Origin of the sequence: Pseudomonas sp. TNT2022 ID642 (assembly GCF_028656995.1) — a bacterium.
GTDB lineage: Bacteria > Pseudomonadota > Gammaproteobacteria > Pseudomonadales > Pseudomonadaceae > Aquipseudomonas.
In genome coordinates this window covers 173,015-285,742 of record NZ_JAMDGW010000019.1, presented here as the reverse complement: position 1 = coordinate 285,742, position 112,728 = coordinate 173,015, and the positions used below count along the sequence as shown (strand labels likewise).

The 112,728-nt window shown below is 60.1% G+C and carries 110 protein-coding genes and 1 riboswitch (2 of these 111 only partly in view); of the genes, 54 read left to right on the top strand and 56 right to left on the bottom strand.

What is annotated here, in order from left to right:
• From M5G26_RS19510 to M5G26_RS19500, 3 genes are all read left to right on the top strand, one after another.
• Positions 1 to 585, top strand: the 3' portion of a protein-coding gene (locus M5G26_RS19510; RefSeq protein WP_191625172.1) for an HDOD domain-containing protein. The gene continues 228 nt to the left of window position 1, outside the view; the window shows 585 of its 813 coding nt (coding positions 229-813); its start codon lies off the left edge, out of view; the stop codon is at positions 583 to 585.
• Between the two features lie 12 nt (positions 586 to 597).
• A complete protein-coding gene (gene mutM / locus M5G26_RS19505) occupies positions 598 to 1,410 on the top strand; it encodes a bifunctional DNA-formamidopyrimidine glycosylase/DNA-(apurinic or apyrimidinic site) lyase (RefSeq protein WP_007913582.1) in 813 nt (270 codons plus the stop codon).
• A gap of 69 nt (positions 1,411 to 1,479) precedes the next feature.
• Complete coding sequence (locus tag M5G26_RS19500; protein WP_134176059.1) at positions 1,480 to 1,800, top strand: multidrug transporter; 321 nt, start codon at positions 1,480 to 1,482, stop codon at positions 1,798 to 1,800.
• Positions 1,801 to 1,931: 131 nt separating this feature from the next.
• On the opposite strand, the gene M5G26_RS19495 is transcribed toward M5G26_RS19500, so the two are convergent.
• The 5 genes from M5G26_RS19495 to M5G26_RS19475 form a co-directional block, all read right to left on the bottom strand.
• Positions 1,932 to 2,183 carry a YfhL family 4Fe-4S dicluster ferredoxin gene (locus M5G26_RS19495; protein ID WP_003195146.1) on the bottom strand — a complete coding sequence of 84 codons (252 nt, stop codon included), beginning with the start codon at positions 2,181 to 2,183 and terminating at the stop codon, positions 1,932 to 1,934.
• Positions 2,184 to 2,324: 141 nt separating this feature from the next.
• Positions 2,325 to 2,804 (bottom strand): pantetheine-phosphate adenylyltransferase, encoded by a 480-nt coding sequence (gene coaD / locus M5G26_RS19490; protein ID WP_003229157.1) that lies wholly within the window; start codon positions 2,802 to 2,804, stop codon positions 2,325 to 2,327.
• 115 nt (positions 2,805 to 2,919) lie between these two features.
• Entirely contained in the window at positions 2,920 to 4,515 is a 1,596-nt protein-coding gene (locus M5G26_RS19485) for a GMC family oxidoreductase (protein WP_273916253.1), read from the bottom strand.
• Positions 4,516 to 4,634: 119 nt separating this feature from the next.
• A complete protein-coding gene (locus M5G26_RS19480; RefSeq protein ID WP_150693726.1) occupies positions 4,635 to 5,180 on the bottom strand; it encodes a twin-arginine translocation pathway signal protein in 546 nt (181 codons plus the stop codon).
• Between the two features lie 29 nt (positions 5,181 to 5,209).
• Positions 5,210 to 6,658, bottom strand: coding sequence for a coniferyl aldehyde dehydrogenase (locus tag M5G26_RS19475; protein ID WP_273916330.1), 1,449 nt, complete (start codon positions 6,656 to 6,658; stop codon positions 5,210 to 5,212).
• 128 nt (positions 6,659 to 6,786) lie between these two features.
• Between M5G26_RS19475 and M5G26_RS19470 the strand changes: the two genes are divergently transcribed.
• Together M5G26_RS19470 and M5G26_RS19465 are read left to right on the top strand one after the other, a co-directional pair.
• Entirely contained in the window at positions 6,787 to 7,458 is a 672-nt protein-coding gene (locus M5G26_RS19470) for a TetR/AcrR family transcriptional regulator (RefSeq protein WP_007913599.1), read from the top strand.
• 32 nt (positions 7,459 to 7,490) lie between these two features.
• A complete protein-coding gene (locus tag M5G26_RS19465) occupies positions 7,491 to 8,345 on the top strand; it encodes a sulfurtransferase (protein WP_273916252.1) in 855 nt (284 codons plus the stop codon).
• 78 nt (positions 8,346 to 8,423) lie between these two features.
• Here M5G26_RS19465 and M5G26_RS19460 read toward each other — a convergent pair whose 3' ends face one another.
• From M5G26_RS19460 to M5G26_RS19435, 6 genes are all read right to left on the bottom strand, one after another.
• Positions 8,424 to 9,254, bottom strand: coding sequence for an AraC family transcriptional regulator (locus tag M5G26_RS19460; protein WP_273916251.1), 831 nt, complete (start codon positions 9,252 to 9,254; stop codon positions 8,424 to 8,426).
• Positions 9,251 to 10,246: a hydrolase gene (locus M5G26_RS19455; RefSeq protein ID WP_273916250.1), complete on the bottom strand. Its 996-nt coding sequence runs from the start codon at positions 10,244 to 10,246 to the stop codon at positions 9,251 to 9,253. Before M5G26_RS19455 ends, M5G26_RS19460 begins: the two co-directional genes overlap by 4 nt.
• A gap of 62 nt (positions 10,247 to 10,308) precedes the next feature.
• Positions 10,309 to 10,923: a 16S rRNA (guanine(966)-N(2))-methyltransferase RsmD gene (rsmD, locus tag M5G26_RS19450; RefSeq protein WP_150693731.1), complete on the bottom strand. Its 615-nt coding sequence runs from the start codon at positions 10,921 to 10,923 to the stop codon at positions 10,309 to 10,311.
• Positions 10,923 to 12,410 carry a M16 family metallopeptidase gene (locus M5G26_RS19445; RefSeq protein WP_273916249.1) on the bottom strand — a complete coding sequence of 496 codons (1,488 nt, stop codon included), beginning with the start codon at positions 12,408 to 12,410 and terminating at the stop codon, positions 10,923 to 10,925. Before M5G26_RS19445 ends, rsmD begins: the two co-directional genes overlap by 1 nt.
• A complete protein-coding gene (locus tag M5G26_RS19440; RefSeq protein WP_273916248.1) occupies positions 12,403 to 13,758 on the bottom strand; it encodes a M16 family metallopeptidase in 1,356 nt (451 codons plus the stop codon). Before M5G26_RS19440 ends, M5G26_RS19445 begins: the two co-directional genes overlap by 8 nt.
• 152 nt (positions 13,759 to 13,910) lie before the next feature.
• Positions 13,911 to 14,105, bottom strand: coding sequence for a hypothetical protein (locus M5G26_RS19435; RefSeq protein WP_025112092.1), 195 nt, complete (start codon positions 14,103 to 14,105; stop codon positions 13,911 to 13,913).
• On the opposite strand from M5G26_RS19435, the gene ftsY reads away from it, so the two are divergent.
• The 4 genes from ftsY to rpoH all read left to right on the top strand — a co-directional run bounded on the left by ftsY (position 14,104) and on the right by rpoH (position 18,305).
• A complete protein-coding gene (gene ftsY, locus M5G26_RS19430; protein WP_273916247.1) occupies positions 14,104 to 15,645 on the top strand; it encodes a signal recognition particle-docking protein FtsY in 1,542 nt (513 codons plus the stop codon). The two genes, M5G26_RS19435 and ftsY, sit on opposite strands and share 2 nt — an antisense overlap.
• Positions 15,642 to 16,313 (top strand): cell division ATP-binding protein FtsE, encoded by a 672-nt coding sequence (gene ftsE / locus M5G26_RS19425; RefSeq protein WP_003229148.1) that lies wholly within the window; start codon positions 15,642 to 15,644, stop codon positions 16,311 to 16,313. Before ftsY ends, ftsE begins: the two co-directional genes overlap by 4 nt.
• Positions 16,310 to 17,335: a permease-like cell division protein FtsX gene (ftsX, locus tag M5G26_RS19420; RefSeq protein WP_273916246.1), complete on the top strand. Its 1,026-nt coding sequence runs from the start codon at positions 16,310 to 16,312 to the stop codon at positions 17,333 to 17,335. The genes ftsE and ftsX overlap by 4 nt, the downstream gene beginning before the upstream one ends.
• A 115-nt stretch (positions 17,336 to 17,450) precedes the next feature.
• Entirely contained in the window at positions 17,451 to 18,305 is an 855-nt protein-coding gene (gene rpoH, locus M5G26_RS19415) for an RNA polymerase sigma factor RpoH (protein WP_007913617.1), read from the top strand.
• 207 nt (positions 18,306 to 18,512) lie between these two features.
• Here rpoH and mtgA read toward each other — a convergent pair whose 3' ends face one another.
• Positions 18,513 to 19,235, bottom strand: coding sequence for a monofunctional biosynthetic peptidoglycan transglycosylase (gene mtgA, locus M5G26_RS19410; protein WP_007913618.1), 723 nt, complete (start codon positions 19,233 to 19,235; stop codon positions 18,513 to 18,515).
• Positions 19,236 to 19,309: 74 nt separating this feature from the next.
• On the opposite strand from mtgA, the gene M5G26_RS19405 reads away from it, so the two are divergent.
• The 4 genes from M5G26_RS19405 to trmB all read left to right on the top strand — a co-directional run bounded on the left by M5G26_RS19405 (position 19,310) and on the right by trmB (position 21,552).
• Entirely contained in the window at positions 19,310 to 19,690 is a 381-nt protein-coding gene (locus tag M5G26_RS19405; RefSeq protein WP_273916245.1) for a DUF423 domain-containing protein, read from the top strand.
• Between the two features lie 71 nt (positions 19,691 to 19,761).
• Entirely contained in the window at positions 19,762 to 19,962 is a 201-nt protein-coding gene (gene thiS, locus M5G26_RS19400; protein WP_122604433.1) for a sulfur carrier protein ThiS, read from the top strand.
• A gap of 60 nt (positions 19,963 to 20,022) precedes the next feature.
• The gene (locus M5G26_RS19395) at positions 20,023 to 20,817 is read left to right on the top strand and encodes a thiazole synthase (protein ID WP_007913621.1); all 795 of its coding nucleotides are present in this window, start codon (positions 20,023 to 20,025) and stop codon (positions 20,815 to 20,817) included.
• Between the two features lie 9 nt (positions 20,818 to 20,826).
• Entirely contained in the window at positions 20,827 to 21,552 is a 726-nt protein-coding gene (trmB, locus tag M5G26_RS19390; protein WP_273916244.1) for a tRNA (guanosine(46)-N7)-methyltransferase TrmB, read from the top strand.
• A gap of 79 nt (positions 21,553 to 21,631) precedes the next feature.
• On the opposite strand, the gene M5G26_RS19385 is transcribed toward trmB, so the two are convergent.
• The 10 genes from M5G26_RS19385 to M5G26_RS19340 all read right to left on the bottom strand — a co-directional run bounded on the left by M5G26_RS19385 (position 21,632) and on the right by M5G26_RS19340 (position 28,857).
• Complete coding sequence (locus tag M5G26_RS19385; RefSeq protein ID WP_007913629.1) at positions 21,632 to 21,955, bottom strand: DUF3392 domain-containing protein; 324 nt, start codon at positions 21,953 to 21,955, stop codon at positions 21,632 to 21,634.
• Positions 21,956 to 21,977: 22 nt separating this feature from the next.
• The gene (hemW, locus tag M5G26_RS19380) at positions 21,978 to 23,183 is read right to left on the bottom strand and encodes a radical SAM family heme chaperone HemW (protein ID WP_273916243.1); all 1,206 of its coding nucleotides are present in this window, start codon (positions 23,181 to 23,183) and stop codon (positions 21,978 to 21,980) included.
• Positions 23,180 to 23,776: an RdgB/HAM1 family non-canonical purine NTP pyrophosphatase gene (gene rdgB, locus M5G26_RS19375; RefSeq protein WP_008083802.1), complete on the bottom strand. Its 597-nt coding sequence runs from the start codon at positions 23,774 to 23,776 to the stop codon at positions 23,180 to 23,182. The genes hemW and rdgB overlap by 4 nt, the downstream gene beginning before the upstream one ends.
• The gene (locus M5G26_RS19370; protein WP_127930114.1) at positions 23,773 to 24,207 is read right to left on the bottom strand and encodes a DUF4426 domain-containing protein; all 435 of its coding nucleotides are present in this window, start codon (positions 24,205 to 24,207) and stop codon (positions 23,773 to 23,775) included. Before M5G26_RS19370 ends, rdgB begins: the two co-directional genes overlap by 4 nt.
• 26 nt (positions 24,208 to 24,233) lie before the next feature.
• Positions 24,234 to 24,854, bottom strand: coding sequence for a methionine biosynthesis protein MetW (metW, locus tag M5G26_RS19365; RefSeq protein WP_007913638.1), 621 nt, complete (start codon positions 24,852 to 24,854; stop codon positions 24,234 to 24,236).
• A 7-nt stretch (positions 24,855 to 24,861) separates the two neighbouring features.
• Complete coding sequence (gene metX / locus M5G26_RS19360) at positions 24,862 to 26,001, bottom strand: homoserine O-succinyltransferase MetX (RefSeq protein ID WP_273916242.1); 1,140 nt, start codon at positions 25,999 to 26,001, stop codon at positions 24,862 to 24,864.
• Positions 26,002 to 26,434: 433 nt separating this feature from the next.
• Positions 26,435 to 26,731, bottom strand: a complete 297-nt coding sequence (locus tag M5G26_RS19355) for a DUF167 domain-containing protein (protein WP_007913642.1) — start codon at positions 26,729 to 26,731, stop codon at positions 26,435 to 26,437.
• Positions 26,728 to 27,318 carry a YggT family protein gene (locus M5G26_RS19350; RefSeq protein ID WP_038358826.1) on the bottom strand — a complete coding sequence of 197 codons (591 nt, stop codon included), beginning with the start codon at positions 27,316 to 27,318 and terminating at the stop codon, positions 26,728 to 26,730. Before M5G26_RS19350 ends, M5G26_RS19355 begins: the two co-directional genes overlap by 4 nt.
• A gap of 10 nt (positions 27,319 to 27,328) precedes the next feature.
• The gene (gene proC, locus M5G26_RS19345) at positions 27,329 to 28,147 is read right to left on the bottom strand and encodes a pyrroline-5-carboxylate reductase (RefSeq protein ID WP_273916241.1); all 819 of its coding nucleotides are present in this window, start codon (positions 28,145 to 28,147) and stop codon (positions 27,329 to 27,331) included.
• Between the two features lie 23 nt (positions 28,148 to 28,170).
• Entirely contained in the window at positions 28,171 to 28,857 is a 687-nt protein-coding gene (locus tag M5G26_RS19340; RefSeq protein ID WP_273916240.1) for a YggS family pyridoxal phosphate-dependent enzyme, read from the bottom strand.
• Between the two features lie 56 nt (positions 28,858 to 28,913).
• Between M5G26_RS19340 and M5G26_RS19335 the strand changes: the two genes are divergently transcribed.
• Positions 28,914 to 29,948, top strand: a complete 1,035-nt coding sequence (locus M5G26_RS19335; protein ID WP_095049465.1) for a type IV pilus twitching motility protein PilT — start codon at positions 28,914 to 28,916, stop codon at positions 29,946 to 29,948.
• 105 nt (positions 29,949 to 30,053) lie between these two features.
• Here M5G26_RS19335 and M5G26_RS19330 read toward each other — a convergent pair whose 3' ends face one another.
• The gene (locus M5G26_RS19330; protein WP_016985978.1) at positions 30,054 to 30,671 is read right to left on the bottom strand and encodes a C40 family peptidase; all 618 of its coding nucleotides are present in this window, start codon (positions 30,669 to 30,671) and stop codon (positions 30,054 to 30,056) included.
• A 248-nt stretch (positions 30,672 to 30,919) separates the two neighbouring features.
• On the opposite strand from M5G26_RS19330, the gene M5G26_RS19325 reads away from it, so the two are divergent.
• Positions 30,920 to 31,351 carry an NINE protein gene (locus tag M5G26_RS19325; RefSeq protein ID WP_122596578.1) on the top strand — a complete coding sequence of 144 codons (432 nt, stop codon included), beginning with the start codon at positions 30,920 to 30,922 and terminating at the stop codon, positions 31,349 to 31,351.
• A gap of 96 nt (positions 31,352 to 31,447) precedes the next feature.
• Here the strand turns inward: M5G26_RS19325 and M5G26_RS19320 are convergent, their stop codons facing one another.
• From M5G26_RS19320 to gshB, 7 genes are all read right to left on the bottom strand, one after another.
• The gene (locus M5G26_RS19320) at positions 31,448 to 32,719 is read right to left on the bottom strand and encodes a dihydroorotase (RefSeq protein ID WP_007913658.1); all 1,272 of its coding nucleotides are present in this window, start codon (positions 32,717 to 32,719) and stop codon (positions 31,448 to 31,450) included.
• The gene (locus tag M5G26_RS19315) at positions 32,716 to 33,720 is read right to left on the bottom strand and encodes an aspartate carbamoyltransferase catalytic subunit (RefSeq protein WP_007913665.1); all 1,005 of its coding nucleotides are present in this window, start codon (positions 33,718 to 33,720) and stop codon (positions 32,716 to 32,718) included. Before M5G26_RS19315 ends, M5G26_RS19320 begins: the two co-directional genes overlap by 4 nt.
• Positions 33,721 to 33,747: 27 nt before the next feature.
• Positions 33,748 to 34,254 carry a bifunctional pyr operon transcriptional regulator/uracil phosphoribosyltransferase PyrR gene (gene pyrR / locus M5G26_RS19310; protein WP_064116261.1) on the bottom strand — a complete coding sequence of 169 codons (507 nt, stop codon included), beginning with the start codon at positions 34,252 to 34,254 and terminating at the stop codon, positions 33,748 to 33,750.
• A gap of 80 nt (positions 34,255 to 34,334) precedes the next feature.
• The gene (gene ruvX / locus M5G26_RS19305) at positions 34,335 to 34,772 is read right to left on the bottom strand and encodes a Holliday junction resolvase RuvX (RefSeq protein ID WP_016985972.1); all 438 of its coding nucleotides are present in this window, start codon (positions 34,770 to 34,772) and stop codon (positions 34,335 to 34,337) included.
• Positions 34,772 to 35,344, bottom strand: a complete 573-nt coding sequence (locus tag M5G26_RS19300; RefSeq protein ID WP_016985971.1) for a YqgE/AlgH family protein — start codon at positions 35,342 to 35,344, stop codon at positions 34,772 to 34,774. The genes ruvX and M5G26_RS19300 overlap by 1 nt, the downstream gene beginning before the upstream one ends.
• 134 nt (positions 35,345 to 35,478) lie before the next feature.
• Complete coding sequence (locus tag M5G26_RS19295) at positions 35,479 to 36,378, bottom strand: energy transducer TonB (RefSeq protein ID WP_134176072.1); 900 nt, start codon at positions 36,376 to 36,378, stop codon at positions 35,479 to 35,481.
• A gap of 173 nt (positions 36,379 to 36,551) precedes the next feature.
• Complete coding sequence (gene gshB / locus M5G26_RS19290; protein WP_158833530.1) at positions 36,552 to 37,523, bottom strand: glutathione synthase; 972 nt, start codon at positions 37,521 to 37,523, stop codon at positions 36,552 to 36,554.
• A 225-nt stretch (positions 37,524 to 37,748) separates the two neighbouring features.
• Here gshB and pilG point away from each other — a divergent pair, with 225 nt between their 5' ends.
• From pilG to madM, 16 genes are all read left to right on the top strand, one after another.
• The gene (gene pilG, locus M5G26_RS19285; RefSeq protein ID WP_007913673.1) at positions 37,749 to 38,153 is read left to right on the top strand and encodes a twitching motility response regulator PilG; all 405 of its coding nucleotides are present in this window, start codon (positions 37,749 to 37,751) and stop codon (positions 38,151 to 38,153) included.
• A gap of 60 nt (positions 38,154 to 38,213) precedes the next feature.
• Positions 38,214 to 38,579: a twitching motility response regulator PilH gene (gene pilH / locus M5G26_RS19280; RefSeq protein ID WP_038359614.1), complete on the top strand. Its 366-nt coding sequence runs from the start codon at positions 38,214 to 38,216 to the stop codon at positions 38,577 to 38,579.
• Between the two features lie 10 nt (positions 38,580 to 38,589).
• A complete protein-coding gene (locus M5G26_RS19275; RefSeq protein ID WP_064116258.1) occupies positions 38,590 to 39,129 on the top strand; it encodes a chemotaxis protein CheW in 540 nt (179 codons plus the stop codon).
• Between the two features lie 154 nt (positions 39,130 to 39,283).
• Positions 39,284 to 41,332, top strand: coding sequence for a methyl-accepting chemotaxis protein (locus M5G26_RS19270; RefSeq protein WP_007913676.1), 2,049 nt, complete (start codon positions 39,284 to 39,286; stop codon positions 41,330 to 41,332).
• 11 nt (positions 41,333 to 41,343) lie between these two features.
• A complete protein-coding gene (locus tag M5G26_RS19265) occupies positions 41,344 to 47,241 on the top strand; it encodes an Hpt domain-containing protein (protein WP_273916239.1) in 5,898 nt (1,965 codons plus the stop codon).
• Entirely contained in the window at positions 47,234 to 47,704 is a 471-nt protein-coding gene (locus tag M5G26_RS19260) for a chemotaxis protein CheW (RefSeq protein WP_273916238.1), read from the top strand. Before M5G26_RS19265 ends, M5G26_RS19260 begins: the two co-directional genes overlap by 8 nt.
• A 653-nt stretch (positions 47,705 to 48,357) precedes the next feature.
• Complete coding sequence (locus M5G26_RS19255; protein ID WP_093429845.1) at positions 48,358 to 48,723, top strand: DUF6124 family protein; 366 nt, start codon at positions 48,358 to 48,360, stop codon at positions 48,721 to 48,723.
• A gap of 295 nt (positions 48,724 to 49,018) precedes the next feature.
• Entirely contained in the window at positions 49,019 to 50,689 is a 1,671-nt protein-coding gene (gene mdcA, locus M5G26_RS19250; RefSeq protein WP_007913685.1) for a malonate decarboxylase subunit alpha, read from the top strand.
• Complete coding sequence (locus M5G26_RS19245; RefSeq protein ID WP_273916237.1) at positions 50,689 to 51,561, top strand: triphosphoribosyl-dephospho-CoA synthase; 873 nt, start codon at positions 50,689 to 50,691, stop codon at positions 51,559 to 51,561. The genes mdcA and M5G26_RS19245 overlap by 1 nt, the downstream gene beginning before the upstream one ends.
• Positions 51,561 to 51,860, top strand: a complete 300-nt coding sequence (locus tag M5G26_RS19240; RefSeq protein WP_007913697.1) for a malonate decarboxylase subunit delta — start codon at positions 51,561 to 51,563, stop codon at positions 51,858 to 51,860. Before M5G26_RS19245 ends, M5G26_RS19240 begins: the two co-directional genes overlap by 1 nt.
• Positions 51,853 to 52,704, top strand: coding sequence for a biotin-independent malonate decarboxylase subunit beta (locus tag M5G26_RS19235; RefSeq protein ID WP_273916236.1), 852 nt, complete (start codon positions 51,853 to 51,855; stop codon positions 52,702 to 52,704). Before M5G26_RS19240 ends, M5G26_RS19235 begins: the two co-directional genes overlap by 8 nt.
• Positions 52,701 to 53,486, top strand: a complete 786-nt coding sequence (mdcE, locus tag M5G26_RS19230) for a biotin-independent malonate decarboxylase subunit gamma (RefSeq protein ID WP_038358784.1) — start codon at positions 52,701 to 52,703, stop codon at positions 53,484 to 53,486. Before M5G26_RS19235 ends, mdcE begins: the two co-directional genes overlap by 4 nt.
• Positions 53,480 to 54,100 (top strand): malonate decarboxylase holo-ACP synthase, encoded by a 621-nt coding sequence (locus M5G26_RS19225; RefSeq protein ID WP_273916235.1) that lies wholly within the window; start codon positions 53,480 to 53,482, stop codon positions 54,098 to 54,100. The genes mdcE and M5G26_RS19225 overlap by 7 nt, the downstream gene beginning before the upstream one ends.
• Complete coding sequence (gene mdcH, locus M5G26_RS19220) at positions 54,097 to 55,017, top strand: malonate decarboxylase subunit epsilon (protein WP_273916234.1); 921 nt, start codon at positions 54,097 to 54,099, stop codon at positions 55,015 to 55,017. The genes M5G26_RS19225 and mdcH overlap by 4 nt, the downstream gene beginning before the upstream one ends.
• Before the next feature lie 66 nt (positions 55,018 to 55,083).
• Positions 55,084 to 55,500: a malonate transporter subunit MadL gene (gene madL / locus M5G26_RS19215; RefSeq protein WP_038358777.1), complete on the top strand. Its 417-nt coding sequence runs from the start codon at positions 55,084 to 55,086 to the stop codon at positions 55,498 to 55,500.
• A 1-nt stretch (position 55,501) separates the two neighbouring features.
• Positions 55,502 to 56,266 carry a malonate transporter subunit MadM gene (gene madM / locus M5G26_RS19210; protein ID WP_095049482.1) on the top strand — a complete coding sequence of 255 codons (765 nt, stop codon included), beginning with the start codon at positions 55,502 to 55,504 and terminating at the stop codon, positions 56,264 to 56,266.
• Between the two features lie 324 nt (positions 56,267 to 56,590).
• Here the strand turns inward: madM and M5G26_RS19205 are convergent, their stop codons facing one another.
• Positions 56,591 to 57,511: a LysR family transcriptional regulator gene (locus M5G26_RS19205; RefSeq protein ID WP_273916233.1), complete on the bottom strand. Its 921-nt coding sequence runs from the start codon at positions 57,509 to 57,511 to the stop codon at positions 56,591 to 56,593.
• A gap of 187 nt (positions 57,512 to 57,698) precedes the next feature.
• Between M5G26_RS19205 and trhA the strand changes: the two genes are divergently transcribed.
• The gene (trhA, locus tag M5G26_RS19200) at positions 57,699 to 58,316 is read left to right on the top strand and encodes a PAQR family membrane homeostasis protein TrhA (protein ID WP_007913708.1); all 618 of its coding nucleotides are present in this window, start codon (positions 57,699 to 57,701) and stop codon (positions 58,314 to 58,316) included.
• Between the two features lie 136 nt (positions 58,317 to 58,452).
• Here trhA and M5G26_RS19195 read toward each other — a convergent pair whose 3' ends face one another.
• Both M5G26_RS19195 and M5G26_RS19190 read right to left on the bottom strand, forming a co-directional pair.
• Positions 58,453 to 59,172: a 16S rRNA (uracil(1498)-N(3))-methyltransferase gene (locus M5G26_RS19195; protein WP_007913710.1), complete on the bottom strand. Its 720-nt coding sequence runs from the start codon at positions 59,170 to 59,172 to the stop codon at positions 58,453 to 58,455.
• An 89-nt stretch (positions 59,173 to 59,261) separates the two neighbouring features.
• A complete protein-coding gene (locus M5G26_RS19190) occupies positions 59,262 to 60,668 on the bottom strand; it encodes an adenosylmethionine--8-amino-7-oxononanoate transaminase (protein WP_095112782.1) in 1,407 nt (468 codons plus the stop codon).
• Between the two features lie 222 nt (positions 60,669 to 60,890).
• Between M5G26_RS19190 and M5G26_RS19185 the strand changes: the two genes are divergently transcribed.
• The 3 genes from M5G26_RS19185 (at position 60,891) to M5G26_RS19175 (ending at position 64,431) form a co-directional block, all read left to right on the top strand.
• Positions 60,891 to 62,660, top strand: coding sequence for a flavin monoamine oxidase family protein (locus tag M5G26_RS19185; protein WP_273916232.1), 1,770 nt, complete (start codon positions 60,891 to 60,893; stop codon positions 62,658 to 62,660).
• A 609-nt stretch (positions 62,661 to 63,269) separates the two neighbouring features.
• The gene (locus M5G26_RS19180) at positions 63,270 to 63,821 is read left to right on the top strand and encodes a cytochrome b (protein WP_007913713.1); all 552 of its coding nucleotides are present in this window, start codon (positions 63,270 to 63,272) and stop codon (positions 63,819 to 63,821) included.
• Positions 63,822 to 63,852: 31 nt separating this feature from the next.
• Entirely contained in the window at positions 63,853 to 64,431 is a 579-nt protein-coding gene (locus tag M5G26_RS19175; protein WP_038358767.1) for a YceI family protein, read from the top strand.
• Positions 64,432 to 64,601: 170 nt separating this feature from the next.
• Here M5G26_RS19175 and M5G26_RS19170 read toward each other — a convergent pair whose 3' ends face one another.
• The 4 genes from M5G26_RS19170 to ahcY all read right to left on the bottom strand — a co-directional run bounded on the left by M5G26_RS19170 (position 64,602) and on the right by ahcY (position 70,141).
• Entirely contained in the window at positions 64,602 to 66,485 is a 1,884-nt protein-coding gene (locus M5G26_RS19170; RefSeq protein ID WP_134176084.1) for a DEAD/DEAH box helicase, read from the bottom strand.
• Positions 66,486 to 66,707: 222 nt separating this feature from the next.
• Positions 66,708 to 67,520, bottom strand: coding sequence for a substrate-binding periplasmic protein (locus M5G26_RS19165; protein ID WP_150693752.1), 813 nt, complete (start codon positions 67,518 to 67,520; stop codon positions 66,708 to 66,710).
• Between the two features lie 192 nt (positions 67,521 to 67,712).
• Positions 67,713 to 68,558, bottom strand: coding sequence for a methylenetetrahydrofolate reductase [NAD(P)H] (gene metF, locus M5G26_RS19160; RefSeq protein ID WP_007913720.1), 846 nt, complete (start codon positions 68,556 to 68,558; stop codon positions 67,713 to 67,715).
• Positions 68,559 to 68,731: 173 nt separating this feature from the next.
• The gene (ahcY, locus tag M5G26_RS19155) at positions 68,732 to 70,141 is read right to left on the bottom strand and encodes an adenosylhomocysteinase (RefSeq protein WP_007913721.1); all 1,410 of its coding nucleotides are present in this window, start codon (positions 70,139 to 70,141) and stop codon (positions 68,732 to 68,734) included.
• A 23-nt stretch (positions 70,142 to 70,164) separates the two neighbouring features.
• A riboswitch (S-adenosyl-L-homocysteine riboswitch) is annotated at positions 70,165 to 70,263 on the bottom strand.
• Positions 70,264 to 70,461: 198 nt separating this feature from the next.
• Between ahcY and M5G26_RS19150 the strand changes: the two genes are divergently transcribed.
• Both M5G26_RS19150 and M5G26_RS19145 read left to right on the top strand, forming a co-directional pair.
• Positions 70,462 to 70,869, top strand: a complete 408-nt coding sequence (locus M5G26_RS19150; protein ID WP_007913723.1) for an acyl-CoA thioesterase — start codon at positions 70,462 to 70,464, stop codon at positions 70,867 to 70,869.
• Between the two features lie 185 nt (positions 70,870 to 71,054).
• Positions 71,055 to 71,951 (top strand): formate/nitrite transporter family protein, encoded by an 897-nt coding sequence (locus tag M5G26_RS19145; RefSeq protein WP_273916231.1) that lies wholly within the window; start codon positions 71,055 to 71,057, stop codon positions 71,949 to 71,951.
• Positions 71,952 to 71,953: 2 nt separating this feature from the next.
• Here M5G26_RS19145 and M5G26_RS19140 read toward each other — a convergent pair whose 3' ends face one another.
• Entirely contained in the window at positions 71,954 to 73,204 is a 1,251-nt protein-coding gene (locus M5G26_RS19140) for a cation:dicarboxylate symporter family transporter (protein ID WP_095112861.1), read from the bottom strand.
• 76 nt (positions 73,205 to 73,280) lie between these two features.
• Positions 73,281 to 73,694 carry a VOC family protein gene (locus M5G26_RS19135; RefSeq protein WP_095112778.1) on the bottom strand — a complete coding sequence of 138 codons (414 nt, stop codon included), beginning with the start codon at positions 73,692 to 73,694 and terminating at the stop codon, positions 73,281 to 73,283.
• A 91-nt stretch (positions 73,695 to 73,785) separates the two neighbouring features.
• Between M5G26_RS19135 and M5G26_RS19130 the strand changes: the two genes are divergently transcribed.
• Positions 73,786 to 74,649, top strand: a complete 864-nt coding sequence (locus M5G26_RS19130; RefSeq protein ID WP_095112777.1) for a LysR family transcriptional regulator — start codon at positions 73,786 to 73,788, stop codon at positions 74,647 to 74,649.
• A 31-nt stretch (positions 74,650 to 74,680) separates the two neighbouring features.
• Here the strand turns inward: M5G26_RS19130 and M5G26_RS19125 are convergent, their stop codons facing one another.
• Both M5G26_RS19125 and M5G26_RS19120 read right to left on the bottom strand, forming a co-directional pair.
• Positions 74,681 to 75,943: a cation:proton antiporter gene (locus tag M5G26_RS19125; protein ID WP_095112776.1), complete on the bottom strand. Its 1,263-nt coding sequence runs from the start codon at positions 75,941 to 75,943 to the stop codon at positions 74,681 to 74,683.
• A gap of 289 nt (positions 75,944 to 76,232) precedes the next feature.
• A complete protein-coding gene (locus M5G26_RS19120) occupies positions 76,233 to 77,402 on the bottom strand; it encodes an MFS transporter (RefSeq protein ID WP_273916230.1) in 1,170 nt (389 codons plus the stop codon).
• A gap of 328 nt (positions 77,403 to 77,730) precedes the next feature.
• On the opposite strand from M5G26_RS19120, the gene M5G26_RS19115 reads away from it, so the two are divergent.
• Positions 77,731 to 78,564: an EamA family transporter gene (locus M5G26_RS19115; protein ID WP_273916229.1), complete on the top strand. Its 834-nt coding sequence runs from the start codon at positions 77,731 to 77,733 to the stop codon at positions 78,562 to 78,564.
• Between the two features lie 39 nt (positions 78,565 to 78,603).
• Entirely contained in the window at positions 78,604 to 78,987 is a 384-nt protein-coding gene (locus tag M5G26_RS19110) for an MAPEG family protein (protein ID WP_273916228.1), read from the top strand.
• A 94-nt stretch (positions 78,988 to 79,081) separates the two neighbouring features.
• On the opposite strand, the gene mltA is transcribed toward M5G26_RS19110, so the two are convergent.
• Entirely contained in the window at positions 79,082 to 80,254 is a 1,173-nt protein-coding gene (gene mltA, locus M5G26_RS19105) for a murein transglycosylase A (protein ID WP_273916227.1), read from the bottom strand.
• A 127-nt stretch (positions 80,255 to 80,381) separates the two neighbouring features.
• On the opposite strand from mltA, the gene M5G26_RS19100 reads away from it, so the two are divergent.
• The gene (locus M5G26_RS19100; protein WP_273916226.1) at positions 80,382 to 80,831 is read left to right on the top strand and encodes a c-type cytochrome; all 450 of its coding nucleotides are present in this window, start codon (positions 80,382 to 80,384) and stop codon (positions 80,829 to 80,831) included.
• A 78-nt stretch (positions 80,832 to 80,909) separates the two neighbouring features.
• Here the strand turns inward: M5G26_RS19100 and M5G26_RS19095 are convergent, their stop codons facing one another.
• The 4 genes from M5G26_RS19095 to M5G26_RS19080 form a co-directional block, all read right to left on the bottom strand.
• Entirely contained in the window at positions 80,910 to 81,305 is a 396-nt protein-coding gene (locus M5G26_RS19095; RefSeq protein WP_134176091.1) for a DUF1090 domain-containing protein, read from the bottom strand.
• A gap of 97 nt (positions 81,306 to 81,402) precedes the next feature.
• Positions 81,403 to 83,079 carry an NAD-dependent DNA ligase LigB gene (gene ligB / locus M5G26_RS19090; protein ID WP_273916225.1) on the bottom strand — a complete coding sequence of 559 codons (1,677 nt, stop codon included), beginning with the start codon at positions 83,077 to 83,079 and terminating at the stop codon, positions 81,403 to 81,405.
• A gap of 246 nt (positions 83,080 to 83,325) precedes the next feature.
• Positions 83,326 to 84,516, bottom strand: a complete 1,191-nt coding sequence (gene metK, locus M5G26_RS19085) for a methionine adenosyltransferase (protein WP_034153622.1) — start codon at positions 84,514 to 84,516, stop codon at positions 83,326 to 83,328.
• 18 nt (positions 84,517 to 84,534) lie between these two features.
• The gene (locus M5G26_RS19080; RefSeq protein WP_273916224.1) at positions 84,535 to 85,530 is read right to left on the bottom strand and encodes an ArsR/SmtB family transcription factor; all 996 of its coding nucleotides are present in this window, start codon (positions 85,528 to 85,530) and stop codon (positions 84,535 to 84,537) included.
• 258 nt (positions 85,531 to 85,788) lie between these two features.
• Between M5G26_RS19080 and tkt the strand changes: the two genes are divergently transcribed.
• From tkt to M5G26_RS19040, 8 genes are all read left to right on the top strand, one after another.
• On the top strand, positions 85,789 to 87,786 hold the full coding sequence (gene tkt / locus M5G26_RS19075) for a transketolase (protein WP_093429867.1): 1,998 nt from the start codon (positions 85,789 to 85,791) through the stop codon (positions 87,784 to 87,786).
• Positions 87,787 to 87,945: 159 nt separating this feature from the next.
• Positions 87,946 to 88,998, top strand: coding sequence for an erythrose-4-phosphate dehydrogenase (epd, locus tag M5G26_RS19070; protein WP_093429868.1), 1,053 nt, complete (start codon positions 87,946 to 87,948; stop codon positions 88,996 to 88,998).
• 12 nt (positions 88,999 to 89,010) lie between these two features.
• Positions 89,011 to 90,174, top strand: a complete 1,164-nt coding sequence (locus M5G26_RS19065) for a phosphoglycerate kinase (RefSeq protein WP_007913753.1) — start codon at positions 89,011 to 89,013, stop codon at positions 90,172 to 90,174.
• Positions 90,175 to 90,208: 34 nt separating this feature from the next.
• Positions 90,209 to 90,430 (top strand): hypothetical protein, encoded by a 222-nt coding sequence (locus M5G26_RS19060; RefSeq protein ID WP_007913756.1) that lies wholly within the window; start codon positions 90,209 to 90,211, stop codon positions 90,428 to 90,430.
• A 57-nt stretch (positions 90,431 to 90,487) separates the two neighbouring features.
• On the top strand, positions 90,488 to 90,820 hold the full coding sequence (locus tag M5G26_RS19055) for an MliC family protein (protein ID WP_016987235.1): 333 nt from the start codon (positions 90,488 to 90,490) through the stop codon (positions 90,818 to 90,820).
• A gap of 252 nt (positions 90,821 to 91,072) precedes the next feature.
• Positions 91,073 to 92,137 carry a class II fructose-bisphosphate aldolase gene (fba, locus tag M5G26_RS19050; protein ID WP_008081027.1) on the top strand — a complete coding sequence of 355 codons (1,065 nt, stop codon included), beginning with the start codon at positions 91,073 to 91,075 and terminating at the stop codon, positions 92,135 to 92,137.
• Positions 92,138 to 92,255: 118 nt separating this feature from the next.
• A complete protein-coding gene (locus M5G26_RS19045; protein WP_273916223.1) occupies positions 92,256 to 92,546 on the top strand; it encodes a helix-turn-helix transcriptional regulator in 291 nt (96 codons plus the stop codon).
• The gene (locus M5G26_RS19040) at positions 92,539 to 93,813 is read left to right on the top strand and encodes a type II toxin-antitoxin system HipA family toxin (protein ID WP_273916222.1); all 1,275 of its coding nucleotides are present in this window, start codon (positions 92,539 to 92,541) and stop codon (positions 93,811 to 93,813) included. The genes M5G26_RS19045 and M5G26_RS19040 overlap by 8 nt, the downstream gene beginning before the upstream one ends.
• 61 nt (positions 93,814 to 93,874) lie before the next feature.
• On the opposite strand, the gene M5G26_RS19035 is transcribed toward M5G26_RS19040, so the two are convergent.
• Positions 93,875 to 94,237 (bottom strand): DUF6124 family protein, encoded by a 363-nt coding sequence (locus M5G26_RS19035; RefSeq protein WP_273916221.1) that lies wholly within the window; start codon positions 94,235 to 94,237, stop codon positions 93,875 to 93,877.
• 558 nt (positions 94,238 to 94,795) lie between these two features.
• On the opposite strand from M5G26_RS19035, the gene M5G26_RS19030 reads away from it, so the two are divergent.
• Positions 94,796 to 95,197 carry a hypothetical protein gene (locus M5G26_RS19030; RefSeq protein ID WP_273916220.1) on the top strand — a complete coding sequence of 134 codons (402 nt, stop codon included), beginning with the start codon at positions 94,796 to 94,798 and terminating at the stop codon, positions 95,195 to 95,197.
• A gap of 96 nt (positions 95,198 to 95,293) precedes the next feature.
• Here the strand turns inward: M5G26_RS19030 and M5G26_RS19025 are convergent, their stop codons facing one another.
• On the bottom strand, positions 95,294 to 95,962 hold the full coding sequence (locus M5G26_RS19025; RefSeq protein WP_134176100.1) for a polysaccharide lyase family 7 protein: 669 nt from the start codon (positions 95,960 to 95,962) through the stop codon (positions 95,294 to 95,296).
• 321 nt (positions 95,963 to 96,283) lie between these two features.
• Here M5G26_RS19025 and M5G26_RS19020 point away from each other — a divergent pair, with 321 nt between their 5' ends.
• Genes M5G26_RS19020 through M5G26_RS19010 form a run of 3 tightly spaced genes read left to right on the top strand, consistent with a single transcriptional unit; the run spans position 96,284 to position 99,266 of the window.
• Positions 96,284 to 98,407, top strand: coding sequence for a putative bifunctional diguanylate cyclase/phosphodiesterase (locus tag M5G26_RS19020; RefSeq protein ID WP_273916219.1), 2,124 nt, complete (start codon positions 96,284 to 96,286; stop codon positions 98,405 to 98,407).
• 43 nt (positions 98,408 to 98,450) lie between these two features.
• The gene (locus M5G26_RS19015) at positions 98,451 to 98,945 is read left to right on the top strand and encodes a M48 metallopeptidase family protein (protein WP_141126202.1); all 495 of its coding nucleotides are present in this window, start codon (positions 98,451 to 98,453) and stop codon (positions 98,943 to 98,945) included.
• A 24-nt stretch (positions 98,946 to 98,969) separates the two neighbouring features.
• The gene (locus M5G26_RS19010) at positions 98,970 to 99,266 is read left to right on the top strand and encodes a winged helix-turn-helix domain-containing protein (protein ID WP_273916218.1); all 297 of its coding nucleotides are present in this window, start codon (positions 98,970 to 98,972) and stop codon (positions 99,264 to 99,266) included.
• 200 nt (positions 99,267 to 99,466) lie between these two features.
• Here the strand turns inward: M5G26_RS19010 and M5G26_RS19005 are convergent, their stop codons facing one another.
• Entirely contained in the window at positions 99,467 to 99,919 is a 453-nt protein-coding gene (locus M5G26_RS19005) for a GNAT family N-acetyltransferase (protein ID WP_099757392.1), read from the bottom strand.
• Between the two features lie 255 nt (positions 99,920 to 100,174).
• Between M5G26_RS19005 and M5G26_RS19000 the strand changes: the two genes are divergently transcribed.
• Positions 100,175 to 100,912 carry a substrate-binding periplasmic protein gene (locus tag M5G26_RS19000; RefSeq protein ID WP_016987244.1) on the top strand — a complete coding sequence of 246 codons (738 nt, stop codon included), beginning with the start codon at positions 100,175 to 100,177 and terminating at the stop codon, positions 100,910 to 100,912.
• A 142-nt stretch (positions 100,913 to 101,054) separates the two neighbouring features.
• Here M5G26_RS19000 and yccS read toward each other — a convergent pair whose 3' ends face one another.
• The 7 genes from yccS to betA all read right to left on the bottom strand — a co-directional run.
• Entirely contained in the window at positions 101,055 to 103,238 is a 2,184-nt protein-coding gene (yccS, locus tag M5G26_RS18995) for a YccS family putative transporter (protein ID WP_273916217.1), read from the bottom strand.
• A gap of 254 nt (positions 103,239 to 103,492) precedes the next feature.
• Positions 103,493 to 104,671, bottom strand: a complete 1,179-nt coding sequence (locus M5G26_RS18990) for an NAD(P)/FAD-dependent oxidoreductase (RefSeq protein ID WP_273916216.1) — start codon at positions 104,669 to 104,671, stop codon at positions 103,493 to 103,495.
• A 137-nt stretch (positions 104,672 to 104,808) separates the two neighbouring features.
• Entirely contained in the window at positions 104,809 to 106,194 is a 1,386-nt protein-coding gene (gene dbpA / locus M5G26_RS18985; RefSeq protein WP_064388129.1) for an ATP-dependent RNA helicase DbpA, read from the bottom strand.
• 233 nt (positions 106,195 to 106,427) lie between these two features.
• The gene (mdtD, locus tag M5G26_RS18980; RefSeq protein WP_273916215.1) at positions 106,428 to 107,855 is read right to left on the bottom strand and encodes a multidrug transporter subunit MdtD; all 1,428 of its coding nucleotides are present in this window, start codon (positions 107,853 to 107,855) and stop codon (positions 106,428 to 106,430) included.
• A gap of 144 nt (positions 107,856 to 107,999) precedes the next feature.
• Positions 108,000 to 109,337, bottom strand: coding sequence for a TldD/PmbA family protein (locus M5G26_RS18975; protein ID WP_123376205.1), 1,338 nt, complete (start codon positions 109,335 to 109,337; stop codon positions 108,000 to 108,002).
• Entirely contained in the window at positions 109,337 to 110,779 is a 1,443-nt protein-coding gene (locus M5G26_RS18970) for a TldD/PmbA family protein (protein WP_273916214.1), read from the bottom strand. Before M5G26_RS18970 ends, M5G26_RS18975 begins: the two co-directional genes overlap by 1 nt.
• Before the next feature lie 404 nt (positions 110,780 to 111,183).
• Positions 111,184 to 112,728 carry the 3' portion of a choline dehydrogenase gene (gene betA / locus M5G26_RS18965; protein WP_150693772.1) on the bottom strand. 159 nt of this gene lie beyond the right edge of the window, so the window shows 1,545 of its 1,704 coding nt (coding positions 160-1,704); the start codon falls outside the window, past its right edge; its stop codon occupies positions 111,184 to 111,186.

Below are 112,728 nucleotides of genomic sequence, written 5' to 3'. Positions count from 1 at the left end.
TCGATCAAAGGCGAGATGAACGACGACACCATCGTTACGCTCAACCGTTTCTGGGACACCGCCCAGGACGTGGCGATGACGTGCCTGACGCTGGCCAAGCGTATCGGCACTCAGGCCGGCGATGAGGCGTATGCCTTGGGTCTGTTCCACGATTGCGGCGTGCCGTTGATGCTGCAGCGCTTCCCCAACTACATGACGGTTCTGGAAAAGGCTTACGCCAATGCCAGTGCCGAATGTCGGGTCGTCGACACCGAAAACAGCGAGTTCAACACCAACCACGCCGTGGTCGGTTATTACACCGCCAAGTCGTGGCGCCTGCCGGAGCATGTCAGCGCGGCCATCGCCAATCACCACAATGCCCTGGCGATCTTCAGCGATGAGTCGTCGCGCAACAGTCAGCTGAAAAACCTGCTGGCGATCCTGAAGATGGCCGAGCATATTTGCGCGTCGTATCGCGTACTGGGCAACCAGACCGAAGACTTCGAATGGAACGCCGTCGGCCCGCTGGTACTCGATTACGTAGGGCTGTCGGATTACGACTTCGAAACCCTCAAACAAACGATCCGCGACCTCGGCGCGCATTGATTCGAGGACGCCATGCCTGAACTGCCGGAAGTCGAAACCACCCGTCGCGGGATTGCCCCGCACCTGGAAGGCCAGCGCGTCAGCCGGGTGATCGTGCGTGATCGGCGCCTGCGCTGGCCGATTCCCGAAGACCTCGATGTGCGCCTGTCGGGGCAGCGCATCGTGTTGGTCGAGCGTCGCGCCAAGTACCTGTTGATCAACGCCGAGGTCGGTACGTTGATCAGTCATCTGGGCATGTCGGGTAATTTGCGTCTGGTTGAGGTCGGGCTGCCGGCGCTCAAGCACGAACACGTCGATATCGAACTGGAGTCGGGGCTGGCGCTGCGCTACACCGATCCGCGACGGTTCGGCGCGATGTTGTGGAGCAACGATCCGCTCAATCATGAATTGCTGATCCGTCTCGGCCCGGAGCCACTGACCGATCTGTTCGATGGTGAGCGTTTGTTTCAGCTGTCACGCGGGCGCTCGATGGCGGTCAAGCCGTTCATCATGGACAACGCGGTGGTGGTCGGGGTCGGCAATATCTATGCGACCGAAGCGCTGTTCGCTGCCGGGATCGACCCGCGCCGCGAGGCCGGGGGGATTTCCCGAGGGCGGTATCTGAAGCTGGCGATCGAGATCAAACGCATTCTGGCCGCTGCCATTGAGCGTGGTGGCACCACGTTGCGTGATTTTATTGGGGGTGACGGTCAGCCGGGCTATTTCCAGCAGGAGCTGTTTGTCTACGGCCGTGGCGGTGAACACTGCAAGGTCTGTGGCACCGGCTTGCGTGAAGTGAAGCTGGGCCAGCGTGCCAGTGTGTTCTGCCCGCGCTGTCAGAGCTGAGGCAAAAAGCTGAAAAAGTCCTACGGTCTATAGTGAGTTGTCTCACTGTTCAGCCCGAAGGATCGTGCCATGAAGTCCTTGCAAGTCCTCTTTGTTGCGCTGCTGTGTTCCAGTCTGGCTGTTCAGGCCGCGGAAAATGGCAGCGGCGATCCGCGTTACACCATCCAGAATCCCCCGGCCTACGCCATGCTTGGCGATTTGCTGATTGCCCGACCTTTATTGGTGGTGGCGACAGTGATCGGTGCGGGCGCGTTTGTCGTATCGCTACCGTTTACCGCACTGGGTGGCGGGATCGGCGATGCGGGGCAGGCGTTGGTGGTGGATCCGGCGAAAGCCGCTTTTGTGCGGTGCCTGGGGTGTATCGGGGAGGGGTTTGAGCAGCGCGAGTGAGCTGATCAGGGTTTTGCTGTGTGGCTGACAGCCCTTTCGCGAGCAGGCTCGCTCCCACATGGAATACTTTTCAAATGTGGGAGCGAGCCTGCTCGCGAAGAGGCCCGAGAGATCGCTATAAAACTGTCGAATCAGGCCTTGCCAGTGATCTTGCGGTACTTCTCCATCAACTGTTCTTCAGTCTCCGGATGCGCTTCGTCCAGCGGAATGCAATCCACCGGGCAAACCTGTTGGCACTGCGGTTCATCGTAGTGGCCGACGCACTGGGTGCACAGGTTCGGGTCGATCACGTAGATCTCTTCGCCTTGGGAAATGGCGGCGTTCGGGCACTCGGGTTCGCAGACGTCGCAGTTGATGCAATCGTCGGTGATGATCAGGGACATGCTAACTCCAGCCGGGGCGGCAGGCCCGGGCGCAATAAATCAATGCGCGCAATTGTGCCGCATTGGCGCGCGCAGTGCACGCTGCTGCGATCAAGGGCTGTAATCAACAGCCAGGATCGCAGCCCGAGCCTTCGGCAGCGCCTACTTTTTGAAGCGCAGGGTCAGCGCGTCAGCCACGGCCGGGTGGACGAACTTGCTGATATCGCCGCCCAACGCGGCAATTTCCCGCACCAGCGTCGACGAAATGAACGAATAACGCTCGGACGGCGTGAGAAACAGGCTCTCCACATCCGGGGCCAACTGGCGATTCATGTTGGCCAGCTGAAATTCGTATTCGAAGTCCGACACCGCGCGCAGACCACGCAGGAACACATTGGCGTTCTGCTCTTTGGCGAAATGTGCCAGCAGTGTCGAGAAACCGACCACTTCCACATTAGGCAGGTGTTTGGTGACCTCGCGAGCCAGTTCGACCCGTTGTTCCAGCGGGAACAGCGGGTTTTTCTTCGGGCTGGCAGCGACCGCAATAATCACGTGATCGAACAGGCGCGAGGCGCGTTCGACCAGATCGCCATGGCCCTTGGTAATAGGGTCGAAGGTACCTGGGTACAACACTCGGTTCATCGCGTCGTCCTGGCGGGAGTCCGTTGGGGAGTCGGATGGTATCGCAGCCGTCCCGGTCGGCCAAGTCGCCTGTTGGGTAAGAAAGCACTATAGACGAGGCGATTAATCGGTTTTTTCACGGGTTTCTCAGCCGATCGGCGAGGGAAGTCGCCAGTTGCGCAGTGAGGCCATACACCGACAGCTGCGGGTTGGCGCCGATGCTGGTGGGGAACAGTGAGCCGTCATGGATCGACAGATTAGCCAGTTGATGATGCCGTCCGAGACTGTCGGTGACGGCGCTTTTCGGGTCTTCGCCCATCGCGCAACCGCCCATGACGTGAGCGCTGCCCAGCCGAGTGCGGTACAGCTCAAGGCTCAAACCGTCGATCAGCGTGCGCGCTTCGGCCAAAGTTTTTACGTAACGGGCGTCGGCGTGCATCGGCATCACCGATTTTGCGCCGCCGGCAAACTGGATTTCGGCCATGACGTGAAAGGCCCGGCGCAGGCCTTCCCAGGCGTAGGGTGAAACCTGATAGTCGAGCACCGGCGAGCCATCGCCACGCAATTCGACGGAGCCACCCGTGCTGTCCGGGTGAAAACCATCACGCAGCAAGGCCAGCATGGCGTGGGTGTGTGGCAGGTCAGCCATGTGTTGCGCGCTTTCTGCGCCAAAGCCGCCGAGCAGGGTGGCCGCCAGTGCCGGATGCAGCGGCGGCACTTCGAGTTTGAAGGCCATCGGCCCGCTGGTGCCGTCCTTCCATTGGAAATGGTCGGAGTAGATCGACTGCGGCGCCCCGTAAAACGGGTTGATGACTTCGTCGAAGCGCGCGGCGGACATGTTCACCGGGTGCAGGAAGGTGCGTTTCCCGAGGTTTTTATGCGGATCCGGCGCGTCCGAACGCAGCAGCAGCGCCGGGCTATTGATGCCACCGCCGGCAAGCACGTAATGCCGCGCCTTGACGCTGATCTTGCGCCCGGTCGGTTCGACGCAGCGTTCATCCATCGCCACGCATTGCAGGCCGGTGACCTTGTCGCCGCTGATCAGCAGCTTCTCCGCGCGGGCCAGATAAAGCAGCTCGCCACCCTTTTCCAGCGTCGCCGGAATGGTCGTGACCATCATCGATTGCTTGGCGTTGGTCGGGCAGCCCATGCCGCAGTAACCAAGGTTCCAGCAGCCGCGTACGTTGCGCGGGATCACGTGCCAGCTGTAGCCGAGTTGCTCACAGCCTTTGCGGATCACGTCGTTGTTGGCATTGGGCGGGACCATCCACGGCGCGACGCCGAGGCGCTGTTCCATTTTCTCGAACCACGGCGCCATCTCGGCGTGGCTGTGGCCTTTGACGTTGTGTTCCTTGGCCCAGTGTTCGAGGGTCGGCTCCGGGGTGCGAAAACTCGAGGTCCAGTTGATCAGCGTGGTGCCGCCAACCGCGCGGCCCTGGAGGATGGTGATCGCGCCGTCCTTGCTCATGCGGCCGATGCCTTCCTGATAGAGGCTGCTGTAGGCCTGGTCTTCGAGCATTTTGAAATCTGAACTGGTTTTCAGCGGGCCTTCTTCGATCAGCAGGACTTTGTAGCCTGCAGCGCTGAGGATTTCCGCCGTGGTGCCGCCACCGGCGCCGCTGCCGATGATTGCCACGTCGGCCTCAAGGGTGAGGTCGTCGCTCAGCTGTGCGCCGTTGTAGGTTTTCCAGCCTCGGGCGAGGCCTTCGCGGAACGGGTCGGGTACGGGCATCGATCAGGTTCTCTTGTTTTTGTTGTTCTGGCGGGCCTCATCGCGAGCAGGCTCACTCCTACATTTGGAATGCGAACCCCTGTAGGAGTGAGCCTGCTCGCGATAGGTGCGACTCGGTCTCAGACCGAAGGCGGGCCGGGATAACCGCAATGCGCCCACGATTCTGCGCGGGTATACCAGGCCATCATCACCATCTGCTGCAACGAGCTATGCCCCATGCGCAGCAGGCTTAACGAGCTGTTCTCCCAACGATCAAGAAAATGCCGCATCGCTTCGGGACTGGCATTTTCCCAACTGCCCCAGATCCCGGTGAGTGGCCCGCGCGTCACCGCCATACCGAGGACGTCGAACAGTTGCCGGGTGAGCTTGAGCATTTCTGGCGACAGGTGATCGAGGCTGTAGTCCAGCGACTTGAGCGTGCCTTCAACGGCGTCCGGCAGCTTCTCGGCCGCCACGGCGCCGTCGAGCATCACCGGAATCAGTGCGCGCAGAAACAGCAGATCGCCGTCGCGCAGCGAGACAAAACCGTTGGCCGCGACGCTCGACGAGCACCCAGTGAGGCTGGCGCCGAGTCCGGCGGTGGCGAGGAACGCCGTGGCGCCGAGGCTGAATTTCAGCAGGCCACGGCGGGACAGTGCAGGTGTTTCGGTCAGGCTTGGGTGCATTATTTTTATTACCCGGCGGTGACGAAGGTTTAGCGAATGAACAGCTTCTGGATCAGTTTCTGAATCGATTTGCCGTAGGGCGGATAAATCAGTCTGGCCGCGTTGAAGCGCTGTTTAATCAACACGCCTTTGGCTTTGCTGAAGGTCAGGAAGCCTTCGTGACCGTGGTAGTGGCCCATGCCGGAAGCGCCGATGCCGCCGAATGGCATGTCGTCCTGAGCCACATGCAGCAGCGTGTCGTTCAGGCACACACCGCCGGAATGGGTTTCGTGCAGCACGCGGTTCTGTTCGCGTTTGTCGTAGCCAAAGTAGTAAAGAGCCAGAGGACGTGGCCGCTGATTGATGTAAGCAAATGCCTGCTCCAGATCCTGATACGGCACGATCGGCAGCAGCGGACCGAAGATTTCGTCCTGCATCACCGTCATCTCATCGCTGACATTCAGCAGCACGCTGTGCGGCATGCGCCGGCCCTGGCCCTGCTCGAACAGCGGAATCAACAGCGCACCCTTGCTGGTCGCGTCGCTGACGTAGCCGTTGAGCCGTGCCAATTGGCGTTCGTTGATGATCGCGGTGTAGTCCGGATTGTCGGTGAGTGTCGGATAAAAACCCTGTACGGCCTGGCGATAGGCTTCGACAAAGCCGCCGACCCGATCTTCCGGCACCAGCACGTAATCCGGGGCAACGCAGGTCTGACCGGCGTTGAGGGTTTTACCGAAGGCAATGCGCTCGGCGGCATCTTTGAGCGGCACATCGCGGGAGACGATGGCCGGCGACTTGCCGCCGAGTTCCAGTGTGACCGGGGTCAGGCTTTCGGCGGCGGCGCGCATCACGTGTTTGCCGATGCTGGTGGCGCCGGTGAACAGCAAGTGATCGAAGCGCAGACGGGAGAACGCTACGCCGATGTCGGCTTCACCGAGCACCACGCAGACCAGATCTTCGGGGAAGATCCGCGCCAGCAATTCCTTGAGCAATAGCCCGGTGGCCGGGGTCGATTCGCTGAGTTTGAGCATCACCCGGTTGCCCGCCGCCAAGGCGCCAACCAGCGGGCCGACCGCCAGATACAACGGGTAATTCCACGGCACGATGACGCCGACTACGCCCAGAGGCTGGTACACCACTTTCGCCGAAGCGGGCTGGAACGCCATGCCGACCTTGCGTCGCGAAGCTTTCATCCAGCCTTTGAGATGGCGGCTGGCGTAATGAATGCCGTGCAGGCTTGGCATCAACTCTGCGAGCAGGGTTTCATCGGCGCTGCGGTGGCTGAAATCGGAGCTGATCGCCTCGATCAACGCCTGACGCTCGCTACTGAGCAAATCACTCAGCGCTTTGAGCCATTGCTGGCGTTGAGCGGCGGGCGGCATCGGATTGGCGGCATACGCGGCCCGCTGCGCCGCGAACAACCGGTCCAGCTCGGCCAGAGGTTGTTGCAGCGTTTGCAGGTAGGCAATGTCGGCAGTCATGGTCTGCTCCGGATTTATTGTAGTGATGAGCTTTTTAGAGTCTATGCTCTAGAAAGTCAAATGACTTCCTTGCACAGCATTGTTTTATCCATTTCCGGTTAGGTCGTAAGATGCCCCCCAACGCACTCTGAATTAAAGCTCAAGCCATGGCCCCACGAATAAAAACCAGCGAGCGTATCGTGCTGAACAGCCTTGAGCTGTTCAATCAACAGGGCGAGCGCAGCATCAGCACCAATCACATTGCCGCCCACATGGAGATTTCTCCGGGCAACCTGTACTACCACTTCCCCAACAAGCAGGCGATCATCGCCGTGTTGTTCAGTGAGTACGAAAGCCTCGTGGACAGCTTTCTGCGCCCACCGCAGGGGCGTGCGGCGACGGTCGAGGACAAGCGTTTCTATCTCAAGGAATTGCTCTCGGCGATGTGGCGCTACCGCTTTCTGCACCGCGATCTGGAGCATCTGCTCGACAGCGATCCGGAGTTGGCCGCCCGCTATCGGCGCTTCTCCCAACGCTGCGTGATTCAGGGCGCGGCGATCTACGAAGGTTTCGTCGCCGCCGGGATTCTCGATATGGACCGCGTGCAAATCGAATCCCTGACCCTCAATGCCTGGATCATCCTGACCTCGTGGGTGCGTTTCCTGTGCACCACCCGCGAGAATTCCAACCATCTCAGTGAACAAGCCATTAAACGTGGCGTGTACCAGGTGTTGGTGCTGGAAGCCGGGTTTGTCACCGAGCAGGCGCGAGACGAGGTCAATGCGTTGTTCGAGGAGTTCTATGTGCCGCTGGCCCAGGCCCTTGAAGACGTGAAATAAACCGTTCTGTTGAAATCCCTCAGGAGCCTGTTATGCCGATTGCGCAACTGATCAGCCCGCAAACGCTGGATGACCGCAAGGAACAACTGGGGCTGGTGATTCTCGATTGTCGTTTTGCCCTCGAAGACCCGGATTACGGTCAGCGCAGCTATGCCGAAGGGCACATTGCCGGGGCGAGCTTCGCCGATCTTGAACGAGACCTCAGCGGCACATTGGTCAAAGGCGTGACCGGTCGGCATCCGTTGCCCGAGCCGGCAGAGCTGATCGAGCGGCTGCAAGCGTGGGGCATCAACAACGACAGCGATGTGGTTTTGTACGACGACGGCCCCGGTGCCTACGCGGCGCGGGCGTGGTGGTTGCTGGCGTGGCTGGGCAAGCGCGATGGCGTGTTCATTCTCGATGGCGGGCTCAAGGCGTGGCATGCGGCGGGGCTGCCGCTGAGTCTGGATGCGCCGACGGTCAATCGCGGCACCTTCAGTGGTCAACCGGATATGAGCCTGCTGCTCAGCGCCGAAAAATTGCAAAAGCGTCTTGGCCAACCTGCGTTGACCTTGATTGATGCTCGGGCTTTACCGCGATTCAAGGGTGAAGTTGAGCCGATCGATCCGATTGCCGGGCACATTCCCGGCGCGCAATGCGCGGCATTCACCGACAACCTCGGCAGCGATGGGCGCTTCCTGCCGGCGGATCAGCTCAAGCAGCGCTTTGCCGCGAAGCTCGGCGAGCGCTCGCCAGCGGATCTGGTTGCCTATTGCGGGTCTGGCGTGACGGCGTGTCACAACCTGTTTGCGTTGTGCCTGGCGGGTTATCCGTTGGCTGCGTTGTATGCCGGATCGTGGAGCGAGTGGATCAACGAGCCTTCGCGCGGTATCGCCACCGGCGAATAAGATCAAAAGATCGCAGCCTTCGGCAGCTCCTACATTGGAATGCATTTCCCTGTAGGAGCTGCCGAAGGCTGCGATCTTTTAGCTTTCCATCCGGGCGCTACGGTAGGCGGCGGGCCCGACGCCATAAGCCTGCTTGAACTGCCGGCTCAAGTGGCTCTGGTCGGCAAACCCCAATTGTGTGGCGACCTCCACCGGCAGGCAGCCGTGCTGCAGGAGTGCGCGGGCCTGAGCGATGCGTTGCTGCATCAGCCAGCTGTGCGGCGGCATGCCGGTGGCGCGGCGGAACACCCGGGCGAAATGGAACGGCGACAGATTGACCGCCGCCGCCAGTTCTTCCAGTGATGGCGGCGCCGCCAATTGTGCGTGCAGCAGTTCTTTGCCCAATAGCACCGCGCGGTGTTCCTTGCCGGCTCGTCCGGGGACCGGCACAGCCGCATGGCGCTGCAACAGCCGCAACATCATCTCGCGCCACAGCGTTTGCTGTAGCAGCGCGGTGGCCGGGCTTTCCAGCAAACGGTGCAACTGGGCAAAGCCGTTGACCAGATCCGCATCGCGGTACAGCGTGGCGCCGAATGCCGGCAGGTTGGTGGTGGACAGCTCCAGCTCTTCCAGCAGCGAAACGATTTGCGCCGTATCGGGATAGAACGCCCGGTACAGCCAGCCATCCTCGGTGCCCTTGTGCCCGGTGTGCAGTTCGTCCGGATTGATCAACACCAGCGTGCCGCTGCCGGCCAGATGTTCGGCGCCACGATAGCGATAACGCTGGGCGCCGGCCATGATCATGCCGATCACGAAGCCGTCGTGCACATGCGGGGCGAAACGATGCTCGATGTAGCGCGCCGACAACAACTCGACCCCGGCCAGCGGCGCGGTTTGCCAGAAGCGGATCGACTCGCCCTGATCGCTCATGCGGGCACGCGTGCCAGCCACTGCGGGATGCGTCGTTCCAGGTAGTAACCGGGCTGACGAATCGAGCCTTCGACAAAGCCGACATGCCCACCGCGCGCCTGCAATTCGAAAGCGGTCGACGCCGACAGCTCACTGGCCTGCGGCAAACTGTGCGGGAACACGAACGGATCGTCTGCCGCCTGAATGATCAGCGTCGGCGTGCGGATCTCACCGAGGAAGTAACGGCTCGAAGCGCGCCGGTAGTAATCCTCGGCATCATTGAAACCGTGCAACGGCGCGGTCACCCGGCCATCGAAATCCCAAAACGTGCGCATGTTCTCCAGCGAACCGAGGGCCGCCAGCGCGGCGAGTCCGTCTTCGCGACCGTCATGCTGAAACTGCCGTTGCTTGTTCTTGATGTAGGCGACCATCTCGCGCATGAAGTGCGCCTGATAGACCTTGGAAAAACCCTGGCCGATGCGGTCGGCGCATTGGTCGAGGCGAAACGGCACCGACACCGCCACCGCGCCGAGCACACCGCTGGCGCTGCCGGTTTCTCCGAGGTGTTTGAGCAGCACGTTGCCGCCCAACGAATAGCCAACGGCATACAGCGGTGCCAGCGGGCGTTTGGCGCGCAGGTGTCTGATGGTTTCGGCGAGGTCTTCACTGGCGCCGGAGTGGTAACTGCGCGGGAGCAGATTCGGTTCACCGGAACAGCCGCGCCAGTTCAGCGCAACACTGGCCCAACCTTGATCGGCCAGCGCCTTCTGGATGCCGGCGACGTAAGGCGAATTGGAGGAGCCGGTCAGGCCGTGCAGTACCAACACCAGGGGCGCATCGGCGGTGTGCGGGCCGTGCCAGTCGAGATCGAGGAAGTCGCCATCCTCAAGCCACAGGCGTTCGCGCTCACGTTCGATATGTACGGTTTTGCGCCACAGCGGCCCCCACAAGGTTTGCAGGTGCGGATTGCCGAGGCCGAAGGCGGGGAGGAAGCGTTCTGAAGGAGCGGGCACGATGATTCTCGATGCAGCGCGGCGGCCTCGGTCGAGGCGCGCCGCTTGTTCAGGCCGGTCGGTTAACCGGCGATCTCTGCCGTACGTTGCCACAGCGCGTAGTAAACCCGGCCGGATTTCTGCTCGCGGTGCAGGCGCCAGTTGCCCGGCAGGCCCAGCGTCGATGGCGCCGTTTCGCTTTCAGTGTAGATCCACGAGTCGGGCGCCAGCCACTGACGCTCTTCGAGCAAGGTGCAGACGGCAGGCAGCAGGTTCTGGTTGAACGGCGGATCGAGGAACACCAGATCGAACGGTGTCGCGGTCTGGGTTTCCAGATAACGCAGGGCGTCGGCGGTCTGCACCTGACCGTTGGTGCAGCGCAGCGTGCCGAGGTGTTCCTTCAGACTGGAGACAGCGATGTTGCTGGCATCCAGCGCCTGACCCGTGGCCGCGCCACGGGACAGTGCTTCGAGAAACAGTGCGCCGCTGCCGGCGAACGGGTCGAGTACCTTGGCCCCTTCAACGTACGGCGCGAGCCAGTTGAACAGTGTTTCACGCACGCGATCCGGCGTCGGGCGCAGGCCCGGCGCATCGGGGAAGCTCAGCTTGCGGCTGCGCCATTGGCCGCCAATGATGCGCAACTGGTTCACACCGTTGTGGACGTTTTGCGCAGGTTTTTTAGGCGATCGGGTAGCCATTAGTGCTCCGGAACCCCGAGCGGTTGCTCGGCAGGTTTATCAGATGGGGCCGGTAACGGCTTTTGCGGCACGGTCGGGCCAGCGGTGACGATGACCATTTTGTCCGTGCTCAGGTGTTTGTTTAGGGCGTCGCGGACTTGTTCCACGGTCAGGCTTTGCGACTGACGCATGAAGTCATCCAGGTAGCTCAACGGCAGATTATAGAAGCCCATCGCGCCGAGTTGGCCAACGATATCGGCATTGCTCGCGGTCGATAGCGGGAAGCTGCCGGCCAGTTCGCGTTTGGCGTCGTCGAGCTCCTTCTGCGTCGGACCGGTTTTCAGGTAGTCGGCGAGCACGTCCTGCACCAGTTTCAGGGTGCCTTCGCTCATTTCCGCGCGAGTCTGCAGGTTGATCATGAACGGGCCACGCGCTTGCATCGGGCTAAAAGCCGAGTACACGCCGTAGGTCAGGCCGCGCTTTTCGCGCACTTCGCTCATCAGGCGCGTACCGAAGCCGCCACCGCCGAGGATCTGGTTACCCATCGACAGCGCCGCGTAATCCGGGTCGTCACGGTCGATGCCCAGTTGCGCGAGCATCAGGTTGGTCTGCTTTGACGGGAACTCGATGTGGTTGACGCTGGCTTTCGGTTCCTGCGGCTGAGCGATCTTCGCCAGCGCCGGGCCTTTCGGCAGGGCAGAAGAAACCTGATTGGCAATCGCCTCGGCTTCCGCACGCGACAGGTCGCCGACCAGCGCGATCACCACGTTGCCAGCGGCGTAAGCCTTGGCGTGGAACTCACGCAATTGCGCGAGAGTGATCTTCGGCACGCTCTGCGGATTGCCGTCGCTCGAATGCGCGTACGGGTGATCGCCATACAGACGCTTCATCAGCTCAAGGCTTGCGAGTTTGCCGGGGTTCTGTTTCTGGTATTCGAAACCGGCGAGCATCTGGTTCTTGATGCGTGCGAAAGAGTCGGCCGGGAAGGTCGGTTTGCCAACCACTTCCGCGAACAGCTTCAGCGCCGGTTCACGTTTGTCGGCGGCACTCAGACTGCGCAACGAAGCCAGCGCCATGTCCTTGAACGCACCGTTGCCGAAGTCTGCACCGAGGCCTTCAAAGCCTTGAGCGATGGCGCCGACGTCTTTGCCGGCGACACCTTCGTTGAGCATGGCGTTGGTCAGCACTGCCAGACCCGAGGCGCTGCCGTCCTGGCTGCTGCCAGCGGCGAAGATCAGGCGCATGTCGAACATCGGCAACTCATGGGCTTCGACGAACAGCACTTTGGCGCCTGCGGCGGTGCTCCAGGTTTGTACATCAAGCTTGCGGCTGGCCGGGGCTTTGCCGTCGAGTTCGGCCAGCGATTGCAGCTTCTGGCTGGTTTTGGCGTTGTCCAGCGCTTCGCTGGCATTGCTGTCAGCGCCTGGCGACAGGTAGAGCGCGGCAGAGCCGATCACCGCCACGGCAACCAGGCCGAGCAGCAGGCGTGGGGATTTGCGCTTACTCATGAGTCGTCTCCAGTGGCAGGACGTGGGCGACGCTGAGACGTTCGCGGGTGAAATACAGCTTGGCGGCGTTCTGGATATCTTGCGGGGTAACGCTTTCCAGGTCGGCCAGTTCGGTGTCCATCAGTTTCCACGACAGGCCGACGGTTTCCAGTTGGCCGATGGCGGTGGCCTGGCTGGTGATTGAATCACGTTCGAAGACCAGACCGGCGATCACTTGTGCACGCACGCGCTCCAGTTCTTCGGCGGACGGCGCGGTGGTTTTCAGCTGCTCCAGCAACTTCCACAGACCGGCCTCGGCCTGCGCCATGGTCTTTTTCTTCTGGGTGTTCGGCGTTGCCGACAGGGTGAACAGGCTGTCGCCACGGGTGTAGGCGTCGTAGCTCGACGAACCGCCGGAGACCAGCTCTTCGCCGCGTTCCAGTTGCGTCGGGATGCGACCGCTGTAGCCGCCGTCGAGCAACGCGGAGATCAGGCGCAAGGCGTTGACCGAGCGTTTGTCTTCAGCCGTCGCAATGCTTGGCACGTTGAAACCGAGCATCAGGCTAGGCAGTTGCGTTTGCTCGTGCAGGGTGATCTGGCGTTCGCCCGGCTCGGCCAGTTCCAGCGGTTTTTTCGCCGGTGGCACGTCGCGCTTGGCGATCGGGCCGAAATAGCGCTGGGCGAGGGTTTTCACTTCGTCCGGGGTCACGTCGCCGACCACCACCAGTGTGGCGTTGTTCGGCACGTACCAGGATTGGTACCAGTGGCGCAGCTCTTCGACCTTCATGCGGTCGAGGTCGGCCATCCAGCCAATGGTCGGCGTGTGGTAGCCGCTGGCCGGGTAGGCCATGGCCTTGTAGCGCTCGTAGGCCTTGGACATCGGCTTGTCATCGGTGCGCAAGCGGCGCTCTTCCTTGATGACTTCGATTTCCTTGGCGAACTCGTCGGCCGGCAGGCGCAGGTTGGCCATGCGGTCGGCTTCCAGTTCGAAGGCTACGCCCAGACGGTCGCGAGCCAGCACTTGGTAATAGGCGGTGAAGTCGTCACTGGTGAAGGCATTCTCTTCAGCGCCCAGATCACGCAGGATCAACGACGCTTCGCCGGGACCGACTTTCTCGCTGCCCTTGAACATCATGTGCTCAAGCGCGTGGGACAGACCGGTCTGGCCCGGGGTTTCGTAGCTGGAGCCGACCTTGTACCAGACCTGCGACACCACCACCGGCGCGCGATGGTCTTCGCGCACCACGACCTTGAGGCCGTTGTCGAGGGTGAATTCGTGGGTCGGTTGCGGGTCGGCCGCCAGGGCCGAAAGGGGCAGGCAGACTGTGCTGAGCAGCAGGCCTGCAGCGCGGCGGGCTAGAGCATTCATTCGTTTTTTAACCTGTTGGGCTGCCCGCTTGGTCTTAGCCTAGGCGGGCGAGGAGGTGCTAGGATACTGATCCGTTTTACTGGCGGCCACGCCTATCAAGCCACTGATCGGTCGATAGGTTGTATGGGTTCCCGGAAGAAGCTTTGAGTTTGTCAGCTAAACTCTGCGTTTTCGCCGACGATGCCGTTCCAGTCCTTCGTATTAATCGACCTTTGAGGTGCCTGTGGCGCCTCGACAAAATGTTGCGCGTGAACAAGCTGGATGAAACACAGTCTGTTCTGCATCGAATATTTATTTGCCGGGGCGCCCTTATGGCGCGTCGCTACCGTGAGATAGCCGTCCTCCATGTTTGGTTCCAACGACGACAAGAAGACCCCAGCTGCGGCTGGCGAGAAGAAAAGCCTGTTCGGATGGCTGCGTAAGAAACCGCAGGAACCCGTCGTCGAACAGCCGCCCGCGATTCCTGAGCCTGCTCCGGTTATAGAAGAAGAGCCGGCACCGATCGTTCTGCCGATTGCCGAGCCGGTGTTGCAACCGGTCGAGCCAGAACCCGAGCCTGAAGCGCCTGCAGCGGCGGAATTGCCGCTGACCCCGGCGGCTGAGCCATGGCTGACTTTGCCAGTGGCGGAAGAGCCAGTGGCATTGGTTGAAGAGGCTGCGCCGCACATCACCCCAGAGATTCCTGCGCCTGCTGCAATCGTTCCAGAGGTTGCTCTGGCGCCGGTGGTTGAGCCGGTTGTCGAGCCTGCGCCGGTTGTTGTTGAGCCTGTTGCGCCCGTGTTTGTTGCGCCAGTTGTTCAACCGCCCGAGCCTGCACCTGCACCTGCACCTGCACCTGCACCTGCACCTGCACCTGCACCTGCACCTGCACCTGCACCGGTTGTCGCTGCTCCTGTTACTCCAGTTGAAGTGATTGCCGAGGCCCCGGTCGAAGCCCCGCGCACCGAAGAAACCAAAGCCGGCTTCTTCGCCCGCCTCAAGCAAGGCCTGTCGAAAACCAGCGCCAGCATCGGCGAGGGCATGGCCAGCCTGTTCCTCGGCCGCAAAACCATCGACGACGATCTGCTCGATGACCTCGAAACCCGTCTGCTCACTGCCGACGTCGGCGTCGAAGCCACCACGCAGATCATCCAGCGCCTGACCCAGAAGGTCGCCCGCAAAGAGCTGGCCGACGCCGACGCGCTGTACAAATCCCTGCAGGCCGAGCTGGCCGCGATGCTCAAGCCGGTCGAACAACCGCTGAAGATCGTCTCGCAGAACAAGCCGTTCGTGATTCTGGTGGTTGGCGTCAACGGCGCCGGCAAGACCACCACCATCGGCAAACTGGCGAAGAAGCTGCAACTGGAAGGCAAGAAAGTCATGCTCGCCGCCGGTGACACCTTCCGTGCCGCTGCGGTGGAGCAATTGCAGGTCTGGGGCGAACGCAACAAGATCCCGGTGATCGCCCAGCACACCGGTGCCGACTCGGCTTCGGTGATCTTCGACGCCGTGCAGGCTGCCAAGGCCCGCGGCATCGACGTATTGATCGCCGACACCGCCGGTCGTCTGCACACCAAAGACAACCTGATGGAAGAATTGAAGAAGGTTCGCCGGGTGATCGGCAAGCTCGACGCCGACGCACCGCATGAAGTGCTGCTGGTGCTCGACGCCGGTACTGGCCAGAACGCGATCAACCAGGCCAAGCAATTCAACCAGACCGTTGAACTGACTGGCCTGGCGCTGACCAAGCTCGACGGTACCGCGAAGGGCGGGGTGATTTTCGCTCTGGCCAAGCAATTTGGTCTGCCGATTCGCTACATCGGCGTCGGTGAAGGCATCGACGACTTGCGTACCTTTGAAGCCGAACCCTTTGTCCAGGCATTGTTTGCCGAGCGGGAGCGTTCATGATTCGTTTCGAACAGGTCGGTAAACGCTACCCGAACGGTCACGTCGGCTTGCATGAGCTGAGCTTTCGAGTCCGTCGTGGCGAGTTCTTGTTTGTCACCGGCCACTCCGGTGCCGGTAAATCCACCTTGCTGCGCCTGTTGCTGGCGATGGAACGTCCGACCAGCGGCAAACTGCTGCTGGCCGGGCAAGATCTGAGTACCATCAGCAACGCGCAGATTCCGTTCCTGCGTCGGCAGATCGGCGTGGTGTTCCAGAATCACCAGTTGCTGTTCGATCGCACGGTGTTCAACAACGTCGCCTTGCCGCTGCAGATTCTTGGCTTGTCCAAGGCCGAAATCGCCAAGCGTGTCGATTCGGCGCTGGAGCGCGTGGCGCTGTCGGATAAAACCGATCTGTACCCCGGCGACCTGTCCACCGGTCAGCAACAGCGCGTCGGCATTGCCCGCGCCATCGTGCACCGCCCGGCCTTGCTGCTGGCGGACGAACCGACCGGTAACCTCGATCCGCGTCTGGCGGCCGAGATCATGGGTGTCTTCGAAGACATCAACCGTCTGGGCACCAGCGTGCTGATCGCCAGTCACGACCTGGCGCTGATCGCGCGCATGCGTCACCGCATGCTGACCCTGCAACGCGGCCGATTGATCGGCGACGGGGAGGCCGGGGTATGAGTGCAACACGCAGTCCGAAGGTTTCCGAACGCGTGGCCCCGAAAGCCGCCGATCCGCAGCCGCCGAAGAAGAAAAAGCACGACGATGACGATGGCCCGGACTTCGCCACGTTGTTCCGTGCGTGGGTCGAAAGCCATCGCGCCAGCCTGCTCGACAGTCTGCGTCGTTTGGGCAAACAGCCGATCGGTAGCTTCTTCACTTGCATGGTGATGGCGGTGGCATTGAGCCTGCCGATGGGGCTTTCGCTGTTGCTCAACAACGTCGAACGTCTTGGTGGTTCGTGGCAGCGTGCGGCGCAGATATCCTTGTATCTGCAACTCGACGCCAGCCCTGAGCAGGGCGAGTCGTTGCGCGATCAGATCAAAGGCATGCCCGGCGTAGCTGATGCTGAATATGTCGGCCGCGATCAGGCGCTGGAAGAGTTCCAGCAACAGTCCGGACTGGGCGAAGCCCTGCGTGAGCTGCCGGAGAACCCGTTGCCGGGCGTGGTGCTGGTCACGCCGAACGAAGTCGACAAGCCAACGCTGGAAGCATTAAGACAAAAACTTTCCGAGCTGCCCAAGGTACAACAGGCGCAACTTGATCTAGTCTGGGTCGAGCGTCTGGCGGCCATCCTCAAGCTTGGCGATCGTTTTGTCTTCGGTCTGACAGTGCTGCTGGTTTCTGCATTACTTTTGGTGATAGGCAATACCATTCGTCTTCATATTGAAAACCGCCGCACCGAGATAGAAGTGATTAAACTCGTCGGCGGCACTGACAGCTATGTGCGGCGTCCCTTCCTTTATATGGGCGCGCTGTATGGCTTCGGTGCGGGACTGTTGTCCTGGGGTGTATTGGCGTTCGGCCTGAACTGGCTGAACGATGCGGTGGTTGGGCTGGCCGGCTTGTACGGCAGTGATTTCGCGCTGGCCGGAGTGCCAGTTGCCGACGGTCTGTCGCTCTTGCTTGGCGCGGTGCTGTTGGGTTATATCGGTGCATGGATTGCAGTCGCACGCCATCTCAGGGAGCTGGCGCCGAAGTAGAATCTTTTTTGCGCGTGATTGACCTCGCGGTTTTTTTGGGAACTTGCACTTGAATTCCCGGTCAATTTTTCGCAGTGCCGAGAGGCACGAGTATGTAAGTGGGAGGTTTTTTCGTATGACCAATTCTTTGCAACCTGCGTATGCGTTGGTTCCGGGTGCGAACCTGGAAGCTTACGTGCACACCGTCAACAGCATTCCATTGCTGACGCCGGAGCAGGAGCGTGAACTGGCCGAGAGTCTCTACTATGAGCAGGATTTGGGGGCGGCTCGGCAGATGGTGCTCGCCCACCTGCGTTTTGTCGTACACATTGCCCGTAGCTATTCCGGCTACGGTCTGGCTCAGGCTGACCTGATCCAGGAAGGTAACGTCGGCCTGATGAAGGCCGTAAAGCGCTTCAACCCGGAAATGGGTGTGCGTCTGGTGTCGTTCGCCGTGCACTGGATCAAGGCGGAAATTCACGAGTTCATCCTGCGCAACTGGCGCATTGTGAAAGTCGCGACCACCAAGGCCCAGCGCAAGCTGTTCTTCAACCTGCGCAGCCAGAAGAAACGTCTGGCGTGGCTGAACAACGAGGAAGTCCACCGTGTGGCGGAAAGCCTCGGCGTCGAGCCGCGTGAAGTGCGCGAAATGGAAAGTCGCCTGACCGGCCATGACATGGCCTTCGACCCGGCTGCTGAAGCCGACGACGACAGCGCTTTCCAGTCGCCGGCCAACTATCTGGAAGACCACCGGTACGACCCGGCGCGTCAACTGGAAGATGCCGACTGGAGCGACAACTCCAACAGCAACCTGCACGAAGCACTGGAAGTGCTGGACGAACGCAGCCGCGACATCCTCTACCAGCGCTGGCTGGCAGAAGAGAAAGCCACGCTGCACGACCTGGCCCAGAAGTACAACGTGTCGGCCGAGCGGATCCGTCAGCTCGAGAAGAGCGCGATGAACAAGCTCAAGTTGTCGATCGCCGCGTAACCGGCGTCTCGGCAATAAAAAACGCCCCGATCAGCGATGATCGGGGCGTTTTTTTATGCGCATATGTCAGGGCAGCATCAATCCCTGTGGGAGCTGGCTTGCCAGCGATGGCGTCGGGTCAGTCATGTAGATGGTGGCTGAACTACCGCTATCGCGGGCAAGCCCGCTCCCACAGGGATCTTCAGGGTTTGGAAGAATCGTGACTGGCTATCGAGACCAAGGTGCCCGGCGCGAATCGTTGAGGCCCAACAGATAACTATCCCCGCCCAACTGACTCATCTGCTGGCGAATCCACCCGGCCCGACGCGACACATAAGCGGTCGGATGGCTGGCACTCCAGACGCGAGGATTCGGCAGAACAGCCGCCAGATAACTCGCCTGCTGCCGCGACAAGGACTTCGCGCTCACGCCAAAGTGATGCCGAGCCGCCGCTTCCGCGCCAAACACTCCGTCATCCCACTCGACGCTGTTCAGGTACACCTCAAGAATTCGCTGCTTGGGCCAGAACACTTCGATCAATGCAGTAAACCAAGCCTCCAGACCTTTACGCAGATAGCTGCGCCCGGCCCACAGAAACAGGTTCTTCGACACCTGCTGGCTCAAGGTGCTGGCGCCGCGAATCGAGCCACCCAGTTCGTTGTGCGCCAGGGCAGCCTGAATCGCACTGAAGTCAAAACCCCAATGCTCGGGAAATTTCTGATCCTCACCGGCCATGACCGCGACTTTGAGATCGTCGGAGATCTCATCCCAAGGTTTCCAGGTGCGCTGCAGGTCAATCGGCTCGCCATCGACCCAGGATTCGACCTTGCGCTCGACCATCAACGCCGTTCCGGGCGGCGGCACGAAGCGAAACACCAGCACCAGCAAGACGCTGCCACCGGCGAACCAGAGCAGGGCCTTCGTGAGACGACGGAAAATAGTACGCAGCATAGAGATGGCTTGGCCGAACCGGTGGAGCGGGCCATTATACAGACCCTGCCGATCGCGTCTGACTGGAGTTCCCAATGCTGCGTGGCTTTTTAATGCTGGCCGCTTTTTTCGGTTTCACCGGTGTCGCATTGGGCGCATTCGCCGCCCACGGCCTGAAAAACCGCCTGACGCCTGAATATCTGGCGATTTTCCACACCGGCGTCACTTATCAACTGGTGCACACCTTGGCGCTGTTCGGTGTAGCGCTGTTGGCCACGCAAATTCAGGGGCGACTGGTCGCGTGGGCCGGTTTTTCCTTCGCAGCGGGCATCCTGCTGTTCTCCGGCAGCCTCTACGTGCTGACCATGACCGGTATCAGCAAGCTTGGCATCATCACCCCGTTCGGCGGTCTGGCATTTCTGGCCGGATGGGTTTGCCTGGGGCTCGCCGCCTGGCGCCTGCAACCAACCGCTTGACGCTTGGTGCTGACCTTTAGGTCATGATCGGGCTAGAATGCCAGCCCCTAAAAATGATGGCGGCGTTGCGCATGCGCATTCAGTTGAACGGTGAATCCCTTGAACTGCCCGACGGCGAGACCGTTGCGGCCCTGATCACGCGTCTGGAACTGACCGGACGTCGAGTGGCAGTCGAACTCAATCTGGATATCGTTCCGCGCAGCCAGCATGCCGACACCACGCTCAACGACGGCGACAACGTTGAAGTGGTGCACGCCATCGGCGGCGGCTGATCGCCCGGCCCGCGAGGGCACAGAATTCTGCAAGACCCTCACTCCTAAAGAGGATTCCCCATGAGCATCGTTCGTAGCGACAAGCCTTTTGTGCTGGCCGGTCGTACTTACCAGTCGCGTTTGCTGGTCGGTACCGGCAAGTACCGTGACATGGAAGAAACCCGTCAGGCCATCGAAGCCTCGGGTGCCGAGATCGTCACCTTCGCCGTGCGCCGCACCAACCTGGGCCAGATCGAAGGCGAGCCGAACCTGCTCGATGTGCTGTCGCCGGAGCGCTACACCTTCCTGCCAAACACCGCCGGTTGCTACGACGCCATCGAAGCCGTGCGCACCTGCCGCCTGGCCCGTGAGCTGCTCGATGGCCACAACCTGGTGAAGCTGGAAGTACTGGCCGACCAGAAAACCCTGTTCCCTAACGTGATCGAAACCCTCAAGGCCGCGGAAACGCTGGTCAAGGAAGGTTTCGACGTGATGGTTTACACCAGCGATGACCCGATCATTGCCCGTCAACTGGCAGAAATCGGCTGCATCGCGGTCATGCCGCTGGCCGGTCTGATCGGTTCCGGTCTGGGGATCTGCAACCCGTACAACCTGCAGATCATCCTCGAAGAAGCCAAGATTCCTGTGTTGGTCGATGCCGGTGTCGGCACTGCGTCCGACGCGACCATCGCCATGGAACTGGGTTGCGACGCGGTGCTGATGAACTCGGCGATCGCCCACGCCCAGCAGCCGGTGATGATGGCTGAAGCCATGAAACACGCCATCGTTGCAGGCCGTCTGGCCTACCTCGCTGGCCGTATGCCGAAAAAACTCTATGCCAGCGCCTCTTCGCCGCTGGATGGTCTGATCAAGTAAGAGCCATTGATGACTGAATCGAACGACACGCCTATCCAGACGGAAGAAGGCGACGAGCGCCAACACCGCCGCATCAAGAGTTTCGTGATGCGCGCCGGGCGCATGACCGAAGGCCAGCAACGCGGTCTGGATCAGGGCGCGCCGCTGTACGTGCTGCCGCTGGCGGACGCGCCGGTGGATTACGATCAGATTTTCGGCCGTTCAGCGCCGCGCTCGCTTGAGATCGGTTTCGGCATGGGCCACTCGCTGCTGGAAATGGCCGCGGCGGCGCCGGATCAGGACTTTATCGGCGTGGAAGTTCACCGTCCGGGGGTTGGCGCGCTGCTCAATGGCGTGCTGACTCAGGGCCTGACCAACCTGCGGGTCTACGATTGCGACGCGATCGAAGTGCTCAATCGCTGCATCGCTGACAACAGCCTCGATCGCCTGATGCTGTTTTTCCCGGATCCGTGGCACAAGAGCCGTCACCACAAGCGCCGTATCGTTCAGGCATCGTTCGCTGAACTGGTGCGCAGCAAGTTGAAGGTTGGCGGCATTCTGCACATGGCCACCGACTGGGAACCGTACGCCGAATACATGCTGGAAGTGATGAACGTCGCCCCGGGCTACCGCAACCTCGCCGAAGACGGCAAGTGCGTGCCACGCCCGACCGAACGCCCGATCACCAAGTTCGAACGCCGCGGCGAACGTCTTGGCCATGGCGTGTGGGACCTGAAGTTCGAAAAACAGTCCTAAGTATCACGCGATACCCCTGTAGGATCAGGAGATCGCAGCGTGCCGCAGCTCCTACAGTCGTTTTGGGTGTACTGAAAGATCAGCGGCGGTCGGCGACTACGCCGATGAGGACAAGGACTACCAGCAGGACTGGCGCCAGGCTGTAGTTGTTGAACTGGCTCAGGCCTTTGATTACCCACGGCGTGGCGTAGATCAATGCCGCGCCGCTGCCGATCACGCAGAGCAACGCCATCAATGGCACGCGCAAGGCACCGGCGATGCTGCCCAGGCGTTGCTCGACCCAGCCTTTGAAGTCGGCGCCGAACAGCACCAGCAGGCAGCCGACCAGCGCCAGGGCGATTTCCGAGAGGTTGCTGCGGCTCCAGCGGGAGACGGTGGCGAGCAGGTCGAGTATCAAATCCATGCGTTTTCCCTTAGCACTGAAATCAGTTCAGAAATTGTTGCAGCAAGTCGTTGAGAAACAGCTGTCCGCGCTCGGTGGCCGCCAGACGTGACGGTTCGACCTGCAACAGGCCGCTTTGTTCTGCCGCGGCCCGGCCTTCGGCGAGGCTTTCCAGCGACAGCCCAGTGCGCTCCGGATACAGTCGCGATTCGACGCCGGCGGTCAGGCGTAAAGCGTTCATCAGAAACTCAAACGGCATCTCGTCATTGGTCAGCGCTTTTTCGCCAGCCTGGAAGCTTTTTGCCGGGTTGAGATAGTCCTTCGGCAGCCGCGTCTTCCAGGTACGAACGATGCGTCCGTCCGGATGGCTGAGCTTGCCATGCGCACCCGCACCGATGCCGATGAAGTCGCCGAAACTCCAGTAATTGAGGTTATGTCGCGCCGGGCGTCCAGCCTGTGCATAGGCCGACACTTCGTATTGCGCGTAACCGTGCTCGGCCAGCAGCGCCTGCCCGGCTTCTTGAATGTCCCACAACGTGTCGTCTTCCGGCAGCACCGGCGGCTGGTTCCAGAACACCGTGTTCGGCTCCAGGGTCAGCTGATACCAGGAGATGTGCGTAGGATTCAGCGCGATGGCCTGGCGCAGATCGCTCAAGGCATCGTCCAGCGATTGATCGGGCAAACCATGCATCAAGTCGAGGTTGAAGTTATCGAACCCGGCCTGCCGCGCCATACCGGCCGCGCGCACCGCTTCGTCACCGTTGTGAATCCGCCCCAGCGCTTTGAGCTTTTCCTGCTGAAAGCTCTGGATACCGATCGACAGGCGATTGATCCCCAGCTTGCGGTAGGCGACGAACTTCTCTTGCTCGAACGTTCCGGGGTTGGCTTCCAGAGTGATTTCGATGTCTTGAGCAAACGGGATGCGCTGCTCGACGCCTTCCAGCAGCCGCCCGAGGGCTTCGGCGCTGAACAGGCTCGGCGTGCCGCCACCAAAAAAGATCGAGCTGATTTCGCGGCCGTAAACCGCGTGCAGGTCCTGATCGAGATCGGCCAGTAAGGCGTCGACGTATTCCTGCTCCGGCAACACCGGGCTGGCGGTGTGCGAGTTGAAGTCGCAATACGGGCATTTGCGCACACACCACGGGATGTGGATGTACAGCGCCAAGGGCGGCAGCGTTGGCAACGGTGCCCGAGGCGAAGAAGCGGCGCCGCCGACGATCAGCGACGACGCAGAAGAATCAACGGTCATTTCAAGCCCAGACGCTGGCGCAGCAGATCCATTGCACGGGCGCGGTGGCTGATCTGGTTCTTGTCGGCCGGGCTCAGTTCGGCACTGGAGACGTCACGCTCCGGCACCCAGAACAACGGGTCGTAGCCGAAACCGTGTTCGCCACTGGCAGCCGTCAGAATGCGCCCGTGCCACAAGCCTTCGCAGAGGATCGGCAACGGATCATCGGCGTGACGTACCAGCGCCAGCACGCAAACGAACTGCGCGCCGCGCTCGGCTTCCGGCACATCCTTCAGCGCGTCGAGCAGTTTGGCGTTGTTCGCCGCATCGCCCTTGCCGTCGGCATAGCGAGCCGAATAGATACCTGGCGCGCCGCCGAGGAAATCCACTGCCAGACCGGAGTCGTCGGCCAGCGCCGGCAGCCCGGAAATACGCGCGGCATTACGCGCCTTGAGAATGGCGTTCTCGACGAACGACAGACCGGTTTCTTCCGGCTCGACCTTGCTCCACTCGCCAATCGAGCGCAGTTGCACCGATTCGCCGAGCATGGCCTGAAGTTCTTTGAGTTTGCCGGCGTTATGGCTGGCCAGTACGAGCTGCTTGATGTTCATCATTCGCCGGGAAAGAGTTCTTGGTTGAAATTGATGGTGTTGATCTTGTCGCCGTTCTGCACCTTGATCTCAAAGGTGCGGGTTTCCTGCTGCTCAACCGGATACTGGGCGATGTAGTAGATCGCGCCCTGTTCGGTGATCTGGCGGAAATTCAGCGGCACGCTCTGGCTGGTCAGGTCTTTGACCGTGCCGGTGACGTTGGCGACCAGCGGTTTGCCATCCTTGATCACCGAGACATTGATCACGCCCTGATTCTTGCTGCGAATCAGCTCTGCAGCCTTGGCGATGTCCGGTTGCAGGAACGTCGAGTTGAAAGTGTTGTAGTGCACCGTGACGTCGCCAAAGGTTTCCTTGCGCTCACCCTTGATGACGTCGGCCGCCAGAGCGCTGGCGCTCAGGCAGGCAGTCAATAACAACAACGCTAAACGACCCATGATCGTGCTCCTCGAAATGACGGGATTCAGACCGCGACTTTGTGGTCTGCAAGCTGCGGGCTGCTGACGCGGTAGATACCGATCTCACCTAACAGATTAGGCCATAGCTTACTGGCCCACCCGTGACGGTGCTGTTGATCCACGGCAAGCCGATCAATGACCTTCGCATCACGTTCGCGGCAAAGTTCTTCAAAGTCTTCGAAGGTGCAGAAGTGGATGTTCGGCGTGTTGTACCAGGTGTACGGCAGAAACTCGGACACCGGCATGCGACCCTTGCTTGCCAGGTACCAGCGGCAGCGCCAGTGACCGAAGTTCGGGAAAGTGATGATGCACTGACGACCGACCCGGAGCATTTCGTCGAGGATCTTGTCCGGGTAATGCACGGCTTGCAGGGCCTGAGTCATGACGACGATGTCGAAACTGTTGCTGGCGAAGTTGCCCAGCCCCTTGTCCAGGTCCTGCTCGATGACGTTGACGCCTTTGGCCACGCACTGGGCAATGTTGTCAGCGTCGTTTTCCAGGCCATAACCGGTGACGTTCTTGTTGTCGCGCAGCCAGGTCAGCAGCTCGCCGTCACCGCAACCGAGGTCGAGGACGCGGCTGCCGGCGGGGATCCATTCCTGGATGATTTCCAGATCAGCTCTCATGGCTTTCTCACAACGTGATGCGGTTCATGTAATTGCCGAACGCCTGCAAGTAGCGCGGGATCGGAATCAGGAAGGCGTCGTGGCCCTGGGGTGCGTCGATTTCCAGGTAGCTGACGTCTTTGCGTGCCGCCATCAGCGCGTCCACCAGTTCTCGTGAGCGGGCCGGGGAGAAACGCCAGTCGGTGGTGAACGACATCACGCAGAACTTGGCTGTGGCGTTCTCGAAGGTTTTCGCCAGGTTATCGTCGAAGTTCGCCGCCGGATCGAAGTAATCCAGTGCCTTGGTCATCAACAGATAGGTGTTGGCGTCGAAGCGTCCGGAGAACTCTTCGCCCTGATAACGCAGGTAGCTTTCGACCTGAAACTCGACGCTGTGGAAGTCGTAGTTGAGCTTCTCGCTCTTGAGGCCACGGCCGAATTTCTCGCCCATGGAATCGTCGGACAGATAAGTGATGTGCCCGACCATCCGCGCCAGCATCAGGCCGCGCTTGGGGATCACGCCCGCTTCCTGGAACGAACCGCCGTGGAATTCCGGGTCGGTCAGAATCGCCTGACGCGCGACTTCGTTGAAGGCAATGTTCTGCGCCGACAGCTTCGGTGCCGAGGCGATGGCCAGGCAGTGGCGCACGCGATCCGGGTAAGTGATGGTCCATTGCAGCGCCTGCATGCCGCCGAGGCTGCCGCCAATCACCGCCGCCCACTGGCCGATGCCGAGCAGATCAGCGAGACGCGCCTGGCTGTGCACCCAGTCTTCCACGGTGAGCACCGGAAAGTCGGCGCCGAACGGTTTGCCGGTCTCCGGGTTGACGCTGCTCGGGCCGGTGGAGCCGTTGCAGCCGCCGAGGTTGTTCAGGCTGACCACGAAGAACTTGTTGGTGTCGATCGGTTTGCCCGGGCCGATGCAGCTGTCCCACCAACCGGGTTTGCGGTCGTCGACGCTGTGATAACCGGCGGCGTGGTGATGGCCGGACAAGGCGTGGCAAATCAGCACGGCGTTGCTCGCCTGCGCGTTCAGCGTGCCGTAGGTTTCGTAGATCAGGTCATAGGCGGCCAGCGAACGGCCGCAGGCCAGCGCCAGCGGAACGCTGAAGTGCGCGGTTTGCGGCGTCACCAGACCAACAGAATCGGGGGGAAAGGCAGTTGGCATCGACCCTGCTCTCGTTGAAATGAGGCGTAAGTCTAAAGACCGGGGGGGTTAGCGGCAAGCGGCCCTCACCCTAGCCCTCTCCCAGAGGTAGAGGGGACCGACCGAGGTGTTCTTCTGAGCTACGCCGACCTGATCTATCGAGTTGAACTCAGGTCTTGAAAACTAGCCAAATCAGGTTCCTCTCCCGGTGGGAGAGGGGACTGATTGGGGTGGATGTTCGAGATATGCCGACCTGAGCTATCGAGTCGAACTCAGGTCTTGAAAACCAGCCAAATCAGGTTCCTCTCTCGGAGGGAGGGGGGACTGATTGGGGTGGATGTTCGAGATATGCCGACCTGAGCTATCGAGTCGAACTCAAGTTTTGAAAACACCATAGATCGGCTCCCTCTCCAGGGGGAGAGGGCTGGGGTGAGGGGCACAGACGCCGCCAAACTCAAGACAAGCGCCCAACCAACCCAGGCAAGTCCGGCAACTTCTTCGGCGAACAAATCTTCACTCGCTTCTGCCGGTTCAACTCGCCACTGAGCAAACTGACCTGGCTCTTGGACACCCCAAACGCCTTGGCCAGAAAGCCCATCAGATAGGCATTGGCCTTGCCCTCGACCGGCGGTGCGGTCAAACGAATCTTCAGGCGATCCCCATGCAGCCCGGCGAAGTCATCGCTGCGGGCTGCCGGTTGCAGGTGACACTCGAGGATCAAGTCGTCACCGTCCCATCGAAACCAGCTCACATCAGCAGACGGAGGATTTCCGGCATCATCGTCATCGCCGCCAGATTGTTGATCACCAGCATGTCGATCAGCTTCAGCGCGAGGAAGGCGAAGATCGGCGAAAGATCCAGGCCACCGAGATTCGGCAGAAAGCGGCGGAACGGCGCCAGCGCCGGCTCGCAGATCTGGTTGACCAGCTCAGCGCCTGGATTGTGGCTGCCCGGTGCAACCCACGACAGAATCACGCTGATGATCAGGGCGAAGAAGAAGATCTTCAGGAACAGCGCGGTCACGCCGATCAGCGACCAGATCACCAGTTGCAGCGGATTGCCGGTGGTGCCGTAAGTCAGCAACAGGGTCAGCGCCATCAGCGCCAGTTGCACCAGAATCGCCAGCACCAGCGACGACATGTCCAGACCAAACAGGCTCGGAATGATCCGGCGCAGTGGTTTGAGCAGTGGCTGGGTCGCTTTGACGATGAACTGGCACAGCGGGTTGTAGAAGTTCGCCCGTACCAATTGCAGCACGAAGCGCAGCAGCACGATCAGCAGGTACAGACTGCCGAGGGTTTGCAGCACGTAAACCGCTGCGGTGTTCAATCCAATCATGTAAGGCTCCTTATTTGCCCAGTTGTTCGGCCATTTCGGCCGAGCGGTGCGCGGCGGCGCCGAGTGCGGTTTCGACCAGTGCTTCAAAGCCATTGGCCTGGAATGATTTGATTGCAGCTTCCGTGGTGCCGTTTGGCGAAGTCACGCGGCGGCGCAGTTCGGCGGCGTCGACATCGCTGGAAACCGCCATGTGCGCGGCGCCCAGTGCGGTCTGCAGGGTCAATTGTTCGGCGATGTCTTTAGGCAGGCCGAGTTTGACGCCGGCGGCGGTCATGGCTTCGATCAGCAGGAAGAAGTAGGCAGGGCCGGAACCGGACACGGCGGTCACGGCATCCAGTTGTTGTTCTTCTTTCAGCCACAGGGCGATGCCGACAGCGGACAGCAGTTCTTCGGCTTGCTGACGTTGCTCGGCAGTCACTTCGCTGGTTGCGTACAAACCGCTGACGCCCTGACGCAGCAGCGCCGGGGTGTTGGGCATGCAGCGCACGATCGGCTGCTCGCCGAGCCACGCGGTCATGCTCGCGCAGGTGATACCGGCAGCAATCGACACCACCAATTGATTGGGTTTCAGACTTGGGCGAATGGCCTCGCACACGGCTTTCATCGCCTGCGGCTTGACCGCCAGCACGATCACATCGACGCCGTCGATGGCCTGGGCGTTGTCGGCGAAAGTTTCGATGCCGTGTTCGGCACTGACCTTGGCGCGGGTTTCTTCACCCGGGTCGCTGGCACGGATCTGCCCGGCTTCCAGCCCCTTGGCACGGAGGCCGCCAATCAGACTGGCCGCCATGTTGCCCGCACCGATAAACGCAATACGTGTGTTGCTCATGTGTGGTCCTTATCTGGAATCGTTCAAGACTGGGAATAATCACGGGCGCCAAACAGGGCGGTACCGATACGCACCCAAGTGGCGCCTTGGGCAATGGCCGACTCGAGGTCGTGGCTCATGCCCATGGAAAGTGTGTCGAGCGGCAGATCGAGGCTCGCCTGCAATTTCTGCACGGCGGCGAAGGCCGCGTCCTGCTCGGCGCGGTCGTCGGTTGGCTCGGGAATCGCCATCAAGCCGCGCAGTTTCAGGCGCGGCAAAGCGCTGATGGCAGCGGCCAATGCCGGCAGATCGTCAGGCGTGCAGCCGGACTTGCTCGCTTCACCGCTGACGTTGACCTGAATGCAGATGTTCAGCGGCGGCAGCTCGGCCGGGCGCTGTTCGGACAGACGTTGAGCGATTTTCAGGCGATCCACGGAGTGCACCCAGTCGAAATGCTCGGCAATCGCCCGAGTCTTGTTCGATTGAATGGGGCCGATGAAGTGCCAGATCAAGGGCAGGTCGGCCAGTTCGAGCTGTTTGCCCAGGGCTTCCTGCAGATAGTTCTCGCCAAAGTCGCGCAGGCCGGCGGCATACGCTTCGCGCAGCGCTTCGGCGGGTTTGGTTTTGCTCACAGCGAGCAACTGGACGCTGTTTTCAGGACGGTGTGCGGCTTGGGTCGCGGTCTGGATGCGCGAACCAACCTGAAGAATGTTGTCTGCTATCGTGGACATCAAGAGGCGCCGGCGGTCTGAAGGTTCGCGGCATTCTACTGGAATTGAGGAGCGCTATGGATATCACTGAATTGCTGGCCTTCAGCGCCAAACAGGGCGCTTCCGACCTGCACCTGTCGGCCGGTCTGCCGCCGATGATCCGCGTCGATGGTGATGTGCGGCGGATCAATCTGCCGGCGCTGGATCACAAGCAAGTGCACGAACTGATCTACGACATCATGAACGACACCCAGCGCGTCGACTTCGAGAAACATCTGGAAACCGACTTTTCCTTCGAGGTGCCGGGTGTCGCGCGTTTCCGGGTTAATGCCTTTAACCAGAACCGTGGCGCCGGCGCCGTATTCCGTACGATTCCGTCGAAGGTGCTGAGCATGGAAGACCTCGCCATGGGCGACGTCTTCCGCAAGATTACCGATGCGCCGCGTGGGCTGGTGCTAGTCACCGGGCCGACCGGTTCCGGCAAGTCGACCACGCTGGCGGCGATGATCGATTACCTCAACACCCATCGCCATCATCACATCCTGACTATTGAAGATCCGATCGAGTTTGTTCACGAATCGCGCAAATGCCTGATCAATCAGCGTGAAGTTCACCGCGATACCCGCAGTTTCGCCACCGCTTTGCGCTCGGCGCTACGTGAAGACCCGGATGTAATCCTGGTCGGAGAGATGCGTGATCTGGAAACCATCCGCTTGGCGCTCACCGCTGCGGAAACCGGTCATCTGGTGTTCGGCACGCTGCACACCACTTCCGCGGCGAAAACCATCGATCGCGTGGTCGACGTATTCCCCGGTGACGAGAAGTCGATGGTGCGCTCGATGCTTTCGGAGTCGTTGTTGGCAGTGGTCTCGCAGACGTTGATCAAGAAGATCGGCGGCGGGCGGGTGGCGGCGCACGAGATCATGTTGGGCACGTCGGCGATCCGTAACCTGATCCGCGAGGACAAGGTCGCGCAGATGTATTCGGCGATTCAGACCGGTGGGTCGTTGGGCATGCAGACACTGGACATGTGCCTGAAGGATCTGCTGACCAAGGGCTTGATCAGCCGCGAGCATGCGCGGGAGAAGGCGCGCACGCCGGATAATTTCTGAGACCAGAAGCAAAAGATCGCAGCCTTCGGCAGCTCCTACAGGGAAACGCTGATCCCGATGTAGGAGCTGCCGAAGGCTGCGATCTTTTGATCTTGCTTCGAAGACTTAGCGCTGAACCACGCGCATCTGGCTTTGTTCTTTCGGCAACACACGCTTGGCAACTACGTAATGCTGCTGCCAGTACGGCTTGTTCAACGTATCGATGCTCACCGCTTTGCCACGACGCGGGGCGTGGATAAAGCGATCGTTGCCCAGGTAAATGGCGACGTGGTTGACTCGACGGCTCTTGATGTTGAAGAAAATCAGATCGCCCGGCTTCAGATCCTTGCGCTCGACTTTCTCGCCGTGGCCGCTGGCCATGGCATTCGAGGTACGTGGCAGGTCGAACGTAGCGTCGTTGAACGCGTATTTCACCAGACCGCTGCAATCGAAGCCTTTACTTGGGCTGCTGCCGCCCCAACGATAAGGTGTACCGAGGACGTTCACCGCACGGCTCAGCACATTGCTGCTTTCCTTGCTCGCCATCGGTGGCACCAGCTTGCTGTGGCTCTTGCTGCTCAGCGTGGTGGTTTTGCTTTTGCTGCTTTTGCTCGAAGGAGCCGAAGCATGGGATTTAGGGGTAAAGCCGTTAACGTTGGGAAGACGTTGCTCACGATTGGTGGCGTGGGCGGCCAGTGGCATTAATAGGCAGATGGTTAGCCATGTCTTGAAAAATGGTCGCATTAGGCGTGGCTCTTTAGTGATAGCGCGCAACTTTATAACAGAGTTTTTTTTCATTCCGAGTCCGTTGGTCGATTCAGTTGGAGGCCAACGGAACCAAATAAGCGGCAAATGGACGCAATTGTCGGACAGAAGTCAGGTGCTATAAGGCTTTGACGGTAGCAACGGTAACATTTGCCGTACGTCGGCTACCTGTAAAAAAGTCACAAAGAATTCAAGAATATTTATCTATCGTGTCAATCGAGGTCTTCATGAACCCCTATCAACAATTTGTTCAGCAGCAAGATACGCACAGCAAAATCATCGGTTATCTGCTGTGGATTTTCGGTTTTACCGGTGCTCACCGCTTCTATTACGGCAAGCCGGTGACCGGGACGATCTGGTTTTTTACCTTCGGATTGCTGGGCATTGGCTGGCTGATCGACCTGTTCCTGATCCCGGCGATGGATCGCGAGGCGGATCTGCGTTTTACCGCCGGGCCGATCGAGTACAACGTGGCGTGGATTCTGCTGACGTTCCTCGGAGCATTGGGTGTGCACCGGATGTATCAGGGGAAATGGATCAGTGGCCTGATCTATCTGCTGACGGGCGGGTTGTTCTTTCTGGGTGTGCTGTATGACTTCTGGACGCTGAATGATCAGGTATCGGTGCGTAACGCGCAGAATCGCGGCGCCTTCCAGTAAGTCATTGCCAGATCAAAAGATCGCAGCCTGCGGCAGCTCCTACAAGGGAATGCGTTCCAACTGTAGGAGCTGCCGCAGGCTGCGATCTTTTGCTTTTTAGGCTTGGTGACTGATCCGCCCGTCCACCAAGGTGTAGCGAACCACACCCGGCAAAGTGTGGCCAATGAACGGGCAATTCTCACCCTTCGACAACCAGCCTTCACCAGCCACCGTCGAAGCCTGCGGATCGAACAGCACGATATCCGCCGCCCCACCCACCGCCAGTTTGCCAGCCGGCAGACGTAGCGCTTCAGCCGGGCCTGCGCTCAGACGTGCCAGCAAGGTCGGCAAATCCAGCAAACCATCCTCCACCAGCGTCATCGCCAATGGCAGCAACAGCTCAACACTGCTGATGCCCGGCTCAGTCGCGCCGAACGGCGCCAGTTTGGCGTCACGCTCGTGCGGCTGGTGATGGCTGGAAATCGCCGACACAACGCCGGACTTCACCGCTTCACGCAGGCCATCACGGTCAGCACGCGTACGCAGCGGCGGCTGCACGTGATACAGGCTGCTGAAGTCGATCAGCGCTTCGTCGGTCAGAATCAGCTGATACAACGCCACGTCCGCCGTCACCTTCAAGCCACGGGCCTGAGCCTGCGCGATCAGGGCCACGCCGCGAGCGCTGGTCAACTGGCTGAAGTGCGCACGCACGCCGGTCTGCTCGACCAGCAGCAGATCACGGGCCAATGCCACGGTTTCAGCGGTTTCTGGAATCCCCGGCAAGCCGAGGAAACTGGCGACGGCGCCTTCGTGGGCCAAGCCACCTTCAGCCAGATCATGATCCTGCGAGTTGAAAATCACCGTCAGGTCGAAGGTTGCTGCGTATTCCAGCGCCCGGCACAAGGTGCGAGTGTTGCGGAAACTCTCCAGACCGTTGCCGAACGCCACGCAACCAGCGTCGCGCAACGCCACCAGCTCAGCCAGTTGCTCGCCGTCCAGGCCTTTGCTCAGCGCGCCAATCGGAAACACCTTGGTGTTGCCGGCTTCGCGGGCGCGGTCGAGGATCAGTTCGGCCACGGCGGAGGTGTCGAGCACCGGTTTGGTCTTCGGCGGGCAGCACAGGCTGGTCACGCCACCGGCGGCCGCTGCGCGGGTTTCGCTGATGATCGAGCCTTTGCGGCTGTAACCCGGCTCGCGCAGGGCCACGTTCAGATCAACGAGGCCCGGAGCGGCGACAAGGCCTTGGGCGTCGATGGTTTCTACTGCCGTGAAACCCGCCGGGGCGGCGCCGAGGGCGACGATCTTGCAGGCTTCAACGTGAATGTCGGTAACTTGATCCAGGCCGCTGCTTGGATCGATGACGCGTGCGCCGAGAATGCTGAGCTTCACTGGGCGTTCTCCTGCTCGAATTGACGCTGCGCGGTTTGCCCGCTCATGGCCATGGACAGCACGGCCATACGAATCGCGATGCCGTAGGTAACCTGATTGAGGATCACCGAGTGCGGGCCGTCGGCCACTGCGGACTCGATCTCCACGCCTCGGTTGATCGGCCCCGGGTGCATGACGATGCAATCCGGTTTGGCCCCGGCCAGACGCGCGGTGGTCAGGCCGAACAGGCGGTAGAACTCGCCTTCACTCGGCAGCAGGCCGCCGGTCATGCGTTCACGCTGCAGGCGCAGCATGATCACCACGTCGACGTCTTTCAGACCTTCGGTCATGTCGGTGTAGACCTTCACGCCGTATTGCTCGATGCCGATCGGCAGCAGGGTCTTCGGCGCAATCACGCGGATGTCCGGGCAACCGAGGGTTTTCAGCGCGAGCATGTTCGAGCGCGCGACCCGCGAGTGCAGGATGTCGCCGACAATGGCCACCGAGAGGTTTTCGAAACCGCCCTTGTGCCGACGGATGGTGAGCATGTCGAGCATGCCCTGCGTCGGGTGGGCGTGACGGCCGTCGCCGCCGTTGATGATCGCCACTTGCGGGCAAACATGTTCGGCAATGAAGTGCGCGGCGCCGGAATCACCGTGGCGCACGACGAACATGTCGGCGGCCATGGCTTCAAGGTTGCGCAGGGTGTCGAGCAGGGTTTCACCTTTGCTTGCCGACGAGGTCGACACGTTCAGGGTGATCACGTCCGCCGACAGCCGCTGGGCCGCCAGTTCGAAAGTGGTGCGGGTGCGCGTGGAGTTTTCGAAGAACACGTTGCACACGGTTTTGCCGCGCAGCAACGGGACCTTCTTCACCGCCCGGGCACCGACTTCGAGGAACGAGTCGGCAGTGTCGAGGATTTCCGTCAGCAACTCGCGGCGCAGGCCGTCGAGCGAGAGGAAGTGGCGCAGCTGGCCCTGATCATTGAGCTGCAGCGGGCGCTTGGTATCTAGAGGCGTCATCGCGAAGGGGACTCTCAATAGGGCGGATTAAAGGTTGAAGTCTTGCAGTTCGAGCGTCAGCGGCTCGGGGCCGGACAGCTTCACCCGTTCGTGAGCGGCCAGCGACAAGGTCGCGCCGACCACGTTCGGGCGGATCGGCAGCTCACCGGCGTCGAGGTCCAGCAGGCAGACCAGGGTCACGCTGGCCGGGCGGCCGTAATCGAACAATTCGTTCATGGCGGCGCGGATGGTGCGGCCGCTCATCAATACATCGTCAATCAGCACCAGATGCTGGCCTTCGATCTCGAAGGGCAGGGCGGACGGGCGCACTTGCGGGTGCAGGCCGTTCTGGCTGAAGTCATCGCGGTAGAAAGAAACATCCAGCGTGCCCAGTGGCGCGTCGCTGCCCAGTTCCTTGAGCAAGGCCTGCGCGACCCAGATGCCGCCGGTGCGGATGCCGATGTAACGCGGTTCAGTGATGTCACGCTGGGCAAGGTGCGCCTTGAGGCGGGTTGCCATCTGGCTGATCAGATCGGCGGGATTTGGCAGGCTCATGGTTGCTCCTTGTTGGGGGCGAGTCGGATCCTTGGACACGACTCGGTTTTTCACTCAAAAGAAAAGCGCCGAAGCGCTTGTCAGGATTCAAACAATGCAGTGTTTTCATCGAGCCAGCCCTGCAACAGCAGAGCGGCGGCGATGGCGTCCACCGGGTTGTCGCGGTAACTGCCTTTCTGACCGCCACGGGCCAGGCGCTCGCCCTTGGCTTCAAACGTGGTCAGGCGTTCGTCGTGGGTATAGAAGGGCAGATTGAAGCGGCCGTTGAGGCGGCGGGCGAATTTTTCTGCGCGTAGGCACATGTCGCTTGGCGTGCCGTCCATGTTCAGCGGCAGACCAACGACGACAGCGTCGGGCTTCCATTCTTTGATAAGGGCTTCGACCTGGTTCCAGTCGGGAACGCCGTTCTGTGCCTTCAAGGTGCACAGCTCGCGAGCCTGGCCGGTAATCACCTGGCCGACCGCGACGCCGATCTGTTTGGTGCCGTAGTCGAAGCCGAGAATCAGGCGCAGGGCCATCAGGCGTGACCTGCCTGGCTGGTCAGCAGGCTGAGGTTGATCCCCAAATGCCTGGCCGCCGCTTCGAGGCGCAGTTCGCTGCTGGTGTTGAACAGGATGTCGGCGTCGTACGGGCAGTTCAGCCAGGCGTTATCGGCGAGTTCCGCTTCCAGCTGCCCGGCTTCCCAACCGGCGTAACCGAGGGCAATCAGGCTTTTCGCCGGGCCGACGCCGTCCGCGATGGCGAACAGCACATCCTGCGAGGTCGACAGGGCCAGATCACCGTCCAGCTGCGCGGTGGCCTGGAAGGTTTTGCCCGCCGGGTGCAGAACAAAGCCGCGATCGGTCTGCACCGGGCCGCCGATAAAGATCGGGACGTGCTGGCACAGTGCTGGCGGGTCGATGTCCGGGCGCAATTGCTCAAGGATGTCGGCCAGATTCAGCTCTTGCGGTCGATTGACCACAATCCCCATAGCGCCATTGGCCGTGTGCTCGACGATGTAGGTCAAGGTGTGGGCAAAGTTCGGGTCGGCCATGTGTGGCATGGCGATCAGGAATTGATGCTTGAGGTAGCTGGGGCTGACGTTTTTCATGTGCGCTAGTGTGGCGTTCGGGGGGCAAACTGACAAGCTGAAGCCGCCAAAAGATCGCAGCCTTCGGCAGCTCCTACATGTGAATGCAGGCCAATGTAGGAGCTGCCGAAGGCTGCGATCTTTTGATCTTGCCCTTAATTGCTCGAGAGCTTGTCGCCCCGGGCAAATTTCCAGGTGCGAATGATTTCCAGACGATCGATATCCGACAAGTCCCCGGTAAACGGCGCAAAAGGTGCCGCCAGTCGGACAATGCGCTGCGCCGCCTGATCCAGCAGCGGCTGGCCGGACGATTCCAGCACCAGCACTTCATACAGCGAACCGTCGCGGTTGATCGAAACCATCAGGCGCAAATTGCCGTAGATCTGCTTGCGCCGTGCTTCTTCGGGGTAATTGAGGTTGCCGATGCGCTCGACCTTCTTGCGCCAGTCGTCTTTGTACCAGGCGCCCTTGTCGCGCATGGTCGACGCCGCGCTCAAACGGTGAATACGCGGGCGCTTGGCGTACAGCTGTTGTTCCTTGGCCAATTCCGCTTCGAGGCTGGCGATGTCGCTGGACAGCTGCGAGCTGTCGAATTCCGGCGCGTCGACCGTCGGTTTGACTTCGGTCTTGCTTTCTTCTTTCTTGGTCGGCGCTTTTTTCGGTTTCGGCGCGACGGTGGTCACGGCTGCCTTGGGCGCGGCCTCCTGCACTTCCGGCTTGGCGGCCGGTGGCGGGGTGACTTTCTTGACCTGATTGTCCTGAAACGGCGCCACCTCGGTGGTCTTCGGGATCGCCTTTTTGTCCAGCGTGCCGCTACCTTCCTGATTTTCCTGCGCGAGAAAGTCAGCCTTCTCCGGCTTTTTTTCGCTCTTGAAGGTAGCGAGGGTGATTTCCAGGGTTTTGCTGATTTGCTTGGGCTCGACCATCGTGAAGCCGACGCCGAGCAGCAGCGCCAAATGGATCAGCGCCGCGAGGAACAGGGTAAAACCGAGGCGATCGGCCGGGCGCACGCCACGGTGGGCGAGTTCTGCGGGCAGATCGGACGGGAGGGTCATGACAGAAAAACCAACATCGCGTTTTTAAAGGCACGGCATGATAACGCAATGTTGGTTTTTAGCTGCAAGCGACTAGCTTCAAGCGACAAGATGCATAAGGGCAGCTGCAAGTTTCGAGCGGCAAGCTGCAAGTAAAAGCTTGTAGCTCATGGCTTGCGGCTTGTAGCTGGCCGTCAGGCTTGCTGCTTGCGGCTAGAGGCTTGCAGCTTCTTCTCGATAGCATCCATGAGCATGCCGCCGATATCGGTGCCAAACGCGTTGTCGATTTCACGGATGCAGGTCGGGCTGGTGACGTTGATTTCGGTGAGGCTCTCGCCGATTACATCGAGGCCGACGAACAGCAGGCCTTTCTCACGCAGGGTCGGGCCGACTTGAGCCGCGATCCAGCGATCCTTTTCAGTCAGCGGACGCGCTTCACCCCGGCCACCGGCTGCCAGGTTGCCACGGGTTTCGCCCTGCGCCGGAATCCGCGCCAGGCAATAATCCACCGGCTCGCCGTCGATCATCAGGATGCGTTTGTCGCCGTCCTTGATCGCCGGCAGGTAAGCCTGGCCCATGATCTGCTGGCCACCGAGGGCGGTCAGGGTTTCCAGGATCACCGACAGGTTCGGGTCACCGGCACGGTGGCGGAAGATCGAAGTACCGCCCATGCCGTCCAGCGGCTTGAGGATCACGTCGCCGTGCTTGGCGGCGAATTCGCGCAGCACGTCGGCGCGGCGGCTGACGATGGTTGGCGGCGTGCACTGCGGGAACAGTGTGGCGAACAGCTTTTCATTGCAGTCGCGCAGGCTCTGCGGCTTGTTTACCACCAGCACGCCAGCGGTTTCGGCCTGTTCGAGCAGGTAGGTGGAGTAGACGAACTCCATGTCGAACGGCGGATCCTTGCGCATCAGGATCACGTCCAGATCGCTCAGCAGATTGTCCTGCTCGGCGTCCAGTTCGAACCATTTTTCCGGGTTGGCGAAGACTTTCAGCGGCTTCATGCGCGCCCGTGCCTGACCTTCACCCTGATACAGGTCGCGCTGTTCCATATAGAACAGTTCCCAGCCACGCTTCTGCGCGGCCAGCAGCATGGCCAGCGAGCTATCCTTTTTATAGGAGATGCTGGCGATAGGGTCCATGACAATCCCGACGCGAACGCTCATTGGGTTTTCCTCGAAAATTGGCTACCGGATCGGTATTGAAAAAGTGCCGCCAGAGTGGCGCCGGGCGGGTTTTCGGTCAAGGAAAAACCCGTCGATAGATTGCATCTGGAGACTGTGCTAAAAAGGCTGCCATGCCGTGCTGGCCCTTGAGCATCAAGGGTTTCCAGCCATCAGTCATCGCAAAACGGACAATTTGATTCGCAAAGGCGACGGTAGAGCCCTCTTATGGAACAGCAGTCCAGCGCCTTGAAGGTCATGGTGATCGACGACTCGAAAACGATTCGTCGCACCGCCGAAACATTGTTGAAGAATGTCGGTTGCGAAGTGATCACGGCGATCGACGGTTTCGACGCCTTGGCCAAGATCGCCGACAACCATCCCGGGATCATTTTTGTCGACATCATGATGCCGCGTCTGGATGGTTATCAGACCTGCGCTTTAATCAAGAACAACAGTGCGTTCAAAGCGACGCCGGTGATCATGCTGTCATCGCGTGACGGGCTGTTCGACAAGGCCAAGGGGCGGATTGTCGGATCTGATCAATTTTTGACCAAGCCTTTCAGCAAGGAAGAACTGCTCAACGCGATCCAGGCCCATGTTCCGGGCTTCGCCGCCGTTTTGCCGCAGTAAGACACGTACAGTGACGCTCGGCCAGCGGGCCGGGCGTCGACAAGAAAAATGGGGAAAACCATGGCACGTATCCTGATCGTCGATGATTCGCCGACTGAAATGTACAAACTCACCGGCATGCTCGAAAAGCACGGCCATGAAGTGCTCAAAGCCGAAAACGGCGCCGACGGCGTGGCCCTGGCCCGTCAGGAAAAACCCGACGCGGTATTGATGGACATCGTCATGCCCGGCCTCAACGGTTTTCAGGCCACCCGCCAGTTGACCAAGGATGCCGATACCAGCCACATCCCGGTGATCATCATCACCACCAAGGATCAGGAAACCGACAAGGTCTGGGGCACCCGTCAGGGCGCCAAGGACTACCTGACCAAACCGGTCGACGAAGACACCCTGATCAAGACCCTGAACAACGTGCTGAACGGTTGATCGCGCAACCATGAGCGAATCGCTGACCGCGTTCGAACTGCTCTGGCAAATCGACCAGCGCTGCCGCTTGCTGGCGGCGGATCTGCCGTCGCAACCGGCGCGTCAGGATCGCTGGAGCGGCATCGGCTTTCGCCTCGGCGAGCATTGGTATGTGGCGCCGATGGGCGAAGTCAGCGAAGTGCTGCACGAACCGCGCTTCACTCAATTGCCCGGGGTCAAGCCGTGGGTCAAAGGTGTGGCTAACCTGCGCGGGCGGCTGTTGCCGATCATGGATTTGTGCGGATTTTTCGGTCATGAACTGTCGCCGCTGCGTAAACAGCGGCGGGTGTTGGTGGTCGAGCATGGCGATGTGTTTGCCGGGTTGATGGTCGATGAGGTGATTGGTCTGCAGCATTTCGAGCAGGACAGCTTTGAACCGCTGTCGATCAGCAAACGCCAGGGCTCCAAGGCCGAGTTCGTCAAAGGCTATTTCCGCCGTGAGCAGAACTGGCGAGTGTTCAGTTTGTTCGCGTTGGCGAAATCCCCGGTGTTCATGAGCGTGGCGATATAACAGATTCAACACCGTCCCCTGTGGGAGCGAGCCTGCTCGCGAAGAGGGCGTGTCAGGCAAGATAAATATTGGCTGACCCAGCGCTTTCGCGAGCAGGCTCGCTCCCACAGGGATTGCAGCAGGCCTCAAAGGTGTGGGTTAAGGGCGAGGACCGATGACAAAAGCAAAAACAGGCAAGCCGGCGGAAGGATCGCGCAGTCGCTCGCAGATCATCGTGCTGTTCATCGCACTGATCGTGTTCATCATGCTGCTGTTCGCCAACTTCGCGTACCTCAACACCCAGGCGAACTACGACAAACAGTACATCGGCCACGCCGGTGAGCTGCGCGTGCTCTCGCAACGTATCGCCAAGAACGCCACCGAAGCCGCCGCCGGCAAGGCTGCCGCGTTCAAGCTGCTCAGCGATGCGCGCAACGATTTCGCCCAGCGCTGGGGTTACTTGAAGAAGGGTGATCCGGCCACCGGCCTGCCGCCGGCACCCGCCACCGTGCGCCCGGAAATGCGCGCCGTGCAGCTGGATTGGGAGCGCCTGCTGAAAAACACCGACGCGATTCTTTCCAGCGAACAGACCGTGCTGTCGCTGCATCAGGTCGCCGCGACCCTGGCCGAAACCGTGCCGCAGTTGCAGATCGAATACGAAAAAGTCGTCGAAATCCTCCTCCAGCGCGGCGCACCAGCCGCGCAAGTGGCCATGGCCCAGCGTCAGTCGCTGCTCGCCGAACGCATTCTCGGCGCGGTCAACACCGTGCTCGCCGGCGACGAAAACTCCCAGCAAGCCGCCGATGCCTTCGGCCGCGACGCCACCCGTTTCGGCCAGGTGCTCAACGGCATGCTGCAAGGTAACCCGGCGCTGAAAATCAGCCAGGTCGAAGACCGCGACGCCCGTGCACGTTTGAGCGAAATCTCCGAGCTGTTCCAATTCGTTTCCGGCTCGGTGGATGAAATCCTCGAAACCTCGCCCGAGCTGTTCAAGGTTCGTGAATCGGCGAGCAATATCTTCAGTCTCTCGCAGACCCTGCTCGACGAAGCCTCGCACCTGGCCACTCGTTTCGAGAACCTTGCCGGCGGGCGCAATACCGACACCATCGGCGGCTACGTTCTCGGTTTGCTGGCGCTGGCCTCGATCATCCTCATTGGTCTGGTGATGGTCCGGGAAACCAATCGCCAGTTGCGCGAAACCGCTGAGAAGAACGAGCGCAATCAGAACGCGATCATGCGCCTGCTCGACGAGATCGAAGACCTCGCCGACGGTGACCTCACCGTGACCGCCTCGGTGACCGAAGACTTCACCGGCACCATCGCCGACTCGATCAACTATTCCGTCGACCAACTGCGCGATCTCGTCGCGACGATCAACCTCACCGCCGGCCAGGTTGCTGCCGCCGTGCAGGAAACCCAGGCCACCGCCATGCACCTGGCCCAGGCCTCGGAGCATCAGGCCCAGCAGATTTCCGAAGCCTCGACGGCAATCAGCGACATGGCTGAATCCATCGATCAGGTCTCGGCCAACGCCGCTGAGTCTTCAGCGGTAGCCGAGCGCTCCGTGGAAATCGCCAACAAGGGCAACGAGGTGGTGCACAACACCATCCACGGCATGGACAACATTCGCGAGCAGATTCAGGACACCGCCAAACGCATCAAGCGCCTCGGCGAGTCGTCGCAGGAAATCGGCGACATCGTCAGCCTGATCGACGACATTGCCGATCAGACCAACATCCTCGCCCTCAACGCGGCGATTCAGGCGTCGATGGCCGGTGATGCCGGGCGCGGTTTTGCCGTGGTTGCCGACGAAGTGCAGCGCTTGGCCGAACGCTCGTCCGCCGCCACCCGGCAGATCGAAACCCTGGTGCGGGCGATTCAGACCGATACCAACGAAGCGGTGATTTCGATGGAACAAACCACCACCGAAGTGGTGCGCGGCGCGCGACTGGCGCAGGATGCCGGTGTGGCCCTGGAAGAAATCGAGGGCGTATCGAAGACCCTCGCAGCGCTGATTCAAAGCATTTCCAACGCAGCGCAGCAGCAGACGACTTCCGCCGGGCAGATCTCGCTGACGATGAACGTGATCCAGCAAATCACCTCGCAAACCTCGTCCGGCTCCACGGCCACCGCCGAAAGCATCGGCAACCTGACGAAAATGGCCAGTCAGCTACGGCGTTCGGTGTCCGGCTTCACCTTGCCGGCGGCGACAGATAAAGCGTGAGTGGAGTGGTTATGGGTGATCGGCACGACTATGTGGCCCTCGAATGGGTCAAAGGCGAAATTGCCGAAACGCTGAGGCTGGCGCATCAGGCGATTGAAGCCGTGCTCGATGATCCGCAAGCCTTTCCCGGGCTGGACGAGTGCCTGGATTACATCCATCAGGTCCACGGCAGTTTGCAGATGGTCGAGTTCTACGGCGCAGCCTTGCTCGCCGAAGAAATGGAGCATTTGGTCGAAGCCCTGCAGCACGAGCGCGTCAGCCATCGCGACGAAGCGCTGCATCTGTTGCTGCAAGCCCTTGGGCAATTACCGATCTACCTCGACCGTGTGCAGAGCGCCCGGCGCGATTTGCCGCTGGTGGTGTTGCCGCTGATCAACGATCTGCGCAGCGCCCGTGGCGAAAGCCTGTTGTCTGAAACCAGCCTGTTCAGCCCGCAGTTGCCTGACTTCCCGCCCCTGAGCGCCGAAGCACTGGCGCTGCTTGAGCCGGCAGAGTTGCCGAATGTGCTGCGCAAATTACGCCAGATGCTGCAAATGGCTTTGGTCGGTTTGCTCCGCGAGCAGGATGACCAGACCCACCTCGGTTATCTGGCCAAAGTCTTTACCCGCCTCGAAGCGCTGAGCGGTGATTCGCCGCTGAGCCCCCTGTGGCAAGTCGCCTCGGCGCTGGTCGAAGGCATGCGCGAGGGCGTGATCGCCAACAGCCCGGCGCTGCGCAGCCTGTTCAAGGACGCCGACAAAGAACTCAAACGCCTGCTCGATCAAGGCCTGTCTGGCCTCAATCAACCGGCGCCGCCAGAGCTGCTGAAAAGCCTGTTGTTCTATATTGCCAAAGCCGAACATCCCACCGGGCAGATGCTGACCATGAAAGATCGCTACTCCCTGGACGACGCGTTGCCCGACAGCGCGATGGTCGACGAAGAACGCGCGCGCCTGGCCGGCCCCGACCGCGATGCGATGCGCTCGGTGCTGGCGGCATTGTGCGAAGAGCTGGTGCGGGTCAAGGAACGCCTCGACCTGTTCGTGCGCAGTGACCGCCAGCACACTTCGGATCTGGAGAGCTTGCTGGCGCCGCTGCGGCAGATCGCCGACACCCTGGCCGTGCTCGGTTTCGGCCAGCCGCGCAAAGTCATCATCGATCAATTGGCCGTGGTACTCAGCCTTGCCCAAGGCCAGCGTGAACCGAACGACGCGATCCTGATGGACGTTGCCGGTGCGCTGCTGTACGTCGAAGCGACGCTGGCCGGGATGGTCGGCACCGTTGAGCCGGAAAGTCCGGAAGATTCGCGCCTGCCGACCACCGACCTGACGCAGATCCATCAGATCGTGATCAAGGAAGCGCGCATCTGCCTGCAACAGGCCAAGGACATGATCGTCGACTACATCGACGCCGATTGGGATCGCCAGCAACTGCAACCGCTGCCGGCGCTGCTGACCCAAGTGCGTGGTGCACTGGCGATGATTCCACTCAGCCGTGCGGCGAGTCTGGTCGAAGCCTGCAACGGTTTTATCCGCGAACATTTGCTGCTCGATCCGCATGAGCCGGGTTGGGAACAACTCGATCATCTGGCCGATGTCATCAGCAGCCTCGAGTATTACCTCGAACGCTTGAGCGATGACCCGCAGGCGCCGGGCGAACAGCTGCTGGATGTTGCGCAGAAATCCCTCGCCAGTCTGGGCTTCTTTCCAAATGAACCGCATGTGCCCGTGCTCGACGACGTGCTCAGCCCCAGCGAAGCGCTGGTGATGCAGGACATGCAGGCGCTCGACGATCCGGAAACCGTACAGTCGCTGGCCGACGTCCTGGCCAGCCCGGTTTCGGCGCTCAACCCGCCGGCCCTGATTACTCCCGGCAGCTTGATGCCGCCGCCTGCCGATGAAGAGCCGGTCGACGATGAACTGCGCGAAGTGTTCCTTGAAGAGACCGATGAGGTTCTCGAAGTTCTCCACGAATACCTGCCGCGCTGGACCGCCAATCCGCAGGATCGCGACGCGCTGACTGAACTGCGCCGCGCCTTCCACACCTTGAAGGGCAGCGGGCGCATGGTTCGCGCGCTGATCCTCGGCGAGCTGGCCTGGTCGGTGGAAAACCTGCTTAACCGCGTGCTCGAACAAAGCGTCGAACCCGGCTCAGTGGTGCAGCAACTGCTCACCGACACGGTGCTGTTGCTGCCGGAACTGATCAACGAATTCGCCACCAACAGCCAGCGTCAACGCAGCGATGTCGATCAACTCGCCGCCCGCGCACACGCGTTGGCCAAGGGGGACGAGCCGCTGGCCGCCGAAGACGTCGACGATGTGGCGGCGCTTGATCCGTTGTTGCTGGAGATATTCCGCAACGAAGCCGAAACCCACCTGGCCAGCCTCAACCGCTTCCTCGATCAAGCCGCCGAGCATGTGCCGTTGCAGGCCAGTGACGAGTTGCAGCGCGCCCTGCACACGCTCAAGGGCAGCGCCTCGATGGCTGGCGTATTGCCGATTGCCGAACTCGCGGCGCCGCTCGATCAACTGGCCCGCGAGTTCAAGGCGCACCAGTTGCCGCTGGATCTCGACGAAGTGGAGTTGCTCCTCGAAGCCGAGGGCCTGTTCCGCGTCGGCCTGCGTCAGCTCAAGCACGATCCGTTGGCGCCGATTGTCGGTGCGCAGTCGCTGATCAAACGCTCGGAAACCCTGCTTGCCGAGCGTCTGGCGTCGATCCTCGATGCGCCCAATACCGGCCTGCGGGTCAAGCGCGATCCGCAACTGATCAACAACTTCCTCGCCCAAGGCATGGACATCCTGCTGGATGCTGAGAGCCTGTTGCAGCGCTGGCAGCAACACCCCGGCGAGCGTCAGGAACTCAGTGCCTTGCTGGATGAACTGACCACCCTTGGCGAAGGCGCGCATTTGGCGGATTTGCTGCCGGTGGATGTGTTGTGCGAAGCCTTGCTCGACCTGTATGGCGCGGTGGAAGAAAGCAGCCTGGCGGTCAGCGAACGGTTTTTTCAGGAAGCGCAGAACGCCCACGAAGCGCTGATCAATATGCTCGACGAATTGGCGGCGGGTCAGGAAGTCACGCCGCAGCCAGAGCGGATTCGTGCCTTGCATGATCTGCTCGATCAGAGTCTCGACCCGTCGTCGATGGGCCTGATTCGCAGCGATGGCAGCCGCACCCTGAGCATCCGTGAACTGGGCAGCGCCACCGCCGAGTTGCAGCAAAAGGCAACGGCGCTTGAACCCGATGACGAGATTGTCGAGATCTTCCTTGAAGAGGCGGTGGACATTCTCGACAGCTCAGGCCAGGCCTTGCAGCGCTGGCTGAACGACCCGGACAACGCTGCGCCACTGTCCTCGTTGCAGCGCGATTTGCACACCCTCAAGGGCGGCGCGCGGATGGCCGAAGTCGAGGCCATCGGCGATCTGGCACAGGAGCTGGAAAGCCTTTACGAAGGGCTGGTCGATCGTCGCTTCAACTACAGCGAAACCTTGAGGCGTCTGCTGCTCAAGAGTCATGAGCGTTTGGCGCTTCTGCTTGAACAACTGCAACAACATCAGCCACTGACCCCGGCGCAGGATCTGATCGAAACCCTGCGTCAGGTGCGTCAAGGCCAGACCGTCAGCGAAACGCCCCAGCCAGCGGCCGATCACGACAGCGCTGGCCACGATCCCGAGCTGCTGGAGATCTTCCTCGAAGAAGGTTTCGACATCATCGAAAACTCCGGCGCCGCGCTGCTGCGCTGGCAGGCCGAGCCGGGTAATCGTCAGGAAGTGGAAACCCTGCTGCGCGATCTGCACACCCTCAAGGGTGGCGCGCGGATGGTCGAGATCGGCCCGATCGGCGACCTCGCGCATGAGTTGGAATACCTTTATGAAAGTCTTTCCAGCGGCGTTTTGCAGCCGTCTGCAGAGCTGTTTGCACTGGTGCAACGCGGGCATGATCGTCTGGCGCAAATGCTCGATGGCGTGCGCGCCGGGCAACCGTGTCCGCCGGCCGATCGGTTGATCAACGCGATCCAGAATTTCAGCCACCCGGTGACGCTGGAAACGCCGCCAGTGCTGCCTGTGCCGGTCAAGACTGACGCGGCGCCGCCGGCTGTCGACGCCGGCGCGGACATGGTCAAGGTCTCCGCCGAACTGCTCGACGAATTGGTCAATCTGGCCGGAGAAACCTCGATCTTCCGTGGTCGCATCGAGCAGCAGGTCAACGACGCACAGATCGCCCTGAACGAGATGGAAACCACCATCGAACGGATGCGCGATCAGTTGCGCCGCCTCGACACTGAAACTCAGGGGCGGATACTCAGCCGTCAGCAAGTCGATGCCGAACGCCTTGGCTACGAAGAATTCGATCCGCTGGAAATGGACCGCCATTCGCAGTTGCAGCAATTGTCGCGGGCGCTGTTCGAATCCGCCTCTGACTTGCTCGACCTCAAGGAAACCCTCGACCGCCGTAATCACGACGCCGAGAACCTGTTGCAGCAACAGGGCCGCATCAACACCGAATTGCAGGAAGGCCTGATGCGCACGCGCATGGTGCCGTTCGAGCGCATGTTGCCGCGCTTGAAACGCATCGTCCGTCAGGTCGCCGAAGAGCTGAACAAAGACGTCGCCTTCGTTGTTGGCAACGCTGAAGGCGAGATGGATCGCAACGTGCTGGAGCGTATGGCGGCGCCGTTGGAACACATGCTGCGCAACGCCGTCGACCATGGTCTGGAGTCAGCCGAAGTGCGGCTGGCGGCGGGTAAGCCGGCGCAAGGACAGATCAGCCTAGACCTGTCCCGCGAGGGCGGCGACATTGTTTTCGATATTCGCGATGACGGCGCCGGGGTGCCGCTGGAAGCCGTGCGGAACAAGGCGATCAAGCGTGGATTGCTCGCACCGAATGCCGAGATCAGCGACCGCGACGTGTTGCAGTTCATCCTCCAGCCGGGATTCTCGACCGCCGAAAAAATCACGCAGATTTCCGGACGCGGCGTCGGCATGGACGTGGTGCACGAAGAAGTGCGGCAACTCGGCGGCAGCATGAGCATCGACTCGGTGCCGGGGCAGGGCGTGCATTTCCGCATTCGTCTGCCGTTCACCGTGTCGGTCAACCGCGCGTTGATGGTGCAGTGTGGTGAGGATCAATATGCGATCCCGCTGAACACCATCGAAGGCATCGTCCGCGTGCTGCCGAATGATCTGGAAGCTTACTTCCGGGTTGATCCGCCGCGTTACCAGTACGGCGGCCAGACCTATGAACTGTGCTACCTCGGCGAGCTGCTGAAAACTGCGCCACGACCGAAACTGCTGGGGCAGAACCTGCCGTTGCCGGTGCTGCTGGTGCACTACAACGACCGGCGCATCGCGGTGCTGGTCGATACCATGGCCGGCACCCGCGAGATCGTGGTCAAGAGCCTTGGCGCGCAATTCGCGGCGGTGCAGGGCGTGTCCGGGGCAACGATTCTCGGCGATGGCCGGGTGGTGCTGATTCTCGATTTGCTCGCACCGATCCGCGCCATGCAGGCACGCATTGCGCCGACGCCAACGCTGCCGGAGATCGACAGCGAACCGCAGAAACCGCTGCTGGTGATGGTGGTCGACGACTCGGTCACCGTGCGCAAGGTCACCAGCCGTTTGCTCGAACGTCACGGCATGAACGTGCTCACGGCCAAGGACGGTGTCGATGCCATGCTGCTGCTCGAAGAACACATGCCCGACCTGATGCTGCTCGACATCGAAATGCCGCGCATGGACGGCTTCGAAGTCGCCACCCAGGTGCGCAACGACGAACGCCTGCAACACCTGCCGATCATCATGATCACCTCACGCACCGGGCAGAAACACCGCGATCGCGCGATGGCGATTGGCGTCAACGACTATCTCGGCAAGCCGTATCAAGAGTCGGTGCTGCTTGAAAGCATTGCCCAGTGGAGCAAGAAACATGCATGAGCGCCGGCATAATCAGCGCAGCAGTCAACTGACCGGGTTGCTGCTGCCATTGGCGGATCGCAATTTGATCCTGCCTAACGTCGCTGTCGCTGAGTTGATTGATTACCAGGCCAGTGCCTTCGATCTGGACACGCCGCCGTGGTATCTCGGCAAGGTTACGTGGCGTGAGCGGCAAATTCCGCTGCTGAGTTTTGAGTCGGCGTGCGGGCAGAAAATCGTCATTGGCGAGCGCGCGCGGATTGTCATCCTCAATGCTCTCGGCGGGTTGCCGGAGTTGAAGTTCATTGCGCTGCTGGTGCAGGGAATTCCGCGTTCGTACAAGCTCGACAGTCAGTTGAGTTATGTCGACGTGCCGTTGTGTGGGCTGGAGCAGGCGGCGGTGCAGGTGGGGGAGCAGGTGGCGAAAGTACCGGATTTGTTGGGGCTGGAGCAGTTGTTGGTGGAGGCCGGGCTAGCCCATTGATCGTTCCCACGCTCCGCGTGGGAACGCAGCCCGGGACGCTCTGCGTCCCTTCAAAGCCGAACGCGGAGCGTCCGTTGAGGCATTCCCACGCAGAGCGTGGGAACGATCATCCGCGGGCTGATCCAGCCTTTTCGGTACTGCGACTGGCCTCTTCGCGAGCAGGCTCGCTCCCACATTTGATCTTCAGTGAATACAGATTTTGGACACGGCACAGACCCCCTGTGGGAGCGAGCCTGCTCGCGAAAGCGCCAGTTGCAGAGCTGAATTCCGACAGATAAATCCTAAATCTCTGTGAGTAATAAACACCCTTCAGCCACGCTGTTTAAAGACACTCTGTGTTACGGCTCCCTAGCCTACAAATCCTTGCGCCGCTGCCTACGCATGCACCAGAATCCGCCGGCTTGTGCGCCTTGGGCATGCTGCGTAACTTGATTCCGTCACTGATTTCCAGTGATCGGGTTTAGTAGCCCGTCATATTTGGGGCGTATAGCTCATCAGACAGTCAGGTACTCCATACCTGCACTTTATGGTGGTTGTGCGCAGGGCGCTTCGGCGCGCCGGTTTCCCAGATCCCCGGTCTACTAACCTGCGCACAGCTGCCTCCACTTCTTTTAGTAGGGAAGCGGTGGCTAGCCCGAATGAGGATCTGGTAAATGTTCAAAGTAACGCCAAACCCGCCGGTCACCGACCCGGCATCCCCCTACGAATCACCCGACTCGAAGAAATTCCACGAAGCCGCCGAGCGCGCCCTCGACCATTACCTCGGCCCGACCAACGCCGACCTGATGGCCACGCCCTACACCCCCAACACGTTGTATATGGCCAATCCCAATGCCGACACCGAATCCCTGCTGGCCGACGCCAGTGAAACCCTTGGCTCGGCTACGGTGATGCTCAACAACCATGCGGCAATGGTGGAAGGTACGCACCGCAAGACTGTGCAAGGTATTGCGCAGGTGGTGATGGTGGCGGAGATGGCCGTCAACCGTTTGTTGGATAGGTTGGTGCCGACGGAGTGACTTAAAAGCTGACCCTCACCCCAGCCCTCTCCCGGAGGGAGAGGGGGCCGACCGTGGGATGCTCACAAGTTACGCCGACCTGAAAATACTGCTGCGAATCCATAATCGACTCGGTGGGGCTGGTCGATGTATGGCGCCAGACACCTCGGTCGGTCCCCTCTCCCTCCGGGAGAGGGCTAGGGTGAGGGTGCTCTTGATCGTTACGCTCAGCGTAACGATTCACCACCGCGCTTGATTGATGCCCCCACCCCACACGCCTACCTTAGCTCCACGACAGCGAACCCGTGGAGTGAGCATGACAACAACAATTTCCCCCGACTCGCGCTGGACGCGGCGGCGCGATGAGAAGCAGCGCCGCCTCGACAAGGTGCGCGGGCTGGCCGACGGTGTGGTGTTGCCCACCGACAAGATCGTCGCCGCGCTCGAAGCGCTGATCCATCCCGGCGACCGTGTGGTGCTGGAGGGCAACAACCAGAAGCAAGCGGATTTCCTCTCCCGTTCGCTGGCCAAAGCCGACCCGGAAAAGCTCCACGACCTGCACATGATCATGCCCAGCGTCGGTCGCTCCGAGCACCTCGACCTGTTCGAACGCGGCATCGCCCGCAAGTTGGATTTCTCCTTCGCCGGCACCCAGAGCCTGCGCATCAGCCAGTTGCTTGAAGACGGCTTGCTGGAAGTCGGCGCGATCCACACTTACATCGAACTCTACGCGCGGCTGGTGGTGGACCTGATTCCCAACGTCGTGCTCTCGGCCGGGTTTATGGCCGACCGCGCCGGTAACATCTACACCGGCCCCAGCACCGAAGACACCCCGGCACTGATCGAACCGGCCGCATTCAGCGACGGCATCGTCATCGTCCAGGTCAACCAATTGGTCGACGACGTCAGCGAGCTGCCCCGCGTAGATATTCCTGCGTCATGGGTCGATTTCGTCGTGGTGGCGGACAAGCCGTTCTACATCGAACCGCTGTTCACCCGCGACCCGCGCCACATCAAGCCTGTGCACGTGTTGATGGCGATGATGGCGATTCGTGGCATCTACGAAAAACACAACGTGCAGTCGCTCAACCACGGCATCGGTTTCAACACCGCCGCCATCGAATTGATCCTGCCGACTTACGGCGAATCCCTCGGCCTCAAGGGCAAGATCTGCCGCAACTGGACGCTGAATCCGCATCCGACGCTGATCCCGGCGATCGAGAGCGGCTGGGTCGAAAGCGTGCATTGCTTCGGCACCGAGCTGGGCATGGAAAACTACATCGCCGCGCGCCCGGACGTGTTCTTCACCGGCCGCGACGGCTCGCTGCGTTCCAACCGGATGTTCTGCCAACTGGCCGGGCAATACGCGGTGGATCTGTTTATCGGCGCGACGTTGCAGGTCGATGGCGACGGTCATTCCTCAACCGTGACCCGTGGCCGCCTCGCCGGTTTCGGCGGTGCGCCGAACATGGGCCACGACCCGCGCGGTCGCCGTCACGGCACCCCGGCGTGGCTGGATATGCGTCATGACGACTCGCAGCAACCGATGCTCGAACGCGGCAAAAAACTCGTGGTGCAGATGGTTGAGACGTTCCAGGAGGGCGGCAAACCGACCTTCGTCGAAACCCTCGACGCGGTCGAGGTGGCGAAGAAAAGCGGCATGCCGCTGGCGCCGATCATGATTTACGGCGACGACGTCACCCACTTGCTCACCGAAGAAGGCATCGCCTACCTGTACAAGGCGCGCTCGCTGGAAGAACGCCAAGCGATGATCGCCGCCGTTGCGGGCGTCACCGCCATCGGCCTGCGCCACAACCCGAAAGACACCGAACGCATGCGCCGCGAAGGCCTGATCGCCTTGCCCGAAGACCTCGGCATCCGCCGCACCGACGCCACTCGCGAATTGCTCGCGGCGAAGAGCGTGGCTGATTTGGTCGAGTGGTCCGGCGGTTTGTACAACCCGCCCGCCAAATTCAGGAGTTGGTAATGCACGCATTTAACCTGCAAGCGAAACCGCTGTCCCTGGCTGATCGATTGGCTGATCTGGCGGTGGATGCGTTGATCGACGAAGCCGATCTGTCGCCGAAACCGGCGCTGGTCGACCGTCGCGGAAATGGCGCGCACATCGATTTGCACCTGGGCCTGATGCACGCTTCGGCGCTGTCGTTGTGGCCGGCGTTCAAAGAGATGGCCGAAGCGGCGGTTGCAATCGGCGAAGTCGATTCAACGTTACGCGAAGCGATTGGCCGGATTGGTCGTGAAGGTGAGCAATCGATGCTCGCGACCACCAACGGTGTGAACACCCATCGCGGGGCGATCTGGGCCTTGGGTCTGTTGGTGACGGCCGCTGCACTGGAACCGCAATCTTCCAGCGCCAACGCGGTATCTCTGCGCGCCGCGCGCCTAGCCTTACTAGATGACCGCTACGCACCAAAACCACTGAGCCACGGCGCCCAAGTCGCCCTGCGTTACGGCGCCCGTGGCGCTCGCGAAGAAGCGCAACTCGGCTTCCCTTCGGTGCTGCAACGCGGTCTGCCACAACTCAAACGCAGCCGCGCCAACGGCCACGGCGAACAGAACGCCCGGCTCGACGCCTTGCTCGCAATCATGACGAATTTGGCCGACACCTGCGTGCTCTACCGCGCCGGCGCAGAGGGCCTGCACGCGATGCAGTCCGGCGCGCAAGCGGTGCTCGACGCCGGTGGCAGCGCAAGCCTCAGCGGTCGCCGCTGCCTGCACGAACTGGATCAACAACTCATCGCATTGAATGCCTCGCCCGGTGGCGCCGCCGACTTGCTCGCCGCCACGCTGCTGCTCGACCGTATCGAGCGCGACGGCATCTCTCAGGGAGCGTTTTGATGGAAACCCTATCGTTTGAATTCCCCGCCGGGCAGCCGCCACGCGGTCGCGCGCTGGTCGGTTGTGTCGGCTCGGGTGATCTGGAAGTGCTGATCGAACCGGGCCTGGCCGGCAAGCTGACGATCAATGTGCAAACCTCGGTCAACGGCGCGCAGCTGCGCTGGCAGCACCTGTTTGCGCGGATGTTCGACGGCACCACGCCGCCGGCGATGGCCATAGATATCCACGATTTCGGCGCGACGCCGGGGGTGGTGCGTTTGCGTCTGGAACAAGGTTTCGAGGAGATCGGCCATGACTGACAGCGCCGCGTTGCTCAACAAACACAGCTTCGTCGAACTCGGTGCGCGGCAACGGGCGAAAGTCTTGCTCGATGCCGGCAGTTTTCGCGAATTGCTCGACCCGTTTCAACGGGTCATGTCGCCGTGGCTCGAACGTCAGGGCGTGGTGCCGCAGGCCGATGACGGCGTGGTGATTGCCAAGGGCAGCCTCGATGGTTTGCCGGTGGTGATCGCAGCGATTGAAGGCGCGTTTCAGGGCGGCAGCCTTGGCGAAGTCGGCGGGGCGAAGATTGCCGGCGCGCTGGAACTGGCGGCTGAAGACAACCGCAAAGGCATCCCGACTCGGGCGGTGTTGTTGCTGGAAACTGGTGGTGTGCGCTTACAGGAAGCCAATCTCGGATTGGCGGCGATTGCTGATATTCATGCAGCGATTGTCGATTTGCAGCAGTACCAACCGGTGGTCGGCGTGGTCGCTGGCAGCGTTGGATGTTTCGGCGGCATGTCGATTGCTGCCGCGCTGTGCAGCTATTTGCTGGTGACTCAGGAAGCACGCCTCGGTTTGAACGGCCCGCAAGTGATAGAGCAAGAAGCCGGGATCGAAGAATACGACTCGCGCGACCGGCCGTTCATCTGGAGTCTGACCGGTGGCGAGCAGCGGTTCGCCAGTGGTCTGGTGGATCGTTATGTCGCAGACGACGTGGCGAAGATTCGTCAGCAGGTCGGTGAATTACTGCAGCAGGGTTTGCCAAAGCAACCGCGCAGTCAACGTGCCGAATGGTTTCTGCAGAAGTTGAGCAGTCTGAACACTGACCCGCAAATCGAACCGTCGGTGGTTCGCGATCTGTATCAAGGAGAGCGCTCATGAGCAGTTATTCGTTGCGCGGCTTGAACTGGTTCAACGCCTTGAGCGCCGGGGCGAAAGCGGTAGAGGGTTTGCCGCCATCGTTAAAGGTTGCCGATGGTGAGCTAGGGCGTTTTATCGCTGTGGTCGCTGACCCGGATAATCGTTTCCCTCGCGCTCGTAATGGCGAAGTCGGCTTGCTTGAGGGCTGGGGTCTGGCCAAGGCTGTGGATGATGCGATCAGCGCTGACCGCGATAAAGCGCAGAAGCGCCCGATCATCGCCATCGTCGATGTGCCGAGCCAGGCTTATGGTCGGCGCGAAGAAGCGCTCGGCATTCATCAGGCACTGGCCGGTGCGGCGGACAGTTATGCCCGTGCGCGTTTGGCCGGGCATCCGGTGATTGCGTTGCTGGTGGGTAAGGCGATGTCCGGAGCGTTTCTGGCTCACGGTTATCAGGCCAATCGTTTGATTGCGCTGCGTGATCCCGGCGTGATGGTGCATGCGATGGGCAAGGCTTCGGCGGCGCGGGTGACGTTGCGCAGTGTTGAAGAGCTGGAAGCGCTGGCCGCCAGTGTGCCGCCGATGGCTTATGACATCGACAGCTACGCCAGCCTCGGTTTGCTCTGGGAAACCCTGTCGGTGCAACAGATTGAGCAGCCGACGGCGGAGGATCTGGCGCGGGTGAATGAGTGCCTCAAACAGGCCATCAGCGATATCTCCAGCACTGATCTGAGCAATCGTCTCGGCGCGAAGAATCGTGCCGCCTCCAGCAAAGTTCGCGAATTGCTGAGGGCGCAGTGGTGAACACGCCTCTGGCTCACGACCTGCTCTGGGGCATGACCTCGGCGCAGTTGCCGGCGGATGCGCCGTTGTGGGCAGTCGAGTCGCTGGCCGCCGGGCAACCGGTGGTGGTGCGGCGGGCGTTGAGCGAGGAAGGTTTCGTCGCGGTGGGTGTGCGCGGTGTGTTGCGCGAGCAGCGGCTGGCGGCGTTTATGGCGGTCGATTCGATTGCCTGTCGGGTCAGTCCCGAAGCGCTTTGTCATGTCGATTGCGAGCGTGATCTGCCGGTCATGCACGCGCTCAAACAACTGCGGCCGATGCTCGATGACTGCGGTTGGGTCTGGGGTGTCAGCGGCAGCGTCGGGTTTGAATTGACCAGTGGTTTTACCGCGATGCACGCGGCCAGTGATCTCGATCTGATTCTGCGTACACCGCAGCTGATCACGCGTAATCAGGCACGCAAACTGGTCGCGGTTTTTGATCAGGCTGTGTGCCGGGTCGATATGCAGTTGCAGACGCCGTTCGGTGCTGTGGCACTGCGTGAATGGGCCAGCGGGTCGGCGCGCGTGCTGTTGAAAAATGCCCATCAAGCTTGCCTGGTGATTGATCCATGGAACCCGCAGGAGCAGGCAGCGTGAGCAGTCTGCTGGTGTTCCCCGGCCAGGGCGCGCAGCAAGCGGGCATGCTTCAGCGCTTGCCCCGCGAGACTTTGGTCGAGGCCAGCGATGTGCTTGTCGAAGATGTTTTGTTGCTGGATTCCAGTGATGCGTTGCGTACGACAAGGGCGGTTCAGCTGTGCCTGCTGATCGCCGGCGTCGCTGCTTCGCGGCAGTTGTTGCAGGACGGACTGACGGCGGATTACGTCGCCGGCCTGTCCATCGGCGCTTACCCGGCAGCAGTGGTTGCGGGCGCGTTGAGCTTCAGCGATGCGTTGCATCTGGTCAGCCTGCGCGGTGAGTTGATGCAACAGGCTTATCCACAGGGCTTCGGCATGACCGCGATTATCGGCCTGCAATTATCCACAGTCGAAACGCTGCTGGCGCAGGTGCACAGCGAGGATGCGCCGGTGTATCTGGCCAACATCAACGCCGACAATCAGGTGGTGATTGCCGGCAGTGACAAGGCCATGCAAGCGGTGGCCGAACTGGCGCGCAGTCGTGGCGCCGGTCTGGCAAAACGTCTGGCGGTAAGCGTGCCGTCGCACTGCCCGCTGCTGGAAAAACCGGCGCAAACCCTCGCCGAAGCCTTTGCCAAGGTCGAACTGAAAACCGCGAAAATCGCTTACCTGAGCGGCAGCCGCGCGCGTCCTGTGACCAACGTCGAAGCCCTGCGCGACGACCTCGCCTTCAACATGTGCCGCGTGGTGGATTGGCGCGGCACTGTGCAAAGCGCTTACGAGCGTGGCGTACGTTTACAGATCGAACTGCCGCCCGGTGCGGTACTGACCGGGCTGGCGCGCCGGGTGTTCGAGCAAGGCACGGTCACTGCCTTCGACAGTGCGCGTCTCGACACCCTGCAAGCGCTGTTGCGTGAGGAGGGTAGCCGCCAACTCTAAACCGCCGCGACTCAAGCTTCGAACAACAAAAACAACATTCGACGATGCACTTTGAGGACTACAACAATGATTATTTACGGTGTGGCGCTGCTCGCGATCTGTACGCTGGCAGGGGTGATCATGGGTGACATGCTCGGCGTGTTGTTGGGCGTCAAATCCAATGTCGGCGGGGTCGGCATCGCCATGATCCTGTTGATTTGCGCGCGGTTGTGGATGCAGAAGCGCGGCGGCATGACCAAGGAATGCGAGATGGGCGTCGGCTTCTGGGGCGCGATGTACATTCCGGTGGTGGTCGCGATGGCGGCGCAACAGAACGTTGTCACTGCGCTGCACGGCGGGCCGGTGGCGGTGCTGGCGGCGATCGGTTCGGTGGTGGTCTGTGGTTGCACGATTGCCCTGATCAGCCGCACCCATAAGGGTGAACCATTGCCTGACGAGCCGGCGGAAATCTCCCCGGTCGGCACCCCGGTAGGAGGTCGCTGATATGTGGGATCTCATCGAGAAAGGTCTGGAACACAACGGCTTGGTCACTGCCTTCGCTTTTGTCGGCGTGATCATGTGGGTGTCGGTGATTCTGTCCAAACGCCTGACGTTCGGACGCATTCACGGCTCGGCGATTGCCATCGTCATCGGTCTGGTATTGGCGTGGGTCGGCGGCACCATGACCGGCGGGCAGAAGGGTCTGGCGGATCTGACGTTGTTCTCGGGTATCGGCCTGATGGGCGGGGCGATGCTGCGTGATTTTGCGATTGTTGCCACAGCGTTTGAAGTGCAGGCGACCGAGGCGAAGAAGGCCGGGTTGATTGGTGTGATCGCGCTGTTGTTGGGCACGATCCTGCCGTTCATTGTCGGCGCGTGCATGGCCTGGGCGTTCGGTTATCGCGATGCGGTGAGCATGACTACCATTGGCGCGGGTGCGGTGACTTACATTGTTGGGCCAGTGACTGGCGCGGCGATTGGTGCGACGTCGGATGTGATGGCGCTGTCGATTGCCACCGGGTTGATCAAGGCGATTCTGGTGATGGTCGGCACGCCGGTCGCGGCGCGCTGGATGGGCCTCGATAACCCGCGTTCGGCGATGGTGTTTGGTGGGTTGGCCGGGACGGTGAGCGGGGTGACAGCGGGGCTGGCGGCGACGGATCGGCGGTTGGTGCCTTATGGGGCGTTGACGGCTACGTTCCATACCGGGCTGGGGTGCTTGCTGGGGCCATCGTTGTTGTTCTTCATTGTTCGCGGGATTGTGGGCTGAAGATCAAAAGCCCCTCACCCTAGCCCTCCCGAAACGTCGGACCGCCCGTAGGGAGAGGGAACTGACCGCGTTGTTTTGGCGTTATACATCGACCTGAAATTCCTGAGTCGAACTCAGGTTCTGAAAAGCCCCCGATCTGCTCCCTTTCCCCTCTACCCTTTGAGGGAGAGGGGACTGACCGAGGTGGATGTTGGAGGTACGCCGACTTGAAAGTCCTGAGTCGAACTCAGGTCTTGAAACCCACGAAGATCTGCTCCCTTTCCCCCTCGCCCCCTTGGGGGAGAGGGCTGGGGTGAGGGGGTGGCTCTTGATCTTGATCTTGATCTAAACCCCAGCCTGGCGATTGGCATACATCCGACACTCCGCCAAAAGCGCCAACAAATTCGGATCCCTCTCCTTGGCCTTCAAAAACACCACACCAATGTGCTGCTGCAACCGGTACTTCTCCTGCAGCGGAATCAGCTTCACCCGGTTCTCATACACCGCTGCAATCCTTCCCGGCAGCAACGCATAACCCACCCCCGAACTGACCATGCTCAACAGCGTGAAGATGTCATTCACCTGCATCGCCACCTTCGGCTCGAACCCCGCCTGCTTGAACACCCGCACACCATCCTGATGCGTGGCAAAGCCCTGAGTCAGGGTGATGAACGTTTCATCACGCACCTCAGCCAGATCCACTTCACTGCGCTGGGCAAACTTCGAATCCGCCGGTGTGGCGAGGAAGATGTCGTCGGAAAACAGTGCAATCTGCTCGCAGTCCGGGTCGTTGATGCTGTCATCCAGCGACACCAGAATCGCGTCGACTTCCATGTTCTTCAGCTTGTAGAGCAGGTCGATGTTCGAGCCGAGGATCAGGTCGATGTTGAGTTCGCTGCGGCGAATCTTCAGGCCCATGATCAGTTGCGGTACGGTTTTCACCGTCAGCGAATACAGCGAGCCAAGCTTGAAACGTTCAGCGGAAAAACCGGCGGCTTCGCGGGTCAGGCGCACGCTTTCGACCACGTCCTGAATCAGCTTCTGCGCTCGCTCTTCGAGCACGTAAGCGCTTTCCAGCGGTGTCAGGTTGCGGCCTTCATGTTTGAACAACGGGCAGCGCAGGGCGCTTTCCAGCGAATGAATCGCGCGGTGCACGCTGACGTTGCTGGTCTGCAACTCGGCAGCAGCGCGGGCGAGGTTGCCGGTGCGCATGAAGGCGAGGAACACCTCGAGTTTTTTCAGGGTCAATTCTTCGTCGATCAGCATGGCGCGGACTCTTTTTGGAATGCGTCGATTGTGCCTTGAAGATCAAAAGATCGCAGCCTTCGGCAGCTCCTACATTGGAATGCGTTCGAAGGTAGGAGCTGCCGAAGGCTGCGATCTTTTGATTGCGCTTTTACGCTCAAGGCCCGAGCCTTGCGCGCTGCGGTAATGAATATGAGGTAAGCGATACATGTATCACGGAGAACGATTGAACGCCTGGACCCATCTGGTCGGGGCGGTGGCGGCTTTTGTTGGCGGCGTCTGGATGTTGGTGATTGCCTGCCTGGACGGCAGCCCGTGGAAGATTGTCAGTGTGGCGATTTACGCTTTCACCCTGCTGGTGCTTTACAGCGCCTCGACCGTGTACCACAGCGTGCGCGGGCGCAAGAAAGCGATCATGAAGAAGGTCGATCACTTTTCAATCTACCTGTTGATTGCCGGCAGTTATACGCCGTTCTGCCTGGTCACCCTGCGCGGGCCGTGGGGCTGGACGCTGTTCGGGATTGTCTGGGGGCTGGCGCTGATCGGCATCCTGCAGGAAATCAAACCGCGTTCGGAAGCGCGGATTCTGTCGATCGTGATTTACGCGGTGATGGGCTGGATTGTGTTGGTGGCGGTCAAGCCGCTGATTGCGGCGCTGGGTACGACAGGTTTTGCCTGGCTGGCGTCGGGCGGGGTTTTGTACACGGTGGGGATTATCTTTTTTGCCTTGGATCACCGGCTGCGGCATGCGCATGGGATCTGGCATTTGTTTGTGATTGCGGGGAGTTTGCTGCACTTTGTGGCGATTCTGTTTTATGTCCTGTAGCCCGGCTGACTGATCGTTCCCACGCTCTGCGTGGTAACGCCTCCTGTGACGCTCTGCGTCACGCTGTTTGGGACGCGGAGCGTCCCGGGCTGCATTCCCACGCAGAGCGTGGGAACGATCAGTCCGGCAAAAAGGTTTAGAAATCACCCCAAAGCTGTTGGGCCACCGCCAGTGCAACCACCGGCGCAGTTTCAGTGCGCAGCACGCGCGGGCCGAGGCGGGCGGCATGGAAGCCGTTGCCTTTGGCTTGCTCGACTTCAGCGTCAGTCAAACCGCCTTCAGGCCCGATCAGGAAGGCCAAAGTTGCCGGTTTGGCATGACTCACCAATGGCTCAGCCACCGGGTGCAACACCAGCTTCAACTCGGCTTCAGTCTGCTTGATCCAGTCCGCCAGCAACACCGGCGGATGAATCACCGGCACCCGCGAGCGCCCACATTGCTCACAGGCGCTGATCGCCACCTGACGCCAGTGCAGCAGGCGTTTGTCGGCACGTTCGTCTTTCAGGCGGACTTCGCAGCGATCACTGAAGATCGGGGTGATTTCATTCACGCCCAGCTCGGTGGCTTTCTGAATCGCCCAATCCATCCGCTCGCCACGGGACAGGCCCTGGCCGAGGTGGATGTGCAGCGGCGATTCGACCTGACCAGCGAATTGCTCGTCGATCTGCACGGTCACGCGCTTCTTGCCGACTTCCAGCAGAGCGCCGCGAAACTCATGGCCGGAACCGTCGAACAACTGCACCGCATCGCCCTCGGCCATGCGTAGCACGCGGCTGATGTAATGCGCCTGGGCCTCCGGCAATTCGTGTTCGCCGGTGCTCAGGGGGGCGTCGATAAAGAAGCGGGACAGTCTCATTTCGGGTCTCTCAGATTAGATCGTTCCCACGCTCTGTGTGGGAATGCCTCAATGGACGCCACGCGGAGCGTGGGAACGAGCGGTAACGGTTAGCCTGGGTCACGGAAGCCGGGATGGAAGTCTTTCGGCACCGCGACGCTGACGCTGTCACGCGTGGCAATGTCGATGCCTTCGCTGGCGACTTCGGCGAGGAAGTCGATTTGCTCCGGGGTGATCACGTACGGCGGCAGGAAATACACCACGCTGCCCAGCGGACGCAGCAACGCGCCACGCTCCAGCGCATGCTGGAACACTTTCAGACCGCGACGCTCCTGCCAAGGGTAGGCCTCTTTCGTGGCTTTATCCTTGACCATCTCGATGGCCAGGACCATGCCGGTCTGGCGCACTTCCGACACATTCGGATGATCCACCAGATGCGCCGTCGCCGAGGCCATGCGCTGGGCCAGCGCCTTGTTGTTCTCGATAACGTTGTCCTGCTCGAAGATATCCAGCGTCGCCAGTGCCGCCGCGCACGCCAGCGGGTTGCCGGTGTAGCTGTGCGAATGCAGGAACGCGCGCAGGGTCGGATAGTCGTCGTAGAACGCGCTGTAGACCTCGTCGGTGGTCAGGCACGCGGCCAGCGGCAGATAGCCGCCGGTCAAGGCTTTCGACAGGCAGAGGAAGTCCGGGCGAATGCCGGCCTGTTCACAGGCAAACATGGTTCCGGTGCGACCGAAACCAACAGCGATTTCGTCGAGGATCAAGTGCACGCCGTAGCGATCGCAAGACTCACGCAGCAGCTTGAGGTACACCGGGTGATACATGCGCATGCCGCCAGCGCCCTGAATCAGCGGCTCGACGATCACTGCCGCGACGCTGTCATGGTTCTCGGCCAAGGTCTGTTCCATGGCCGCGAACATGTTGCGCGAATGTTCCTCCCAACTCATGCCTTCCGGGCGCCCGTAGCAATCCGGGCTCGGCACCTTGATGGTGTCCATCAGCAGCGCTTTGTAGGTCTCGGTGAACAGCGGCACGTCACCGACCGCCATCGCCGCCATGGTTTCGCCGTGGTAACTGTTGGTCAGGGTGACAAAGCGCTTCTTGTTCGGTTGACCGCGATTGAGCCAGTAGTGAAAGCTCATTTTCAGTGCGACTTCGATGCAGGACGAACCGTTATCGGCGTAGAACACCCGGTTCAGGCCTTCCGGCGTCATCTTCACCAGTCGCTCGGACAGCTCGATCACCGGTTGATGGCTGAAGCCAGCCAGAATCACGTGCTCCAGCTGATCGACCTGATCCTTGATGCGTTGGTTGATGCGCGGGTTGGCGTGGCCAAACACGTTGACCCACCACGAGCTGACGGCGTCGAGGTAGCGCTTGCCTTCGAAGTCTTCGAGCCAGACGCCTTCGCCGCGCTTGATCGGGATCAGCGGCAGCTGTTCGTGGTCTTTCATCTGGGTGCAGGGATGCCACAACACCGCGAGGTCGCGTTGCATCCACTGGTTATTCAGGCCCATTTACAGTCTCCTCGAGGCGGCTCGCGTCAGGCGCGGGCAAACAATCGCGCAAGCCTATGCAATGCGTCGCGCGGGGACAACCCATTGTGTCGATTGAGCTACTTTGTATGAGCCGATAGACGTCGCTGGCGGCGTTTTGATGGCTAACGTATTCTTCGCGGTTCTTTGGGTCGTCTGACCCGCACAACTGCTTTTTTCTGTGTTATTTCCGGAGTTCGCTGAATGTCTGTCGGTTGGCTGCGCGCCTGTGCGCTGGTGATGTTGGGGCTGTTCAGCGTTACGGCGCTGGCCAAGGATAAAACTGCAATCGTGATCGGCGGCGGCCTGTCGGGCCTGACTGCCGCTTATGAACTGCAAAACAAGGGCTGGCAGGTCACGCTGCTGGAAGCCAAGCCGAGCCTGGGCGGTCGCTCCGGTATGGCCACCAGCGAGTGGATCGGCAACGACAAGACGCAGCCAGTGCTGAACAAGTACGTGTCGACGTTCAAGCTGGGCACCACGCCGGCCCCGGAATTCGTGCGTACCCCGGGCTACCTGATCGACGGCGAGTATTTCTCTGCCGCCGATCTGGCGACCAAGCAGCCGGCCACCGCCGATGCCCTGAAGCGCTATCAGAAAACCCTCGACGATCTGGCACGTTCGATCGACGATCCGCAGAATCCGGCGGCGACCAGCACGCTGCACGCGCTGGATCAGATCACCGTGTCGAGCTGGCTCGACAAGCAGAACCTGCCGGCCACCGCGCGTCAGTTGATCAACCAGGACATCCGCACGCATTACGACGAGCCTTCGCGTCTGTCGCTGCTGTACTTCGCGCAGCAGAACCGCGTGTATCGCGGCATCTCCGACCGTGACCTGCGTGCTTCGCGTCTGGTCGGCGGCAGCCAGGTGCTGGCGCAGGCGTTCGTCAAACAGATCAAAACGATCAAGACCAACTCGCCGGTGTCGGCGATCAATCAGGACAAGGACGGCGTGACCGTCAAGGTCGGCAGCGTTGGCTACCAGGCTGACTACGTTGTGCTGGCCGTGCCATTGCGTGCGCTGAACAAGATTGCCCTGACCCCGGCACTGGATGCCCAGCATCTGGCGGCGATCAAGGGCACCAACTACGGTTGGCGCGACCAGATCATGCTGAAGTTCAAGACGCCGGTGTGGGAAAGCAAGGCGCGTATGTCCGGCGAGATCTACAGCAACACCGGCCTCGGCATGCTCTGGATCGAACCTGCGCTGAAGGGCGGCGCCAACGTGGTGATCAACCTGTCCGGCGACAATGCCCGCGTGATGCAGGCGTTTGGCGACAAGCAGATGGTCGATCAGGTGCTGATTCGTCTGCACGCGTTTTATCCACAGGCCCGTGGCTCGTTCACCGGTTATGAAATCCGTCGCTACAGCACCGACCCGTCGATGGGCGGCGCCTACCTGGCTTATGGCCCGGGCCAGATCAGCAAGTTCTGGCGCCTGTGGGAACGTCCGCTGCAACGCGTGACGTTCGCTGGCGAACACACCGACACCTTGTACCCGGGCACCCTGGAAGGCGCACTGCGCACCGGCCAGCGTGCGGCCAGTCAGGTTGAAGATCTGGCGGCGGGCAAATCGTTTGAACCGGCGAAAGTGCTGCCGGCTGCAGCAGCGGCAGGCGCGGCGGGTGCCGTGGCGGCGAAGAAGGGCAACTTCTTCACTAATCTGTTCGGCGGTTCGGATGACGAGAAGAAGCCAGAGCCTGTGAAAGCGCCAGAGCCGGCTCCTGCACCGGTCGCTCCAGCGCCTGCGCCGACCCCGGCACCTGCGCCAGCTCCGGTGGAAGCACCGAAGCCTGCAGCTCCGGTAAAGGCTGAGCCTGCGAAGAAAGCAGCGGCCAAGCCAGCGGCGAAGAAGCCGGCTGCGAAAACCGAGGCGAAAAAGCCTGCGGCCAAACCAGCGGCGAAAAAGGCTGAACCGGCGAAGAAGCCAGCAGCCAAGCCGGCAGCCAACACTGAGACCAAGGCGCAGTAAGCCTTTGCTTCAATAAAAACGCGGCCTTCGGGTCGCGTTTTTTTTCCTGCATTTTTGTCCTTCGCCATCCGGTCACGGAGCTTACTTGTGTACCGGAGCCTTCCCACAAAGTACTCAGAGTGAGGTGATAGCGGGTGCGCCGGCGCCAATTCTATGCTGGGAAAAATAGGAGGCCTTGATGAAAACGTTCACGCTCATGCTTTTGCTGATTGCACTTCCCGGTTGCTCCAACGGGCGTTTCTTTCCTGGCGGTTATAGTTCAGAGCTCGCGCATAAATGCCAGATAGATCCCTACAGCGCCGATTGTCTGCAACCGCCGGCGATACTTCATAACTAATCAGCCATGAATAGAGGGCCGGTTACTTGAATAACTCTGTCCCGTTCGGCCGTTTCCCTCGGCCACCTTTGCTTGCGCTTGTGCAGGCGCCCGAGAGTTCAGCAACGATCATTTGTCCAGACGTCCCACGCCGTAATCGCCTTTAATCTTTCCTTAACACGCCACTTCCAGACTCTTGATCGTATTTCTCGATATTTCAAAGCAAAATTTTCCGCTTTAATTCGATAGATAACTCGCTAGTCTTGGTTCGCAGTTCTCACAGGATTTGGGCAATGCAGCTACGTAACTCTTCTTCGCGCTATGGTTGGGTCAGCATCTTCATGCACTGGGGCGTGGCGCTGGTGGTCTTCGGACTGTTCGCGCTGGGCCTGTGGATGGTCGGGCTGGATTACTACAGCAGCTGGCGCAAAGAGGCGCCGGATCTGCACAAGAGCATCGGCCTGGTGTTGCTGGCCGTGATGGTGTTACGGGTGCTTTGGCGCTTTATCAGCCCACCGCCGCCGACGCTGCAAAGCTACAGCCGCATGACCCGTATCGGCGCCAAGTTTGGCCACGGGTTTCTGTATCTGGCGCTGTTCGCTGTGATGCTTGCCGGTTACCTGATTTCCACCGCAGACGGTGTCGGGATTCCGGTGTTTGGCCTGTTTGAAGTTCCTGCACTGGTTTCCGGGCTACCGGATCAGGCAGATACCGCTGGGGTGATTCATCTCTGGCTGGCGTGGGCACTGGTAATTTTTTCCGGTCTCCATGCGTTGGCAGCATTGAAGCACCACTTTATCGATCGTGATGCGACCCTGACGCGAATGCTCGGTCGCAAAGCCTGAAATTCAACCTCGACTCAAAGGAAAAGAAAGCATGTTGAAAAAGACTCTGGCCGCTCTGGCAATCGGTTCTGCACTGCTCTCGGCTGGTCAGGCCATGGCTGCGGACTACAAAATCGACAAGGAAGGCCAGCACGCCTTCGTTGACTGGAAAATCAGCCACCTGGGTTACAGCTTCATCCACGGTACTTTCAAAGATTTCGACGGTACGTTCTCGTGGGATTCGGCCAAGCCTGAAGCCAGCAAGATCTCTGTTGATGTGAAAACCGCCAGCCTGTGGTCGAACCACGCTGAACGTGACAAGCACATCGCCAGCAAAGACTTCCTCGACGTGGGCAAGTTTGCTGATGCCAAGTTCGTCTCCACCGCCGTTAAGTCGACCGGTGAAAAGACTGCTGACGTGACTGGCGACCTGACCCTGCACGGCGTGACCAAGCCTGTGACCTTCAAGGCCACGTTCAACGGCGAAGGCAAGGATCCATGGGGCGGCGAGCGTGCTGGCTTCAACGCCAAGACCACCCTGAACCTGAACGATTTCGGGATCAAGGGCCCAGGTCCTACCTCGCAGACTGCGGATCTGGACATCTCGCTGGAAGGCGTGAAAGTTAAGTAACTTTCGTCCGCCACACAAAAACGCCCCCGGTCGAAAGGCTGGGGGCGTTTTTTATTGCCCGTCACAACCCTGATCCCCCTTCGGCTGCTCCTACAGAAAGCGGGTTTGGGTCGTCCATAAAAAATGCCCCGGCTCTTTCGAGGCGGGGCATTTTTCATTGCAGCGTCAAATCAGCGATTGCGGGTCAGCAAGGCTGGTTTCTCGCCACGCGGGCGGCTTGGCAGTTGATCGAGCTGCTCAGGCGTCGGGAAGCGGTCGGCTTTCGATTCCTTGTGCATGATCTTCGGGCCGTTGCTGCGCGGGTTCTGCACGGCTGGCTCGCTGCGTGGCTGATCGTCACGGGCTGGACGGCGGTTGCGCGAGGACGAAGCGGAATCGTCGCGACGACCCGACTGACCATCACGCGGTGCGCCGTTGCGCGGGCCGCTGCGTTTGGCTGGCGGGGTGCCGGTGCTCGAGCCGTTGCTGTTGCGCGGACCGTTCTGACGCCCCTGCGACTGACCGCCGCGTGGTGCGCCCGAACCTGCGCCAGCACCTTGCGCCGGTGCGCCTGGACGACGACCACGGCCGCCAGCAGGAGCCGGCTTCGGCACGTAGTCAACGCGGTTACCGAAGTTATCGATATCGTCGTCGAGGAATTCGTCCGGTGCACGATCAGCCGCTGCACGTGGCGGTTGGCTCGGACGCTGTTCGCGGGCAGGGGTGCCTTCGCGCGGCTTTTGCTGACGGGCAGGGCGCTCGCCACGTTCACCGGCCGGTTTTTCCTTGCCCTTGTCTTTGCCTTTGTCTTTACGACCGCCGCCACCGCCGCCGCCATTCGGGCCGTCGCCGCGTGGGCCACGTGGATTGCGCGGGTTACGCACGTCCGGACGCTCACGCACTTCCGGCTTCTCGGCTTCAATGGTGCTCGAGTCGAAGCCCATCAGGTCGCCGTCGGCGATTTTCTGCTTGGTCATGCGTTCGATGCTTTTCAGCAGTTTTTCTTCGTCTGGCGCGACCAGCGAAATCGCCTCGCCCGAACGACCGGCACGGCCGGTACGGCCGATACGGTGAACGTAATCTTCATCAACGTTCGGCAGTTCGAAGTTGACCACGTGTGGCAACTGATCGATGTCCAGACCGCGCGCGGCGATGTCGGTCGCGACCAGGATGCGCACCTGGTTGGCCTTGAAGTCGGCCAGCGCTTTGGTCCGCGCGTTCTGGCTCTTGTTACCGTGGATCGCCACAGCCGGCAGGCCGTGCTTGTCCAGGTACTCGGCCAGACGGTTGGCGCCGTGCTTGGTACGGGTGAACACCAATACCTGTTCCCACGCGCCGGCGGTGATCAGGTGCGCCAGCAGCGCACGTTTGTGGCTGGCCGGCAGACGGAACACGCGTTGTTCGATGCGCTCGACCGTGGTGTTCGGCGGCGTCACTTCGATGCGTTCCGGGTTGTGCAGCAGCTTGCCGGCGAGGTCGGTGATGTCTTTGGAGAAGGTCGCCGAGAACAGCAGGTTCTGACGCTTGGACGGCAGACGCGCGAGGACTTTCTTCACGTCGTGCACGAAGCCCATGTCGAGCATGCGGTCGGCTTCGTCGAGGACGAGGATTTCAACGTGGGACAGATCAACACTGCCCTGGCCGCAGAGATCGAGCAAACGACCCGGGCAGGCGACGAGCACGTCGACACCACGGGACATGGCCTGAACCTGTGGGTTCATGCCGACGCCGCCGAAGATGCAGGCGCTGACGAATTTCAGGTCACGGGCGTAGATCTTGAAGCTCTCGTGTACCTGGGCCGCGAGTTCGCGGGTCGGGGTCAGGACCAGTACGCGCGGTTGGCGCGGGCCATGACGCTGGGATTTGTCCGGGTGACCGTTGGGGAACAACCGCTCCAGGATCGGAAGGGCGAAACCGCCGGTTTTACCGGTACCTGTCTGTGCCGCAACCATCAGGTCGCGACCTTGCAACACGGCGGGAATGGCCCGCTGTTGCACCGGAGTAGGCTCGGTATAGCCCGCATCTTCGATGGCGCGGACTAAAGCCTCGGAGAGACCGAGGGAAGCAAAGGACATGAGTAATCCTGTTTTAGTTAGGGCTTGGCCCAATGGGAGTCTTGCCTGGCGCGAATCACGTTTAAGAGGACGCAATCCCGTCCGGTCCTGCTGCGGTTCCGAAGGCACGTCTGGAGCGCTCGCGCGGGCTGCAAAGCTGCGCTGTAGCGGGTCGAGAGGCCTGTTACGGTTCCGGGCGTCCGGGCGTGAGCCTGGCGGGAACGCCGGAGTATAACAGAGCAATCACTGCGCGCTGCTTTCCTGCTGCTCAACGGTTTTGCTGGTAGCCGTGGCTGAGTTCGGTGAAGGGCTACCGGCGGGTGCGGCGCCGTAGCGTGCGCTCAGCTCGGCGTAAGCCGGTTCGCGCTTGAATCGCTTGAGCTCGGCGCCAAACCGCTGCACCAGCAAATCCATGCCGGCATTGCGCCGAACCGCGAGAAACTGGCTCTGACGGCTAATAACGGTAGGGTTTTCAGTGATCTGATCGCGAATATTCAATTCATCGAGCAAATGCTGACCGACGCGGCGATCAGTGATCAACAAATCAATTCGGCCGCGCACTAGTTTGCCGAAGTTGGCTTCATGGGTCGGTGCCGGTTCACGGGTAAACAGTGTCGACTCGCTGAAGTCGGGGCTATAGAGATAACCCGGCGAGGTGCCGATGGTCAGGCCTTTGAGTTCTTCGAGTTTGCTGAACGGGTGCGGCCGGTCGTTGGCGTAAAACATCACGAACTCGACGTCCGACAGCGGCTCGCTCGGGTAGAGGAGGGTGGCGTCGCGTTCATCGCTATGGAAGATATCCAGTGCCCCATCAGCCAGGCCAGTTTCAAGCATCGACAGGCAACGCTTCCACGGCAGGAATTGCCATTCGACTTCTATGCCCAGCCGTTTGAAGACGATGGCCGTGGTTTCGTAATCCAGTCCGAGGTTCTTACCGTTCTCTTCATAGACGTAAGGCGCCCACGGCTCGGTGACAATACGCAACTTCTCGCCTCGAGCGGCGAAGCTCAGGCAAGCAAAAACCAGCACGGCGAATAACTGCGTGATCAAAGGCATGGCTTGAGATTACGACGAGAAACGCGAAAGAGCCAGAAAGTGCCTGCACAAGCTCTAATTCGGGGATTTAAAAGCAAAAGATCGCAGCCTTCGGCAGCTCCTACAGGTGTAATTAAATCCTATGTAGGAGCTGCCGAAGGCTGCGATCTTTTGATCTTGCTTGTTGCTTTCAGCTTGAAGCTTGCCGCTGTTTCAACGAGGCAACTTCAGGTTATTCCAGATCGCCAGACTAGGCTCAGCCTGGTTCATGGAATAGAAGTGCAGCCCCGGCGCGCCGCCCTGCAACAGGCGTTCGCACATCTCGCTGACGACTTGCTCACCAAAGCGCTGAATGCTTTGTGTGTCATCGCCGTAGGCTTCCAGTTGCTTGCGGATCCAGCGCGGGATTTCCGCACCGCAGGCATCGGAGAAGCGCGCGAGTTTGCTGTAGTTGGTGATCGGCATGATCCCCGGAACGATTGGCAGATCGACACCCTGCGCCTGCAAACGGTCGACGAAATAGAAGTAGCTGTCGGCGTTGAAGAAGTACTGGGTGATTGCGCTGTCGGCGCCGGCACGGGCCTTGCGCACGAAGTTGGCCAGATCGTCTTCGTAGTTGCGTGCTTGTGGATGCATCTCCGGGTAAGCGGCAACTTCGATGTGGAAATGATCGCCGGTTTCTTCACGAATGAATTCAACCAGTTCATTGGCGTGACGCAGCTCGCCGCTGGTCATGCCCATGCCGGACGGCAGGTCACCACGCAGGGCGACGATGCGCTTGATGCCGGCAGCCTTGTACTCGTTCAGCAGGCCGCGCAGGTCGTCCTTGCTGTCGCCGACGCACGACAGGTGCGGTGCGGCCGGGATTTTGACTTCGCTTTCCAGTTGCAGAACGGTGTTGAGGGTGCGATCACGGGTCGAACCACCAGCGCCATAGGTGCAGGAAAAGAAGTCAGGATTGTATGTGGCCAGCTGACGGGCAGTGGCGAGCAGTTTTTCATGCCCAGCATCGGTCTTGGTCGGGAAGAACTCGAAGCTGTAGCGACGGTCTTGGGACATGGTCATACCCTTGGAAACACGTAAGCCGGACGCTGCACCCTGTAGGAGCTGCCGCAGGCTGCGATCTTTGCAGATCAAAAGATCGCAGCCTGCGGCAGCTCCTACACAGAGCGGTCAGCAGCGCCAGTCAGGCAACGCGGTGCGCCAGGCACACCGCGTCGACGCTCAGCCAATCAGTAGCGGTAAGCGTGCGGCTTGAACGGGCCTTCGACGGTCACGCCGATGTAGTCAGCCTGTTGCTTGGTCAGTTGAGTGACCACGCCACCGAAACCGCGAACCATTTCCAGGGCCACTTCTTCGTCGAGTTTCTTCGGCAGTACTTCAACGGTCAGACGCTCGGCTTTCTGGGCTGGCGACAGGTCGGCGTACTTCTGGCCGAACAGGAAGATCTGCGCCAGAACCTGGTTGGCGAACGAACCGTCCATGATGCGGCTTGGGTGGCCAGTGGCGTTACCCAGGTTTACCAGACGGCCTTCGGCCAACAGGATCAGGTAGTCGTCGTTCTGAGCGTCGAAAGCGCCCGGGCCGGTACGGTGGATCTTGTGTACCTGCGGCTTCACTTCTTCCCATGCCCAGTTCTTGCGCATGAAAGCGGTGTCGATTTCGTTGTCGAAGTGACCGATGTTGCAGACCACGGCGCGCTTCTTCAGAGCTTTGAGCATGTTCGCGTCGCAAACATTGACGTTACCGGTGGTGGTCACGATCAGGTCGATCTTGCCCAGCAGTGCTTTGTCGATGCTTGCTTCGGTGCCGTTGTTGATACCGTCGATGAACGGCGAAACCAGTTCGAAACCGTCCATGCACGCCTGCATGGCGCAGATCGGGTCAACTTCGGAAACCTTAACGATCATGCCTTCCTGACGCAGGGACTGAGCGGAGCCCTTGCCCACGTCACCGTAACCGATGACCAGCGCTTGCTTGCCGGACAGCAGGTGGTCGGTACCGCGCTTGATCGCGTCGTTCAGGCTGTGACGGCAGCCGTACTTGTTGTCGTTCTTGGACTTGGTCACCGAGTCGTTGACGTTGATGGCCGGGATTTTCAGCTCGCCCTTGGCCAGCATGTCCAGCAGACGGTGTACGCCGGTGGTGGTTTCTTCGGTCACGCCGTGAACGCGATCCAGTACTTGTGGGTACTTGTCGTGCAGCAGCTGAGTCAGGTCGCCGCCGTCGTCGAGGATCATGTTGGCGTCCCATGGCTGGCCATCCTTCAGGATGGTCTGCTCCAGGCACCACTCGTACTCTTCTTCAGTTTCGCCTTTCCAGGCGAAAACCGGGATGCCGGCAGCAGCGATAGCGGCAGCAGCCTGATCCTGAGTGGAGAAAATGTTGCAGGACGACCAGCGTACTTCGGCACCCAGGGCAACCAGGGTTTCGATCAGCACGGCAGTCTGAATGGTCATGTGGATGCAGCCGAGGATCTTGGCGCCTTTCAACGGCTGTTCGCCGGAGTACTTGCGACGCAGACCCATCAGAGCCGGCATTTCCGATTCGGCGATGATGGTTTCGCGACGGCCCCAGGCAGCCAGGGACATGTCGGCAACTTTGTAATCGTTAAAATCTGCAGGCGTGATAACAGCGCTCATGAAGAGCCTCCATTCGTAATGTATGCGAATGGGCGCCGTTGTGCGTTTAGTGTCTGGCCTGAGCCAGTCAACGCCCCATCCGAGCCTGACAGGTTGAACCTGCTGCAGCGCCCCTCGGACAGGTGGCGGGAAAACGGTAGCAAGTGAACGTTACCGTTTTGAAACGGGGGCGATTATAGCCGTCTAGACTGATCTTCCAAAGGGTTTCTGTCGGCCAGATGAAGATCGTTAATGACGACCATAGTCGAAGCCGCATGGAGCCTGACCGCTCAGTCTGCCAAGATACCGTCCATCGTTCGGCAAGACACTCAGGAGTGAAGATGAATTTCCACACCCGCAAATGGGTAAAACCCGAAGACCTTAACCCCAACGGCACCCTGTTCGGCGGCAGCCTGCTGCGCTGGATCGACGAGGAAGCGGCAATTTACGCCATCGTGCAGTTGGGCAATCAGCGCGTGGTGACCAAGTACATTTCCGAAATCAACTTCGTCAGCGCCTCGCGCCAGGGCGACATTATCGAACTGGGCATCACCGCCACCGAGTTCGGCCGCACCTCGATCACCCTGACCTGCGAAGTGCGCAACAAGATCACTCGCAAGAGCATTCTCACCGTTGAGAAGATGGTTTTTGTGAACCTCGGTGAAGACGGCTTGCCGGCACCGCACGGGCGCACTGAAATCAAATATGTGAAAGACCAGTTCCAGGAAGATGAGTTAGTCAGCGAGTAATGCGAGCCCTGTAGGAGCTGCCGCAGGCTGCGATCTTTTGATCTTTTTTTTAGAGGCAAGATCAAAAGATCGTCCGATCGCGGCCCGAGCCTTCGGCAGCTCCTACACTATTAGCGTGGCGCTCACAGAACGTATTCCAAGTCGCCGGGGTCGTAGGTAAACACCACCCCCACGGTTCCCACGCCATGACCACTCCCACCGACGGCAAGACCCCCGATCTCTCGGCCAAAGAGCAACACGAAGTCGAGAAAAACCAGCCGCCCCGCGCGGCCGTCCTGCATGAAATCATCCGCAGCCAAGGCGATCAGGAACTGGAGCGCAGCATCGCCGCGCTCTGGTGGTCGGCATTGGCAGCCGGGTTGACCATGGGCCTGTCGCTGATGGGCATGGGCCTGCTCAATTCGCGCCTGCCCGACGGTGATGAATTCAAAGTGATCGCCAGCTTCGGCTACTGCGCAGGTTTTCTCGCGGTGATCCTCGCCCGTCAGCAACTGTTCACCGAAAACACTCTGACTGCAGTGCTGCCGGTCATGACCAAGCCGACCCTGCAAAATTTCGGCCGGCTGATTCGACTGTGGACGGTGGTGCTGGTCGGCAATCTGTGCGGCACGATTCTGGTCGCGTACGTGATGCTCGAACTGCCGATCTTCGACACCAAGACGGATCAAGCCTTCCTCGAAATCGGCCGCAAGGTCATGGAAAACCATGCCAGCCAGATGTTCGCCAAAGGCATCGTTTCCGGCTGGATGATCGCCACTATGGTCTGGATGATTCCGTCCATGGAGAGCGCGAAGATGTGGATCATTATCCTCATCACCTACCTGATGGCGCTCGGCGACTTCACTCACATCGTGGTGGGTTCGGCGGAGGTGTCATATCTGGTGTTCGCCGGCGAGCTGCCGTGGAGTGATTTCTGGGCGGTATTCGCAGGTCCCACGCTGGCGGGGAATATCATTGGCGGCAGCTTTATCTTTGCGCTGATCAGCCATGCGCAGATTCGCAGTGAGAGCGGTGCGCCAAAGACGGATAAACCCGCCTCTGGCGAATCCCGCGAGGATGATTCAGACAGCAAAAGCCGATAGTTTCAGGCGTTGAACGGCGGGCTGACCGGTGACGCGGCCGGCTCGCTTTCAGGCGCCTTGAGCTGGCCTTCCCAACGTGCAATGACCAGCGGCGCCAGCGCGTTGCCCAACACGTTCAGCGCAGTCACCGGCATGTCCATCAACCGGTAAACGCCAGCGATGATCGCCACGCCTTCCACTGGCAATCCGGCGGCGGTCAGCGTTGCCGTCAGAATGATGAACATGAAGCCCGGCACGCCCGCCGCGCCTTTGGATGTCAGCACCATGATCAGCACCAGCATCGCCTGATCTGCCAGACCCAGGTCAATGCCATAAGCCTGAGCGATGAACAACGTGCCCAGCCCTGCAAACAGTGATGCGCCGTCGAGGTTGAACGAGTAGCCCAGCGGAATGACCATGCTGGTAATCGGGCGCGGCGCTCCATAGCGTTCCATTTTTTCGATCAACTGCGGCATCACCGTGGCCGAAGCAGCGCTGCTGTAGGCCAGCAGTAGTTCACTGCGTATTTCGCGGATAAGGTGGAAAAAACGGATCCCGGCCATTCGCGCCACCAAACCCAGCACGCACAATGCGAACAGCAACACCGCCACATAAGTGATGCCGATCAGCTTGGCCAGTGGCAGTAAGGCGCTCAGGCCAAAGCTGGCTACAGTCACGCCGATCAGGCCGAAAATACCGATCGGCGAATAGTGCATGACCAGATGCGTGACTTTGAACATGGTGTCGGAAACCGCCTGCATCACCGCGATCAGCGGCGCCTTCTGTTGCTCGGGCAGCATCGACAAGGCGCAGCCGAACAGGATGGCAAAGAACAACACCGACAGCAGTTTGCCCTGCGACATGGCCAATACGATGTTGTCCGGGACGATGTTGACCAAGGTTCGACCCAGGTTCTGCGTTTCACCCGTAGTGGCCAGGCCGGTGACCGGTGCTTGCAAGGTGCTGCTGAAATCCGCGCCAGCGCCGGGCTGGAATACATTGCCGATGATCAGCCCGAAGACGATGGCGATGCTGGTGATCGTGAAAAAATACACCAGTGTTTTTATCCCGACCCGTCCCAAGGCCTTGGTACTGCCCGCGCCGGCAATGCCAACGACCATGCAGGCAAAGACCAGCGGTACGACGATCATTTTCATCAGCCTGATAAACAGGTCGCCCGCCGGTTGCAGCAGGTTGTCGATAAACCAGGCTTTGTGTTCGGGAAACTGGTTGAGGAGGATGCCGACGACGACCCCGGCGGCGAGCCCGATCATGATGCGAGTGACCAGGCTGGTGGATGTTTTGCTACTCATGCTGTGCCCCTTTTTATTGTGTTTGTTGGGGTTGGAATCAATGCGCAAACAGACCGTTGAAGTCCTTGAAGCCTTTGACTTCGATCGGGTTGCCGCTGGGGTCAAGGAAGAACATCGTGCGTTGCTCGCCCGCTTCGCCGGCGAAACGAATCACCGGTGGGATTTCAAAGTGAGTGCCCAGGCGGTTCAGCCGCTCGGCCAGTTCCAGCCATTCCTCTAGCGGTAGCACCACGCCGAGGTGTGGCATCAGCACCTTGTGCTCGCCGACCTGCCCGGTGCGGGTTGTCGCGAAGGGTTTGCCCAGGTGCAGCGAGAGTTGATTGCCGAAAAAGTCGAAGTCGACCCACGTCTCTGTACTGCGGCCTTCAGTGCAGCCCAACACATCTCGATAAAAAGTCCGCGTCTGTTCCAGGTCGCAAACATGGTATGCAGCGTGAAAAGGTCTGTTCATGTGATAGCCCTGAGTGAAGGAGCACTCAGGGTAAACAGGCCATGCGGCGGGGCAAAACGGCTTCGCCTTGTTCTGAGCGAAAGGAAAACTTATGGACGTGCGCTTTCTTCAAAGCCTGATCGCAGTAGTTGAAACCGGTTCGATTGCGGCCGCCGCGCGCCGCGAAAACCGCACGGCGGCGGCGATCAGTCAGCGAGTTCAGGCACTCGAACGGTCACTGGGTTATGCCTTGTTGGTGCGCACCGCGCATGCCGTACGGCCATCGGATCTCTGTCTGCAGGTGCTGCCGCAAATCAGGGCGATCATCGAACAGGCGCAGGCGTTGCAAAACGATCTGAACCACGATGCTCTGACGGGAGAGGTGAAGATTGGCGCGATCTCGACGGCGTTGACGGGTGTGTTGCCGGGGTTGATCGAGCGATTGGCATTTTCGGCGCCGGCGTTGAAGCTGAAGATCACGCCCGGGGATTCAAAAAGCCTTTACGAAAAAGTGCTGGCGGGCGAACTGGATGCGGCGATTCTGGTCAGGCCACCATTTCAGCCACCCAAGGCTCTGGCGCTGACCGTGCTTAAGATCGAGCCGTTGGTTCTGGTTGCTCCGGCCACGCACACCGGGCAATCGCTGGAAACATTGCTGCGTGCAGGTCCATTCATACGTTACGACGCGCGTTCATGGGGCGGGCAGATTGCACAGCGCTACCTCGACGAGCAGGCGATCGAGCCGAATTTGCTGTGTGAACTGGATGCGCTGGAAACCATCGTCATGCTCGTCAATCAGGGGATGGGAGTGTCACTGGTGCCGCAATGGGCCGGGATGGCGCTGGACGGAATGTATGTCCTGCCGGTGGAAAAGGAGCAGCGTTATTCGCGGGAACTGGTGGTGATGCACAGCTCGACGCCGCACCGCCCGTTGGCGATGCGACATCTGCTCGAATTACTCTGCGATCCGTCATGAAAGTACTCCACGACGGCGCCGCAGTGATGTGTCAGTGCGCGGTTTCGGTCGCAGCACTCGGCTCGTTGCGAGTCGCGTGCTTGACCAGTTTGCCGATGGTCAGGCCCTGCAACAGGATCGACGACAACACCACGATGTAAGTGATGCTCAGCAGCAGATCGCGCTCCGGGCCCAGCGGCAGTGCCAGGGCCAGTGCTACCGAAACACCGCCGCGCAAACCGCCCCAGGTCAGAATGCGGATGGTGCCAGCGGGCACTGTCCGCCAGCGTCGAAGCAGCAGAATCGCTGGTGCTACGGTGAGCAGGCGCGAGAGCAGAATCGCCACCGCCAGCAAACCTGCCGCTGCCATGTGCAGCCAGTTGAATGGCAGCAGCAACAGCTCCATGCCGATCAGCGCGAACAGCAGCGCGTTGAGCATGTCATCGAGCAATTCCCAGAAACCGTCGAGATAGCGGCGGGTCATGTCATTCATCGCCAGATTGCGCCCGACGTTGCCGATGATCAGACCGGCCACCACCATCGCGATCGGCGCGGAAACGTGAATCTCGGTGGCCATCGCCGAACCGCCAATGACCAGCGCCAAGGTCAGCATCACAGTGATCTGATGCTGCTCGACGCTTTTGATCATTCGATAGACCAGATAACCGATCAGGCCGCCAAACAACACACCGCCGATGGCTTCATGAACAAACAACATCGCTGTGGCGCTGACGGTCGGGGTTTCGCCGAGTTGGGCGATGCCGAGCAACACGGTGAACACCACAACCGCTGTGCCGTCGTTGAACAGCGACTCGCCGACGATGGTGGTTTTCAGCGGCTTCGAGGCGTTGGCGGTACGCAGCACACCGAGCACCGCAATCGGGTCGGTCGGTGAAATCAGCGCGCCGAACAGCAAGCAGTACAAGAAGCTCACGTGCCAGCCGAACAGGGCAAAAATGTAATAGGCGAGGCTGCCGATCACCGTGGTGGCAATCAACACACCGAAGGTCGCCAGCAGGCCGATGGGCCAACGGTAGCTGCGCAGGTCGTTGAGGTTAACGTGCAGGGCGCCGGCGAACAGCAGGAACGAGAGCATCCAGTTCATCAGCAGATCGCCGAAGTCGATCTGGCCGATCAGTTGCTGTACGCGTTCTTCGAGGCCGGGGTAGCCGAGCACGCTCAGGCCTTGCAGGATCAGCGAGAACAGCAGAGCGGTAACCATCACGCCGATGGTCGGCGGCAGGCCGATGAAGCGGAAGTTGACGAAGGTCAGGAGGGTGGTGAGGCAGATGAAAGCGGCGACAAGTTCAAGCATCCGGGGTCCTTTGGATGAGGGGGGAAAGATAGCGCACCGAATCGTTGGTGCAGGGGTTGGATGGGCTGAGTCAGGATCGGGACACAGTTGATGGTGTGATGAGATCAAGAGCCCCCTCACCCCAGCCCTCTCCCTTAGGGAGAGGGGGAAAGGAAGCAGATCTTCAAGTCTTTCAGGGCCTGAGTTCGGCTCGAAATTTCAGGTCGATGTAACTCGAACACTCAACACGGTCAGTCCCCTCTCCCACTGGGAGAGGGCTAGGGTGAGGGCTCTTGCAGGCTAAACCCGATTAGCCGGACACATTGACCGCAGCCGCGCCGCGACGTTGCAGATAGATGAAAAACAGCGCCGTCAGCACGGTCAATACGCCAACCAGCGCACCGGTCCACGGCAAGTCCGCCAGATCCGCGCCACTGGCCACCACCAGCCCGCCGATCCACGCACCCGCGGCATTACCGAGATTGAAAGCGCTCTGGTTCAACGTCGAGCCGAGGTTCGGTGCCTCATGGGCCTGATCGATGATCAGCAATTGCAGAATCGGGCACAGCGCAAAAGCGAAAATCCCCCACAGCACCAACGTGATCGCCGCCGGCACCACTGAACGGCTGGTCTGACTGAACGCCGCGAGAATCACCACCACGGCCAGCGCCACGCCGACCAGCGACGGCAACAAACGGCTATCGGCCAGACGCCCGCCGAGCATGCTGCCGCCGGTCAGGCCAACGCCGAACAACAGCAACATCACCGTGACGCCATGCGGGCTGACGCCGGTGATGTCCTGCAGGATCGGCGCGATGTAGGTGAACACGCTGAACAGGCTGGTCGAGGCCAACACGCTCATGCCCAGTGCCAGCAGGACGTTGACCTTGCCCAACACCTTGAATTCGCTGGCGAGGTTGGCCTTGTCCATCGGGATGTGTTTCGGCAACCACAGCCACTGCGCCAGGGCGGCGGCGACACCAATCACCGAGACCGCCCAGAAGGTCGAACGCCAACCGGCGTATTGCCCGAGCGCTGTGCCCAATGGCACGCCGAGAACGTTGGCCAAGGTCAGGCCGGTGAACATCATCGCAATCGCCTGCGCGCGTTTGTTCGGCGCAACCAGCCCGGCAGCAACCACCGAGCCAATGCCGAAGAACGCGCCGTGGCACAGCGCGGTGACTACGCGGGCGGCCATCAGCGTCGCGTAGTTAGGCGCCAGTGCGCAGAGTATGTTGCCGAGAATGAACATCAGCGTCATGCCCAGCAATGTCGCTTTGCGCGGCATGTTCGCGGTGCCGATCGCCAGGATCGGCGCGCCGAACACCACGCCCAGCGCGTATCCGGTGATCAGCAGACCCGCGTGAGGAATGCTCACAGCGAGGTCGCGAGCAACATCGGGCAGCAGGCCCATGATGACGAATTCGGTGGTGCCGATGCCGAACGCGGCAACAGCGAGGGCAAGCAAGGCGAGTGGCATGCGCAAGGTCTCTGTCGGTAGTCTTGACGCTTTGATCAGGCATACGCAGGCCGACGACCGCTTTCGAAAAGAGGCGGTGCAGGCAAGAGTTATTGGAATTTTTCTGTGCGCAACTGAGTGCGGCGTGGTCGCTTGCAGTATAAACAGCTGCTGACACATCGCGAATCAATAATCTGACTATTCGAATTATCGATTTTCACTGTAGGAGCTGCCGCAGGCTCGGGCCGCGTTCGGACGATCTTTTGATCATGTTGTTGAAAATCAGAATCAAAAGATCGCAGCCTGCGGCAGCTCCTACACGGGGACTCATAAAAATAAGAGGTGAAAGGTGCTGGCGACAGCTTTGGTATTGATGGCGGCGCTGTTGCATGCGACGTGGAATACGTTAATCAAGTTCAGCGCCGAGCGGCTGCTGGTGGTGGCGTGCATGGATACCGTGGCGCTGCTGGTCGTGGCCATCGCGTTGCCATTCGTGAGCTTGCCGCCCATGGAAATCTGGCCATGGATTCTGGCGTCGGCAGCCTTTGAGCTGCTGTATCGCTACCTGCTGATTCAGGCGTATCGGGTCGGCGATCTGGGCCTGGTTTATCCGTTGATGCGCGGACTGTCGCCATTGGTGGTGTTGGCGTTGACTCTGATCTTCGCCGGAGAGGTGCTCACCACCCAGCAGATATTCGGCATCATGCTGATCCCGTTGGGCATGGTTTGTCTGTTGTGGCAGGGCGGTGGCGGCAAGCATTTGCCATGGTCGATGCTGCCGGTGGTGGCACTGATCGGCCTGTGCATCGGTTGCTACACCTACATCGATGGCCAGGCACTGCGGCGCTGGTCGCATCCGCTCGATTACCTGGTCTGGGTCACGCTGCTCAGCGCCTGGCCGTTTCCGCTGCTGGCGTGGGTCGCCAAGCGTCCGGCGTTCATGCAGTTCTGGCGTGAGCAATGGAAGCTGGGGCTGGCGGTGGGCTTCTGCGTATTGGCCAGCTACGCTCTGGTGCTGTGGGCGATGCAGTTGGGCTCGATTGCAGAGGCGGCGGCATTGCGTGAAATCAGCGTGATTCTGGTGGTGCTGTTCGGTATGCGCTACCTCAAAGAACCTTTTGGCCGGCCGCGGCTCTTAGCCTGTGGGCTGGTGCTGATCGGCATGTTGGTGATGAAGTTCTGACCGCCCGCGAATTCTATAACTCGAAAAAAGGACGGCGTTATGACGGTGGCTCTGTGGTGTGTGTTGATTGCGATTTTTCTGCCGTATATCTGCACGGGGGTAGCCAAAGCCGTGGGCGGCTACCGGTTGAGTGACAACCATGATCCGCGCGACTTTCTCGAAAGCCTCAACGGTGTGGCGAGGCGTGCGCATGCCGCGCAGATGAACAGCTTTGAAGTGACCCCGGCGTTTGCCGCGGCGGTGATCGTCGCGCACCTGGTAGGGACGGCGGAGCTGGTGACGGTCAATGTGCTGGCGGTGCTGTTTATCACCAGTCGCCTGCTGTACATCATTTGCTATCTGGCGGACTGGGCGATCTTGCGGTCGCTGGTGTGGTTTGTGGGGATGGTGTTGATTGCTTCGTTCTTCTTCGTGTCGGTGTAAAAAGAGCAAGATCAAAAGATCGCAGCCTGCGGCAGCTCCTACAGAGGAATACATACTCCTGTAGGAGCTGCCGAAGGCTGCGATCTTTTGCTTTTTAAGGTTTGTCGGCCACCTGCGGCACTTGCGGCAATGCCGCACCTTTTGGCCAGAGCATCCAGATCTGCCCCTGCTGCTTCATGTCCCCGGCCAATTGCCCGGCCGCATCGCCGGTGCCCCAGAACAGATCCGCACGCACCTCGCCGGCAATCGCGCCGCCGGTGTCCTGTGCCGCGACCGGGCGGACCAGTGCAGTGCCATCCGGTTTAGTAGTTGATAGCCACAACAGGCTGCCCAACGGAATCACCTTGCGATCCACCGCCGCGCTGTAGCCGGCAGTTAGCGGTACGTTCAGCGAACCACGCGGGCCTTCGTTACTGTCCGGATTGCGGGTGAAGAACACATAACTAGGGTTGCTGCCCAACAGCTCCGGGATGCGCGACGGATTGGCCTTGGCCCAATTGCTGATCGCGTTCATGGTCACGTCTTCTTTCTTCAGCTCACCTTGCTCGACCAGCCAGCGGCCGATTGGGCGGTACGGGTGGCCGTTCTGATCGGCGTAGGCGATACGCAGCTGTTTACCGTCCTCGGTCTGAATGCGTCCGGAGCCTTGAATCTGCAGGAATTGCAGGTTCATCGGGTCGGTCAGGTAGGCAACCACCGGCGCTTTTACACCTTTGGATTCGATGGTTGCGGCATCGTCGTAAGGCTTGAGCACGCGGCCTTCGAGGCGACCGCGCAGGCGTTTGCCTTTGAGTTCGGGATAAATGCTGTCCAGCGAGACGATGATCATGTCCTCCGGCACGCCATACACCGGCACATTGGCCGTGTCGGTGGGCGTCAGGCTGCCGGGGTAGACCGGCTCGTAGTAGCCGGTGATCAAACCGTTGGGGTTGTCGTTTTCAGCGCGCAGGCCGTAGACATCGAGATTCTGTTTGAGGAACGCACGAATCTCTGCGGCGCTCTGCGGCACATTGGCCGCCGCTGCGCAGGTGCTGCCCCAGACCGCATCAGCCTTGAGCCGGGTGCACGCGCTGCGCCACGAACCGAAACCGGCAACCAGATCGCTGTCGGACACTGCTGGCAGGGCTTCCCAGGTAGCGCTGGAGTAAGTGGCCAGTGCGTGGGTTTTTGGCTTGGCGCTGTCGCCACCGGTGCAGCCGGCGAGAATTGCCAGCAGCGGCAGGGTTGCAATCAGCGGGTGACGCCAGGCCTTGAGACGGCTATTCATGGAGTAATTCCTGTGCCGGTTGCCGAGTGCTCCATGCGCTCGAACAACCCGTATTTTTAATAGGGCTATTGGTGTTTGGTGGTGACGCGAGGATACTGGCCGCCGAATTCCGTGACCTGAAGCCACCATGACTCTTAAAAGCATTTCTGTTGTATTGCTGGCCTGTCTGACCCTTTCCGCCTGTGGCGGTGTCGATCCGAATTCTCCGCTGGGCCAACGCAAAGCGATCTTCAAGCAAATGCTCAAAACCGGTGAAGACCTGGGTGGCATGTTGCGTGGGCGTATTCCGTTCGACGGGCCGAAGTTCGCCGACGGCGCGATCAAACTTGATGCCTTGTCCCATGAACCGTGGAAACATTTTCCGCAGGTTCGCGAAGAAGATCACACCAGCACCAAGGACGATGTCTGGCAGAAGCAGGCGCTGTTTCAGGAAATGGCCCGCAACCTTGAAGCCGCCACCGGTGAATTGGTAGTCGCCAGTCAGGTTCAGCCTTACAAGGCCAGCAATCTCGGGCCTGCGGTGCAGAAAGTTGAAGATGCCTGCAGCGCTTGCCATAAACAGTTTCGCGATCATTGATATTTAAAAGATCGCAGCCTGCGGCAGCTCCTGCATTGATCAGGGTAGGAGCTGCCGCAGGCTGCGATCTTTTGATTTTTACTTATCGATTTCGTCTAGCGCATCCTGCAGTTCTTTGCGCGATTCGGCGAGTTTGTCTTTGCGTTTGTTGATCTTCTCCGGGTCGCCTTTCTTCATGGCTTTGTCGAGATCAGCCTGGCGCTGGCTCACTTCGTGTTTGGCTTCGAGCACCTTGTTTTCGCGCTCTTTCTTCAGGCCGGCGTCGGTGCAGTGTTCGGTCACTTCACGCAAGGCCGTTTCCAGGCCTGCCTGCTGATCGGCGTTGCCGCGCGACTTGGCCTGTTCGATCTGATTCATGATGCCCTGCTTTTTGGCGGCGCAACCGGTCAGGCCCGGGGCGTCTTCGTCGGCCATGACAGGGGTGGCCATTACGCCGCAAAGGGTCAGCATGGCGAGCGGTGCGAGAAATTTCATAAAAGCTCCATGTGCAAAGGCAATCGGGTCAGGGCGGCACTGCGCTGTTGGAGCGCCGCGGCAGCCTTTGGGTTCCCGGCGCGCCGGGATTGCGTAGTCAGAAACCGTCGATTCCGGCGGCATGTAGGGTTTCGCTCAAGGCCAGTACCTGCGGATCGCGAAAGAATGCGCTTAATTGCGCTGCGCGTCCCGGGCCGATACCGGCTTCGGCCTGCCATTGTTCGGTGTCACGCTGCGCCAGCGCCTGCCACGAATCAGGCAGTTGGGCCTGACCGGTTGGCGGCAAGCCCAAGGCCTTGAGCCATTGCGCGAAGGGTCGCTGGCGGGCGCTGTGAAAACTGTGCATCAGGCGTTCGCTACTGCGCTCGCCGAAGCCGGCAATGTTAGCAAGCTCCGGCCCATCGAGGGTCAACCAATCCAGCAGGTTATTCACGCGGCCTGTTTCGAAAAGTTTCTCCCAGGTGCCGCGCCCGACATGCTGCATCGCCAGTCCTTGTTTGCCACTGAGCCAGGTCAAGCGGGCGAGAAACTGGCTTTCGCAACCGGGCGTGGGTTGCCAGCAGCTCAAACTGTGGAAGTCGTCGGCGTTGGGGATATTGATGTCTGCCCGCTCGGTAGCGCGCAGCACAACACTGTCGAGCCGTGGAATGGTCAGACCGGCGAGGCTGATCGCGATCTGATCGCCCGGGCGAATATCCAGCGCCTGCCAGCGCTTCAACGAACTGGCGCTGACGCGTTTGATCTCGCGGTCGTCGAGCCTAACGGGGATCAGCTCGATCACCGGTGTGATGCGCCCGGTGCGGCCGATCTTGAAGTTGACCTTGCGGACTTCGGCCAATGCCTGAGCAAACGGGTATTTCCAGGCGACTGCCCAGTAGGGTGAGCGCGCCTGCCAGCGATCTGCGGGAGGTCGCAGACTCTGGCGCAAAACCACGCCGTCAGTGGCAAACGGCAAAGGTGAGCGATACCAGTGATCGCGCCATTTTTGCGCCTCTGCCAAGTCGGCAACGGGTTGGCTGTACGGTTCAATTGTGACGAACCCCAGCGTTGCCAATCCGGATATGCGCTCGGGCAAGTCCAAAGGTCCTTGTGGCCAGTCCCAAACGAACAGCCCGATGCCGGTGGCCTGTTCTGCGCTCAGGAATTTGCGGCTCATCAATCCGGCCACGGTGGCGCGAGCGTTAACGCTGCCGGATCGAGCTTGCACGTGCTCGTTCACGCGCCAGTAGAGTTCACCCTGCACCAGCAGATCCAATGGTTGGGACAGGCGTTGAGGAATAGCGCCGATCTTCTGCGCTGATGGCGTCCAGTCTTGCCCGCGAACCCCGTCACCGCGACTGATGGCCTGATGCAAAACGCCGGCACGGTAAATCAGCGTCACTGCGACGCCGTCGACTTTGGGTTGTATCCAGACGTCCTTGCGATCACGTAGCCAGGCCCCCACGGCCTCATCTTTGTGGATTTTATCCAGGCCGGTATGGGCGATGGGGTGCGCGTTTGAGCCTGAAACTGTGCGCAAAGGATCGGGTGGCGAGGGCACGTTGAAACACGCTCGCCACTCGTTCAGTTTCGCAAGGGATTGGTCGTAGAGTTCATCGGCAATCATTGAGCGGCCTTCGCGGTGGTAGGCGTCGTCCCATTGGTCGATCTGTTTTTGCAGGGTAGCGATTTCGTTTTGTGCGGTGGGGGCAGGCCAGTCAGGGCAAGCGGCGTAAGCGATCAGGTGGGTGAAGCTCAGCAGAAGAGTTGAAAAAAGGCGCAGCGTGGCAAGCATGTTGAGCGTCCTTGCTCAGGGGAATGCTTGAAGGTTAGTCAGGATTCAGAGCAGCAACGGGTGGGTGTTTTGCATCGTGTTTCAGTTATGAAGATCAAAAGATCGCAGCCTTCGGCAGCTCCTACAGGAGGCGTGCGTTTCACTTGTAGGAGCTGCCGAAGGCTGCGATCTTTTGCTCTTTTCGAGGCATGAAAAAGCCCCGCACGGCGCGAACCGTGCGGGGCTTTTTGTGCAGCCGGGAAAGGCTTACAGACCAGCAGCAGAACGCAGAGCGTCGGCGCGGTCGGTTTTTTCCCAGGTGAACGTGGTGAAGGTGTCTTCGCCAACGGTCTTGGTCTCTGGCGCGCGACCGAAGTGGCCGTACGCTGCAGTTTCCTGGTACATCGGGTGCAGCAGATCGAGCATGGTGGTGATTGCGTATGGACGCAGGTCGAACACTTCACGCACCAGTTTGATGATCTTGTCATCGCTGATCTTGCCGGTGCCGAAGGTGTTCAGCGAGATCGAGGTAGGCTGAGCCACGCCGATCGCGTAGGAAACCTGGATCTCGCAACGCTCGGCCAGGCCGGCCGCGACGATGTTCTTGGCAACATAACGGCCAGCGTAGGCAGCCGAACGGTCAACCTTCGATGGATCTTTACCGGAGAACGCGCCGCCGCCGTGACGGGCCATGCCGCCGTAGCTGTCGACGATGATCTTGCGACCGGTCAGACCGCAGTCACCTACCGGGCCGCCAATGATGAACTGGCCGGTCGGGTTGATGTGGAACTGGGTGTCTTTGCTCAGCAATTCGGCAGGCAGCACGTGCTTGACGATCAGCTCCATCACGCCTTCGCGCAGGTCTTTGTACGACACTTCAGGGTTGTGCTGGGTCGACAGAACAACTGCGTCGATACCGACAACCTTGCCGCCTTCGTAACGGCAAGTCACTTGCGACTTGGCGTCCGGACGCAGCCAAGGCAGCAGACCCGATTTACGGGCTTCGGCCTGGCGCTGCACCAACTGGTGCGAGAAGGTGATCGGGGCTGGCATCAAAACGTCGGTTTCGTTGCTGGCGTAGCCGAACATCAGGCCCTGGTCGCCGGCGCCCTGATCTTCAGGCTTGGCACGGTCAACACCCTGGTTGATGTCTGGGGACTGCTTGCCGATGATGTTCATCACGCCGCAAGTCGCGCCGTCGAAGCCAACTTCGGAGCTGGTGTAGCCGATGTCGCAAATCACGTCACGAACGATCTGCTCCAGGTCGACCCAGGCGCTGGTGGTCACTTCACCGGCAACGATGGCCACGCCGGTCTTGACCAGAGTTTCCACAGCAACGCGTGCGTGTTTGTCCTGGGCAATAATGGCGTCCAGCACCGCATCGGAAATCTGGTCGGCGATTTTGTCCGGATGCCCTTCGGACACGGACTCGGAGGTGAAGAGGGAGTATTCGCTCATCTCGATGTTTTCCTGAATTTACCGATGGTGAGTGTCGCCAGCCGGTCGCTGAAAGTGGCGGACCTGGATCTGGAAACCATTACGTAAGCCTACATAGAGGCTTTCCCCGGGAACGAGTCCCGCAGCGGTGGCCCAACGGGCCAAATCGTCCTGTTCAAACCCCAACCACAGATCACCGCAGGCCTCCCTGGCCCAACTCTGGTTGTGGCTACATAACTCTGTCACGAGCAGGCTACCGCCCGGTTGCAGCAGGTCGGCCATGTGCTTGAGCGCATCGGCCGGCGCGGCGAAATGGTGCAACACCATGTTCAACACTACGCAATCGGCCATAAGGCTGGTGCCGTTCAATGCATCGGCCAATTGCAGGCTGACGTTAGCCAGCTGTTCACGTTCACATACCTGACGCGCCAGCTCGAGCATCGCCGGGCTGTTGTCCAGCGCGGTTACGGTGCCGAAGCGGCGGGCCAGTTCCGGCAGAAAAGCACCATCGCCGGGGCCGACTTCAATGGCCGTGGCAGCACCATTGAAGTTCAGTTTGTCGAGCAGGGCCAGCACGCTTTCGCGGTACTGCGGCAGGCCTGCGATCAAGTCTTGCTGGGCACGGAATTTCTCCGCCACCCGGGCGAAAAAGTCCTGACTGGCCGCGGCACGCTGGCCGTGAACCTGTTCGATGCGCGCCTGCACGTCGTCAGGCAGATCCAGGTTGTCGACTTCTTCTAACAGTGCCGCGTGCAGCTTGCCACCGAGCAGTTCGGTGTGGGGCAGGGCGCGGCGATAGAAAATCGCGTTGCCTTCACGGCGGGTTGCCACCAGATCAGCCTGGGCCAGTACCTTGAGGTGGTGGCTCATGCCGGACTGGCCAATGCCGAAAATTTGCGCCAGTTCCAGAACACCGAACGAATCGTTGGCCAATGCGCGCAGGACATTCAGCCGCAACGGATCGCCGCCGGCCTTGCACAGGGCCGCCAGCTCGTCGCAATCGTCATGGCGAATGGAAGGCACGCGTAAATTCATAGGGCCGCAGTCTAGAGACGGGGGGAATTCATCGCAAGGGCAATATCAAAAAGTTTTGATATTGCTCGATAAATGGCACTTCTCACCAGGCGGTTAACTCTACAAACGAGTAGCGGAAAGGTTTCACCAACAGAAAGCGCCGCTATCCATTGGAAAAACGCCCCCCGATGACTATCTGTCATTGCCCCGAGGCGCCCCGGTGAGGGAAAATGCCCTCCTTTTTTCCGTTTCGACTTACCAGAACCCAGGAGATCAGCGATGCCTAGCCGTCGTGAGCGTGCCAACGCCATTCGTGCCCTCAGCATGGATGCCGTGCAAAAAGCCAACAGCGGCCATCCCGGTGCCCCTATGGGTATGGCAGATATCGCCGAAGTGCTTTGGCGCGACTACCTCAAGCACAACCCGAGCAATCCATCGTTCGCCGACCGTGACCGCTTCGTGCTGTCCAACGGCCACGGCTCGATGTTGATCTACTCGCTGCTGCACCTGACCGGTTACGACCTGTCGATCGAAGACCTCAAGCAGTTCCGTCAACTGCACAGCCGCACCCCGGGCCACCCTGAATTCGGTTACACCCCGGGCGTTGAAACCACCACCGGCCCGCTGGGTCAGGGCCTGGCCAACGCCGTCGGTTTCGCTCTGGCAGAAAAAGTTCTGGCAGCGCAGTTCAACCGTCCAAACCACAACATCGTCGACCACCACACCTACGTGTTCCTGGGTGATGGCTGCATGATGGAAGGCATTTCCCACGAAGTCGCTTCCCTGGCCGGTACTCTGGGTCTGGGCAAGCTGATCGCTTTCTACGATGACAACGGCATCTCCATCGACGGCGAAGTCGAAGGCTGGTTCACCGATGACACGCCGAAGCGTTTCGAAGCCTACAACTGGCAAGTGATCCGTAACGTTGACGGTCACGATCCGGAAGAGATCAAGACCGCCATCGAGACCGCGCGCAAGAGCCCGCTGCCGACGCTGATCTGCTGCAAGACCACCATCGGTTTCGGCTCGCCGAACAAGCAGGGCAAAGAAGACTGCCACGGCGCCCCACTGGGTGACGCGGAAATCGCCCTGACCCGTCAGGCGCTGAACTGGAACCACGGTCCGTTCGAAATCCCGGCCGACATCTATGCCGAGTGGGATGCCAAGGAAAAAGGTCGCGCGGCCGAAGCCGAGTGGGATCAGCGTTTCGCTGCCTACTCCGCTGCATTCCCGACCGAAGCCAACGAACTGGTGCGTCGTCTGAGCGGTGAGCTGCCGGCCGATTTCTCCGAAAAAGCTTCGGCTTACATCGCTGAAGTTGCGGCCAAAGGCGAAACCATCGCCAGCCGTAAAGCCAGCCAGAACACCCTGAACGCGTTCGGCCCATTGCTCCCGGAACTGCTCGGCGGTTCGGCTGACCTGGCCGGTTCCAACCTGACCCTGTGGAAAGGTTGCAAGGGCGTCAGCGCTGAAGATGCCAGCGGCAACTACATGTACTACGGCGTGCGCGAGTTCGGCATGACCGCGATCATGAACGGCGTGACCCTGCACGGCGGTCTGGTGCCTTACGGCGCGACCTTCCTGATGTTCATGGAATACGCCCGCAACGCCGTGCGCATGTCGGCGCTGATGAAGAAGCAAGTGATCCACGTCTACACCCACGACTCCATCGGTCTGGGCGAAGACGGCCCGACGCACCAGCCGATCGAGCAACTGACCAGCCTGCGCACTACCCCGAACCTCGACACCTGGCGTCCAGCCGATGCCGTGGAATCGGCCGTGGCCTGGAAAAACGCTCTGGAGCGCAAGGACGGCCCATCGGCGCTGATCTTCTCGCGTCAGAACCTGCAGCACCAGGAACGCGATGCCGGCCAGATTGCCGACATCAGCCGTGGCGGTTACGTGCTGAAGGACTGCGCAGGCGAGCCTGAGCTGATCCTGATCGCCACCGGTTCGGAAGTCGGTCTGGCGGTTCAGGCCTTCGACAAACTGACCGAGCAAGGTCGCAAGGTGCGTGTGGTTTCCATGCCGTGCACCAGCGTGTTCGATGCTCAGGACGCCGGCTACAAGCAAGCCGTGCTGCCGTTGCAGGTCAGCGCACGTATCGCGATCGAAGCGGCTCACGCCGACTTCTGGTTCAAGTACGTGGGTCTGGAAGGTCGCGTGATCGGCATGACCACTTACGGCGAATCGGCTCCGGCTTCGGCACTGTTCGAAGAGTTCGGCTTCACCCTGGAAAACATCCTCGGTCAGGCTGAAGAGCTGCTGGAAGACTAAGCAGTACGAATGCGGTGGCCCCGGCCACCGCGTTCCCCTGTAGGAGCTGCCGAAGGCTGCGATCTTTTGATCTTGATCTTAAAAAACAGGATCAAAAGATCGCAGCCTTCGGCAGCTTCTACAGGGGGGTGTGTTGTAGCGAATACTATCGAGAACCCCATGCCTCAACCGCGTCCCTACAAAGTTGCACTCAACGGCTACGGCCGGATTGGTCGTTGCGTCTTGCGTGCGTTGTTTGAGCGAGGCGAAAAAGCCGGGTTTGAAATTGTCGCGATCAACGATCTGGCGGACATGGCCAGCATCGAATACCTGACACGCTTTGACTCCACCCACGGCCGTTTTCCCGGCGAAGTGCGAGTAGAAGGCGATTGTCTGCATATTAATGGCGACTGCGTGAAGGTCCTGCGCAGTGCCACCCCCGAAGGCATCGATTGGGCGTCGCTGGGCGTCGATCTGGTGCTTGAGTGTTCCGGTGCCTATAACACCCGTGAAGACGGTCAGCGCTTTCTCGACGCCGGCGCGCCACGTGTGTTGTTCTCGCAGCCAATGGCCAGCGAGGCGGATGTCGACGCCACCATCGTTTACGGCGTCAATCAGGATTGCCTGACCGGCGACGAACTGCTGGTGTCCAACGCCTCCTGCACCACCAACTGCGGCGTGCCGCTGTTGCGCTTGCTCGACAAGGCGATCGGCCTCGATTACGTGTCGATCACCACGATTCACTCGGCGATGAACGATCAGCCAGTGATCGACGCCTATCACCACGAAGACCTGCGCCGCACCCGTTCGGCGTTCCAGTCGGTGATCCCGGTGTCCACTGGTCTGGCGCGCGGTATCGAGCGCCTGCTGCCGGAACTTGCCGGGCGAATTCAGGCCAAAGCCGTACGCGTGCCGACGGTCAACGTGTCCTGCCTCGACATCACGATGCAGACTGCCACCGCGACTGACGCCAATGAGGTCAACCGGATCCTGCGCGAGGCTGCCACCAGTGGCCCGCTCAAAGGTCTGCTCGCCTATACCGAGCTGCCGCACGCCAGTTGTGATTTCAACCATGACCCACATTCGGCCATCGTCGATGCCAGTCAGACCCGTGTTTCCGGCCCCAAGCTGGTGAACATCCTGGCCTGGTTCGACAACGAGTGGGGTTTTGCCAACCGAATGCTGGACGTTGCAGAACACTATCTGCAAACAGCAACTTCAAAAAAACCGTAGGAAGTGCGACCCATGACCGTGTTGAAGATGTCCGACCTCGATCTGCAAGGTAAGCGCGTATTGATCCGCGAAGACCTCAACGTCCCAGTCAAGGACGGTGTTGTCACCAGCGACGCGCGTATCCTGGCTTCGCTGCCGACCATCAAGCTGGCCCTGGAGAAAGGCGCGGCCGTGATGGTTTGCTCGCACCTTGGCCGTCCGACCGAAGGCGAATTCTCCGCCGAGAACAGCCTCAAGCCAGTCGCTGACTACCTGAGCAAGGCCTTGGGCCGCGAAGTGCCGCTGGTGGCTGATTACCTGGGCGGCGTTGACGTCAAGGCCGGCGACATCGTGCTGTTCGAAAACGTGCGCTTCAACAAGGGCGAGAAAAAGAACGCTGACGAACTGGCCCAGCAATACGCCGCCCTGTGCGACGTGTTCGTGATGGACGCGTTCGGCACCGCTCACCGCGCCGAAGGGTCGACCCACGGCGTGGCCAAGTTCGCCAAAGTCGCCGCTGCTGGCCCACTGCTGGCCGCCGAACTGGATGCACTGGGCAAAGCCCTCGGCGCACCGGCTCAGCCAATGGCGGCCATTGTTGCCGGCTCCAAGGTGTCGACCAAACTCGACGTGCTGAACAGCCTGAGCCAGATCTGCGATCAACTGATCGTCGGCGGCGGCATCGCCAACACTTTCCTCGCGGCCGCCGGTCACCCGGTTGGCAAGTCGCTGTACGAACCGGATCTGCTCGACACCGCGCGCGCCATCGCTGCCAAAGTCAGCGTGCCGCTGCCGGTTGACGTGGTGGTTGCCAAAGAATTCGCTGAAACCGCTGAAGCGACCGTCAAGCTGATCGCTGACGTCGCGGCTGACGACATGATTCTGGACATCGGCCCGCAAACCGCAGCCAACTTCGCCGAACTGCTGAAGTCGTCGAAAACTATTCTGTGGAACGGTCCGGTCGGCGTGTTCGAATTCGACCAGTTCGGCAACGGCACCAAAGTGCTGGCCCAGGCCATTGCTGAAAGCTCGGCATTCTCGATTGCTGGCGGTGGCGACACCCTGGCCGCGATCGATAAATATGGCGTGGCTGAGCAAATCTCCTACATTTCCACCGGTGGCGGCGCGTTCCTCGAATTCGTCGAGGGCAAGGTGCTGCCAGCCGTTGAAGTCCTGGAAAGCCGGGCCAAGGCCTGAGGCCGCCCGTTTGGCCAGGCAAAGGAGTGTTTTCATGGTCAAGTCGTTAGCGCTGTTGTTGCTGACCGGTACGCTGGCGGCCTGCGGGAGTAACCCGAAGGCCGAAGCCACGCCGGCACCGAGCGAGTCGCAGAAGGGCTGTTATCAGGCCGACTGGCAGGCCGAAACCAACCCGGTGCTGAACAAGCGCTCGGGGCCGGACGGCCTGGACAAATACGAGACGCAAACCCCGGCCAAGGAACATGGTTGTCCTTGACGGGTCTGACTCTTTAACTCAGGGCTGGCGGCGTGTGCTGTCAGTCGAGGAACACGGATGAAAGGCTTGATCGCCATTGCGGCGTTGGCATTGTTGGGCGGTTGCGCGCAGTTGAACCTGTTTCAGTCGTCTGCTCCGGCGGATAACTGGACCACCTGGACCTGCGACAGCCAGGCCAAAGTGCTGTGGCGTTACGCTGATGCCGGCCAGAAGGAAGTCGACGTTCGACTGGGCGGCGGTGATCAGGTCTATCGCCTGAAAGAAGAGCCGGGCGCCTCGGGTACGCTGTACAGCGACGGCATGCTGGCGTTTCACGTCAAGGGAGAGGAAGGCCTGGTGTACTGGGTCGCCACCAATGACCTGATCGGCCGCGGCTGCAAAGCGCAGTAATTGACACACCACAGTTCTAATGTGGGAGCGAGCCTGCTCGCGAAAGCGGTTTGAAAGGCACTGCATCAGCGACTGCAAGATTGCTTTCGCGAGCAGGCTCGCTCCCACAGGGGTTCTGTGTAGCTCTCAGGATTTTGCTTTATCGAATCACCAGACCGGGCCTCAACCCCCGATCTGCAATCACTTGAATAGCCGCCGCCGCTCCGGCAGGCTGGCACGATTAACGACCCTCAACCGGGAGAGACACACACAATGGCACTTATCAGCATGCGCCAGATGTTGGACCACGCAGCCGAATTCGGCTACGGCGTTCCAGCTTTCAACGTCAACAACCTTGAGCAGATGCGCGCCATCATGGAAGCCGCTGACAAGACTGACTCCCCGGTGATCGTCCAGGCTTCGGCCGGCGCCCGTAAATACGCCGGCGCGCCATTCCTGCGTCACCTGATCCTCGCCGCGATCGAAGAGTTCCCGCACATCCCGGTGTGCATGCACCAGGACCACGGCACCAGCCCTGACGTCTGCCAGCGCTCGATCCAACTGGGCTTCAGCTCGGTGATGATGGACGGCTCCCTCGGCGAAGACGGCAAGACCCCGACCGACTACGACTACAACGTCCGCGTTACCCAACAAACCGTGGCCATGGCGCACGCCTGCGGCGTTTCGGTAGAAGGCGAGCTGGGCTGCCTGGGTTCGCTGGAAACCGGCATGGCCGGTGAAGAAGACGGCATCGGCGCCGAAGGCGTTCTGGATCACAGCCAAATGCTGACCGACCCGGAAGAAGCCGCTGACTTTGTTAAACGCACTCAGGTCGATGCCCTGGCCATCGCCATCGGCACCAGCCACGGCGCCTACAAGTTCACCAAGCCACCTACCGGTGACGTGCTGGCAATCGACCGCATCAAGGAAATCCACAAACGCATCCCGAACACCCACCTGGTGATGCACGGTTCCTCGTCGGTGCCACAAGAGTGGCTGGCGATCATCAACCAGTACGGCGGCGACATCAAAGAAACCTACGGCGTACCGGTTGAAGAAATCGTCGAAGGCATCAAGCACGGCGTGCGCAAGGTCAACATCGACACTGACCTGCGCCTGGCATCCACCGGCGCAATGCGTCGCCTGATGGCCACCAACCCGAGCGAATTCGACCCGCGTAAATTCTTCGGCGCGACTGTGACGGCGATGCGTGATGTGTGTATCGCTCGTTATGAAGCGTTCGGCACTGCCGGCAATGCTTCGAAGATCAAGCCGATCTCGCTGGAAGCGATGTATCAGCGTTATCTGAAGGGTGAGTTGAACGCGAAGGTTAACTAAGCCTGAGCGTTAGACAGCTTTGAAAGAAACCCGCCGTGAGGCGGGTTTTTTGTGGGTGAAATGTTTGGTAGCGATACTTGGAAATTCGCACTTGAAATGTCACCTATAGTGAACTTTAATGATTTTTATCAGCTTAAAGTCCCATATAGGTGACATTTTGATCCTTGATAATCCTGCGATTTTCGCCGAACGCATTCGTCAGCTGCGAAAAGCCAAGGGCTACAGTCAGCTAATGCTGGCGCATAAGGCCAAATGCAGTCGCAAGACCATTATCGATCTTGAGGCCGGTGAAAACGTCGCTTTTTATACCGTGTTCCGGGTGATTGCCGCGTTGGGCATGGCGCTCGAAATTGTCGACAACCGAATCGATCTCAAGTCGCTTGCCGATCTGGTAGAGCATGATGAATAAGGTAAAACGACTCAACGTCATGACGCCGCAAGGCTGCGCGGGCGAGCTATCCAAAGGTTCGCAGTTCTCGTTTGCCTACCAGACGGCAGAAGCGTCTCGGGAAGTCTCGTTGGTCATGCCCTATGACCCGACGCCCGCGGTGCGCAATGTGCTGCACCCGATCTTCGATATGAATGTGCCGGAGGGTTTTCTGGCCGATCAGATCAAGCGTCGGATGGCCAAGCATATGCAGGTCGATGAAATGCGGCTGCTATCGGTCATTGGCGGTAATCAGATTGGGCGCCTTACTTATGAAAATCCGACTGAGCCCTCTACCGCTGTGCGCGCACAGGTCGGTCTGCAAGACATTCTGTCTGCCGACGCCTCTCAGGGTGTTTTCAACTTTCTGGTTGAAACCTACTTCGAGTCGGGTATTTCCGGAGTGCAGCCCAAGGTACTAGTGCCTGACCTGGACAAACTCACCGGTAGCCGAAAAACCATGCTCAGCTCCGATCTTATCGTCAAATCAGGAGCCGAGGAGTATGAGCACTTGGCCCAGAACGAGTTTCTGTGTCTGGAGGCGGCGAGGCTGGCAGGATTGGAAACGCCACCGTTCTGGCTTTCCGAGAGCGGTGAGCTGTTTGTCATGGAGCGGTTTGACCTGACGTCGTCCGGCCGGCTCGGCTTCGAAGACATGGCGGTACTGTTGGGTCTTAACAAAGATCCTCACGACAATTACAAGTATTCGCAGAGCTATGAAACCCTCGCGGCTGTCATCCGCCAGGTATGTCGCCATGCCGAACCGATACGAGAGCTGGAGCGATACTTTTCCTCTGTCTGCCTTTCGGTGATGGTGCGCAATGGCGATGCACATTTGAAGAACTTCGGCGTGATATACACGCAGCCCGCGGCTCCAGAAACCGTGCAGTTGGCCCCGATTTACGATGTTACGACCACCACGGTCTATGAAAACTACAACCCGAAGTCCGGGCGGTCACTGGTTGACCGTACCCTGGCAATCAAAATGAATAAAACCAAAGACTACCCGGATCGCCAGCAACTTATTGAGTTCGGTCGCAAACACTGCGCGGTGGATAGGCCGGCATTGATCATTGATCGGATAGCTGAGGCAATGAGTCAGGCACTGGCTGCTCATCGGTTCCGAGTGGATGCTGAATTGTTTGTGGGGATGCAACGCGAATGGGATGCCGGGCGTACAGTTGCCTTGAATGATTCGGTTGGGTCGGGGTTGAAGCTTAAGCCTGTATTGGGAGATAGCAGCGTTTAGCTACGCTTTAGCGCTTATTGCTATTCAGGAACCCGCCGTGAGGCGGGTTTTTTGTGGGCGGTTATTCCTTCAGTTCGACATGATCCAGTGCCTGATTCACCGCCAGCTCGCCAAGCATGACCACTTGCGCAATGCCCAGCGCCGTCTTGCGGTGTGAGGTGTCGAGCATGGCGGCGAAGTTGTTGAGCATTTCGCTGGCTGAACCCAGGGTTTCGCTGGCGTTGGCCAGCAGGGATTCGGTGTTGTACTTCGGGTTGGCGAGGTACATGGGCTCGGGTTTATGCGTGCTGGCCATGATGAAGGCGGACGGTTTTAGGTAATGGTCGAGGGCGCGTTCTGCGGCGTCACTGAGTTTTTTTGAGTCGAGGGATTCGTAGGGGGATGCGGGATCTGTTTCTGGCGGGTGTGGCGTTGATTTGATCATTAGCTGAAAACTCCTGATGGAGCCGCTTCGTCTTCTCTACTAAAAGAAGGGTGGCAGCTGTGCGCAGGTTAGTAGACCGGGGAGTATTCAGCATTGACCGGCGCGCCGAAGCGCCCTGCACACAGCCACCATCAAGTCGGACAGCAATCACCGACGGATGCGCTTTGCACAAAACTGAAAAACACCACGGGCTACTAAACCCGATCACTGGAAATCAGTGACGCGAATCAAGTTACCGATGGCCCGCCAGGCGCACAAGCCGGCGGATTCTGGCGTAGTGGTAGGCAACGGCGCAAGCTGTTGTAGGCATCCGGAAGTGACGGCCGAGAAAACTAAACGTGTCGTTTAAATAAAGCGTCGCCTGGGTGTAATCCAAATTCGAGAGCGTTCAACCAAGTATCCAGTTTTTGGCTGGATAACTGATCAGGTTTGTTGATTAAGCTTCTAAAAAGACACTGGCTATATTTTTTAGGTATAAAAACCTGTCAGATCTTACAGGTGTGGAAAGTTTATTGGCGATCTATCGTGGGCGCTCAGTTATCTTTCAGGATGGAAAAAATGCAAAAGGACAAAAGAGTTACCAGTGTTGGTGTTGGCGACGTTCAAATGTTTCTGGCGATTCCCGGGGGGGAAAGCTTTACCGTCTCAATTCGTGGTAGAGAGTTTTTGGAACACAGTGGAGAATATTTTAATTTCAAATTTTTTCAGTATTTAGGCAGGAATGAGTTCTATATTGGTTCCTCCTTCCGCAAAAACCTTCCGCTTGACGAACCGCACAATTTGGGTGCCCCCGGCACAGCTGCCCACGTGCAGCTGGAGTTGGACGGGATTGATAACTCAAGGAGTGCCAAGGGCTTTGTTTGTTTGGAGCGAGGCGGAGATTATCCGAAGGGTGTGATCTATTGTGCTGAAGAAAAAGCGTTTTCTTTGATTGCGATGTTTGATTTTAAAAGTAGTTAATTTCATCTTTGCTGCGATATCAATGTCATGCGGCAGACTTGAGAAAGTCTGCCGATTTTGATTTTAAGTCATCGATAATTGATGCTCAGGTCAGTGTTATTTATCATGATCAATATCCAGCTTACTGAACGTCACCTGCCCGCCCTCACTCGTATACCCGGTGTTGTCCTGCACATAAACCCCAGCCTTGAAGTACAACGGCTTGTTGCGCCATGTCGCGCTGATCTGTGAGTCCCACTGATAACCCGCCGCACTGATGCCCAATGCGCCGCCGGGGCTTAAGTGGATGAGGTAGTTGAATTCGCGATCCAGTTTGATCCCGGTAGCCAGCGTGATGACACGGCTTTCGTCATCATCCGGGTGCATGCGCACTTTGATCACCAGATTGCCGGTTTCTGTTTTTGTCTTGTACTGATATTCAAGTTTGACCATCGGCTTCTGGCTTTCATAAGCATGAATCTGGCCGATGACGATCTTGCCCGAGCTGGGCACTTTGTTGACGGTGAGGGTCGCCCGCAGCAGGTTGTCGGCATCCGGGTAATACCAGTTGCGCAGGCTGCCGTTGCTGTAGGTCTCCCGCAGTTCGGTGCGCGGATAAATGGCATTTTCGGTTTTTGACCCGGTAACCGGTGACCAGAAGAACAAGGTGCCGGTGTCGGAATGGAAGTACTGATCTTTGAAGCCGTTCACCAGTTTGGAGGTTTCGACGGTGTATGGCGGGCTGCCAACGGGAACGCTGAGGTTCCAGGTTGCGAGATCGATCATGTCGGTTCTTCCACTCAAAATTCACTGCACGTACGTGCCAGAAGCTCTAGCCCGCACGTTTTGGGGCGGCCTTTATAAGCGTAGAGGGATTTTTTGTTAATGCCCGTTTGGCAGATGATTGACGTCAACATCCTGTCGAAATGCCATCTCTGCCGGTTTCCGGGGGTTACAGCGGTGACCGTTAGTCGGCAAATTCACGATTTGGTTAAATGATGGCCTGATGACAGCTTCTGCTTTCTTGGATCCAGTACTAGAGTGAAGGCTCAGTATGTGTGCGGTTTTTACCGGAAACCGACCGAAAGTCCCGACAAGAGAAGCAGCATGGAATGCGCGCAACCCCCGCCAGGTGAAGGCAGCTCTGTCCTTTTGATCGTTGATGATTACCCTGAAAATCTGATCAGCATGCGCGCGTTGCTGCAGCGACAGGATTGGCACGTCCTCACCGCAGCCTCCGGATTCGAAGCGCTCAATATTCTGCTCTCGCATGACGTCGATCTGGTGCTGCTGGATGTGCAGATGCCGGGCATGGACGGCTTTGAAGTGGCGCGGCTGATGCGCGGCAGTCAGCGCACGCGCCTGACGCCGATCATCTTTCTGACCGCCAACGAACAATCCCAGGACGCTGTGATCAAGGGCTATGCCAGTGGCGCGGTGGATTACCTGTTCAAGCCGTTCGACCCGCAGATACTCAAGCCCAAAGTGCAGGCGTTGCTGGAACACCAGCGCAATCGCCGGGCCTTGCAGCGCCTGAGTCATGACCTGGAAGTGGCACGCGCCTTCAATGCCTCGGTGCTGGATAACGCCGCCGAAGGCATTCTGGTGGTGGGCGAAGACGGTTTGATCCGTTTTGCCAATCCGGCGATTTCGCGGTTGTTGAATGCGCCGGTGAAGGAGCTGGAAGGTAAAGAGTTTCTCGATTTTCTACAGAAGCCGCACATTCCGCTGTGGGCCGATTCCGAGTTTTATGCCAGCTACAAGCGTGGCGAAACATTAAGACTGCACGATGCCTTGCTGCGCACCGCGCCCGGCCAGCAAGTGCCGGTGGCCTTGTCGTGTGCGGCGTTGCCTGCCGAGCAACACGCGATGGTGGTGACCGTGCTGGACATGTCGGTGGTGCGGCACTTGCACCAGCAACTCGAATTCCAAGCGGTGACCGATCCACTGACCGGGTTGCTCAACCGCCGCGGCTTTTACCAGACTGTTGAAAATCTGCTGTTGCGTGGTGAGCGCAGTGATAGCAGTTGGGTCTTGCTGTATCTGGATCTTGATGGCTTCAAACGGGTCAACGATTCGCTAGGCCACGATGCTGGTGATCGCGTGCTGCGCTGGGTCTCCGAGCAATTGAAAGCCTGTCTGCGGCCGTTCGACATTCTCGCGCGCATGGGCGGCGATGAATTTACCGCGCTGCTGGATCTGGAGTTTCCCGAGCAAGCGGCGAAGATTGCCGAAAAACTCATCGAGCGGGTGTCGATCTGTCAGCAGATCGAAGGGTTGGACATCGCTCTCGGCGCCAGCATCGGCATCGCCACTTACCCGGACTGCGGCTCGAACCTCGATGGATTGCTGCGTGCTTCCGACATCGCCATGTACGAGGCCAAACGTGCCGGACGTCAGCAATATCGTTTCTACGATCATGAAATGAATGGCCGGGCGCGCTCGCGGTTGATGCTCGAAGAGAGCGTGCGTGCCGCCATCGAGAATCGCGATTTCAATCTGGTCTATCAACCGCAAGTGGCTATCGACACGGGCCAGATTCGTGGCTTTGAAGCGTTGTTGCGCTGGCAGCACCCGAGCGTTGGCGATGTGCCGCCGGGGTTATTCTTGCCGCTGCTGGAAGAAGCGCGGCTGATCAGTCGCCTCGGCAGCTGGATCTATCATCGTGGCGCCGGCCAGCGCAAAGCCTGGGAAACCCTGTTTGCCGAAGATCTGGTGCTTGGCGTGAGTTTGAGCAACACCCAGTTCAGTCTGCCGAATCTGGTCACAGAGTTGCGGCAAGTCATGGAGCGACATGCCTTGCAGCCTCGGCAACTGGAGGTCGAGATCACCGAAGAAGCGCTGATGCAAAACCCCGATGAAACCCGCAAACAGCTGCGTTTGCTGCGCAATCTTGGGGTGCGGGTGGCGCTGGATGACTTCGGTTCCGGGCCGTGTTCGCTGGCGCATCTGCGCGATCTGGAGCTCGATACGCTGAAAATTGATCGCCATCTCATCGCGCGATTGCCGGACTCCAAACGCGACGCCTCGCTGGTCAGCACGGTCATCAGTCTGTGCAAGCAATACGGTTTGCTGGTGATCGCCGAGGGTGTGGAAACCATCGAGCAATACCAATGGCTGCAAGCCCACGGCTGTGAGTACGTGCAAGGCTTCCTCGTCGCGCGGCCATTGATGGCCGAGGACGCGGTCAGCTTCGCCGAACCGTTTGACTGGAGCGCGCTGCCCGGTTGAATTCGCTACACTGGCAGACCTTTTTTGAACCGTGTCGCTCGTCATGACTGTGTTGAAGTACCTTCAGGCCTATCCCGCGCAATTGCAGGACCAGGTGCGCCAACTGATCGCCGAAGGGCGTCTGGGTGAATACCTGAATCAACGCTATTCGGGGCGACACGATGTGCAAAGCGACAAGGCCTTGTACAACTACGCGCTGGACCTGAAGCAGGAATACCTGCGCAACGCCCCGGCCATCGACAAGGTGCTGTTCGACAACCGCCTCGACCTGACCCACCGCGCACTGGGTCTGCACACCACGGTGTCGCGGGTGCAGGGCGGCAAGCTCAAGGCCAAGAAAGAGATTCGTATCGCCTCGTTGTTCAAGGACGCCGCGCCGGACTTTCTGAAAATGATCGTGGTGCATGAACTGGCGCACTTCAAGGAGTCGGATCACAACAAGGCGTTCTATAAATTGTGCGAGCACATGCTGCCGGGGTATCACCAGGTCGAGTTTGATCTGCGCGTGTACCTGACGTGGCGCGATATGCAGGCTTAACAGTACGCAACCAGGAAGGTGTGGATGGACGTCAGCAAGACCAAAAGCAGTTTCTACCGCCGCTTGTATGTGGCGTACCTGATCGACAGCGGTCTGGCGCCGAGTGTGCCGACGCTGACCGAAGTGACCGGCATGCCAAGGCGCACGGCGCAGGACACGATTGCCGCGTTGGCCGATCTGGATATCGTCTGTGAGTTCGAGCAGGAAGAGGGCGCGCGCAACCATGCGGGGCGCTATCGGATTCGTGGGTGGGGAGCGATTGATCGCGGTTGGATCGAGCGTAATTTGCGGCAGATCAAGGCAGTTCTGGGATATCCCTGAAAAGCCCCTCATCGGAACGCCGCCCGCCCAGCCCTCTCCCCGAGGGAGAGGGGGCCGATTGGGGGATATTGGAGAGTTACGCCGACTTGAGCGAATTCCTCTGAATCCATAATCGACGCGGTTTTTCAGGTCGGCGGATAGTGCTGCACAACTCGGTCAGTCCCCTCTCCCTCTGGGAGAGGGCTAGGGTGAGGGGCTCTTCAGGAACGACGCATCCCGATATGCGGAATGTCATCCTCCAGATACTCCTCACCCGCCACAACAAACCCGTACTTGCCGTAGTACCCCTGCAAATGCGCCTGCGCCGACAGATAGATCGGCACTTGCGGCCAATGCTTCTCGGCCTGTTTCAGCGCCTGCTCCATCATTTCGTGCCCCAGCCCTTTGCCGCGCCCCTGCGGTGCGGTAATCACGCGGCCGATCACCACGTCGCCGCCCTGGGATTCCGGATCCAGCAGGCGCAGGTAGGCCATCAACTGGTCATCTTCCCAACCCATCAGGTGATAGGTATCGCCTTCCAGATCCTGACCGTCGAGGTCCGGATAAGCGCATTTCTGCTCGACGACGAACACGTCCGAGCGCAGCTTCAACAGCGCGTACAGCTGTTCCTTGCCCAGATCACTGTGATGTTTGCAGACCCATTCGATTGTCATTTGCCGATTCCTTGAACGTGTCGCCCGATACTAAGCGCCTGCGGCAAAGATGTCTTTATGGCGTAAGAGTCTGTGACAAAGGTCAAAATGCCATCATTCCTTTCTCGCAGCCTCGGCGACTTTGTGTAATCTGCTGGAGAGCCCTGTGCACTGGCTGCAATGAGCTAATGTTAGGGCCTGGGTTTTGCCGGTAAGGGGCCTTGGGGTTTTGACTGAAAACATGCTGGGCAACTCGCCCGCTAAGGATTTTCAAGCATGCCGCGTTTGCATCGAGCCTTTGCTTTGACCGGATTGCTCTTGCTGGCTCAGACCGCTGCAGCGGATAAGCTGCGGCTGGTGTTTGATATCTGGCCACCCTTTACCGACGACACGCTGGTCAACGGCGGACTGGCCACCGACATCGTCACAACTGCGCTGGCCCGGGCCGGTTATGCCAGCGGCTACGAGCAGGTGCCTTGGGCGCGGGCGCTGCTTGGCGTTGGCGAGGGCCGCTACGATGTATTGGTCAACGCTTGGTACAACGACGAACGGACCAGGCTCGGCCAGTTTTCCGGTGAATACCTGCTCAACCGCATCCGCTTTCTCAAGCGCAAAGACACGCCACTCGATTACTCAAATCTGCAGCAACTGCACACCTATCCGATTGCGGTGGTGCGCGGCTACGCCTATTCGGCGCCGTTCGATGCCGACACGGCGTTGCAGAAAGTCCCTGTGCATAACTTTGCCATGGCCGTGCGCATGCTTGCAGCGGATCGGGTCAAGCTGACGCTGGAAGATGAGTATGTGGCGAAGTATTACCTGGCGCGCGAATCAGCCAAGGTGCGCAATTCGGTGGAGTTTTTGCCCAAGCCGTTGAGTGAGAACAGCCTGCATATCTTGGTGAGCCTGAAGAATCCGCAGCATGAGCAGATTGTCGCGGGATTTGATAAGGCGATTGCGGCGATGAAGGCGGATGGGAGTTATGACAAGTTGTTGAGGCAGCATGGGATGTGAGTTTCTGATCTCAGAGTTGCGTTGTTGCTGATGGCCTCATCGCTGGCAAGTCGAATCGTCGCACCGCAGCTCCCACAGGTTTCGCGGTGTACACAAATCCTGTGGGAGCTGGCTTGCCAGCGATGAGGCCCGCCAAGGCAACTCAAACTTCGGAGGTGTCCTTGATCAGGTGCGCCGCCAACGTCCGCAAAGGCCCCAACTGCCGGCAGATCAACGCCAGTTGCGTCTGCACCAACCGCTGGCCTTCATCAATCTCATCAGGCATCTGCTCCAGCTCATTGGCCAGCGCTTCTTCTTCGTCACTCTGAATCGCCACAGGCTGCTTGTTCGCCAGCCCTTGGGCGATTTCATCAATGCTCGTCGCCAGTTTCACCCCGGCGCCATCAATCAAATGCTCACGCACATCGGCGGGTAACTGAGTTTCCCGATGCGCGCCAAGTCCTGACAGATAACTCAACAACGTGTGCGACAGCACCAGAAAGCGGAATCCGACATCCGCTTCCTTACGGAAATGCCCCGGCTCCATGAGCATGTTTGCCAGTGTCGTCGACAGCGCCGCATCAGCGTTGTGCGCATTGCGCCGGGCCAGCCGATACGCGAGATCGTCGCTCTTGCCCGCGGCGTATTGCTGCATGATCTGGCGCAGGTAGATGCTGTTGCAGGTCAGGGTGTTGGCCAGCACTTTGTTCAGGCGTCGACCCTGCCAGTCCGGCAGGAACAGGAACACCGTCAGGCCGGCAATCAGGCTGCCGAGCAAGGTATCGAACAACCGTGGCAGGAACAGTCCGTAACCGTCACCGACCTGGTTGAAGCAGAACAGCACCATGATGGTGATCGCCGCCGTCGCCAGGGTGTAGCGGGTGGTGCGGTTGGTAAAGAACACCACGCCGGCGGCGATGGCAAAGCACGACTGCACCAACGGACTTGGGAACAGATCGAACAGCGCCCACGCCACGGTGAGGCCGATAGCGGTGCCAAGGATCCGCTGGCCGAGCTTGCGCCGCGTGGCGCCGTAGTTTGGCTGGCAGACGAACAGCGTGGTGAGGATGATCCAGTAGCCTTGCGACGGGTGAATCAAGTGCACCATGCCGTAGCCGATGCTCAGCGCCAATGGCAGACGCAGGGCATGACGGAACAGCAAAGAGGTCGGCGTCAGCTGCGTGCGCAAACGAATCCAGACGTCTTTGAGGTTGCGCGGCGAGCGGTCGAGCAAGCTGCTGTCGGTCGCATCGGCCAAGGCATCCGGATTACTCGCGTCGCTGAGCAACCGGTCGAGGGTGCCAAGGTTCGCTGCCAGGGCACGCAGCGAGCGCAGCAATCCGCGCCACGCCGGGTTGCTCTGGATGCGCAGGTGCTCGAGGGAGGCGTCGAGGTCACTGAGGGCTTCGGCGAAACTGGCGTCGTAGATGAACGGCTGGCGCATCTGGATCGATTCGGCCAGCGCGCGGCAGGCCTTGCCCTGCTGGCGCAACAGGCGTTGGCAGCGGAACAGCACGTCACTGTGGAAGAACGCTTCGGCCAGCGCGTTGTACGGATAGTGCGAGGAGCTGGCGCGTTCGTGGATGTCTTGCGCGAGGAAGTACAGCTTCAGGTAACGGCTGACTTTCGAACCGGGACGGCCGTTGCCGACGCGGTGCAGGATGATTTCCTTGGCACTGTTCAGCGCCGCCACCACGCGACCGTTTTGCTGGGCCAGTTCCAGACGCCGGGCTTCGACGTCCATCTGCCGGATCGGCTCGAACAGCGAGGATTTCAGCTTCAGGTAAAAACCCAGTTCACGGAACAACCGCGCCAGACTCTGCTGCACCGGCTGATTGGAAAACAGCGCCTGCCACACCACCGAGAGCAAGCCGTACCACGCCGCACCGGCGACCAGCAGCATCGGTTCGTGCCAGAAATCGGTGACCGCACCGCCGCGCTGATCAACGCCGATCATCGTGTACACCGACAGAATCAGCGTCGCCGAGGCAATCGCGCCATAACGCTCGCCGAGCGCCCCGAGCATGGTCAGACCGAAACTGGCCAGCGCCAATGCAATGGCAAACACGATCGGGTAGGGGAAGAGCAATTCCACCGACAGCGCGGCGATGCTGAAACACACCAGCGTCACCGCGAGTGCATTGAGGCGGCCCTGCCAACTGTCGTCGGTCTCGGCCAGGGCGCTGGCGATAATCCCCAGGAACAACGGGATCAACAGGCCCATTTCATCCTGATACCAACACAGCGCCATGCTGCCGGTCAGGGCGATGAACACCCGCACGCTGTAGCTGAATTTATCCAGCGCCCACAGGCGCCGCAAAGACTGACGAAACGAGGTCGAGGACATGAAGTGCGAAGGCCTTCCGAGGCGATGCCGCTAAATTGAGCCAGTAATGACGCCGACGCAATGGCGCCGATCACATCTGACAGCAAAAAGTGTTCCTTTGAGATCTTGTGTAGAACTAAATCTTGAATTGGGCACGGAACCCTGTGGGAGCTGGCTTGCCAGCGATGGCTGCATGACAGTCAACAATGATGTTGGATCTGCCGGCCTCATCGCTGGCAAGCCAGCTCCCACAGGTTTTTGTATTTAGCTTTGAATTAAGCGTACTGCGCGGCGGCGTAGCCCGAGGCCCAGGCCCACTGGAAGTTGAAGCCGCCCAGATGCCCGGTGACGTCGAGGACTTCGCCGATGAAGTACAGGCCGGGGCTTTTCAGCGATTCCATGGTTTTCGACGACACTTCACGGGTATCAACGCCGCCGAGGGTCACTTCGGCGGTGCGATAACCTTCAGTCCCCGCCGGCACGACTTTCCAGTTGCCCAGCTTCTCGGCAATTTCCGCCAGTTCCGCGTGGGTGTACTGCTTCATCGGCTTGGACGCAAACCAGTTGTCCGCCAGCAGATTGGCCATCTTCTTGGTGAAGATCTCACCGAGCAGGGTTTTCAGCTCGCTGTTCGGGCGCTCGGCCACTTGCTGCTGCAACCAGCTCGCGGCGTCGTGATCCGGCAGCAGGTTGATCTCCACCGTGTCGCCGGATTCCCAGAACGAAGAAATCTGCAAAATCGCCGGGCCGCTGAGGCCACGGTGAGTGAAGAGGATGTTCTCGCGAAAGCTCTGATCGTTGCAGCTGACCAGACAATCCACTGACGTCCCGGACAACTCGGTGCAGAGCTCCTTGAGCTGATCGGTGATGGTGAATGGCACCAGACCGGCGCGGGTCGGCAGCAACTCATGGCCGAACTGTTTGGCGACCTGATAACCGAACCCGGTGGCGCCCAGCGTCGGGATCGACAGACCCCCGGTGGCGATCACCAGCGACTGGCACTGGATCTGGCCTAGGGTGGTGTCGAGCAGGTAACCGTTCTCGACTTTCTCGATGGTCTGGATCGACGTGTCCAGATGCAACTCGACGCCGGCCTGATCGCATTCGTCCAGCAGCATGCCAAGGATGTCGCTGGATTTGTTATCGCAGAACAACTGGCCGAGTTTTTTCTCGTGGTACGGCACGGCGTGCTTGCCGACCATGCCGATGAAATCCCACTGGGTGTAGCGCGCCAGTGCGGATTTGCAGAAATGCGGGTTCTGCGAGAGGAAATTGCTCGGCTCGGTGTACATGTTGGTGAAATTGCAGCGGCCACCGCCCGACATCAGGATTTTCTTGCCGGCCTTGTTCGCGTGGTCAAGCAGCAGCACCTGACGCCCACGCCCGGCGGCGGTCAGTGCACACATCAACCCAGCGGCGCCAGCGCCAATGATCACGACTTCGGTAGAGCGCAAAACGGTGTCCTCTGAAATATCACCACAAAACGAACTGTAGGAGCTGCCGCAGGCTGCGATCTTTTGATCTTGCTCTTAAAAAACAAAGTCAAAAGATCGCAGCCTGCGGCAGCTCCTACAGGGGAGTTACGTTGTTCTTACAGGATACGTACGCGCAGCGAGCGGCCCTTGATCTTGCCGTCGTTCAAACGCTGCAAGGCCTGCATGGCCACGGTGCGGTCCACGGCTACATAAGCCTGGAAGTCGAAGATCGCGATCTTGCCAACCTGCGCACCCGGAATACCGGCATCGCCAGTCAGTGCGCCCAGAATGTCGCCCGGGCGAACCTTGTCTTTACGGCCCGCGCCGATGCACAGCGTGGTCATCGGCGGTTGCAGCGGGGCGAGGCCCTGGGATTTGAGGTTATCGACCTGATCCCAGTTCAGCGGCGACTTCTGCAGTTGCTCGATGGCTTGTGCACGGTGCGCTTCACCCGGAGCAACCAGGCTGATCGCGATGCCTTTCTCGCCAGCACGACCGGTACGGCCAACGCGGTGAATGTGGATTTCCGAATCACGCGCCAGTTCGACGTTGATCACCATGTCCAGCGCATCGATGTCCAGACCACGGGCGGCGACGTCGGTGGCGACCAGTACCGACGTACTGCGGTTGGCGAACATCGCCAGCACCTGATCGCGGTCACGCTGTTCCAGATCGCCGTGCAGGCCGACCGCGGAAATGCCTTTGGCGGTCAGGTGATCGACGGTTTCCTGCACCTGCTGCTTGGTGAAGCAGAACGCCACGCAGGAAGCCGGACGGAAGTGGTGCAGGACTTTCGTCACCACGCCCATGCGATCTTCCGGGGAAATCTCGTAGAAACGCTGCTCGATCTGCGTGTCATCGTGGAACGCTTCGGCTTTCACCGTTTGCGGATCACGCATGAACTTCGAGGCCAGTTGCTTGATGCCCACCGGATACGTCGCGGAGAACAGCAGGGTCTGACGACGCTCCGGGGTCTTGATGATGATGTCTTCGATGGCGTCGTAGAAACCCATGTCGAGCATGCGGTCGGCTTCGTCGAGGATCAGCGTGTTCAGGCCATCGAGGACCAGCGAACCCTTGCGCAGGTGCTGCTGGATGCGGCCCGGGGTGCCGACGATGATGTGCGCGCCGTGTTCCAGCGAAGCAATCTGCGGGCCGAACGACACGCCGCCGCACAGGGTCAGGACCTTGATGTTGTCTTCGGCACGGGCCAGACGACGGATTTCCTTGGCGACCTGGTCGGCCAGTTCGCGCGTCGGGCAGATCACCAGTGCCTGGCAACCGAAGTAGCGCGGGTTGATCGGGTTCAGCAGGCCGATGCCGAATGCGGCGGTCTTGCCGCTGCCGGTCTTGGCCTGGGCGATCAGGTCCATCCCCTTGAGGATCACCGGCAAGCTCTGCGCCTGGATCGGCGTCATCTGGGCATAACCGAGGGATTCGAGGTTAGCCAGCATGGCGGCGGACAGCGGCAGAGTATTAAAAGCGGTGGCGATGGTGGTCACGGGACTGGCCTGCAAAACAAAATGTCGCGCAGTGTAGCAGCCCCGTGCCACTTTCTTCGAAAGTTCTGGACGAACAGCCCCAGAGTTTCTCTGACTGGAGATAAACGGGTGTGAGGGACCACATTCCCCTGTAGGAGCTGCCGAAGGCTGCGATCTTTTGATTTTGCTTAAAAAAACACAAGATCAAAAGATCGCAGCCTTCGGCAGCTCCTACAGGGAGTCCTTCAGCAGAATCAGTGTTCGATGTGTTCTTGTGGACGTTTGGCGCGCCGGCCGTCTTCTTTCGACAGTTGCGAGAAGATCGTCGCGGCGAGCATGGCCATGATCCCGACGGTGACGAAGGTCAGCTGGAAGGCGCCGAGCACGGTTTCCACGCCATCGTTACCGATCTCTGCGGTAAACCCGCCGAGCAACGCACCGGCGCACGCCACCCCGAGACTCAACGACAACTGCGCCACCACCGAGAGCAAGCTGTTGCCGCTGCTGGCGCTGGCATCGTCGAGATCAATCAGCGTCACGGTGTTCATCGCCGTAAATTGCAGAGAGTTGATCGCGCCGAGAATCGCCAGCAGGCACAGCAGCAGCCAGTACGGCGTCTGCTCGCTGACCAGGCCCATGCTCGCCAGCATGATCCCCAGCGCCAAGGTGTTGCCGGTGAGGACGATGCGATAGCCGAGCCGTTCGATCAGCGGTCGTGCCACCCACTTGGCGATCATCGCCGCCGCCGCCAGCGGCAGCATGCTCATCCCCGCTTGCGACGGCGAATAGCCCAGCGCCACTTGCAACAGCAACGGCACCAGAAACGGCAAAGCACCGCTGCCCAAACGCGCGAAGAGGTTGCCGAGAATGCCGACGGCAAAGGTGCGGGTCTTGAACAGCGACGGTGCGAACAGCGGATTTTCGATGTGTCCGGCGCGCAACCAGTACGCCGCCAGACAAGCCATGCCGCCGAACAGCAGCAACATCACGCGCAGGTGCGGCAAGTGCAGTTCGCCGAGGCCTTCCATGGCGATGGTGATCAGGATCATCGCCGCGCCGAACAGCAGGAAGCCGAGGCTATCGAAACGTGTGCGCTCGGTGCCGCGCAGTTCGGGAATGAATTTCCACACCGCGTAGCAACCGATGACGCCGACCGGCAGGTTGATCAGGAAGATCCAGTGCCACGTCAGGTACTCGACCATCCAGCCGCCCATGGTCGGGCCGATCAGCGGGCCGAGCAGGCCGGGAATGGTGATGAAACCCATGATCCGCACCAGTTCGGATCGCGGATAGGCGCGCAGCACCACCAGTCGCCCGACCGGCAGCATCAGTGCACCGCCCAGGCCCTGAATGACCCGGGCGCCAATCAGCATGCTCAGGCTGCTCGACAAGGCGCAGAGCAATGAGCCGAAACTGAACAGCAGAATCGCGCCGAAGAAGATTTTTTTGGTGCCGAAGCGGTCGGCGATCCAGCCCGAAGCCGGGATCAGCAAAGCCACGGTGAGCATGTAGGCGATGATCACGCCCTGCATGCGCAAGGGATCTTCGGCCAGATCGCGAGCCATGGCCGGCAGGGCGGTGTTGAGGATGGTCCCGTCGAGGGACTGCATGAAGAAAGCGATGGCGACGACCCACGGCAACCAGCGGGCGGTGATGGCGTCGAGAGGCGGGCGGTTGGGCATGGAACCTCTTGTCGTTGGAGTTAATGCATGATCGTTCCCACGCTCTGCGTGGGAAAGCCTCAATGGACGCTCCGCGTCCGCTTTTGGCTGGGACGCAGAGCGTCCCCGGCTGCATTCCCACGCGGAGCGTGGGAACAATCGCCGTCAGAGGGTCAAGGTCAAACGGCTGACCAACGCCCCCGGCAGTAACGCCGACGAGGTATTGCGCTGGCTATACGTACTCGCCGACAGCAGCAACTCGCGCTCGGCGGTCAACGCTTCCAGCTGCGAACCGAGCAGGCTGTAAGCGCTATCGTCGAAGCGCATGGTGCTCACCGGCGCCTGAATCTCGCCGTTCTCGACCCAGAAGGTCGCGAAACGGGTCATGCCAGTCATGCGCGCGGCCGGTTGATCCGAGTAGTTCAGGTACCACAGGTTGCTGATGTACAGCCCGGTGCCCAATTGCTTGAGGATCTCTGCTTGCGACAGATCACCCGCCGCCATGTTCAACGCACTTGGCATTTCACCGCCACCAGCACCGTTGGCGGCCAGGCCATATTCCGCCGCACTGCGCGAACCGACCAGTTGATCGCCAGCCTTGCCTTCGACGATCAGCCGCAAATCGCTGCGTGGATAACCTTCACCGGAAAACGCCGGGCTCAACGATTCGCTGACTTTCTCGTCCAGCGACACCAGCGGACTGAACGCCTGATCGCCGACATACAGCTTCTGTAACGGGCTGCTTTTGCTGGCGATTGACTGCGCCGAGAAACCGCCCCAGCTCAGCATGCCCATGATTTCTTCCAGCGCCGCCGGTGCCAGATAGGCTCGGTACTGCCCCGGCGCCAAGGTGCGCAGCGGGCGGCCGAGAAACTCCAGTTGCTCGCGTGCCTGACCGAAGCGCTTGGCGAAACCTTCGCTGCTCCAGTCATGCCCGGCGTAGCTGGCTTTCACCGCTTCGCCGTTGTCGTGGAACAAGCTGAAGTCGAAGTTGAAGCTGTTGGCCTGATGCCAGCCAAATGCGCCTGAAGAACTGGCGAAACCACGGCTGATCGGGCCGGCGGCATAGAAGCCAACCAAGTCCAGACCTTCAGCGGCAGCACAGATCTCATCGACAACCTGTTCAGTGTCCGGTAGCGGATGTTCCTGCACGTTCTGGCTCTGCCAGCCGTTGTGGTTGAGCAACAGATACGGATCCTGCGGCAGCAGCGGCAGGGTTTCGCGCAGTTGTTGCAGACCTTCGGCAAGCCGTTGCAGATCGCCTTCCTGATCACCGGACAGGGTGACTTGCAGATCGGCATGGCGACCATCGTTAATCAGCTTCAGGACGATATTGGCCTGCTGCACTTGCCCGGCCTGACGCACCTTGGCGTGATTGAAACGCACGAACGCCGAGGATTCGGCGGCAAAGCTGAGGGTGAACTGTTCCGGCTCGCGCACGCTGTCGCGCAGCCACTCGACCATGACCTTGAAGGCGTCGGACTGACTCTTCGAAATGCTCATCAGGCGTCTCCCCCAAACACATCAACGTTGCTGAATACGCAGGCCGGCGAAGCGTGGCCGACGCGGATCACCTGGTTCGGCTCGCCTTTGCCGCAGTTCGGCGTGCCCAGCACCTTGACGGTGTTGGCGTCGCCGACGGCGCGCAGGCTTTTCCAGAAGTGCGCGGAAATCGCCCGGTAGTTCGGGTTTTTTACCACGCCTTTCAGTTCGCCGTTTTCGATCAACTGGCCCCATTCACAGCCGAACTGGAATTTGTTGCGCGCATCGTCAATCGACCATGAGCGGTTGGTGCTCATCAGGATGCCGTGCTCGATGCCTTCGATCAGCTTGTTCAGCGGCTGATCGCCCGGCTCGATGTTGAGGTTGGCCATGCGGTCGATCGGCGGCCGGTTCCAGCCGCAGGCGCGGCTGTTGGCGACGCCATCGAGACCGGCGCGGAACTGCGACAGCGCCCCGCCCAGCGGACGCAGCAATAAACCATCGCGGATCAGAAATTGTTTGCTGGCCTTGCTGCCGTCGTCATCGTGGCCATAGCTGGCGAGTTCTTCGGGAATGCCCGGATCGAAGGTCACGTTGAGCAGTTTGGAGCCGTATTGCAGGCTGCCGAAGTCGCTGGCTTTGACGAAACTGGTGCCGGCGTAGTTGCGTTCGTCGCCGAGGATGCGGTCGAGTTCCAGCGGGTGGCCGATGGATTCGTGGATCTGCAGCATCATCTGGTCCGGCATCAACAGCAGGTCGCGCGGGCCTTGCGGGGTGTTCGGCGCGAGCAGCAGTTGCAAGGCCTGATCGGCGACTTGCGGGCCGGCGCCGATCAGACCGCAACGGCTGATCACGTCAGCGCCGCCCTGTTGGCCGAAGTTCTCGCGGCCGAGGCTACGGGTCTGACTGTCGTTGCCGTCGTAAGCGGTGACGTCGAGACCCGGGTAGACGAAGCGCTGGGCCTGGCGCAATTCAGCCCCGGCGCTGCTCAGGTAGATCTGCTCGACGTGGGTAATGCCAATGCTCACCTGCCAATTCACCAGGCGCTCATCCTTTGGCACCGAGGCGGATTCCGCGCCGAGCAGCTCGAAGCATTCGCTCAGGGACGGAAAGGCTTGTTCGAGATTGGGCGAAAAGTAATCAGCGCGATCGCTGGATACGGGCTGATCGCGCAGGTCGAGCAAGGCGTGCGGCTTGAGCCGGCGCGCTTGCTGCTCGGCGCGTTCGAGGGCGGCTTGCAGACCTTGTTGCGACAGGTCGTTGGTCGCCGCGTAAGCCTCAACGCCATTGACGCGCACGGTGAGCATCGCGCCTTCGTCACGGCTCAGGCTCGGCGGTTCGGCGACGTTCTTGCGTACCGACAGGTACTGGCCGGACTCACGTACATATCGCAGGGAAAAGAACTCAGCGCCCGTGCGCAAGGCAGCGAAGCGCTGCTTGAGCTGGGGGTGGAAATCGAACATTCGGGAACCTCCTTGTCAGGGGGAAGCGGTAGAGCAGCGGCGGGGAGGGGGTGAAACGGTTGCGCGAGGTCTAGAGTAGGCCTGCGTGGGGGTAGGATCAAGTGAAGAGGGGGTGTAGGGGGATTTACTGTGCAGCGGGGGAATTTGTGCTGAATGTGAGGGCCCCTTCGCGAGCAGGCTCGCTCCCACAGTAGATTTTCAGTGGACACAAAGTTTGTGAGCTACCAAAAACCAATGTGGGAGCGAGCCTGCTCGCGAAGGCCGCGCCTCGGTATTACTCAAGGGCCTCATCGCTGGCAAGCCAGGCTCCCACCGGTTTTTTGTTGAACACAATATTTGTGAACGACGCAAAACCCTGTGGGAGCTGGCTTGCCAGCGATTAGCCGTGACGCGGTGTAACGGAATTACTGAGCAGCAGGCGTGATATCACGCATCGGCTTGCCCTTCACCGGCGCATCGCCCGCTACATAGTAAGCGGCGGTGCTACGCGGCAGCGGCTGGCGACCACGGATCTTGTCGGCGATTTTCTCGGCGATCATGATCGTCGGCGCGTTCAGGTTGCCAGTGGTGATGATCGGCATGATCGAGGCATCGACCACACGCAGGCTTTGCATGCCGTGCACGCGACCTTCGCCATCAACCACGGCCATCTCGTCGGTGCCCATCTTGCACGAGCAGGACGGGTGGAACGCGGTTTCGGCGTGCTCGCGGATGAACTTGTCCAACTGCTCATCGGTTTGCACTTCAATGCCCGGGCTGATTTCACGGCCACGGAAAGCGTCCAGCGCAGGCTGCTGCATGATTTCACGGGTCAGGCGGATGCCGTCACGGAATTCCTGCCAGTCCTGCTCGGTAGCCATGTAGTTGAACAGGATGCTCGGGTGCTGGCGCGGGTCTTTCGACTTGGCCTGGATGCGACCACGGCTTGGCGAACGCATGGAACCCATGTGCGCCTGGAAGCCGTGCTCTTTCACACCGTTGCTGCCGTTGTAGTTAATCGCTACCGGCAGGAAGTGGTACTGGATGTTCGGCCATTCGAATTCCGGACGCGAACGGATGAAACCGCCGGCTTCGAACTGGTTGCTGGCGCCGATACCGGTGCCGTTGAACAGCCACTCGGCACCGATGGCTGGCTGGTTGTACCAGAGCAGCGACGGGTACAGCGAAACTGGCTGAGTGCAGGCGTATTGCAGGTACAGCTCAAGGTGATCCTGCAGGTTTTCACCGACGCCCGGCAGGTCGTGAACCACCGGAATGTCGAGGGATTTCAGCAGTTCGGCAGGGCCGACACCGGAACGCTGCAGAATCTGTGGCGAAGCGATGGCGCCGGAGCACAGCAGGACTTCTTTGCGCGCTTTGGCTTCAACGCGCTCTTCGGCGTCGCCGACCAGATAACGCACGCCAACCGCACGCTTGCCTTCGAACAGAATCTTGTCGGTCAGGGCGTGGGTGACGATGGTCAGGGTCGAACGCTTTTTAGCGGTGTCGAGGTAGCCACGGGCGGTGGAAGCACGACGGCCGTTCGGCGTCACGGTACGGTCCATCGGGCCGAAGCCTTCCTGCTGGTAACCGTTCAGGTCTTCGGTGCGTGGGTAACCGGCCTGCACGCCGGCTTCAACCATGGCGTGGAACAGCGGGTTGTTGCCCGCCTTCGGCGTGGTCACGCTGACCGGGCCTTCGCCACCGTGGTAATCGTTCGGGCCGATGTCGCGGGTTTCGGCTTTGCGGAAGTACGGCAGGCAGTCGAGGTACGACCAGTTTTCCAGGCCCGGCAGTTTCGCCCAGCCGTCGTAGTCCATCGCGTTGCCGCGGATGTAGCACATGCCGTTGATCAGCGAAGAGCCGCCGAGGCCTTTGCCGCGACCGCATTCCATCCGGCGACCGTCCATGTGTGGCTCTGGATCGGTTTCGTACGCCCAGTTGTAACGACGACCTTGCAGCGGGAATGC

Coding starts and splice junctions, on each gene's coding strand:
- mutM (WP_007913582.1), top strand. CDS start 598: ATGCCTGAACTGCCGGAAGTCGAAACCACCCGTCGCGGGATTGCCCCG.
- M5G26_RS19500 (WP_134176059.1), top strand. CDS start 1,480: ATGAAGTCCTTGCAAGTCCTCTTTGTTGCGCTGCTGTGTTCCAGTCTG.
- M5G26_RS19495 (WP_003195146.1), bottom strand. CDS start 2,183: ATGTCCCTGATCATCACCGACGATTGCATCAACTGCGACGTCTGCGAA.
- coaD (WP_003229157.1), bottom strand. CDS start 2,804: ATGAACCGAGTGTTGTACCCAGGTACCTTCGACCCTATTACCAAGGGC.
- M5G26_RS19485 (WP_273916253.1), bottom strand. CDS start 4,515: ATGCCCGTACCCGACCCGTTCCGCGAAGGCCTCGCCCGAGGCTGGAAA.
- M5G26_RS19480 (WP_150693726.1), bottom strand. CDS start 5,180: ATGCACCCAAGCCTGACCGAAACACCTGCACTGTCCCGCCGTGGCCTG.
- M5G26_RS19470 (WP_007913599.1), top strand. CDS start 6,787: ATGGCCCCACGAATAAAAACCAGCGAGCGTATCGTGCTGAACAGCCTT.
- M5G26_RS19465 (WP_273916252.1), top strand. CDS start 7,491: ATGCCGATTGCGCAACTGATCAGCCCGCAAACGCTGGATGACCGCAAG.
- M5G26_RS19460 (WP_273916251.1), bottom strand. CDS start 9,254: ATGAGCGATCAGGGCGAGTCGATCCGCTTCTGGCAAACCGCGCCGCTG.
- rsmD (WP_150693731.1), bottom strand. CDS start 10,923: ATGGCTACCCGATCGCCTAAAAAACCTGCGCAAAACGTCCACAACGGT.
- M5G26_RS19445 (WP_273916249.1), bottom strand. CDS start 12,410: ATGAGTAAGCGCAAATCCCCACGCCTGCTGCTCGGCCTGGTTGCCGTG.
- M5G26_RS19440 (WP_273916248.1), bottom strand. CDS start 13,758: ATGAATGCTCTAGCCCGCCGCGCTGCAGGCCTGCTGCTCAGCACAGTC.
- ftsY (WP_273916247.1), top strand. CDS start 14,104: ATGTTTGGTTCCAACGACGACAAGAAGACCCCAGCTGCGGCTGGCGAG.
- M5G26_RS19435 (WP_025112092.1), bottom strand. CDS start 14,105: ATGGAGGACGGCTATCTCACGGTAGCGACGCGCCATAAGGGCGCCCCG.
- ftsE (WP_003229148.1), top strand. CDS start 15,642: ATGATTCGTTTCGAACAGGTCGGTAAACGCTACCCGAACGGTCACGTC.
- ftsX (WP_273916246.1), top strand. CDS start 16,310: ATGAGTGCAACACGCAGTCCGAAGGTTTCCGAACGCGTGGCCCCGAAA.
- rpoH (WP_007913617.1), top strand. CDS start 17,451: ATGACCAATTCTTTGCAACCTGCGTATGCGTTGGTTCCGGGTGCGAAC.
- mtgA (WP_007913618.1), bottom strand. CDS start 19,235: ATGCTGCGTACTATTTTCCGTCGTCTCACGAAGGCCCTGCTCTGGTTC.
- M5G26_RS19405 (WP_273916245.1), top strand. CDS start 19,310: ATGCTGCGTGGCTTTTTAATGCTGGCCGCTTTTTTCGGTTTCACCGGT.
- thiS (WP_122604433.1), top strand. CDS start 19,762: ATGCGCATTCAGTTGAACGGTGAATCCCTTGAACTGCCCGACGGCGAG.
- M5G26_RS19395 (WP_007913621.1), top strand. CDS start 20,023: ATGAGCATCGTTCGTAGCGACAAGCCTTTTGTGCTGGCCGGTCGTACT.
- trmB (WP_273916244.1), top strand. CDS start 20,827: ATGACTGAATCGAACGACACGCCTATCCAGACGGAAGAAGGCGACGAG.
- M5G26_RS19385 (WP_007913629.1), bottom strand. CDS start 21,955: ATGGATTTGATACTCGACCTGCTCGCCACCGTCTCCCGCTGGAGCCGC.
- hemW (WP_273916243.1), bottom strand. CDS start 23,183: ATGACCGTTGATTCTTCTGCGTCGTCGCTGATCGTCGGCGGCGCCGCT.
- rdgB (WP_008083802.1), bottom strand. CDS start 23,776: ATGATGAACATCAAGCAGCTCGTACTGGCCAGCCATAACGCCGGCAAA.
- M5G26_RS19370 (WP_127930114.1), bottom strand. CDS start 24,207: ATGGGTCGTTTAGCGTTGTTGTTATTGACTGCCTGCCTGAGCGCCAGC.
- metW (WP_007913638.1), bottom strand. CDS start 24,854: ATGAGAGCTGATCTGGAAATCATCCAGGAATGGATCCCCGCCGGCAGC.
- metX (WP_273916242.1), bottom strand. CDS start 26,001: ATGCCAACTGCCTTTCCCCCCGATTCTGTTGGTCTGGTGACGCCGCAA.
- M5G26_RS19350 (WP_038358826.1), bottom strand. CDS start 27,318: ATGATTGGATTGAACACCGCAGCGGTTTACGTGCTGCAAACCCTCGGC.
- proC (WP_273916241.1), bottom strand. CDS start 28,147: ATGAGCAACACACGTATTGCGTTTATCGGTGCGGGCAACATGGCGGCC.
- M5G26_RS19340 (WP_273916240.1), bottom strand. CDS start 28,857: ATGTCCACGATAGCAGACAACATTCTTCAGGTTGGTTCGCGCATCCAG.
- M5G26_RS19335 (WP_095049465.1), top strand. CDS start 28,914: ATGGATATCACTGAATTGCTGGCCTTCAGCGCCAAACAGGGCGCTTCC.
- M5G26_RS19330 (WP_016985978.1), bottom strand. CDS start 30,671: ATGCGACCATTTTTCAAGACATGGCTAACCATCTGCCTATTAATGCCA.
- M5G26_RS19325 (WP_122596578.1), top strand. CDS start 30,920: ATGAACCCCTATCAACAATTTGTTCAGCAGCAAGATACGCACAGCAAA.
- M5G26_RS19315 (WP_007913665.1), bottom strand. CDS start 33,720: ATGACGCCTCTAGATACCAAGCGCCCGCTGCAGCTCAATGATCAGGGC.
- pyrR (WP_064116261.1), bottom strand. CDS start 34,254: ATGAGCCTGCCAAATCCCGCCGATCTGATCAGCCAGATGGCAACCCGC.
- ruvX (WP_016985972.1), bottom strand. CDS start 34,772: ATGGCCCTGCGCCTGATTCTCGGCTTCGACTACGGCACCAAACAGATC.
- M5G26_RS19300 (WP_016985971.1), bottom strand. CDS start 35,344: ATGAAAAACGTCAGCCCCAGCTACCTCAAGCATCAATTCCTGATCGCC.
- M5G26_RS19295 (WP_134176072.1), bottom strand. CDS start 36,378: ATGACCCTCCCGTCCGATCTGCCCGCAGAACTCGCCCACCGTGGCGTG.
- gshB (WP_158833530.1), bottom strand. CDS start 37,523: ATGAGCGTTCGCGTCGGGATTGTCATGGACCCTATCGCCAGCATCTCC.
- pilG (WP_007913673.1), top strand. CDS start 37,749: ATGGAACAGCAGTCCAGCGCCTTGAAGGTCATGGTGATCGACGACTCG.
- pilH (WP_038359614.1), top strand. CDS start 38,214: ATGGCACGTATCCTGATCGTCGATGATTCGCCGACTGAAATGTACAAA.
- M5G26_RS19275 (WP_064116258.1), top strand. CDS start 38,590: ATGAGCGAATCGCTGACCGCGTTCGAACTGCTCTGGCAAATCGACCAG.
- M5G26_RS19270 (WP_007913676.1), top strand. CDS start 39,284: ATGACAAAAGCAAAAACAGGCAAGCCGGCGGAAGGATCGCGCAGTCGC.
- M5G26_RS19265 (WP_273916239.1), top strand. CDS start 41,344: ATGGGTGATCGGCACGACTATGTGGCCCTCGAATGGGTCAAAGGCGAA.
- M5G26_RS19260 (WP_273916238.1), top strand. CDS start 47,234: ATGCATGAGCGCCGGCATAATCAGCGCAGCAGTCAACTGACCGGGTTG.
- M5G26_RS19255 (WP_093429845.1), top strand. CDS start 48,358: ATGTTCAAAGTAACGCCAAACCCGCCGGTCACCGACCCGGCATCCCCC.
- mdcA (WP_007913685.1), top strand. CDS start 49,019: ATGACAACAACAATTTCCCCCGACTCGCGCTGGACGCGGCGGCGCGAT.
- M5G26_RS19245 (WP_273916237.1), top strand. CDS start 50,689: ATGCACGCATTTAACCTGCAAGCGAAACCGCTGTCCCTGGCTGATCGA.
- M5G26_RS19240 (WP_007913697.1), top strand. CDS start 51,561: ATGGAAACCCTATCGTTTGAATTCCCCGCCGGGCAGCCGCCACGCGGT.
- M5G26_RS19235 (WP_273916236.1), top strand. CDS start 51,853: ATGACTGACAGCGCCGCGTTGCTCAACAAACACAGCTTCGTCGAACTC.
- mdcE (WP_038358784.1), top strand. CDS start 52,701: ATGAGCAGTTATTCGTTGCGCGGCTTGAACTGGTTCAACGCCTTGAGC.
- madL (WP_038358777.1), top strand. CDS start 55,084: ATGATTATTTACGGTGTGGCGCTGCTCGCGATCTGTACGCTGGCAGGG.
- madM (WP_095049482.1), top strand. CDS start 55,502: ATGTGGGATCTCATCGAGAAAGGTCTGGAACACAACGGCTTGGTCACT.
- M5G26_RS19205 (WP_273916233.1), bottom strand. CDS start 57,511: ATGCTGATCGACGAAGAATTGACCCTGAAAAAACTCGAGGTGTTCCTC.
- trhA (WP_007913708.1), top strand. CDS start 57,699: ATGTATCACGGAGAACGATTGAACGCCTGGACCCATCTGGTCGGGGCG.
- M5G26_RS19195 (WP_007913710.1), bottom strand. CDS start 59,172: ATGAGACTGTCCCGCTTCTTTATCGACGCCCCCCTGAGCACCGGCGAA.
- M5G26_RS19190 (WP_095112782.1), bottom strand. CDS start 60,668: ATGGGCCTGAATAACCAGTGGATGCAACGCGACCTCGCGGTGTTGTGG.
- M5G26_RS19185 (WP_273916232.1), top strand. CDS start 60,891: ATGTCTGTCGGTTGGCTGCGCGCCTGTGCGCTGGTGATGTTGGGGCTG.
- M5G26_RS19180 (WP_007913713.1), top strand. CDS start 63,270: ATGCAGCTACGTAACTCTTCTTCGCGCTATGGTTGGGTCAGCATCTTC.
- M5G26_RS19175 (WP_038358767.1), top strand. CDS start 63,853: ATGTTGAAAAAGACTCTGGCCGCTCTGGCAATCGGTTCTGCACTGCTC.
- M5G26_RS19170 (WP_134176084.1), bottom strand. CDS start 66,485: ATGTCCTTTGCTTCCCTCGGTCTCTCCGAGGCTTTAGTCCGCGCCATC.
- M5G26_RS19165 (WP_150693752.1), bottom strand. CDS start 67,520: ATGCCTTTGATCACGCAGTTATTCGCCGTGCTGGTTTTTGCTTGCCTG.
- metF (WP_007913720.1), bottom strand. CDS start 68,558: ATGTCCCAAGACCGTCGCTACAGCTTCGAGTTCTTCCCGACCAAGACC.
- ahcY (WP_007913721.1), bottom strand. CDS start 70,141: ATGAGCGCTGTTATCACGCCTGCAGATTTTAACGATTACAAAGTTGCC.
- M5G26_RS19150 (WP_007913723.1), top strand. CDS start 70,462: ATGAATTTCCACACCCGCAAATGGGTAAAACCCGAAGACCTTAACCCC.
- M5G26_RS19145 (WP_273916231.1), top strand. CDS start 71,055: ATGACCACTCCCACCGACGGCAAGACCCCCGATCTCTCGGCCAAAGAG.
- M5G26_RS19140 (WP_095112861.1), bottom strand. CDS start 73,204: ATGATCGGGCTCGCCGCCGGGGTCGTCGTCGGCATCCTCCTCAACCAG.
- M5G26_RS19135 (WP_095112778.1), bottom strand. CDS start 73,694: ATGAACAGACCTTTTCACGCTGCATACCATGTTTGCGACCTGGAACAG.
- M5G26_RS19130 (WP_095112777.1), top strand. CDS start 73,786: ATGGACGTGCGCTTTCTTCAAAGCCTGATCGCAGTAGTTGAAACCGGT.
- M5G26_RS19125 (WP_095112776.1), bottom strand. CDS start 75,943: ATGCTTGAACTTGTCGCCGCTTTCATCTGCCTCACCACCCTCCTGACC.
- M5G26_RS19120 (WP_273916230.1), bottom strand. CDS start 77,402: ATGCCACTCGCCTTGCTTGCCCTCGCTGTTGCCGCGTTCGGCATCGGC.
- M5G26_RS19110 (WP_273916228.1), top strand. CDS start 78,604: ATGACGGTGGCTCTGTGGTGTGTGTTGATTGCGATTTTTCTGCCGTAT.
- mltA (WP_273916227.1), bottom strand. CDS start 80,254: ATGAATAGCCGTCTCAAGGCCTGGCGTCACCCGCTGATTGCAACCCTG.
- M5G26_RS19100 (WP_273916226.1), top strand. CDS start 80,382: ATGACTCTTAAAAGCATTTCTGTTGTATTGCTGGCCTGTCTGACCCTT.
- M5G26_RS19095 (WP_134176091.1), bottom strand. CDS start 81,305: ATGAAATTTCTCGCACCGCTCGCCATGCTGACCCTTTGCGGCGTAATG.
- ligB (WP_273916225.1), bottom strand. CDS start 83,079: ATGCTTGCCACGCTGCGCCTTTTTTCAACTCTTCTGCTGAGCTTCACC.
- metK (WP_034153622.1), bottom strand. CDS start 84,516: ATGAGCGAATACTCCCTCTTCACCTCCGAGTCCGTGTCCGAAGGGCAT.
- M5G26_RS19080 (WP_273916224.1), bottom strand. CDS start 85,530: ATGAATTTACGCGTGCCTTCCATTCGCCATGACGATTGCGACGAGCTG.
- tkt (WP_093429867.1), top strand. CDS start 85,789: ATGCCTAGCCGTCGTGAGCGTGCCAACGCCATTCGTGCCCTCAGCATG.
- epd (WP_093429868.1), top strand. CDS start 87,946: ATGCCTCAACCGCGTCCCTACAAAGTTGCACTCAACGGCTACGGCCGG.
- M5G26_RS19065 (WP_007913753.1), top strand. CDS start 89,011: ATGACCGTGTTGAAGATGTCCGACCTCGATCTGCAAGGTAAGCGCGTA.
- M5G26_RS19060 (WP_007913756.1), top strand. CDS start 90,209: ATGGTCAAGTCGTTAGCGCTGTTGTTGCTGACCGGTACGCTGGCGGCC.
- M5G26_RS19055 (WP_016987235.1), top strand. CDS start 90,488: ATGAAAGGCTTGATCGCCATTGCGGCGTTGGCATTGTTGGGCGGTTGC.
- fba (WP_008081027.1), top strand. CDS start 91,073: ATGGCACTTATCAGCATGCGCCAGATGTTGGACCACGCAGCCGAATTC.
- M5G26_RS19045 (WP_273916223.1), top strand. CDS start 92,256: ATGATTTTTATCAGCTTAAAGTCCCATATAGGTGACATTTTGATCCTT.
- M5G26_RS19040 (WP_273916222.1), top strand. CDS start 92,539: ATGAATAAGGTAAAACGACTCAACGTCATGACGCCGCAAGGCTGCGCG.
- M5G26_RS19035 (WP_273916221.1), bottom strand. CDS start 94,237: ATGATCAAATCAACGCCACACCCGCCAGAAACAGATCCCGCATCCCCC.
- M5G26_RS19030 (WP_273916220.1), top strand. CDS start 94,796: ATGCAAAAGGACAAAAGAGTTACCAGTGTTGGTGTTGGCGACGTTCAA.
- M5G26_RS19025 (WP_134176100.1), bottom strand. CDS start 95,962: ATGATCGATCTCGCAACCTGGAACCTCAGCGTTCCCGTTGGCAGCCCG.
- M5G26_RS19020 (WP_273916219.1), top strand. CDS start 96,284: ATGGAATGCGCGCAACCCCCGCCAGGTGAAGGCAGCTCTGTCCTTTTG.
- M5G26_RS19015 (WP_141126202.1), top strand. CDS start 98,451: ATGACTGTGTTGAAGTACCTTCAGGCCTATCCCGCGCAATTGCAGGAC.
- M5G26_RS19010 (WP_273916218.1), top strand. CDS start 98,970: ATGGACGTCAGCAAGACCAAAAGCAGTTTCTACCGCCGCTTGTATGTG.
- M5G26_RS19005 (WP_099757392.1), bottom strand. CDS start 99,919: ATGACAATCGAATGGGTCTGCAAACATCACAGTGATCTGGGCAAGGAA.
- M5G26_RS19000 (WP_016987244.1), top strand. CDS start 100,175: ATGCCGCGTTTGCATCGAGCCTTTGCTTTGACCGGATTGCTCTTGCTG.
- yccS (WP_273916217.1), bottom strand. CDS start 103,238: ATGTCCTCGACCTCGTTTCGTCAGTCTTTGCGGCGCCTGTGGGCGCTG.
- mdtD (WP_273916215.1), bottom strand. CDS start 107,855: ATGCCCAACCGCCCGCCTCTCGACGCCATCACCGCCCGCTGGTTGCCG.
- M5G26_RS18975 (WP_123376205.1), bottom strand. CDS start 109,337: ATGAGCATTTCGAAGAGTCAGTCCGACGCCTTCAAGGTCATGGTCGAG.
- M5G26_RS18970 (WP_273916214.1), bottom strand. CDS start 110,779: ATGTTCGATTTCCACCCCCAGCTCAAGCAGCGCTTCGCTGCCTTGCGC.